Raw genomic sequence first — 115343 nt, 5'->3', positions numbered from 1 at the left:
GTTGGCGCCGATCCACTCCGGCTTGATCTCGGCCAGGCCCATGCGTTCGGCGACGATGGCCAGTTCATCCGCCGCCACAACAGACACTTGCCGCTCGTTGCGCATTTCGGTACCGCGCGGATACCAGGGCTCGCGCCCGCCCGAGCGCCGCGTCGCGCCGGCGTGGAAATCGCCTGATATGCCATCGAACCCCAGCCGCAACGCATCGGCCGGGCGCGTCTCGAAATGATCCGATGGCGCCACGTAAAGCGCTGCCACTTTGGCGACCAGCTTTCGCGCCGGTACGATTTCGATCGGCTTTTCAGCCTCGGGGAAGAGATCCAGCATCGGCTTCATTCCTTGGATGATGCGCCCTGTTTTTGCCCTTCGATCGCGAACACCGCAAGGGCGGTTTGGGCCAAAGTGCGCAACTCTTCGACCGAAGCGCCGTCCCGCGCCTGGATCGACATGCCGTTCATGACGCCGGCCAGGTATTTGGCGAAGCCCTCGACAGACAGACCTTCCGGCAGGTCGCCCATTGCCCGGCCCTTGGCCAGCCGCTCGGCGATCGCCGCTTCACTTGCCTTGCGATTGGCCTTGAGTTCATCCGCAATGGCTTGTGCCTGCGGCGAAGCTGCGAGCGCACCGCTGACGAACAGGCAGCCACCCGGCTTGCCGGGCCTGGAATAGGCCTCCGCCGCGCCGAGCAGCAACCGCCGGATCGCCTCCCCCGTCGGAACCGGCGCGCTCAGCGCCTCCAGCGCAAAGCCGATCTCGGTCTGGTGGTAGCGCGTCAGCGCCTTGCGGAACAAAGTCTCCTTGTCGGTGAAGGCGTTGTAGATCTGCGGCGGCGTCAGCCCCATCGCCTCGCGCAGCATGGCCAGCGATGTCGCCTCATAGCCATGCTCCCAGAACAGATGCATCGCGGCATCCAGTGCCCGGTCGGGATCGAATGCGCGTGGCCGGCCACCCCTAGGCTTTTCCAATTTATCCATAGTGATCGATACGAAACCTGTTGACTCGCCCTCTCCGCGTAACGTAACAATTGATACGAAACATGGCAAGCTGGGAGACATGTCCGCCGGCAAGACCATGGAAACCAGCGAAAAGGAGAGCCAAATGCCAAACACCGTGACCGCGCCCGAAGGCGTACTGACCCCCACGGGAGAGCGCGAGATCCTGCCGCGTCTCAGCGCTGCCCTCATCGAAGCCTCCGGCGCCACCGGCAATGCGTTCTTCACCGGGATCGTCGGCGGCACGGTCCACATCCTGCCACTGCATCGCATCTATGCCGGTGGCGCCAATCGGCCGGTCGTCATGGTCGAGCTGAAGCTGCCGAACATCGGCCTTGGTTCGATCGAAACCCGAAATGCCTTCATCACCGCGGCCGCAGGCATTGTCGCCGAGCTCTGCGTGCCCGGCCACCGGCCTGAAAACACCTGGATCAACATCGTCAATGCGCCCGACGGCGGCTGGGGCATCGGCAGCCGGCAATATTCGGGCGAGGCACTTGTCGCTGCCGCAACCGCCGCAGCGCAGTGATTTGGCGGCTGCGATGAACAGGAGCGAACCGATGCGGCTCTCCCCTTCGCTGTTCTTCACCACCAATTGCGAGCCGGCACTGGCCTTCTACGAACAGTGCGGCCTTGGCCGGGGAACGATCCTGCTGCGCTGGGGCGACAACACCATGCCGGTGCGAACCGAAGCCATGCGCGGAAAGGTGTTGCATGCGCGGTTCGAAGGCCCGGGCGTGCTGTTTCATGCCTCGGACAATGACGATGCGGAGCCAATGAAGGGCTCCGCCCTTTGTCTGGAATTCGACAGCCTGCCGGCGATGTGGGAGCTTTTCGCCCGCATCGCCGCAGGCGGCCGGATCACCGTGCCCCTGGCGCGGCAATATTGGGGAACCAGCTTCGGCATGCTGGTCGACGCCTTTGGCGTGCAGTGGATGTTCAGCTGCCCCAATGAATGAGGGCGCGGATCACGATCTTCTTACCTGAAATGGAACCAGTCCCAAGCTGCGCCGCATTGCTGACGCGCTGCGCCGGTTTCATGGTGACAGCCAGGCAGTTTCAGGAGACTCACCATTGCAACCCGGGACGGCAATCGCTCTGCTTTGGTTGATCTGGGCGGCAACTTGGGCCGCCGCAGCGCTCTGGGCCGACCCGGCCCAGAAACGCGCCGGGTTCAGGGCGGAGGTTCGCTATCGGGTTCTCTGGCTGGTTGGCGCGGTGTTGCTGTTCATTCCAGCGCACGGCTATGAAGGCCGGCTCAGGTTATGGATGCCGAACTTCGCCGAGGCATGGATCTGTGTCGCCCTGATCGCCATCGGCATCGCCTTTGCCTGGTGGGCGCGCCTGCATCTCGGCAGGCTGTGGTCGGGAACCATCACCGCCAAGGCCGGGCACCACGTTGTTGACACCGGCCCGTATGAGCTGGTCCGGCATCCGATCTACACCGGACTGCTGCTGGCGATCCTGGCCACCATGGCGGCCAAGGGTACGGTCTGGGGCATTGCCGGAACCGCTTTGCCCATCATCGGCATCGTGACGAAGGCAAGACTGGAAGAAAGCTTCCTGCGCGGCGAGTTGGGCAGTGCCTATGACGATTATGCCAGGCGCGTCCCGATGCTGGTGCCGTTCGCTCCGGTCCGATACGGCAGTTGAACGCCAGGTTGTGTTTCAGTTTGAATTTTTTGCCGCACTGCTTTGCTGGAAGTGTTCGACGGCACCGTCAATTTGAACCCAATCATGTTTCGACTGCTCGAAAACCGATCTGGCGGGGGACGGGTATTTGGGGTCTGCCAGCGCGCCGACTGCAATGCCGATCAGCGATGGTAGCTTGTCGGCCTTCCAATAGATCGTCGATCCGCAATTGGGACAAAAGTAGGTGTGGACCTTGCCGCCGCTGGCTGCCTCGCGGGTGAACTCTTTCGCAGTTCCGGAGATGGCAACGGCGTCGATCGGATAAAAGGCGCCGACGCCAAATGGCGCGCCGGTCCTGCGTTGGCAGTCAAGACAATGACAGGCGACGACCAGTTTTGAGGATCCTGGAAGCGTGAGCGTGAGAGCACCGCAGTTGCATCGGGCATCAATCATTGGAAAACCCTCCTTTTCTGAAGCGAGATCGTGTTGATTTCAAACGGAGACACTCCCCAACACAGGATGTGTTGAGAGTCAGGTCAGGCTGAGCGGGAGTGGAAGACGGGCGCGAAAGGGACCAGATTGGCCCGAGAACCGGAACGGAGCGCACTTTTGGGTGCGTGAGCACCGGGTGCGTAGGACGCCGCCCATTCGCAGGCCGGCTGAATGTGGAATGCCCGAGTCTAGAGCATTCTGAGAAGCGCGCCGCCTATGGAATACCCCGCGCCAAAGGCGCAGATCAAGCCGAAATCGCCGGGTTTCATGTCGGCATGGTTCTCCGACAGCGCGACAATGGCGCCGGCACCCGCCGTGTTGCCCAGCCTTTCCAGCACCATCGGCGCGCGGTCGTGGTCGACCTCGTGGCCGAACGACAGTTTCAGGATCATGGCATTCATGCGCGCATTGGCCTGATGCAGCCAGAAGCGCCGGACCGCCTGCGGCGTCAGCCCGTGCTCGGCCAGGAACTCGACGATGAACTTCTGCCCGGCGACGGTGACTTCCTTGAACACCTTGTTACCGACCTGCTTGATCAGATTGCCTTCCAGGTTGATCATGTAGGGATCCTCCTGGGCGGTGCGGGTATGATAGCCCAGATTGGTGCGGATGTTGTTCGACATCTGCGTCCAGATGCGTGTGTCCAGCACCTCGAAACGCCCCGGCCGTTTGTCGCCCTGAGCAAGTCCCTCCACCACCATCGACACCGAGGCATCGCCGAAGATGAAATGCGTCTGCCGGTCGCGGAAATTGAGATGGCCGGTGATGATTTCCGGCGTCGTCACCAGAATGCGCTTGTGCGCACCCGAGCGCACCAAATTGACCGCCATGTGAAGGGCCGCCGCGGCGGACGAACAGCCAAGCCCCATGTCGAAGCCGGCGCCCCTTGTGCCCAGCGCCTCCTGCATTTCGATGGCGATCGCCGGATAAGGCCGCTGGTGGTGCGAGGCCGAGCAGATGATCAGATCGATCTGGGACGGTTCAAGTCCGGCATGGTCGAGAGCTTTTCGCGCCGAGGCGATGCCGAACTCGGCCTCCAGCGACGGCGCGTCATCGGGCCGCGCCGGAATACGCGGCGCCATGCGGGTCGGATCCAGAATGCCTTCGCGCTCGATCACATGGCGGGTGCGCACACCCGAGGCGTGGACGATAAAGTCGCTGTCCGATTTCGCCAGCGGCGGCTCGTCAGTGCCCTGACGGCGCGCATTCTCCATGTCGACCCAGGCATTGAAGCTGGCGACCAGTTCTTCATTGGTGATCGTGGGTTCGGGAATTTCAACGCCAATGCCGCTGATGATGACGCGATGCATGTCCAGTCCGTCCCATCCGCAGGCGTTGCGGGCTTCATGTGGGCGCCGGAACGCTCCGGCGCAACACTTTTCTCACCGAGGCGGTTTACGCCGACTTAAGCCTGACTTCACCAGGCGCACAACTTGGTGTTGGTCTGCGGGTTGTTCCAGCAGGCGCCGTCGTCGCGGCTGCGCACGAACTGCCCCGGCAACGGTACGTTGCGATGGCCGAGATTGACATAGCCATAGGCGAAGCCAGGCCCGTCGATCTCCAGGACATAGGTCGGAAATCCCGGCGCCGAGATGCGGAAGCTGCCCGCATCGTCGATCGCGCGATAGCTGCACGAGAAATAACCGTCATCGCTGGTATAGCAGCGCGCCCGCTTGGCCTCTGCCGAGATCGAGAACGCCAGAAGGGCCGCCGTGCACACGCCGCCGCCGAAAAGCATCTTTTTCAATGTCATCATCCACCCCCGCCACTGGTCATCGTGACCCCAACGCGATGAAATGCGCACGGTGACGAAACCGGGTCAAGCGGCTGCAATTGGCGACGCGCAAGGTGGACAATCAAGCCCGCTTGGCGACGATGAAGATGCGCGGAAAGCGCAAAAGCACCTTGCCGCTCGCCGTCTTCGGATAGGCCTTGGCGATCTTGGCCGTGTAGCTGTCGAGGAACATTTTGCGCTCGTCCGCCTCGAGCGGATCGAGGAACGGTTTCAACCCGGTCGATTTCACCCATTCAACGATCGCCTCGGCGTCGGCAAGCGGATGGTTGTAGATGGTGTGCCAGATGTCCATCCGTTCACTGAGCGGCGACAGCAGGTCATAGTAGAACGACACCGACGGCAACGGCCCGCGTGCCGCGCCCTTGAGCTTGTCGGCAAACGGCATTTCAGTGGCAGTCTCCCGCATCAGGCAATGCGAGTCCTCGCCCATATTGTCGGGCATCTGGATGGCCAGCGCGCCGCCTGGGGCGAGGAAACCCATCAGCCGCTGGAACACCGCCGGATGCTCCGGCAGCCACTGGAACACCGCATTGGCGAAGATCACGTCGACCGGCTCCGCCGGCTGCCACTTGGACGCGTCGGCAAGGTCAAAGGTGACGTCAGGCAGACGCGCCCTCGCCTTCTCGATCATGTCTGGCGAGGTATCGAAACCGCTCACCTCAGCGTTCGGCCAGCGCTCGACAAGCAGCTCGGTCGAGTTGCCCGGCCCGCAGCCGATGTCGACGACTCGGCGCGGGAAATCCACCGGCACTTGTGCTGCGAGATCACGCGCGGGTCGCGTGCGCTCATCTTCGAATTTCAGATATTGGGCGGCGGACCAATCAGCCATGTGAACTCCTCATTTTGAGAATTCGCCGCCCGAAAACCCCTTACCGCGTCAGCCTCTTGTAGGTCATGCGGTGCGGATTGACGGCATCCGGCCCGAGGCGGCGGATCTTGTCCTGCTCGTAGTCCTCAAAATTGCCCTCGAACCATTCGACATGGCTGTCGCCCTCGAAGGCAAGGATGTGCGTGGCCAGGCGATCGAGGAACATACGATCGTGCGAGATGATGACCGCGCAGCCGCCGAAATTTTCCAGCGCGTCTTCGAGCGCCGCCAGCGTTTCCGTATCCAGATCGTTGGTCGGTTCGTCGAGCAGCAGCACGTTGCCGCCGGTCTTCAGCATCTTGGCCAGGTGCACGCGGTTGCGCTGGCCACCGGACAGATTGCCGACCTTCTGCTGCTGGTCGCCGCCACGGAAGTTGAACGAGGCGCAATAGGCACGCGTGTTGGCCTCGAACTTGCCGAGCTTGACCACTTCGGCGCCACCCGAAATCTCCTCCCACACCGTCTTTGACGGATCGAGCGCATCGCGGCTCTGGTCGACATAGCCGAGCTTGACCGTCTCGCCGACGCGGACAGAGCCCGCATCCGGCTTTTCCTGGCCGGTAATCATACGAAACAGCGTCGTCTTGCCGGCGCCGTTCGGGCCGATGACGCCAACGATGCCACCGGGCGGCAGCTTGAATTCCAGGCCGTCGATCAACAGCGTGTCGCCAAAGCCCTTCGACAGGCCTTCCGCCTCAATCACCACATTGCCGAGCCGCTCGCCATGCGGAATGACGATCTGCGTATCGCTCGGACGCCGCTTGTCGGCGGCATCCAACAGATCCTGGAACGCCTGGATACGCGCCTTGGACTTGGTCTGGCGGGCTTTCGGGCTGGACTGGATCCACTCGCGCTCGCGGCCAATGGCGCGCTGGCGGGCGTCGTCCTCGCGGCCTTCCTGCTTGAGGCGCTTGGCCTTCGCTTCGAGATATTTGGTGTAGTTGCCCTCATAGGGAATGCCGCGGCCGCGGTCGAGTTCGAGGATCCAGCCGGTGACATTGTCGAGGAAGTAGCGATCGTGGGTGATGATCATCACGGCGCCCGGATAGGCCCGCAGGTGCTTTTCCAGCCACGCCGTGGTTTCGGCGTCGAGATGGTTGGTCGGTTCGTCGAGCAGCAGCAGGTCAGGCTGGCGCAGCAGAAGCTGGCAAAGCGCCACGCGGCGACGCTCGCCGCCGGACAGCTTGGTGACATCGGCTTCCTTGGGCGGGCAGCCCAGCGCTTCCATCGCCATCTCGACCTGCTGTTCGAGGTCCCACAGGTTCAGCCGGTCCATCTCGTCCTGGAGTTTGGCCGACTCGTCGGCCGTCTCGTCGGAATAGTTCATCATCAATTCGTTGTAGCGTTCGATGACGGCGGTCTTGGCGGCAACGCCTTCCATGATGTTCTCGAACACGGTCTTGGCCGGATCGAGCGCCGGCTCCTGTGCCAGGTAGCCGACGGTAGCGCCTTCGGCCAGCCACGCCTCGCCGTTCCACTCCTTGTCGAGCCCGGCCATGATCTTGAGGATCGTCGACTTGCCCGAGCCGTTGGGGCCGAGGATGCCGATCTTGGCGTCGGGATAAAAGGAGAGATGGACATTCTCGAGCACCTTCTTGGTGCCATAGGCCTTGTTGAGGCCGGCCATGTGATAGATGAACTGGCGTGCCACGCGCGCTTTCCCTGAAAAACTGACTGGCCCAGAGAAACTGACTGGATTTGTCAAATTGAATGGAGGTTGGCCGCTATGTAGGCGATGCGGCGGCGAACGGCAATCGCTTTTGCCGCTTCAAGCCGGTCACACGCGGAAGTGTCCGTCAACCGGTGAAGTTTTCCGTCGGTCGCCGGGCGCGATGAAAGCTCCGTTAACCCTTCCGCGTCAAAACAGGATCGAGGTGGAATCGCTGGTTTGCCGCGATTTCAGGAGAAAAGATCGGATCGACGGCGTTGCTGAACAGTTTCCTGCTCCTTGCCGAAGCGGTCGTCTACTTCAGCGTCATGGTGACGCTTTTCCGTTTCAGAAAGCGCATTGGCCTCGGCGTGTTCGTCTGCGCGCTCGGCGTCATGCACTTTCTCGAGACCTATCTCGCCAGCGTGTTCTACGTCGCCTTGCCGTTCGGCATGGTCTCACCGGGCTCGGCGGTGCTGTTTTCGGGCAAGCTGGTGATGCTTTTGCTGCTCTACATGAAGGAGGACGCCGCCACCGTGCGTCAGCCGATCTATGGCCTGCTGCTTGGCAACGCGCTGATGATCGGGCTGGTGCTGCTGTTGCGTCTGCACGCCATCGCCGTGCTTCCCGATGGCAGGCTCCCCGACATCGGCTTCATCGACGAGATGGGCTGGCTGATGGTGTGGGGCACGACGCTGCTCGTCGTCGACGCCATCCTGATCATCCTGCTCTATGAAAAGCTTGGGCGTTACCTGCGCAAGGCACAGTTCGCGCGCATCCTGATTTCGGTCGCCTGCGTGCTCACCTTCGACCAGGCGGGGTTCTTCACCGCGCTGCATTTCGTCGCCGGCGCGCCGATCGCGGTGTTTTTCGGCGGCTGGTTTGCCAAGATGATCGCGGCGCTGACCTTCAGCACCATGCTCGTGGCCTATCTCAGATGGTTCGAGGAACGCCAGATCCCGGTGCCGCGCGGACTGACCGACATCTTCGACACGCTGACCTATCGCGAGCGCTATGAGGCGCTGGTCGAACATGTCGGCCGGGACGGCCTGACCGGTCTGCTGCACAGGGGGCGCTTCGACAGCGATGGTGAAGCGGCTGTCCAGGTCAGCCTGCGCACGGCGAAGCCGCTCAGCCTGCTGATCATCGATGTCGATCATTTCAAGTCGATCAACGACCGTTTCGGCCATGCCGAAGGCGACAAGGTGCTGAAAGCCGTTGCGACCCTGCTCGGCGAAGCGGCAAGCGCCGAAGACCAGGTGTTCCGGATCGGCGGCGAGGAATTCGCCATCCTCAGTTCGCGTCCGCACTCGGTCGCCAGGCTGTTTGGCGAAAGCATCCGCCACGCGGTCAAGGCCTCCGCCAACACCAGAGCCGCTTCGACCTGACCGTCAGCGCCGGTGTCTCCAGCGTCAGCGAAACGACGCGCTGCCTTGCCGATCTGTTCGCGCTTGCCGACCAGCGCCTCTACAAGGCGAAGTCGACCGGGCGCGATCGCATTGTCGGCGAACCGGGCGGCCACGAGGCCGACGCCGCCGTTGCATGGACCAAATCCGCGCAGATTTAGAGCAATTCCAGGAAAAGTGTGAAACGGTTTTCCGTCCGGAATTGCGTCAAAACGAAGAGATAGAGCACGATCCCGAAAAGTGGAATCCGGTTTTCTCGGACAAACGGAAACCGTTTGTCCAGAGATCGTGCTCAGCTGTGAGCGCTTACGGTGACTTTTTCTGCCGCCGTATGCCGGCCAAAGTAGAGACCGCCATCAGCGCGATCGCCAGCCATTTCAGCGCGGTGATGATCGGCTCGGCTTCGATGTCGTAGGCGATGAACAGCAGGATGCCCGGCACCAGCAGGCCGCACATGATCAGCATGATGCGGTTGATCTGCCAGGACACTTTTGAGGCCAGCGCCTCGTCGCCGGGCGCGGTGATCAGCGTCGCACGCACCGCCTTGCCGGCCACCAGCACTGCCGAAAGGCGCATCGAGATCGGCAGGCCAAGCCCGATGATGAGGAAGGCGCAGGCCGCCAGCAGCAGCGAAAACTTCAGCGCGCTGGTCTCGGCCGGCACCGGAAACAACACCGTCGCCAGCGGCAGGAAGACGCCGAAAATGCCGAGCGCCGCAATCGTGATGAAGATCACCGCATTGACGATGGTGAACAGCTGGTAGGTGCCGGTGCCGATCGGTTCGGAGAGCGTCCGCATCCGCGCCCACTCGGTGTCGGTGTAGGAAAAACCCGGCCATTCCATGCGGCCGTCGCTGATCGCGACCATACCCTTAGCCCAGAAAGCCAGCCGCGCCAGCGCGCTGCTCGTCATGCCATCCATTGCGACCCCCGCCCGAATGATGCTCGGCGCAGCATAGCACCACGACGCGGCAAAGCGACAGTCCGGCGTCTGCGTTCAGCCAGTGCTTACTGGAACCCGATCGCGTCGACGGTGCCGGTCGGGCAACCGGCCTTGTTGGTCGGCACCGAAGCCAGCAGCAGGTCCTTGAGCGAGCTGTCGGGACCGATCGGGCCGGCAAGGCCGAGCGTCAGTTCGCCGATCAGCCGCCTGCCGCTCGACGGATCGATGACGCAGGAGACGCGCACCCGGTCCCCTGCTCCAGCGCCAAAGGCGCTGTCGAAGGCACCGCGGATCTGGTCCGCCGTCAGTTTCCCACCAATGTTCTTGGCAAAGAGATCGCGCACCGGCGAGCTGTTCACGGCACGCATCAAATTGAGCGCGTCGGAGAAATAGTCCTGCTGGCTCTTGCCGTAGCAAGTGCCGTGCTTGACCCATTCATGCCGCTCGAGATGGGAAGCGGTACCCGGCATCACCTGGTCGAGTTCCGTGCGGGTGTTGGCATCCAAATTGACCGGCGGCAGGTCCTTCCAGTGGGCCGGATTGTCGTTGGCCTTGTCGCTCGCTGTCGCCTGGCAATAGAAATTGCCGTTCGGCTGCGGCCACAGCCCGTGCAAGGTGAAATGCGTCGCGTCGAAATCGCCGGCGCTCTGCGCCTTGCATTCGGTCTTGCTTGACTTGGTCTCGCAAAAGGCCGGCTGCCAGCTCAGCGCGAAGACATATTCGGGTTTTCCCGAAGCCGCCGGCTTGCCTTGCCCGCCAGGTGCTGCCGGCACCGTCGCGGCGCTGCTGCCGGAGACATGGCCGCAACTGACCTTCACCCAACGGCGCTCCGGATCGGCGCCCGGCACCAGGATGAGATAGTGCGTCGGCGCATCCTTGTTGCCGGCAAACAGCTGGTAGCTCTGTCCGGCGTCGGTCGAGACATTGCCGGGGTTCTTGCCGTTCTTGATGGCTTGCGTTGCCGGACAGGCCGCGTCGGCAACGAAGGTGCCGCTCATCTTGACGTCGGCATGCGCAGCATCGGCCAACGACGCCACCAGCATGGCCAATCCGAAAACAACACCAATGCGCATGGAAAATCCCCGGCTGAAGAAGTGGGCGACAGACTGAAGCTGTCTCCATGTCAGAATTGCGATATTTTGCTGGCCAAAGGCAAGAAACATCGTCGCGGAAAAGCAGGCAGGGCGGATTGACGCAAAACCGGTGCCGGCGCAAACAAAGCCGGCGCCACGGTGGCGGCCAGAGCCTGGAGACCGAGCGGCATGTCATTCAGCCAGCAGCGCGTGGTTGCCTCTCCGACCGGTGCCGATCTCAATCTTTTCGTCAGGCAAGCCGATGGCCGGGCACGTGCCGTCGTCCAGATCAATCACGGGCTGGCAGAGCACGCCGCGCGCTATGCCCGCTTTGCCGATTTTCTCGCGCCACGCGGCTTCCACGTCTATGTCCACGATCATCGCGGCCATGGCGCGACCAAGGCGCCCGACGCGCCGCTTGGCAGGTTCGCCGACAGGGACGGTAGCGCCAAGGTGATCGCCGACGTCGACGCCATCCATGATCTGATCGCCAGCGAACAGCCGAACCTGCCGGTCGTCCTCTTCGGCCATTCGATGGGTGCTTCCGTGGCGCTGAACTACCTGCTGCGCCACTCGCCTCGCGTTCATGCGGCCGCGATCTGGAACGGCAACTTCTCGCAAGGGCTGCTCGGCCAACTGGCCCTGGGCATCCTTGGCTGGGAACGGATGCGGCTGGGCTCGGATGTCCCCTCGCGCCTGCTGCCGAAACTCACCTTCCAGGCCTGGGGCAAGGCGGTGCCAAATCACCGCACATTGTTCGACTGGCTGTCGCGCGACGAGGCGGAGGTGGCGAAATACATCGCCGATCCACTTTGCGGCTGGGATGCATCGGTGTCGATGTGGCGCGACGTCGTCGGCATGGCGCTCAACGGCGGCAAGGATGCCGGCTTTGCCGGCATCCGACGCGACCTCCCCGTCGGCACCGTCGGTGGCGAAAAGGATCCCGCCTCGGATTACGGCAAGGGGATCACGCATCTTGCCAATCGCATGCGCAAGATGGGCTTTTCGAATCTGGTTTCAAAGGTTTACCCCGACACCCGCCACGAAAGCCTGAACGAGGTGAATCGCGACATTATCATGGGCGATTTCGCGGCTTGGGCCGACGGCGTGCTGAAGGGTTGAAGGGATTGGCCTATCGCAAGAGCCGTGACAGCCGTTGCAGGGCTTGATAGAGGCTCTGCTTTCGATCAACCACGGTGATCTATGACTGAGCCCCCGCTGAAAGGCGTCCGCGTCGTCGAACTCGCCCGCATCCTTGCCGGGCCATGGGCCGGGCAGTTGCTTGCCGATCTCGGCGCCGATGTCATCAAGGTCGAGAGCCCCGATGGCGGCGACGACACCCGCAAATGGGGCCCGCCCTTCGTCATGGGCAAGGACGGCGAGAACCTGTCGGCCGCCTATTACCATTCCTGCAATCGCGGCAAGCGCTCCATCGCCATCGATTTCTCGACACCTGAGGGTGCCGAGACGGTGCGCCGGCTGGTCGCGACTTCGGACGTGCTGATCGAGAACTTCAAGCTCGGCGGCCTGAAGAAATACGGCCTCGACTATGACAGCCTGCGCAAGACCAACCCCCGCCTCGTCTACTGCTCGATCACCGGCTTTGGTCAGGATGGACCCTACGCGCCACGCGCGGGCTACGACTTCATCATCCAGGCCATGGCCGGCATGATGTCGATCACCGGCGAGGTCGGCCGCGAGCCGCAAAAGGCCGGCGTCGCCATCTCGGACATCTTCACCGGCCTTTATTCCGTCATCGCCATTCAGGCGGCGCTTCGCCATGCCGAGCAGACCGGCGACGGCCAGCACATCGACATGGCGCTCTTCGACACCCAGATTTCAGCGCTCGGCAACCAGAACCTGAACTATCTCGTCTCCGGCAAGTCGCCGGTGCAGATGGGCAACGCGCATATGAACATTGCGCCTTACGAGGTGGTGCCGGTCAGGGATGGCCACATCATCCTGGCGGTCGGCAATGACGGCCAGTTCGCCAAATTCTGCGCCGCCGTCGGATTGGACGAATTGCCGTCGAATCCTGACTTCGCCACCAATCCGGCCCGCGTCGCCAACCGGGTCAAGCTGCGCCAACACATGATCGAGGCGCTGAAGATTTTTGACCGCGACGCGCTGCTGGCAAAGCTGGAAGCGGCAAGCGTGCCGGCGAGCCCGATCAACACGATCGGCCAGATGTTCGCCGACCCGCAGACGATCGCGCGCGGCATGCGGCTCGACCTCGACGACGGCCATGGCAATCTTCTGCCTTCAGTGCGCGCACCGATGGTCATGTCCGGCACGCCGCTTGTCTATGAGCGCCCCTCGCCGCGCCTGGGCGAGCACACGCAAGAAATCCTTGCCGAACTGGAGAAGTCTGGACAATGAAGACCGGCGGACAACTGATCGTCGATGCGCTCGAAGCCAACGGCACCGACCGCATCTATTGCGTGCCCGGTGAATCCTACCTGGCGGTGCTCGACGCGCTGCACGATTCGGCGATCCGCACCATCGTCTGCCGCCAGGAAGGCGGCGCCGCCATGATGGCCGATTGCCACGGCCGCCTGACCGGCAAGCCCGGCATCTGCTTCGTCACCCGTGGCCCCGGCGCCACCAATGCGTCTGCCGGTATCCACATCGCCATGCAGGATTCTATTCCTGTCATCCTGTTCATCGGCCAGGTCGCCAGCCACGCCAAGGAGCGCGAGGCCTTCCAGGAGGTGGATTACAAGAGATTCTTTGGCGACATCGCCAAATGGGTGGTCGAGATCGATGACGCCTCGCGCATCCCGGAATTCGTCACCCGCGCCTTCGCGGTGGCGACCTCGGGCCGTCCCGGCCCGGTGGTCATCTCGCTGCCGGAAGACATGCTGACCAGTGTCGTCGAAGCGCCCATCGCCTTGCCGCACACACCGGTCGAAACCCGGCCGGGCGAAGCCGAACTCGACGCGCTGGAGGGATTGCTGTCCAAGGCCAAACGGCCGTTCGTCATCCTTGGCGGCACGCGCTGGGATGCCGAGGCCGTGGCGCAGATGCGCTCGATCGCCGAAGCCTGGTCGCTGCCGGTCGGCTGTTCCTTCCGCCGCCAGATGTTGTTCGACCATCTGCATCCGAACTATGCCGGCGATGTCGGCATCGGCATCAATCCGAAGCTGGCCACAGTGATCAAGCAGGCCGATCTCGTGCTGTTGATCGGTGGCCGCATGGGCGAAATGCCGTCCTCCGACTACACGCTTTTGAAGAGCCCCTACCCCGAACAGACGCTGGTCCACATCCATGCCGATGCCGGCGAACTCGGCCGCGTCTACCGGCCGACTCTGGCGATCAACGCCTCGCCTTCGGCCTTCGTTCAAGCCTTCGCCAAGCGCAAGCCGACCTCGGCACCCGTTTGGGCAGCCGAGACGCCAAAGCTGCATGCCGCCTATCTCGACTGGTCGACGCCGCCCGAAAGCGGCCCCGGCCCGGTCCGGATGGGGCCGATCATGAACTATCTCGAAAAGATGCTGCCCGACGATGCCATCCTCACCAACGGCGCCGGCAATTACGCCACCTGGGTGCACCGCTTCCACCGCTTCCGCCGCTTCGCCACGCAGGCAGCACCGACGTCAGGCTCGATGGGCTACGGCACCCCTGCCGCGGTCGCCGCCAAAGAGCTGTTTCCGGAGCGCACCGTGGTTGCCTTCGCCGGCGACGGCTGCTTCCTGATGAATGGGCAGGAGTTTGCCACCGCCGTCCAGTATGACCTGCCGATCGTCGTTGTCGTCGTCAACAACGGCATCTACGGCACCATCCGCATGCATCAGGAGCGCGAATATCCCGGCCGCGTCGTGGCCACGGATCTCAAAAATCCGGACTTCGCGGCCTTGGCCCGCGCCTATGGCGGCCATGGCGAGACGGTCGAGAAGACGGCGGATTTCGCCCCAGCCTTCGAGCGCGCCCGCGCCAGCGGCAAGCCGGCGATCGTCGAGATCAGGCTCGACCCCGAGGCGATCACGCCGACCCGGACGATGACCCAGATTCGCGACAAGGCATAAGCACCAACGGCATAGGCCGAATACCTTCGCGCCCCCTCCATCCTGCCGGACAGAGGGGGAAGCGTCACGCAGCGCAATAATCGCCCTCGGGGCGACGTTACCTACTTCGCCTTTTCGATCTGGCCGCGGATCTCGCCGTCCTTGTTGGCGGCGGTGTGGACGTTGACGTAATATTTGCCGGCCTCAAGGTCAGCCGCCTGGGCATCGGTCAACGTTTCCGATCCCTTGATCGGGCTTTTGAGCTTTTTGAACGGGATGACGGGTCCAGCGTTTTCACCCATCGCCGCCGGGCCGTGGATGTGCGCGGCCGTCGCCGGCCCGCTCAGGCCGGAATATTTGACGTTCCAGCTGAGTTTCTTCTTGGCGGTGTCGAACGTCAAAGTCGCCGTGCCTTTGCCCTTCGTGGTGACGGGCGGGCTCTGCTGGCCGCCATCGAGCGTCGCCTTGAACTTTTCCATGTCGGCCATGGCTGGCGATGCGAACAGGAAAGCGGTCGAAATGGCCAGCGCCGAGAGTGCCGGCAGGAAGGATTGGGTGCGCATGAAGAATCTCCGATTGGCTGTCGCATCCGTCACGCCCCATGGCGCGCGTATGCCACAACGCAACGGCTGGGCGGCGTAATGTATCCCACCACACGCATTTGTGATGATCGCCCGTCCTGCCCTCGCTTTTGGGGAAGGTAGCCGTCAGACCGCCGCCAGCGCCTGCGTCAGGTCGGCGATCAGATCGTCCGGGTGCTCGACACCGATCGACAGCCTGACCGTGGTCTCCAGCACGCCGATGCGTTGGCGCACGTCGAAGGGAATGCCTGAATGGGTCATCGCAGCGGGGTGGCTGGCCAGCGATTCCGTTCCGCCGAGGCTCACCGCCAGCTTGAAGATCTGCAGCCCGTTGAGAAAGGCGAAAGCCGCCTTCTCTCCGCCGCGTATGTCGAAGGAGAATGTCGAGCCGGCGCCGCTGCATTGCGCGCGGTACGCACGGCCCGCCGGCGTGTCCTCGCCCAGGAACGGCAAATAATGCACCTTTTCGACCTTGGCATGATCGCGCAGGAATTCGGCGACCAGGCGTGCATTGTCGTTCGCCCGCTCCATGCGGATCGACAGTGTCTCCAGCGAGCGGCCGAGCATCCAGCAGGAATGCGGATCGAGCTGCGTGCCGATCGCACCGCGCAGCGCCTTGATCGGCTTGGTGACCGCCTTGCTGCCCATGGCGGCGCCCGCGATCAGGTCGGAATGGCCGCCGACATATTTGGTCAGCGAATAGACGGATACATCGGCGCCATGTTCGATCGGCCTCTGGAACACCGGACCGAGCAGCGTATTGTCGCAGACGACAATCGGCGTCGAGCCTTGCCTGACGCCGATCTCGTCGGCGATCCTGCGCATCAGCGCGATGTCGACAAGGCTGTTGGTCGGATTTGACGGCGTCTCGATCAGGATGACCGAGACGCGGCCCTTCGCGACTGCAGCTTCGGCCGCCGCGCGCACCGCCGTCTCGTCGACGCCATCCGCAAAGCCGACAGCACCAATACCGAAGCCCGAAAGCGTGCGCGTCAAGAGCGTCTCGGTGCCGCCATAAAGCGGCTGCGAATGCAGGATGACGTCACCCGGGCGAGCATAGGCGAGCAGTGTCGTCGCGATCGCCGACATGCCTGATGAAAACAGGATGCAGGCATCCGTCCCTTCATAGATCGCCAGCCGGTCCTCGACGATCTCGCTGTTGGGATGGTTGAAGCGCGAATAGACCAGGCCGGACGCCGTGCCGCTCGGCGGCTCCTTGCGGCCCGAGGTGTAGTCGAAGAAGTCGCGTCCCTCTTCCGCCGACTTGAACACGAAGGTCGAGGTCAGGAACACCGGCGGCTTGACCGCGCCCTCCGAAAGCTGCGGATCGAAGCCATAGCTCAGCATCAGCGTCTCCGGGTGGAGCTTGTGGTTGCCGATATGGGTTTTCGAAGGGCGTGGCGCGGGCATGGCTTTTTCCTGCTTTTCGAGGTGCAATTTATGCGATCCTCATCGCGCAGTCTTTGCTATTTTTGGGCGCGCATGGCTGCATCCTCGCAACAAATTGCCTGGAGAGGCCGAAAGTGCAGCAGAAGATAGCCGATGATTTCGACCGCAGGATTCTGCGTGAGCTGCAGGCCGACGCCCGCATCACCAACAACGAGCTTGCCGAGCGGATCGGCCTGTCGCCGTCGCCCTGTCTGAGGAGGGTGCGGCGGCTGGAGGAGACCGGCGTCATCAGAGGCTACACCACGCTGGTCGATCCGGCCGCCTTCGGCTGGAGCATGGTCGCCATCGCAACCATCCGGCTCAGCCGGCAGAACGAGGACGAGATCGTCATGTTCGAGGACGCGATCCGCGGCTGGGAAGAGGTGCTGGAATGCCACCTCGTCACCGGTTCGCGCGACTATGTGCTGAAGGTGGTGACTGGCAGCCTCGAACAGTACGAGCGCTTCATCAAGGAAAAGATCGCGCGGCTGCAATGCGTCGCCTCGATCGAGACCAGCTTCGTCATGAACACCATAAAGGAACGGCGCCTCTGACATTTTTGCCAGAGGCGCCGCGATCTTGTTGTTTGAGCATGATCTTTTCGGGGATCATGCTCTGGCATATTTACTTGACCGCCTTGTCGGTGATGGCGGTGGTGTAGGCGCCGGTCGGCTCCTTGGTGATGATCTTCTGGTCGAGCAGCGCCTTGGCGGTGCGCTCGTAGGTCGCCGGGTCGAGCTTGCCGTCGGCATTGTCGACCAGCTTGGCGATTTCGCTCATCATGCGCTTCTGGTGGTTCTCGTCCTGGCCGCCACCGTCCATGACGATGCCTGCGGCCTCGTCATTGTTGTCGATGGCGTATTTCCAGCCCTTCATCGAGGCGCGCACGAAACGCACCATCTTGTCCTCGAAGGCCGGATCCTTGAGCTTGTCTTCCGACGCATAGAGCCCGTCCTCGAGCAGGTCGTTGCCCATCGCCGAATAGTTGAACACGGTCAGCTGTTCCGGCTTGTAGCCGGCGTCGATCAGCTGCCAGTACTCGTTGTAGGTCATGACCGAGATGCAATCCGCCTGCTTCTGGATCAGCGGCTGCACGTCAAAGCTCTGCTTCAGAACGGTGACGCCATCCGGGCCGCCATCGGTCTTGAGCCCAAGCTTGTTCATCCAGGCATAGAACGGATATTCGTTGCCGAAGAACCAGACGCCGAGCGTGTGGCCCTTGAAGTCGGCTTCGGTCTTGATCGGGCCGTCCTTCGGGCAGACCAGCTCCATGCCGGCCTTCTTGAACGGCTGGGCGATGTTGACCAGCGGCACGCCCTTTTCGCGGGCGGCCAGCGCACCGCCCATCCAGTCGACGATGACATCGGCGCCGCCGCCGGCGATCACCTGCTCCGGCGCAATGTCGGGGCCGCCCGGCTTGATGTCGACGTCGAGGCCTTCAGCCTCGTAGAAACCCTTGGCCTTGGCAACATAGTAGCCGGCAAACTGGGCCTGCGTGACCCATTTCAGCTGCAACGTCACCTTGTCGGCGGCCATTGCCTGGAACGCGGCCAGCGACATCGCGCCGGCCAGAACAGGAATAATCAGTCTTTTCATCTTTTTACCCTCTGAAGTTAGCACCCTTAAACCCACCGCCCCTATCCACCACGGACAGAGGGATGCCAAAACGTGACGGCTCTTTCGACAAGAGCGACCACGCCATAAAAGACCGAACCCGCAAGTGCTGCAACTGCGATTTCGGCCCAGACCATGTCGATGTTCATCCGCCCGACCTCGGTCGAGATGCGGAAGCCCATGCCGACCACAGGCGTGCCGAAGAACTCGGCGACGATGGCGCCGATCAGCGCCAGCGTCGAGTTGATCTTCAGCGCGTTGAAGATGAATGGCGCGGCTGCCGGCAGCCTGAGCTTCAGCAGCGTCTGCCAATAGCCCGACGCATAGGTGCGCATCAGATCGCGCTCCATATGGCCGGAAGCGGCAAGCCCGGCGACCGTGTTCACCAGCATCGGGAAGAAGGTCATGATGATGACGACGGCCGCCTTGGATTGCCAGTCGAAGCCGAACCACATGACCATGATGGGGGCGACGCCGATGATCGGCAGCGCCGAGACCATGTTGCCGATCGGCAGCAGGCCGCGCCGCAGGAACGGTACGCGGTCGGCGAGGATCGCGGTGATGAAGCCGGCGCCGCTGCCCACGACATAGCCGAAGATCACCGCCTTGAAGATGGTCTGCCGGACATCGGCGCCGAGCACCGGCAGCGAGCTGGCGATGCGCGCGCCGATGGCGCTCGGCGGCGGCAGCAGGATGAAGGGGATGCCAGCGCCGCGCGTCACCGCTTCCCAGATGATCAGGATCCAGGCGCCGAAGATGGCGGGGATGATCAGGCGCAGCGCCGTGCGGGTCCAGCTTGCCATCGGGCGAAGTCCCGACAGGACGGCGACGCAGCGCCAGCCGAGCAGCCAGGCGGCCGTGAGCAGCAAAAAGTACGACGCCAGTGCGGTGCCTTCGAAACCGGATATGCCTGATATCAACAGCCAAGCGACGAGGTGAGCGCCGACGAACAGCACCACCGCCTCTGCAAGGAGCGGGATCCTGGTCATCGAGATCAGCGCCGCCAGCGCGACCAGACCGAACATCAAGCCCTTCGTTCCGATATAGGGGTAGTTGAAGCTGGCTGCCGGGTCGGCAAGCGCTGCCGCTTCCGGCTTCGACATCGCACCGAGCGCCACCGCGATCAGGCACAGCACGATGGCCAGCACCGCTTGCCAGGAGGGTTTCAGCCAGTTCATGCCGGCCTCCCGCCCATGGCGCGGTCGACGATGCGCCCGGCAATGCCGACCACCATGACCAGAAGTGCTGCCACCACCGAACCGGCGACCAGCGCCGACCAGATGTCGATGGACTGGCTGTAGTAGGCGCCTGCCAAAAGCTTGGCGCCGATACCGGCGACCGCACCGGTCGGCAGTTCGCCGACGATGGCGCCGACGAGGCTTGCCGCCACCGCCACCTTCATCGAGGTGAACAGGAACGGCACCGAGGCCGGCACGCGCAATTTCCAGAAGGTCTGCGAGGCGCTGGCGTTGTAGGTGTGCATCAGGTCGAGATGCATGATCTCGGGCGAGCGCAGGCCCTTCACCATGCCGACGGTCACCGGGAAGAACGACAGATAGGTCGAGATCATCGCCTTCGGGATCAGGCCGGTGATGCCGATTGCCGCCAGCACGACGATGATCATCGGCGCCACCGCCAGGATGGGAATGGTCTGCGAGGCGATGATCCACGGCATCAGGCTGCGGTCGAGCGTTGCCACATGCACGATGCCGACGGCGATGATGATGCCGAGCGCCGTGCCGAAAGCGAAACCGAGCAGCGTCGACGACAGCGTCACCCAGGCATTGTAGACGAGGCTGCGGTTCGAAGTGACGCTGCGCAGGAAGGTGTTCTCGAAGAAATTCACCGCCACCTGATGCGGCGCCGGCAGCGTCGGCTTCGGCTGCGACAGCGTCTTGCCGATGAACTCGCTCAACGCCGGCGTTTCACCGGCGCGGCGGTCGAGATCGCGCTGGAACGGCGTGTTGAGGATGACGGCGAAAACATACCAGAGCACGACCACGCCCGCGAGGATCGAGGTCACCGGAACGAGCTTGTCGCGGAAGCTGTCCATCTAGCGCACCGCCTCAATCATCGTAGCTGTGCCCTGCCCGCAGCCCATCGCGCACGCGCGCGGCGATGGCCAGGAATTCCGGCGTCTCGCGGATGTCGAGCGGCCGCTCCTTCGGCAGCGTCGATTCGATGACATCGCTGACACGGCCCGGCCGCGGCGACATGACGACGATGCGCGTCGACAGATACACGGCTTCCGGAATGGAGTGGGTGACGAAGCAGATGGTCTTGTTCGTGCTGCCCCACAGCTCCAGCAATTGCTCGTTGAGGTGGTCGCGCACGATTTCGTCCAGCGCGCCGAACGGCTCGTCCATCAACAGAAGGTCAGCGTCGAAGGCCAGCGCACGCGCGATCGAGGCGCGCTGCTGCATGCCGCCGGAAAGCTGCCAGGGATATTTCTTCTCGAAACCGCTGAGATTGACGAGGTCGAGCGTGCGCTTGATCCGCTGCGCCTGCTCCGCCTTGGACAGGCCCATGATCTCCAGCGGCAGCCCCACATTGCGCTCGATGGTGCGCCACGGAAACAGCGCGGCGGCCTGGAAGACATAGCCATAGGCGCGTTTCTCGCGCGCCTGTTCGGGCGTCATGCCGTTGACCGAAATCGTCCCCGAGGTCGGCTTCTCCAGGTCGGCGATGACGCGCAGCAAGGTGGTCTTGCCGCAGCCCGACGGCCCGATGAAGGAAACGAACTCCCTCTTGCCGATGGTCAGGTCGACATTGGACAGCGCCTGCACCGGCCCGTCATTGGTCTGGAAGGTCAGTCCGAGTTTGCTTGCCGAAACGACGGCTGGCGAAGTCCCTGTCATCGGCTGCAGCCTGCCCGTTCCCGGCCCTGCGGCGCCAGCCGGAATCCGATTGCTTTTATCGCGATGTTGTTTTCCACTCGCCCCGTCCCATTGACTTTGTCCCACTCAATCGACGCCCGGAGTTTCCCCGATGTTGCCCACTTGTCATCTTATCCGCCCTGAAACCACTTATGAAGGCAAGCAGGGATTGACCTATTTCGCAGGCATCGCCGCTGAAACCGTCGGCTCCTCCGGCATCTGCATGCATATGCTCACCATGCCGCCCGGCGCCCGCGCCAAGGCGCATATGCACGAGAGCCATGAAACGGCGATCTATGTGCTCTCCGGCGAGGTCCATACCTGGTATGGCGACCGGCTGGAGCATCATATCGTCGTCAAGGCCGGCGACCTCTTCTACATTCCGGCCGGCGTGCCGCATCTCCCGGCCAATCTGAGTGGCGCCCCGTCGTCGGCCGTCATCGCCCGCACCGATCCCAACGAACAGGAAAGCGTCGTCCTGTTGCCGGAACTGGACGCGCTGGTCGCCTGAAGCCGGCAGCGCCGATGGTGATTTGACCGTCATCGGCACCGGGAGACTTCCCCCATGACGTTGCCGTCCTCGTCGGTGATGACCAGCTTCTTGGCGTTCTTGGGACTGTGCTTGACGGTGAACTCGGCCGGCGATTGTCCATCCTCGCCTTCCGCCTCGCATTGCGCCTTGATGGTCAGCGAGCCATCGAGCTTCGCCTGCTTGTCGGTGAATGTGCAGGCGCTTGCCACGGTGATCAGATCCGTGTCCGTCAACAGCAGCATATCCTCGGCATAGACTTTCTGACCATTCTTGTTGATGCAGCCGGACTTGTTGCCGTAGGGCTTGGACAGATCGATGCCTGCCGCCGAAGCCTGACCGGCCGCCAGCACGAGAACCATCGCAACAGACAGACAAAAACCGCGCATGCTCATCCCCCCAACGTCACGAACATGATTGCAGCGGCCCCATTTCTTCAAGGCCGGGAATGGTGACGAAGAACCCATCCTCCCCCTTGTTGGTGACCACAACGGTTTCGATCGTCGTCCCCGCCTCGCCCTCGGCGGAACAGGTCGAAGTCAGCGATTGGGCACCCAGCACCGACGTCAATTGCTGCGCGAACCGGCAGCCGCTGCCATAAGTCTCGATGCCCTCGGCGGTCAGCACGATATAGGCATCGCTGTCCTGATAACCGGCCTTGACGCCGGCACAGCCGCCATCGTTGCCCCAGGAGCCGGCCAGCACACCGGCCGCGGTTGCCGGACCAGCGACAACTGCAGCCAGGACCAACGAGATGAGCGCGGCCGAGCGCGTCAAACTCAAACCCCGGTCGCCGGGATGCCGGTGCGTTCGACCTTGCGCGGCGCGGAAATTTCCTTCCACGTCGATAGCGCCCGGTTGACCGCCGCGTTCGGCTCGCGGCCGACGAACTCGCCATGCCCCGGCTTGGCCTTGACCTCGGCCTCCTGGATCGACAGCTCGCCGCGCGAGAACACGAAGCGCGGCAGGCCGGTCACCTCGAACCCTTCGAAGACATTGTAGTCGATGACGGATTGCTGCTTCTTCGCCGAGATCTTCTTCTTGCGCTTTGGATCCCAGACAACGATGTCGGCGTCAGCACCTTCGACGATCGCGCCCTTCTTCGGATACATGTTGAGGATCTTGGCGATGTTGGTCGAGGTCACCGCGACGAACTCGTTCATCGTCAGCCGTCCGGTGTTGACACCCGTGGTCCACAGCACCGGCATGCGGTCTTCCAGCCCACCTGTGCCGTTCGGGATCTTGGTGAAATCGCCGACGCCGTTGCGCTTCTGCTTGGTGGTGAAGGCGCAATGGTCGGTCGCCACCACCTGCAGCGAACCCGCCTGCAGGCCGGCCCACAGCGAATCCTGGTGCAGCTTGTTGCGGAAGGGCGGGCTCATCACGCGGCGCGCCGCATGGTCCCAGTCCTTGTCGAAATACTCGCTCTCGTCGAGCGTCAGGTGCTGGATCAGCGGCTCGCCGAACACGCGCATGCCCTTCTGGCGCGCCCGGCGAATGGCCTCGTGGCTCTGCTCGCAGGAGACATGCACGACATAGAGCGGCACACCCGCCATGTCGGCGATCATGATGGCGCGGTTGGTCGCCTCGCCTTCCACTTCCGGCGGCCGCGAATAGGCGTGGCCCTCCGGGCCATTGTTGCCGGCCGCAAGCAGCTTCTGCGACAGGGCTGCAACCACGTCGCCATTCTCGGCATGCACCAGAGGCAGCGCGCCAAGGTCGGCGCAGCGCTGGAACGACGCATACATCTCGTCGTCGTCGACCATCAGCGCACCCTTGTAGGCCATGAAGTGCTTGAACGAGGTAATGCCCTTGTCGACGACGGTGGCCATCTCGTCGAACACCTGCTTGCCCCACCAGGTGATCGCCATGTGGAAGGAATAGTCGCAGGATGCTTTCGAGGTCTTGTTGTCCCACATCTGCAAGGCTTCGAGCAGCGACTGCTGCGGCGCCGGCAGGCAGAAATCGACCACCATCGTGGTGCCGCCGGCAAGAGCCGCCCGCGTGCCGGATTCGAAATCATCGGCCGAATAGGTGCCCATGAACGGCATTTCGAGATGGGTGTGCGGATCGATGCCGCCCGGCATCACATAACAGCCGGTGGCGTCGAACTCGTGGTCGCCATGCAGGTCCGAACCGATGGCGGCGATCTTACCGTGCTTGAACAGCACATCGGCCTTCCACGTGCGGTCGGCGGTGACGATGGTGCCGTTTTTGATGACTTTGGTCATTTTTCTTGTTCCCTTGTTCTCTTCGCGCTTCTTGCGAGCGACGTTTGGAATGCGGATTATAAGCTCACTCCACGATGACAGCCGTCTCCACCACAGCGTGGAACAGCACGTCGGCGCCGGCCGACGCCCATTCCTTCGTGATGTCCTCGGCCTCGTTGTGGCTGAGCCCGTCGACGCAGGGGCACATCACCATGGCGGTCGGCGCAACGCGATTGATCCAGCAGGCATCGTGGCCAGCGCCGGAGACGATGTTTCGGTGCGAATAGCCGAGGCGGTCGGCGGCATCGCGGATTGCCTTGACGCAGCCGGCGTCAAAGGTGACCGGGTCGAAGGCGCCGACCTGTTCGATCTTGTACTGGATGTCGAGCGCCTCGCAGATCGTGTCGATGCCTTCGCGGATGCGGCCGTCCATCGCATCCAGCACTTCCTTCTCGGGTGAACGGATGTCGATGGTGAAAACGGTGCGGCCGGCGATGATGTTGCGCGAGTTGGGAAACACCTCCATATGGCCGACCGCGCCGACGGCGTCGGGCTGGTAGTCCATGGCGATCTCGTGCACCAGTTCGATCACCCTGGCCATGCCAAGCCCGGCATTGCGGCGCTTGGGCATTGGCGTCGAACCGGTATGCGACTCCTTGCCGGTCAGCGTCACCTGCAGCCATTTCAAACCTTGCCCGTGGGTGACGACACCGATGTCGATGCCTTCATCCTCAAGGATCGGCCCCTGCTCGATATGCAGTTCGAAGAAGGCGTGAATCTTGCGGTCGCCGACCTTCTCGGCGCCCTTCCAGCCGATGCGCTCCAGCTCCTCGCCGAATTTCTTGCCTTGCTTGTCAACATGTTCGTAGACATCGGCCTGGTCGAGCACGCCGGCAAACACGCCGGACGCCATCATCGCCGGCGCAAAGCGCGCGCCCTCCTCGTTGGTCCAATTGGTGACGACGATCGGATGTTTGGTCTTGATGCCGAGGTCGTTGAGCGAGCGCACCACTTCAAGCCCACCGAGCACACCGAGCACGCCGTCATATTTGCCACCGGTCGGCTGCGTATCGAGATGGCTCCCGACATAGACAGGCAACGCGTCGGGATCGGTGCCTTCGCGGCGGGCGAACATGGTGCCCATTTCGTCGACGCCCATTTCGAGCCCGGCCGCATCACACCAGCGCTTGAACAGATGCCGGCCCTCGCCATCCTCGTCGGTCACGGTCTGGCGATTGTTGCCGCCGGCAATGCCGGGGCCGATCTTCGCCATCTCCATTATCGAATCCCACAAACGGTCTGAATTGATTCGCAGATTCTCGCCGGGTGCGGCCATTCCGAGTCCTCTCATTTCAGGTCCTGGGCGGGCGGCGGTTCCCGTCGCCACCCGTCCAGGTCTAAGCAGATTTAGTCCACCGCCCTCAAGACTTCACGCACGTGGTCGATCAATTCGTTGATCTGGCCCTTGGTGATGATCAGCGGCGGCGACAGCGCGATGATGTCGCCGGTGGTGCGGATCAGCGCGCCGCGCTCGAACGCCTTGACGAAGGCCGAGAAGGCACGCTTGGTCGGCTGGCCGGCGATCGGCGCGAGCTCGATCGCGCCGATCAGGCCGATGTTCCTGATATCGATGACGTTCGGCTCGCCCTTCAGCGAATGCAGCGCGTCTTCCCAATATGGCGCCAGTTCCTCGCCACGGGTCAGCAGACCCTCTTCCTTGTAGGTGTCGAGCGTGCCCAAGGCCGCCGCGCAGGCGATCGGATTACCCGAATAGGTGTAGCCGTGGAAGAACTCGATCATATGCTCGGGGCCGGTCATGAAGGCGTCGTGGATTTCCTTCTTCACGAACACCGCGCCCATCGGGATGACGCCGTTGGAGACGCCCTTGGCGGTGGTCATGATGTCGGGCGTGACGCCGAAATAGTCAGCGGCGAACGGCGTGCCTAGACGGCCGAAACCGGTGATGACCTCGTCGAAGATCAACAGGATGCCGTGTTTGGTGCAGATCTCGCGCAGCTTCTGCAGATAACCCTTGGGCGGCAGGATGACGCCAGTGGAACCGGCGACCGGCTCGACGATGACGGCGGCGATGGTCGAGGCGTCATGCAGCGCGACGATGCGCTCCAGCTCGTTGGCGAGTTCCGCGCCATGCTCCGGCACGCCTTTGGTGAAGGCGTTCTTCTCCGGCAGATGCGTGTGCGGCATGTGGTCGACGCCGCCGAGCAGCGTGCCGAACATCTTGCGGTTGGTGACGATGCCACCAACCGAGATGCCGCCGAAATTGACGCCGTGATAGCCGCGCTCGCGGCCAATCAGGCGGGTGCGCGAACCCTCGCCCTTGGCGCGGTGATAGGCGATCGCCATCTTCAGCGCCGTTTCGACCGATTCCGAGCCGGAATTGGTGAAGAACACATGATCCATGCCCTTGGGCGCGAGGTCGACCAGGCGGTTGGCCAGTTCGAAGACGATCGGATGGCCCATCTGGAAGGCCGGCGCGTAGTCGAGCTCGGCAGCCTGATGCTGGATGGCCTCGGTGATCTTCGGCCGGCAGTGGCCTGCATTGACGCACCAGAGACCGGCGGTGCCGTCCAGCACCTTGCGGCCGTCGCTGGTCGTGTAATGCATGTCCTTGGCGGACACCATCATGCGCGGCGCCTGCTTGAACTGCCGGTTTGCCGTGAACGGCATCCAGAATGCGCTGAGATCGTTCGGCGTGACTTTCAGCCGGTTGGACATGACCAAGACTTCCCCTTGTAACCTGTTTCGGTGCGCCCAACGCTTGGTCTTCGTTGCGATTTCGTGCTACGCAAATTTTTGACCGATTGGACAAACGTTAGCACCGCCCTGTCGGCGGTCAAGGGATTACTAGCGGAAATGCGGCACTTGAAGTGCGTTCCACAGGCCAAGGAAAAACTGGTCCAGAGAATTGGTCCAGATGACCGTCAACGCGAGGGCCCGCAACGGTGAACACCAGCACGGACGCCCCTCGCCGCACCCGCATCCAGCAGGAAAAGCGCGAACTCATCCTGGAGGCGGCGCTCGAGGTTTTCTCCACCAACGGTTTTCGCGGCTCGACCATCGACCAGATCGCCGAAGCCGCCGGCATGTCGAAGCCGAACCTGCTTTATTATTTCCGCCGCAAGGAGGACATCCACGAGACGCTGATGCAGCGCCTGCTCGACACCTGGCTGGCGCCGCTGCGTGAACTCGACGACATCGGCGATCCAATGACCGAATTGCGCAACTACATCAGGCGCAAGCTCGAAATGGCCCGCGATTTTCCGCGCGAGAGCCGGTTGTTCGCCAACGAGATCCTGCAAGGCGCGCCGCGCATCATGCCGCTGCTGGCCGGCGAATTGAAGACGCTGGTCGACGAAAAGGCCGCCGTCATCAAGGGCTGGATGCGCGCCGGCAAGATCGCCAGGACCGACCCCTGGCACCTGATCTTCTCGATCTGGGCGACGACGCAGCACTATGCCGATTTCGACGTCCAGGTCCGCGCCGTGCTCGGAGCCGACCGCGGCGGCGACGGCCGCTTCGAAGACGCCGCCCGCTTCCTGGAGCAATTGTTCCTCGACGGGCTGAAGCCGAAAAACTAACTTTCGGCGGTTATCAGGCGCTGCGCCGTTCGGCCGGCAGCGCGTCCAGCAATGTCTGCAGCTTGGCGATCGAGTTCTGCTCGGCAAGCGGCGTGTAGACGATCAGCTTCATGTCGGAGCCGTCGCCCACTGACAAGCTCATATGCTCGAACGTCATGGCGCCGGCGCTCGGGTGCCGGACATGCTTCACCCCAGACAATCGGTGCGCGACGTCGCGCTGCGGCCACCAGGCGCGAAACTCGGGGCTCGAGCGCGTCATCAACTCGATCAGCCGCTCGAAATCCGGATCGCCGACATATCTGGCGCTTGCGGCCCGGAACGAGGCCAGCACGATGCGCGCCAGCTGCTCCCAGTCGACCAGCAGCCGCCGGTGGTGCGGATTGGTGAAGACCATGTGGACGATGTTGCGGGCATCACCCTCCAGCAGACCGTAGTCGCCGAACACCGCCACCGCCGCCGGGTTCCAGGCCAGCACGTCCCAGCGCCGGCCGACGACATAGGCCGGCTGCAGCACCAGGCATTGCAGCATGTGCAGCAAGGGGCCGTCGACCTTTTCCGGCGCCACGGCGCGACGTTCCGGCTGCTGGCGGCCGGCGAGGATGAACAGATGCTGCTTTTCGGCTGCGTCGAGCCGCAGCGCCTCGCAGAGCGCCGTCAGCACCTCGACCGAGGGCCTGACCTCCCGCCCCTGCTCCAGCCATGTGTACCAGGTCGTGCCGACACCGGCGATCATCGCCACCTCCTCGCGGCGCAGGCCCGGCGTACGCCGCCTGAGACCCGTGGCAATGCCGGTTGCCGATGGCGTCAGCCTTTCGCGGCGCGAGCGTAGGAAGGCGCCCAGCTCGCGCCGGCGGCTGTCTTCAGCGGAATGAGTGGGAGCAGAACGGGGTTGGGATTCCATGAGCCTATTATAGCAGTATTGATACCAGGATAAAGTTTGAACTGTTTGGCGCGCTCCCGCTGTCCCATCTTCCGTTCAGAGCAACAGAACGGAGGCTCCGAATATGGAACTCAAAGACAAGACAATCCTCGTCACCGGGTCGACCGACGGCGTCGGCCGCGTCGTCGCGCAGCGGCTTGGCGCTGGGGGCTCCCGCGTGCTGGTGCATGGCCGCGATGCGACGCGCGGCAAGGCGACCGTTACTGAGATCGAAGCCGCCGGCGGCAAGGCCGAGCTGCTGGTCGCCGACCTCTCCTCGCTGGCCGAGGTGCGCCGCCTTGCCGAGGCCGTGCGCGCCAGGACGGACCGGCTTGACATCCTCATCAACAATGCCGGCATTGGCACCGCAGGCCAAGGTGCCAAGCGGCAAATTAGCGCCGACGGCTACGAACTGCGCTTCGCCGTCAACTATCTCGCCGGTTTCCTGCTGACATCGGAACTTCTGCCGTTGCTCAAGGCGAGCGCGCCGGCGCGCATCGTCAATGTCGCCTCGGCCGGACAGCAGGCGGTTGACTTCGGCGATGTCATGCTGACCCGCAGCTACGACGGCGTGCGCGCCTACTGCCAGAGCAAGCTGGCGCAGATCCTGTTCACCATCGACATTGCGCAGGAGCTGAAAGGGACCGGCGTCACTGTCAACGCGCTGCATCCGGCCAGCTACATGAACACCACCATGGTCCGCCAGGCTGGCGTGACGCCATGGAGTTCAGTCGAAACCGGCGCCGACGCCATCCTCAACCTCGCGACTTCATCGGCGCTGGAAGGACGCAGCGGCCTCTATTTCGACGGCCTGCGGGAATCCCGCGCCGACGCTCAGGCCTACGACGCCAAGGCAAGACAACAGTTGCGCAGTCTGAGCCTCGACCTTGTCGGCCTCGCCTCCCCAACATCGAAGGAACAGCATTCATGACCACGACAATCCAGCACACCGTCATCATTGGCGGCTCGTCCGGTATCGGCCTGGCGACTGCGCGCAAACTGCTTGGTCCCGGCATGAAGGTGACCATCACCGGGCGCAACCAGGACAGGCTCAACAGCGCATGGAAGAGCCTTGGCGGCGCTGTCGACAAGGCTGCGTTCGATGCCGCGAAGCCGGACGAGGTCAGCGGGTTCTTCGAGCGCCTAGGCCCCTTCGACCACCTGGTCCTGGCGGCCAGCGGCGGCAAGGGCATTGGCCCCTTCCAGACGCTTGACCTGACCGACATAGGCAGCGGTGTCGACGAGAAAGTGAGGCCGCAGCTGTCCTGCCTGCAGGCGGCCCTGCCGACTCTGAACAAGAGCGGATCGGCCACCTTCATCTCGGCAGTATCGGCACAGCTTGCGACGCCGGGCGTCGCCGGTATCGCCGCCATCAACGGCATGCTTTTGACCGTGGTGCCGATCCTGGCCATGGAGCTGAAGCCGCTGCGCGTCAATGTCGTGGCGCCCGGCGTCATCGACACGCCCTGGTGGGATTTTCTGGCCGAGGAACAGCGGCAGGCGATCTTTGCCGACTATGCCAGCAAGACCCCGGTCGGCCGAATCGGCCGCGCCGAGGACGTCGCCGGCGCAATCGCGTTTCTCGTCTCCAACGGCTTCATGACCGGCCAGGTCCTGACCTGCGACGGCGGCCTGCGATTTGCGGCATAGGGACAAGCAAAATGGCAGCGGCCGGCAAGGCCGTAGCCGGACTTGTCGAAGGGGCGAGCAGCGGGCCAGGGATCGTCGCCATGATTGGGCTATTTGGCCCTGTCGCCGGCCGGTCTTGCCGCACCTGAAGCGGACTGCTCCGGAACATGGGAATAATCCGGCGTATCGGCCCCATACATCTTGTTATCGATCGCTTCCTGCCAACTGGCGTCTGCCTCGGACGGTGAAATGTCGGCGGCCGCATGGCGGGCGGAGCGAGGATTGAGCCAACTCGGCGTGATCTCACGAACCAAACGTGCAAAGCGTCCCATCGTACCGTTCCTTTCCTGGCCGAAATATCCTTCCAAGATGCGCAATCGCGCTTGCATCCCTCGTCTGGACCTAAAGTTGGCCTCTCAGCCAGGCGAGCGTTTCGGCAACGCCGGCAAGGCCGTACCGCGCGGTTGTCTGCGCGGGTGGTTTGACCCGTATCGATATGCCGCCGGCATCATTGACGGCTTCGAAGCCGTTTTCGTCCGGCGTGTCGTCGCCCAGGAAGACCGGGCGGCGGCCTCTGAATGGTGCCATGCCCATGAACCGCCGGATCGCAGCACCCTTGGCTGCCTCGAGCGGCAGCAGTTCCACGCCGGCATTGCCGGCAACCACCCTGTAGCCCTTCGGCAGGGTGGCCAGCGCCTGCTCGACAAGCTGCGTCGCGCGCGGAAGCAGATGCGGCGCAGCGCGCGTGTGGATGGCCAGCACCCGGCCTTTGCGCTCGATATAGGCCTGCCCACGCCCGAGCTCGGCCTCGATCTCGTCGGCAAGAGCGGCAATATCCGCCGGCTCTCCCGCGACTTCGACGTCGTCGTCCGGCAGGAGCCTGTGTTCCAGGCCATAAAGCCCGGCCGCGCGCAGTTTCAAAGGCTGAAACAGCTGGTCCACGGCCGCAACGGAGCGGCCTGTAATAACGGCCAATGCCCCGTTCAACTTGTGATCCAGGCCTTGCAGCAAGGAGCGAAGCTCGTCGCTGACCGAGACGGCGTCCGGGTGTTCCGCATGTTCCAAAAGGGTGCCGTCAATGTCGAGGAACAACGCCCATTCGCCGGTCAGCAAGGTCTGTGGCTTCTGCAGGGTCTCGCTCATGATATTGCCAGCCGTTTGCGCTCGAACATGGAGACGACATTGTCGACGCTTGGAGGCTGCCGATCGCTAGTGCCCGTTGCCCGATCGACGTCGCCGCGCTTGCGCAGGCGCGCCGCATCCAGAAGCATACTGCCGGCCCAGCGATAGACATTGTTGTCGCGGACCATCTGCCGCATCGGCCGCATGCGCTCGCGCTGTTCGTCGGGCGTCATGGTCAGCGCCTGCAGCAGCGTCTCGCTCATCATGGCGGCGTCATAGGGGTTGACGATCAGCGCCTCCAGCAATTCGCGCGAGGCGCCGGCGAATGTGCTGAGCATCAAGACGCCCTGTTCGTCATCGCGCGCCGCAACGAATTCCTTGGCGACCAGGTTCATGCCGTCATGCAGGCTGGTGACCATGCATATGTCGGCGGCGCGATAGATCTCATAGACCTGTTCCTGCGTGTGATGTTCAGCCACCATGATCACCGGTTTGTAACCTTCGCTGCCGTAACGTTCGTTGAGCTCTTCGGCATAGCGGTGACATTCGTCGTGGAGCAGCTTGTAAGCCGGGAGCGTGCCGCGGCTGGGTGCCGCTATCTGCAGGAAGGCCAGTTTTCCGATCCATTCCGGATATCGCTTGAACAATTCGTCGAGCGCCTGAAACCTATCAAGAATGCCCTTGGTGTAGTCGAGGCGCTCGACGCCGACGCCCAGCTTCACATCCGCTCTCAGCCCGAACCTGGTGCGCAGGCGGGCGCGGCAGTCATCGACATCAGGCAATCTTGCCAGAAGGTCTGCCGGCCATTCTATCGAGATGGGATAGGCGTGCACCAGCGTCGTCTGCCCGCCATAGGAGATGGCCGCATCCGCCCGCTCGATGCGGCTTTCCAGGAAACGATCGACGCTTTCGGTGAAATTGTTGGCGTGGAACTGGGTGTGGAAACCGATGATCGAGCTGCCGAGCAGCCCCTCGAGGATGCGCTCACGCCACGGACAGATGCTGTACACTTCCGAGTTCGGCCACGGGATGTGCCAGAAGGTGATGACGATCGCCTCGGGCAGGCGCTCGCGGATCATCCGCGGCAGCAGCGCGAAGTGGTAGTCCTGGACCAGCACGATCGGCCGCTCGTTGCGCGCCTCGGCCACCACCGTATCGGCGAACTTTCGATTGACGGCTTCATAAGCCTCCCAGTCCGAGGCGCGAAAAATCGGCCGGGTGAAGGCGATATGGCAAAGCGGCCACAGGCCCTCATTGGCGAAGCCGAGATAGTAGCCCTGATGCTCTTCCTCGGTCAGCCAGACCCGGCGCAGCGTGTAGGACGGATTGCCGGGCGGCACCTGTACCCGGTCGTCCTTGTCGACCATGAGACGGTCTGCCGTTCCACCGCCATAGGCAATCCATGTGCCGGCGCAGGCGCGCGTGATCGGCTCCAGCGCCGAAACCAGCCCGCTGGCCGGCACAAGCAGTTCGACGCCATTGCCCTTGACGTTGTGGATATACGGTTCGCGGTTGGAGACCACGATGACCTGCGCATCGGGCAGGTCATCGGTCAGGATCTTGCGCAATGTTTCGGGCGACCATGTCACCAGGGCGGCATCGGCCGATTGGCCGTTCTTTTCGAACTCCCGTATCACCTTGCGCGCCGCTTCCGCGGCCACGTCCTCACCGGCCGGATGTGCAATCGTGGGAGGGTGACTGCGGCGTTGCCGCGATATGGAGAAGAAAACGGCAAGAGCGGAGAGACCGAGGCTCGCGAGGATCAGAACCCAGAGCAGGTCCGCACCATAGTCTGTCATTGGAATGCCAACTCACCTTCGGCCGTTCGGCGGCCTTTTTGTTCATGTTTCCGATTTGAAACTGTCCGCCAGCGACCTGGTCGCCGTCCGGACCTGTATTTTGCAACGCACAAAGCCGGGATCGGTTCCAGCCAATCTGGCTCGGATCATGTTCTGACGATGAGCGGCACCAGCCCTTCATGCCGGTCGGCGAGGAAGGCGACGACCCGGTCGCCGACACGCTGGAACGTGAGATCGACCACTCTTTCGCCGACGCCCAAATGTCGCAGCGTGAGTGTGTCGATGCCGATCGGCAGTCTCGGACGGGTGACGCGGATTTCGCCATCCCAGCCATCGATCTCCAGGCCAAGGCAGGCCTGCATCAGCATGAAGGCGGAACCCGCCGACCACGCTTGCGGCAGGCAGGCGACGGGATAGGCGATCGGTGCTTCGCCCGGTGCCCGCGTAAAACCGCAGAACAGTTCCGGCAACCGCATGTTGAAATGGACCGCGGATTCGAACGTGCCGCTCATCAGCCGGACCACGCTGTCGCGCTCGCCATAGCGCGCCAGTCCGGCGCCGCACATGGCGGTGTCATGCGGCCAGATCGAGCCATTGTGGTACGACATCGGGTTGAAGAACACGGCATCGTCGGCAAGCGTCCTCAGCCCCCAGCCGGAATGGAAGGAGGCCGAAACAAGCTGATCGGCGACCATCTGCGCCCGCGCCGGCTCGGGAAGCCCGACAAGGAGAAGATGGCCCGCATTCGAGGTCCGCACCTTGCAGGGCTCGCCGGCACCGTCGATCGCCAGGGCATAGAAGCCGAGATCGTCGAGCCAGAAATCGCGTTCCACCGCCACCCGCATGGCCTCGGCGCGGCTGTCCCAGTGATCGGCTCTCTCGTCCTCGCCACGGCGACGGGCGAGCGCCGCCAGCCCCCGGAAGGCGGCAAAGACATAGCCTTGCACCTCGACCAGCGCGATCGGACCCCTGGGGATGCGGCCATCGGCATGAAAGACGGAATCGAAGCTGTCCTTCCAGCCCTGGTTGGCGAGGCCGGACTCGGCTGCCCGCTGGTAGGTCACGAATCCGGTCTCGCGGCCCGCCTCCTCCGTCCATTCGGCCGCGGCGCACAGCGACGGCCACAGGCTGTCGATGAACGCCATGTCACCGGTGCGGTCGGCATAGGCACAGGCGAGATGGATGTAGAGCGGCGTCGTATCGACGCCGCCATAGTAGCGGCCGAACGGAAGCTCCCGCAGCGCCGCCATCTCGCCCTTGCGGGTCTCATGCATGATCTTGCCCGGCTGCGAATCGCTGAACGGCGACGTCTCCGTCGCCTGATGCTGGGCAAGGAAGGCCAGCACGCCCCGCGCCAGGCCTGGGTTGAGCCAGAGCATCTGCAGCGCCGAGATGACGCCGTCACGGCCGAACGCCGTCGAGAACCAGGGGATGCCGGCGTAGGGATAGGGTCCGGTCGGAAGCTCGGTGGTCAGCAGCGCGACATCGGCGCGGGCGCGCTCGACCCAGTCGTTGAAGACGCGACCGGAACTGTGCACCGTCGCGCCATGGCGGCGCTTGGCCCGCATGCCAAAGCGGGCCCGGGCGGCGGCGGCGCGGAAACGGTCGCGATCGGGCGCATCCTCCACCTCGGAACCGACCTCGACATAGAGCACCTTGCTGCTGCGCTTGGTTACGGCGAGCAGGAAATCGGCGCGGTCGGCTGTCAGTTGATCCGGAGCCTGCGAGAACGAGATCGCCGACGCGCGGGCCAGCCCGTCCAACCCGTCGTAACGCAGCAGGACGGATGCCGCACCCATCTCGGCCATATGGGCCATGCCGCGCCGCAGTCGCGTCGAGCCGCGCACTTCGAACATGTCGCGGAAATCGGCGGCAAAGTGCAGGGAAACGCCGATTGTCGAGGTTTCCCGACTGTAGTTGGAAAGCGTGATGCGTTCGAACAGCCTGTCCTGCCAAAGCAGCCGGACGCGTTCGACATGAATCGCGCCCTGCGGAATGTCGCGACCGCTGGCGCTGAGCATCGGCAGATTGGTCAGGTTGGTGGTGAACAGCACATTGTCCTGGCTGAGCGAGGCGCCGAGCAACGATGTCTGCCTGCCGCCGACGGTCAGCCGGAATTCGGAGAGCACGCGTGTGTCGTCGCGGAAGAAACCGTCACCGGCGCCGCGTATGTCGCCATAGGCATCGGCAACCACAAAGCAGTCGCCCTGCTTAAGCGCAAACAGCCGGTGTGGCTCACGAGGCGCGGTCGCGTCGAGCGAGGCAAGTGCGACGGCGGGATCGAGCTGGCGCTCGTCGAGTTGGGCCATTCGTCAAAAATCCCTGTCGTTTCGTTCCCGTCGTTCGAGCGCGTCGCCGCTCACGACGCCTTCGCTTCGCTTGCGACACCGATCAGGCGCGCATAGGCAGCCAAATAGTCGCCGGCCATTCTTCTGGCGGAAAACCGTTTTTCGAAAACGGCTCTCACCTTTCGCCTGTCGAGCCGCAGCAAGTCCGGCACCGCGGCGACCGCGCCATCCATCGAATCCGCGATAAAGCCGGTCACGCCCTGATCGATGATCTCGGGCAGTGCGCCGCAATTCCAGGCGATCACCGGCGTGCCGCAGGCCATTGCCTCGATGGCGACAAGGCCGAAGGGCTCCGGCCAGTCGATCGGGAACAAGAGGCCGGCCGCGTTGCCGAGAAATTCCGCCTTCTGGTGCTCCTCGATCTCGCCGACATAGTCGATGCGATCGCCGTCGATCAAAGGCTCGACCACCTCGTGGAAATAGGCGCTATCGTCGTCGCCGATCTTTGCCGCAAGCTTCAGCCTGAGCCCCGAGCGCAAGGCGATCTCGATGGCGCGATCGGGGCGCTTGTCGCGTGAGAACCGGCCGAGGAAGGCAAGATAGGGTTCCTGCGCCTTCGTCTCGAAAGTCGGTTCATAGATACCGGTCGGCAGTCCGTGGTGGATTGTTGCCAACCAGTTGGCCCTGGCAAGGCCTGCCTTCTGGCTGTGCGAAATGGAAATCATCGGAAAGCGCGGGAAACGCTCATAGGCCGGCGCCAGGTCGACATAGTCCAGCCTGCCATGCGGCGTCGTCACCGTCCGCTCCGCCATGTCCTCGAAGAAGGAAAAGTGCAGGAAGTGGCTGAGGTGGAAGTGGATGACGTCAAACTCGCGCGCCCGTTTCCGCACCTCGGCAAGCATCGAAAGATGCGCCGCGATCTCGGATTTGAGCGGACGCGGATCGAGGCGAAGCGCGCATTCCCGGCCGGCGACCAGCTTTGCGGAAGTCTGGCTGTCGCCACTGGCAAACAGCGTCACTTCATGGCCCAGATCGACCAGCGCTTCAGTCAGATACGAGACGATGCGTTCAGTGCCGCCATAAAGTTTGGGCGGCACCGATTCATAAAGCGGCGCGACATGGGCAATTTTCATATTTCATCCCGGGATGCTCGGCATACAGGGGCGAAATGCGTCAACGGCTCGATTGGTTCCGATTTAATGATCGATGCCGTCGGGGCTGCAGTGCCGCAGTCGCTATGAGAACGCGCATCCAGCGCCGCCTCCTGGACGCGCTCCAAAGCACTCTTGGGCAATCAGGCAGCCTTGGCCGCCGGCATCGGATGAAGGGCGTGGAACGGGATGCAAAGCCGGTTCCACGTGTTGATCATGCCGAGCGCGACGGACAGCTTGACCAGTTCCTCTTCCGAGAAATGCTCGAGCGTCTTTGCATAGAGTTCGTCCGACACGCCGTTGTTGGCGATCAAAGTGACCGCCTCGGTCCAAGCGAAGGCGGCACGTTCGCGCCCGGAAAACAGCGGCGATTCCTTCCAGGCCGACACCAGATAGAGCCGTTGCTCGGTCTCGCCGTCGCGCCTGGCCTCGCGGCTGTGCATCTCGACGCAGAACGAGCAGCCATTGATCTGCGACGCCCTGAGCTTGATCAGGTGCAGCAGGCTTTCCTCGAGCCCGCATTCGTCCACCGCCTTGTTGAGCGCCGACACCGCCTTCATGATCTCCGGCGCCTTGGCGAAGAACTGGAGCCTCTGTTTCATCGTCTTGTCCTTTACGCTTGCTTGGTTGAACTGGATTTCTGCGGCCGCTGATGGCGCGCCACGAAAGCGCAGCCGGCGGCGACCGAACGCGGATCGGCATCCGTCATGAATTCGGACACGATGTCGGACAGCTTCGCCTCGGCGAGTGCGGCGCGGTAGGCCTTCTCGGCCTTCAGCATCGCGGCGTTGATGCCGCAGGGCTTCACGTAAGCCGAGACATCGAGCCTGGCCGGACCGTTGCGACGGATTTCGCCGCAGCGAAAGGCCGGTTCGCGCCCTTCGACAGCGAGCACGATATCGAGCAGCGTTATGTGCTCGGCCGGTCGCGCCAGCCGGTACCCGCCCGCCGGTCCCGGCACCGATTCCAGGATGCGAGCCACGCTCAGCATGTTGAGATGCTTCAGGAGATAGCTCGGCGACAGGCCAAAGGCCTCCGCCATGGCGGCGCCGGGAATGGTCGCGTCGCCATCCACGCCGGCCAGCATGGCGGCGCAGTGGATGGCTGCTTCAACGCCCTCGCCCAGCTTCATGGTGTCGATCTCTATTCATAGATAATTTTTATCGTGGATATTTTTTATCTGCAATAGGAAAATGAAAAAACGGCGCCCGAAGGCGCCGCTTTTTTCGACGAATGGCTGCTCCTACTCCGCCGCCACCTTGGCCATCGGGTTGTTCGGGTGCGTCGTCCAGTTGGCGTAGATCGGCGACACCGGCTTTCCGGTGCGCTGGTCCATAACGCCTGCCGCCAGCGGTTCCATGGTGATGCAGTTCTCGACCGGGCAGACATTGACGCACAGATTGCAGCCGACGCATTCGGCCTCGATCACCTCGAAATGCCTCTTGCCGTCGACCATGCTGGTGATCGCCTGATGCGAGGTGTCCTCGCAGGCGATGTGGCAGCGGCCGCATTTGATGCAGGCGTCCTGGTCGATACGTGCCTTGGCGACATAGTTGAGGTTGAGATACTGCCAGTCGGTGACGTTGGGCGTAGCGCGGCCGACAATGTCGTCGAGCGAGGCATGGCCCTTCTCGTCCATCCAGTTTTCGAGACCGGCGATCATCTCCTGCACGATCTTGAAGCCATAGGTCATCGCCGCAGTGCACACCTGCACATTGCCAGCGCCAAGCGCCATGAACTCGGCCGCATCGCGCCAGGTGGTGATGCCGCCAATGCCGGAGATCGGCAGGCCGTGGGTTTCGGGATCACGCGCGATCTCGGCCACCATGTTCATGGCGATCGGCTTCACCGCCGGGCCGCAATAGCCGCCATGCGAGCCCTTGCCGTCGATGGTCGGCTGCGGTGCAAAACTGTCGAGGTCGACGCCGGTGATCGAGTTGATGGTGTTGATCAGCGACACCGCGTCGGTGCCGCCGGCAAAGGCGGCGCGCGCGGGCTTGCGCACATCGGTGATGTTGGGCGTCAGCTTGGTGATGACCGGCATGCGGGTGTTCTGCTTGCACCAGCGCACCACCATTTCGATGTATTCCGGCACCTGGCCGACGGCGGCGCCCATGCCGCGCTCCGACATGCCATGCGGGCAGCCGAAATTGAGCTCGATGCCGTCGGCCTCTGTCTCCTCGACCACCGGCAAGATCGCCTTCCAGCTCTCCTCGACGCACGGCACCATCAGCGAGACGACGATGGCGCGGTCGGGCCAGTCCTTCTTGACCTGCTTGATCTCGCGCAGATTGACCTGCAGGTCGCGGTCGGTGATCAGCTCGATGTTGTTGAGGCCGAGCAATCGCCGGTCGGCGCCCCAGATCGCACCGTAGCGCGGGCCGTTGACGTTGACCACCGGCGGACCTTCCTCGCCCAGCGTCTTCCACACCACACCGCCCCAACCGGCCTTGAAGGCGCGGATGACGTTGTAGGCCTTGTCGGTCGGCGGCGCCGAGGCCAGCCAGAACGGATTGGGCGATTTGATGCCGACGAAATTGTTGCGGATGTCTGCCATGACAGGTCCCTTTCAACCGAGACGAAGGAGCAGTTCGACGGGTGCAAGAATGCCGCCTTCAAGCGCGGCGGTGATATTGGCAATCTTGGTGCGGGCGTCCTCGCCCATGATGAGGCCGACGCCGGGCGGCGCCTTGTTGCCTTCCGCTTGCGCGGCTGCCAGGCGCGCACGCATCGTGGCAAAGAATTCAATGGCAAAGGCGCCGCGCGGCCGCTCGGCGGTCACAGAAAACCCCGCGGCGACGGCGGCCGAGCGATAGTCGTCCGGCGTGGCGACGAAGGACATGGTTTCATCAGACGCCCATGGCAGCGGATAGGTCAGCGCGCCGTCCTTCAGCCGCATCACATCGTAGACGGCCAAGACGCTGCCCGGTAGCAGCACGCGGGCAGCCTCGCTCATCAGTCTCGGCTTGTCGGGAAGGTTCATGCCGACATGCAGGATGACAGCCGCATCGAAGCTGGCGTCCGCGAATGGCATGTCCAGCGCGCTGCCTTGCACGAACCGCGTCTTGCCGGCCATCCCGGTTCGCTTCGACAGGCTGGTCGCGATATCGACATAGCTTTGCGTGAGATCAATGCCGGTAACATCGGCGCCGGCGCTGTTCGCGACAAAGCGGGCCGGACCGCCGACGCCAGATCCGATGTCGAGGAGTTTGGTCGCCGGCTTCAGCCCCATCTGCTCGATGAGTGCCTTCGTGGCGGCCACACCGCCAATGTGGAATTCGTCGACCGCTTCGAGATCGCTCGCACTCAGATTGGCAACGTCCACGCCCCAATCGGCGAGCGCGTCAATAATCCGCTCTTCCAGACCCGATATGTCGTAGTGACGGGCGATGCCCGGTTCCACCGTGGCCATGATCCTATCCCTGAGCGAGGCTCCTGTGGATGCTCTCCGCCGCATCGCGGCCTTGCGCGACGGCCGAGACGGTCAGGTCGTCGCCGCCGAATATGCAGTCGCCGCCGGCCCAGACCTTGGCAAGCGACGTGCGCCCTTCCGCATCGACCTTGATGCGACCGGCTTCGAGCTCGATCGCAGCACCGCTGCCGTTGAGCGCGGCCGGGACAAAACTCTGGCCGATCGCCTTGAACACCTGGTCAGCGATGAGCGTCAGCGTCTCGCCGGTGCCGGCAAGCCTGTCGCCATTCATGGCGGTGTATTCGAGTTCGATGGCAGACACCTTGCCGCCTTCGGCAATCACCCGCTTCGGCTGCAGCCAGTGGCGGATGGTGACGCCATTGGCGGCAGCCAGATCCTGTTCGAACCCGGAAGCGTTCATCTGCTCATGGCCGCGCCGGTAGCAGATCGTCACTTCCTCGGCGCCGAGCAGCTTCGACTGCACCGCCGCGTCGATCGCCGTCATGCCGCCGCCGATGACGACGACGCGCCGACCAACCGGCAGGCTGGAAAGATCGCTGGCCTGGCGCAGCTCGGCAATGAACTCGACCGCATTGGTGACGCCGTCGGCATCCTCGCCATCGGCGCGCAGCGCATTGACGCCGCCAAGCCCCATGCCGAGAAACACCGCATCGTAATTGCGCATCAGGTCGGACAGCTGATAGTCGCGGCCAAGCGCCTTGCCGTTCTGGATGTCGATGCCACCGATGGCGGTGACGTAGTCGACTTCGGCCTGGGCGAAATTGTCGACGCTCTTGTAGGCGGCGATGCCGTATTCGTTGAGCCCACCGGCCTTCGACCGCGCCTCCAGGATGGTCACGTCATGGCCATGGCGGGCGAGCCGGTGCGCAGCGGCGAGGCCGGCCGGCCCTGCCCCGACCACGGCGACCGTCTTGCCGGTGGCAGTGGCGCGTTGATAAAACTGCTTGTCCTCGCTCATCGCGACATCGGTGGCGTAGCGCTGCAAGCGGCCGATCTGCACCGGCTTGCCTTCCGCCACCTCGCGCACACAGACCTCCTCGCACAGCGTCTCGGTCGGGCAGACGCGGGCGCACATGCCGCCCAGAATGTTCTGGTCGAAAATCGTCTTGGCCGAACCGATCGGATTGCCGGTCGAGATCTGGCGGATGAACAGCGGAATGTCGATCGAGGTCGGGCATGCATTCATGCACGGCGCGTCGTAGCAGAAATAGCAGCGGTCGGATTCGACCAGCGCTTCATGATGATCGAGCGGCGGGTGCAGGTCGGAAAAATTGTCCGCATACTGGTCGGCCGCAAGCCGGCCTCCGGCAATACCCTCTTTGAACTGGCCTGCTGGCATCGTCAGTTCCCCATGTTTTCGTTTTGGGGAAGGCTAGCACGTTTTATTTTTTTATCAATTGGTCAATTTTCGACGCAAGGCCCTGAAAAGCCTGAGTAAAACATGATTTTTATACTCATGTTATGGCGTTTGCAGTGCGAGCGAATGGCTGGGCTCGACAGCACGGCCATGGACAGCCCGGATCTCGTCTGCAACCAGCTCCTGCAACCGCCATCGTGGATGCCGAACGCTTCGAGATGACTGACAGTGTTGTAGAGATATTCGGCGCCGGACCCGATATGCCCGCAGGCTCTGGCCAGCACGCTCGCCACCCTGTCCAGAGGCTGGTTCAGCGACGTTCCCCTGCCCCTCACGCCGACCCAGAAGCCAAGCGCGCGCAGCGACCCTTGTGCCGTATGCACCGGCAGCCATCTGACCGTGTCGATACTTTCATGGTCGCTGATCTCGCGCCGCAGCAGCCTTTCGATCTGGGCCGGTTTTTCGCCTTCAGGCAATCGATAGATCACGCCGTTGCATCGTCCACCCCGTTCGAGCGCCATCATCAGCCCCGGCTGCTCGGCGCTGCCGCGCCAACGCACCATGTCGAGGCAGAAGGAGCGGTGCCAGCCGAAGGCCGTAGCGAGCTGTTGCTCGACCGACTCGAACTCCGGCTTCCAGATCAGCGACCCGTAGGCGTACACCCATAGCGGCCCGTCGTCGGCTTCGTCAGACAGCCGCAAGGCAAGGGTCCGGAAATCCTCGTCGTTCAACTCCGTCCAGCTCGGGTCCGGGCCGGGATCGGCCCCCTCCCGATGGCACAGTGCGACAAGCTCAGGCGTGAGCGACATCCGGCGCATGAAACGATACCCCCTCGTCACCGCAGAGAAATCGAAAAACGATGGGCGCGCAACCCGGGAACGCTTGTCATGGATCGACATTATTGTCTGGGCGGTTGTCGGATTTTCGTCGTGAAGATCGTCCTAGGATGGATCGACCGACGATCGATGCATAACCGGTGAGGAGACCGACCATGCCAAAATCCCCGATGCCCTTCTTCTGGTACGAATTGATGACCACAGACCTCGACGCCGCCGAGGCGTTCTACACCAAGGTGGTCGGCTGGACGGCGCAGCCTTTCGACAAGGCCCCCGGCATGCCGCGCTATATCGTCATGAATGTCGGCGAGCGTGGCGTCGGCGGGCTGATGACGATACCCGAGGACGCGGCCAAGATGGGTATGCCGCCCGCCTGGCTCGGCTACATCCATACAAAAGATGTCGATGCCTCAACGGCATCGCTGGAGAAAGTCGGCGGTGCTGTTCACCGCCAGCCCGACGACATTCCGGGCGTCGGCCGCTTTGCCGTCGTCGCCGATCCACAGGGCGCCACCTTCATGTTCCTGCAGCCGAACGGCCCGGACCAGCCCATCGTACCGGCCAGCACGTCAGGCCATATCGGCTGGCATGAGCTTTACACATCGGATTGGAAGGCTGCGTAATGGCGCCGGTGCGCTGACGGCAATAAAAACCGGTGGCACGAAGCGACGGCCTTTCATCGACCCCCGATGAAAGGCCGCATTCCTCTGCCTGGCCGTCTTATTCCGGCGTCAACACCGCGACCTTCAGCTCAGCCTTTTTCGCGCCACTGAACTGGACGGTGGCCGGGCCGGCCGCGAGCTTGAAGCGCACGCTCTTGCGGATGCCAGGGCAGGTCTTCACGCCGCTATAGCCCACCGACTTGATGGCGTGGCCGTCCTGAATGACATCGATCCATGCCTCGCCTGACAGACTTATCTGAATGGCCCCCTCGGTCGGCACCTCCACGCTGGCGACGGCACCGAACGTGCCTGATGCGGGGGCATGTTCGGGCGGCAGCGTAAAACCGGCTTTCTCCGCCGGCACCAGCGCCAGATCCGCAGCAGCACCCACCGCGAGCGTCGCTCCAGACGGCGTTGCGGGCGCTGCGGCAAACAGCGCCTGTTCCCGCGTCACCGGCCATTTGAAGGCCTCGCAGCCGGCATCCTCGGCCATGGCGAAGCTGGTCCCTGCAAGGATTGCGAATAGGCTGATGAAGACTTTTTTCATAACAAAGGAACCCACATGTTTAGAATGCCCACACTAATACAACCATAGAGATACGAATGCAACCCTGACGAGAACAATATGAAAGGTCAAACTGGGGAACATTTCCAATCACCGATTGTTGATGGCATGCCATGGGAAGTGAATGGTCCATTGCTGGTCGATAATTTATGGCCGGTCCGGAAGCTAAAATGGAGCCATTTATGAAGCTTTTCGAGAGCCTTGCCAGATGCCAGCCGCAGGCGCTCGGCGTGCTGCGCATCATGACCGCGCTGCAGTTCATCGAGCACGGCAGCCAGAAATTGTTCAATTTTCCCATCAGCGACCAACCCCATGCGCTCACCGGGCTGACACTCACTGCTGCAATTCTCGAATTCGCCGGCGGCATCCTGCTGGCGCTGGGCCTGTTCACTCGCCCGGTCGCGTTCCTTCTGGCCGGCGAGATGGCGATCGCCTATTTCATGGCGCACATGCCGCGCAACTTCTTCCCGGTCAACAATGGCGGCGATTTGGCGATCTCGTTCTGCTTCATCTTCCTCTATCTGGTGTTTGCCGGCGCCGGTGCTTTTGCGCTGGACAACCGGCGCAGCGCCTGACGCCCTGAGAGGGATGCGTGCTCAGGCGCGCATCCGCTCGAAATTGGCATCGAACAGCGGCGCCGCCTGCATGCGCGCCGCATGACGCTTGCCCAAGAGCTCGATCTCGAAGCCGTCGCTCTCGTCGGCGATCTCCTTCGGCACATAGCCGACGGCGACGGATTTCTTCGAATGATGCGCGTAGCCGCCCGAAGTCACCCAGCCGCGCACGGCGCCGTCGAACCAGATCGGCTCGTCGCCGATGACATCGGCGTCGTCGGCATCGAGGATGAAGGCACGCAGGCGCAGCTTGCCGCCCTGCTTGCGCTCGGCGAGTGCCGCGGCCTTGCCGATGAAATCCGCATCCTTGCTGTAAGCAACGAAGCGGTCGAGCCCGGCTTCCAGCGGCCCGTAGATCGGCCGGTATTCGCGCGCCCATGAGCCGTAATTCTTTTCCAGCCGCAGCGCGTTGAGCGCGCGCGAACCGAACAGGCCGATGCCGAATTCCTCGCCGGTCGCCATCAGGGCCTGGAATGCGGCGCGCTGATACTCCGGCGCCACCCACATCTCGTAGCCGAGATCGCCGGTGTAGCTGACACGGCCGACCAGGCACGGCGCCATGCCGATATCCATCCTGCCTATGGCCATGAACGGAACCGCGGCATTCGACACGTCTGCGCGCGTGGCTTTTGCCAGCATATCACGCGCCTTCGGCCCGGCGATCGACAGGCCGGTCAGCTTGGCGCCCAGCGCCTCGATACGGACCGAACCGTCGCCAGGCAGGTGCTTCTCGAACCAGCGCATATGGTACTGCTCGGCGATGCCGGAGCCGGCGAGGAACCAGCCCTCACTGCCGAGATTGGCGAGCGTGAAGTCGCCGATCAGCTTGCCGTCTTCCTTCAGCATCGGCGCCAGCGTCATGCGGCCGGGCTTCGGCAGCTTGCAGGCAAGCATCCGGTCGAGCCAGGCAGCCGCCCCCTCGCCCGTCACCTTGTATTTGGCGAAGCTCGAAATCTCGGACAGGCCGACACCGTCGCGAACGGTCGCGACCTCCCTGGCGACCTGGGTGAAATCGCTCGAGCGGCGCCACGAGAATTCGTCCTTGACGCCTACGGGCGCATACCACAGCGGCACCTCCAACCCATAGGCGACGCCCCATTGCGCGCCCTTGGCCGATAGCAGATCATAGACCGGCGTCGTCTTCAGCGGCCGCCCGGCGGGCAACTCCTCATTGGGAAAGCGGATCGAAAAGCGCCTGGAATAATTCTCGCGCACCTTGGCGTTGGTGTAGGCCATCGTCGCCCAGTCGCCATAGCGCGCGACATCCATCGCCCAGATGTCGGCGCCGGGATCGCCCTCGATCATCCAGTTGGACAGCGCTAAGCCGACGCCGCCGCCTTGGCTGAAGCCGGCCATGACGCCGCAGGCGACCCAGAAGCCCGGCAGGCCGCGCACCGGCCCGACCAGCGGGTTGCCGTCCGGCGCGAAGGTGAAGGGTCCGTTGATGATCTGCTTGATGCCGGTGTTCTGGAAGGCTGGGAAATGCCGGAACCCGACCTCCAGCGACGGCGCGATGCGATCGATGTCCGGTGCCAGCAATTCATGGCCGAAATTCCATGGCGTCTGGAACTCGGACCACGGCTTGTTGGCCTTCTCATAGGTGCCCATCAGCATGCCGCCACGCTCCTGGCGCAGATAGAGCTCACCATCGAAGTCGACCGCGTGGATGATCTCCGTGCCGGTCTTCTGGTTCCAGGCGGCGACCTCCGGCATGTCCTCGGTGATCAGGTACATGTGCTCCATCGCCAGCACCGGCAGTTCGAGGCCGACCATGCGGCCGACCTCGCGCGCCCACAGGCCGCCGGCGTTGACGACATGCTCAGCTACCACCTCGCCCTTGTTGGTGATGACGCGCCACATCCCGTCGGCACGGCGTACGATGTCTTCGACCTTGGTGAAGCGCTCGACCTCGGCGCCGAGTTTGCGTGCGGCCTTGGCATAGGCATGGGTCACCCCGGACGGATCGAGATGGCCGTCCTCCTTGTTTCTGACAGCGCCGACGAACTGCTTGGGATCGAGCAGCGGCATCAGTTCGGCCGCCTCGCTGGGCGAGATCTCCTCAAGCTCGATGCCGAGATAGCGGCCCTTGGCGACGACCCCGCGCAGCCAGTCGAGGCGCGCCTCGGTCGCCGCGAGAAGCACGCCACCGGTCAGATGCACGCCGGTCGCCTGGCCGGAAAGCTCCTCGATCTCCTTGTAGAGGTTGATCGTGTATTTCTGCAGCTTGGCGACATTGGGATCGCCATTGATCGTGTGCATGCCGCCGGCCGCGTGCCAGGTCGAGCCCGACGTCAACTCGTCGCGCTCCAGAAGCACGACGTCGGTCCAACCGTGGCGGGCCAGATGGAACAGCACGGAGCACCCGACGACGCCACCGCCAATGACCACGACCTTTGCATGCGATTTCATGGATTTTTCTCTGATATCAGTGAGCTGGATGGGTGAGATGAACCGAAATGGGAGGCATCACGGCTCGCCCTGCCCGATCGCTTCCTTGCGCTTGGCCATGTAGGCCTCCAGCGCCTCGCGCACGGCGACATCCATTACCGGCTCGACGTAATCCTCAAGCGCCTTCTTCCACAGCCGCGTCGCGCGCGCAGTGGCGTCAAGCCCACCGGCCTCTTGCCAGGCTTCGTAATTCTGCCAGTTGGACAGCATTGGCTGGTAGAACGCGGTGGCGTAGCGCTCGAGCGTGTGCGGCTCGCCGAAGAAATGGCCACCGGTCGGCACCGCGCCCAGCGCCTCGACGGCAAGCTCGGCCTCGTTGACCTCGATCGGGCGCAGGAACTCCATCATGTGCTGGATCATCTCGACATCGATGATGAGTTTTTCGAACGATGCCGTCAGCCCGCCCTCCTGCCAGCCGGCGGCGTGGTAGACGAGATTGCCATGGCCGAGCACGGCGCCCCACAGCGCCATCAGCGTCTCATAGGCGCCTTGCGCATCGGCGGCGTTGGAGGCCGAGCCTGGCGTCGTGCGGTAGGGCAGATTATAGCGCCGCGCCAGTTGCCCCGACGCGATGTTGGCCTTGGTATTCTCCGGCGTGCCGAAGGCCGGCGCCCCCGATTTCATGTCGACATTGGAGGTGAAGGCGCCATACATGACCGGCGCGCCGGGACGGACAAGCTGCGTCAGCACCACGCCGAACAGCGCCTCGGCATTCTGCTGCGCCAACGCGCCGGCCAGTGTCACCGGGCTCATCGCGCCCATCAGCGTGAACGGCGTCACCGCCACCGACTGGCCGAACTCGGCCATGGTCATCAGTCCCTCGGCCATCATCTCGTCGAAGCGGCGCGGCGAGTTGACCGAGATGATGGTGGTGATCCCGGGATCGTCGGGCATCTGGTCCAGCGTCAGCCCGCGCGCGATCGCCATCATCTCGATGCCATCCAGCGCCCTGCCCCGGCCGATCGCCGAGACATGGAAACTCTTGTCGGTCAGCGTCAAATTGGTGAAGTAGGTGTCGAGATGGCGGGAATTCGCCGGCAGCTCCACCGGCGCGCAGACCTGGTTGCCGAGCATGTGGATGCAGTTGAAATGCTGCGCCAGCCGGGTGAGATCCCCGTAGTCGCGCAGATTGCCGGCACGGCGGCCGCGCTCCATGTCATGCACATTGGGCGGCCCGGCGACGAGGGTGAAATTGATGGTGTTGCCGCCGAGATGGACGGCGTTGGCCGGGTTGCGCGGCGTCAGCGTATAATTGGACTGGGTGGTCTTCAGCGCCTCGGTGACCAGGCCGCGATCGATGCGGACATTCGCTAAGGCATGATCGACCGTGGCGCCGGCCTTCTCGAACAGCGACAGCGCCCGCGGGCTCATCACCTCGATGCCGAAATTCTCCAAGATGTGCATCGACGCCTGATGGATCTTCTCGATCTGGTCGGGCGAGAGCATTGCCATCGGCGGATAGGGATTGGTCACGCGCCTGAGCGGCAATTGCGGGATGGCCGACGGCCCCCTGTTGCTGGTGCGCTCGGCGCCGCGCTTGCGTCTTGGTTCGTTCATGCCTGATATCAAAGCCCCGGCAAACCTGGCAAGCTGTCAGAAATACGCCGTTTGCGGGCGTGATTTTAGCCACGGCGGCATTTCTATAATATCTGTTTAGAAAAAGCGACGAAATGCGTCGAATTATTGGTACGGGATTCCTCAAGCGAATGCGCCGATGAAGCGTTAACGGACGCAGCAAGATTCCTTTTATGTTTTCGGTCTATTGCTCCTCTAATGCGTAGTTCGAGTTTTAGTAAAATTGGTGCGGTTTGCGTGCTGCTGGCGCTTTCGGCCTGCGCGACTGCGCCCAGTCACATCAACAATGTCTGCGCCGTCTTCGACCAGAACGACGGCTGGTTCGACAACTGGCAGTCGGCCGCCGAGCGCACGCAGCAGAAATACGGCGTGCCGGTTCCCGTGCTGATGGCGACGGTGCGCAAGGAATCCGGCTTCAAGAGCAACGCCCGGCCGCCACGCACCAAGCTGCTCGGCTTCATTCCGTGGAAACACGTCTCGTCGGCCACCGGCTTTTCGCAAGCCTTGGACGGCACATGGTCGCAATATCAGAGGGAGACCGGCAACTGGGCGGCGCGGCGGACGAAATTCGCCGATGCCGTCGATTTCGTCGGCTGGTATCACTCCAAGACGGCAGACACATATGGCGTCGCCCGCAACGACACCTACAATCTCTATCTCGCCTACTATCTCGGCTGGACGGCCTATGGCCGCGGCAACCGCGGCGATGCCGGCGTGCAGGGCTATGCGCGGGCCACCGAAAAGATGGCGCGGGATTATGCGCAGCAGCTGAGCCAATGCGGCAGCTGATCACGCCGCTGCGCTGACTCCGGCTGCGCCCGTCAGTTCGGCTTTTTGCCGCGTGGAGGCTTGGGCGTGGACGCCTCCGAAACAGGCGGCGCGTCTTCCGGCACGCCCTCATGCGCGGCATGCTCCTTGTCGAACTTGATCACCGGCTCCATCTTGGCCAGCACGTCGTCGGCCAGCCAGCACAGGCTCATATGGCCGTCGCCGAGATGCTTGACCGGCGGCACCTTGGTCTCGCACAGATTGTCCGGCACCAGCTTCTTGTAGCCGCAGCGGGTCTGGAACGGGCAGCCGGATGGCGGGTTCATCGCCGAAGGAATGTCGCCCTCCAGCACGATGTGCCGCTTGACCACGCTGGTGTCGGCGATCGGGATCGCCGACAGCAGCGCCTCGGTATAGGGGTGATAGGGTGGGGCGAAGATCTGGTCGGTCGTGCCCTGCTCGACGATATAGCCAAGATACATGACGACGACGCGATCGGCGATGTAGCGCACGACGGACAGATCGTGGCTGATGAACAGCATCGTCGTCTTGTTCTTGCGCTGGATATCCATCAAGAGTTCGGTCACCGCCGCCTGCACCGACACGTCGAGCGCCGAGACCGGCTCGTCGGCCACCACCACCTTGGCGTCGCCGGCAAAGGCGCGCGCCACGCCGATGCGCTGCTTCTGGCCGCCGGACAACTGGCGCGGTTTGCGGGTCTCGAACGCCCGCGGCAGCTTCACTAGGTCGAGCAGTTCCAGCATGCGCTTGCGGCGGTCGGCGACCGTCTTGCCGACATTGAATTTCTCCAGCGTGCGGATGATCTGCGAACCGACCGAATGGCTGGGATTGAGCGTGTCGAACGGGTTCTGGAACACCATCTGGATCGACGACACGGTTTCGACGCTGCGGCTCTCGATGCCGGTCGACTGGATTTCCTTGTTGCCCAGCGTCACAGTGCCGGCACTTGCCGTCTCCAGCCCGAGCAGCACCTTGGCCAGCGTCGACTTTCCACAGCCGGATTCGCCGACGATGGCGACCGTCTCGGATTCGCGCGCCATGAACGAGATCGTCTCGTTGGCCTTGACGACGCGGCCTTCGCTCGAGCCGAACACCTCGCTGCCGCCGACCTTGTAGTATTTTCTCAGATCCTCGATCTTGAGCACCGGCGCGCCGGGCACGACGCGCTCATTGACCTTCTTGGCGCCAGGCGGCAGCGCCTCCCAGTCGATCTCGTTGAAGCGCACGCAGCGCGAGAAATGGCCTTCGTGGCCCGCGACCTCGATCATCGGGATTTCGGCGGCGTTGCAGACGCCCTCGACGAAATGGTGGCAGCGCGGGCCGAAATTGCAGCCCTTCGGCCGCTCATGCGGCAGCGGCAATTGCCCTGGGATGGAGATCAGTGGCCGCGAGTTCTTGTCGGCGCCGGGCAGCGGGATCGAGCGGAACAGCCCTTGCGTGTAGGGATGGCGCATCCGGTCGAACACGTCCTTGATCTTGCCGGTCTCCACCGCCTCGCCCGAATACATCACCGTGATGCGGTCGCAGGTCTCCAGGATCAGGCCGAGATTGTGCGACACGAAGATCATCGATGTGCCGAACTTCTCGCCGAGCCCCTTGACCAGGTCGACGATGCCCGCCTCCACCGTCACGTCGAGCGCCGTCGTCGGCTCGTCGAGCAAAAGCAGCGCCGGCTTCGACAGCAGCGCCATGGCAATGACGATGCGCTGCTGCTGGCCGCCGGAGAGCTGATGCGGATAGGATCGCATTATGCGCTCGGGATCGGGCAGCTTGACCGAGCGCACCATTTCGAGCGCGCGTTTATAGGCCTCTTCCTTCGACACCTTGTCGTGGATCAGCGGCACTTCCATCAACTGCTGGCCGACCTTCATCGCCGGATTGAGGCTCGCCATCGGCTCCTGGTAGATCATGGCGATCTTGTTACCGCGGATGGCGCGCAGCTCCTCGTCGGAGAGCTCGCCCATGTCCTTGCCCTGGAATTTGATCCTGCCGCCGACGATCTTTCCGATGTTGGAGAGGTCGCGCATGATGCCGAGCGACACGGTCGACTTGCCGCAGCCGGATTCGCCGACGATGCCCATCGCCTCGCCCGGCATGACCGTGCAGGAAAAATCCATGACGGCCGGGATCTCGCCCTTGCGGGTAAAGAAGGAGATCGACAGGTTCTCGATCTCGATGATCGGCTCTGCGGGATTTCGAACTGCCTCATTCATGGGTCGCTCCAATCCTTGGTTTTTCAGGCACGTGCTATTTCGCGTAGGGTCGAACCCCAGATCAGTCTTTCATCGATTGTTCGCGCAGCGAGTCGGCCAGCAGGTTCAAGCCCAGCACGAACGACATCAGTGCGATAGTCGGCGGCAGCGCCGGGTGGATGAAGGAGCGCAGCAGCCGGCTGGCATCCTTGATCGCAGTGCCCCAGTCCGGGCTTTCCGGCGCCAGGCCGAGGCCGAAATAGCCGAGCGTGCCGAGCAGGATGGTGGTGTAGCCGATGCGCAGGCAGGCATCGACGATCAGCGGCCCGCGCGCATTGGGCAGGATCTCCCACAGCATGATGTACCAGGGCGATTCACCGCGCGTCTGCGCCGCCGCCACATAGTCACGCGTCTTGATGTCCATCACCAGGCCGCGCACGATGCGGAACACACCGGGGCTGGAGGCGAACACCACCGCCACGAAGATGTTGAGCTGGTTGGGGTCGATGTGCACGATCTTCAGCGGGTCTTTGTCGAATACGAGGCCAAGGTAAATCCAACCGCCGACGATCAAGGTGATGCCGAGCAGGATGTAGAGCCGGTCGGGTCGGTTCTTGTAGCGCGTCCAGAACAGCACGCTGAAGAAGATGATCGGGAACAGGAAGAACACGCCGGCCATGCCATAGGGGATCGGCGTGTCCATGATGCCCGGCGTCACCAGCAGGTAGAACAACAGGATCACCGGGAACGCCAGCACCAGATTGGCCAGGAACGACAGCACCGTGTCGATCTTGCCGCCGTAGTAGCCCGCGGGCAGGCCGAGCGTGATACCGACCATCAGCGCGAAACCCGTCGCGGCAGGCGCAATGATCAGCACGATCTGGCTGCCATAGACCATGCGCGAAAACACGTCGCGCGCCAGCTTGTCGCCGCCGAAGAGATAGGTCAGCCCCGATTGCGGCTCGATAGCGCCCGGCAGCACGTCCTTCATGATGGGGACCTGGGCCAACGGATCAAAAGGCGAGATGCTCGCGGCGAAGATCGCCGTGAACAGCCAGAACAGGCAGATGCCGACACCGACGATACCGACACCGCTGTCGAACAGCTGGCCGTAGAGCGCCAGCTTCTTCTTGTAGGCGAAGCTCGCTCCCATGACGATGAGGAGCGCGATCCAGACCGGCCAGAAGCGCGACAGCACTTCGAGAACGACGGTGAAGGCACTGATGTATTGGACCGGCATCCGCTTCGCCCCCTACTGAACTCTGATACGCGGATTGAGAAACGCGTAGCCGACATCGGAAATGAGCTGCGTGATCAAGACGATGAACACCGAAACCAGCGAGCAGCCGAGCAAAAGGTCGATGTCGTTGTTGCCGGCCGCCTCGACCAGCGTGTAGCCGAAGCCCTGGTAGCGGAACATCACCTCGACGATGACGACGCCGGTGAGCAGCCAGGGAAACTGCAGCATGATGACGGTGAACGGCGCGATCAGCGCATTGCGCAGCGCGTGCTTCACCACCACGCTACCGAAGGAGAGACCCTTCAATCGGGCGGTCCGGATATATTGCTGCGTCATCACCTCGACCATCGAAGCGCGCGTCATGCGGGCGATGTAGCCGATGCCGTAGATCGCCAGCGTCATCACCGGCAGCGTGAAATTGTAGAAGGTGATGCCCTGGCTGGCCGAAGCCGCCGAGCCGTTCAGCCAGCCAAGCCAGGAGGCGAAGATGACGGTGAAGATGACGCCCGACACATATTCGGGTGTCGCCGTCGAGGCGATCGAGGCCACCGAAAGCACGCGGTCGGTTCGCGACCCTTCGCGCATGCCGGCCAGAATGCCGATCAGCAGCGAGATCGGCACCATCACCGCCAGCACCCAGAACATCAGGATGCCGGTGGCGCTAAGCGCAGGAAACAGCTTTGACGCCACTGCCGTCTTGAACTTGGTCGAGCAGCCGAAATCGCCTTGCAGGACGCCGGAGAATGTCGGCACGACCGGATCGTTGCAGAAGGAGAAGCGCTGTACGGGCTTCCCCGTCGCCGGGTCGGTCACCGGCTGCTTGGGCATCACGCCGAGCCACTGGCCGTAGCGGACGAAGAAATTCTGGCGGTAGCCGTGTTCCGCCAGCCAACTTTCGAGCTGCTCGGCGGATGTATGCATTTCGGTCTGGCTGATCGCCAGCTTCTTCAAATTTGGATCGAGGTTGATCAGGAAGAAGACGATGATCGTCAGGCACAGCATCGTCAATGCCATGGTGCCCAAGCGCCTGATAACGAACGAAAGCATGGCGGTCCCCTGCCGATGGGTTGGGGTTTGAGCCGGCTATGAAAGCCAACCCTGCCGTGACCGGCGGGGCTGGCTGTCAAACAGGCCTTCGGATGCGATCAACCCTGTTTTTGTTGCACGACCTTGCCTGGGAGTCCGCAACTTTTTTGAGAAGCGCGGACCAACAGGGGCGGACGATGCAAAGAGCGGGGGGAAAGGGACTGACGTCCCTTTCCCCGATCCGTGCGATCAAGCCTGCTCGAGCCAGACCTTGCCGTAGTCGCGCTCGTATGTCGGGTGCATCTTGTAGTTCTGCACCGCCTTGACCGAGTGACTGTAGAGCTTGCGCCAGAAGGGCTGGATGATGATGCCGGAATCCTGCAGGGTCTGCTGGATGTCCTTCATCATCTCCTTGCGCTTGGCGGCGTCGGCGACCGAAAGCGCGGCGTTGAGCTTGGCATCCCAATCGGGATTCGACCAAGCTGTCTCATTCCAAGCTTCGCCGGTGCGGTAGCCGATCGCCAGAACCTGGACGCCGAGCGGCCGCATGTTCCAGGTGGTCATCGACAGCGGATACTTGGTCCAGTCGTTCCAGAACGTCGAACCGGGCAGCACCGTGCGCTTCACCTTGATACCGGCGTCGCGCAGCTGAGCGGCAATCGCATCGCCGGTGTTCTTGTTCCAGTCCTCGTCGGCCGTGATCAGTTCATGCTCGAAATCGGCATGGCCGGATTCCGCCATAAGGGCCTTTGCCTTGGCGGGGTCGCGCGCGATTTTCGGCAATTCGTAATATTCCGGGTGAATCGCGCAGACATGGTGGTTCTCGGCGACAGTCCCGGCATTGCCGTAACCGAGCTGGAGGACGACAGCGTTGTCGACGCCGAGTTGCAGCGCCTGACGCACCTTCTGGTTCTCGTAAGGCTTGTTGGTCACGTTGGTGCGGCAGACGATGGTGGCTGCGGTCACCACCTCGGACTTCACCAGATCCATGCCGTCGAGGATCGACACATAGTCAGCCGAGGTTTCGTAGTTAGTGTGTATTTCGCCGGCTTCGAAGGCGCTGACCATCGCCGCCGGATCGGTGCCGTAGTCGATGAACTCGACGCCGTCGAGGAAGACCTCGCCATCCCACCACTTGTTGTCTTCGCGGCGTTTGTAGACCACTTTCTGGCCGACATCGTAGGAGACGAGTTCGAACGGGCCGGTGCCGATCGGGCAGGCCTTGAAGTCGCCGCCCTTCTCGTCGAAGCTCTTGTGAACGATGAGGCCCGGATAGTCGCACAGGTTCGGGATGAGCGCGATATCGGCCTTGCCCAGCTTCAGCTTGACAGTCATATCGTCGACCTTGGTCACGGCGCTTTCGTCCAGCTTATCGTCCTTGACCAGCGAGCCGAGACGGCCTGGCATGGAGTTGCCTTCGGCTTTCTTGTCGCCCCAGCGCTTGAGGTTGAAGATCACGTCGTCGGCGGTGAATGCATCGCCGTTCGACCAGGTCACGCCCTTGCGCACATGCAGTGTGTATTCGGTGGCGTCGTCGTTCACATCCCAGCTCTCCAGAAGATAGGGACGGAACGTGTATTCGGTGGTGTACTTGACCAGCGGCTCGAGCGCCTGGCGCTCGGCATTGGCGATTTCCGACCAGTCGGCCTTGCGCGGATCCTTCGGATCCTTGATCCACTGGGCGATCTTCAGCGTGCCGCCCTTCTTGCCTTTTACCTCTTCGGCCTTCGCCGGCGTCGGGTCGGCGAGGCCGAGCAAGCCGTAAGCCATTGCCGTCGATGCACCGAAGACGCTGGCCATGGCCAGGAATTCGCGGCGATCCACCTTGCCTGCCTTGGCGTCTGCGGCCATGGCGAGGATGTGATCGGGAACGCGATCGCTGTTACTCTTGTAAATTGTCATGACTTAACTCCCATTGTTGGCTTTCCGCCTTTTAACATTCCGCATCCGAGCCATGATGTCAAAGACGGCATGGATTGGGAACATGTTAGCGAATGTGCAACTTTGGAAAGGGAGCGGTTCGCGTGATAACGACAGTCTTGGCGCAAAATTGCTACTGCCTACGGATTCCTCTGGAATCTCGAAAGTCGATTAAAGTGAGACATTTACTCAAGGCTGGACAGCGCCAGCCTTGAGCCACCATAGGGCCAAAAGCCCCATCGAAATATCAATATTCCTTCTCGTAGAAGATGCCGCCCTTGGCTTCGCCGGCATCATTGGCCTCGCCGCGCAATTTGACACCGCGCCCGACATTGAGGTCGATGGTCGCCTTGCCGGAACCCGGCTTGTCGCCCTTCTGGATCGTCACATAGGTGCGGTCGTTCAAATACTTGCCGGCCGAAACCGCTGTGCCACCCTTGTCGTCCGTGGTTACATCCAGATCGTCGACGCCGATGGCGCTGCGCAGGTTTTCAAGCAGCGACGTCGAGCCGCCGACGCCGGCCAGTTGCCCGGCCGCTTCGGCGAGCTGGGCGATCTGCAGCGGCGACAGGTTCGACATCGAGCGGCCGAAGATTAGCTGCGCCAGCACCTCGTCCTCGGGCAGCGCCGGCACCGACGAGAAGCTGAATTTCGGATTGGTCGCCTCGCCCGACACCACGATGGTGACGGTGGTGCTGGTCGTCGTCGTTGTCGCCGTCAAATTGAGATAGGGCACCAGCGAGCCGGAGAAGCCGACCGTACCTTCGGTGAAAGTCAGCCGCTTGCCAAGGATCGACAGCCGACCGCGCTGCAGGGTGAAGGTGCCGACCGCGTGCGGCGACGATGCCGGGCCGGTCAGCCTGAGCGAGCCGCCGAGTTCGGCATCGACGCCCCTGCCCTGGATGAAGATCTGGTTCGGCGCGTTGACCGTGACATCGAGGTTGAGGCCGCTGCCGCTGCCGCCGCCACCGCCACTGGTCGTCGGCGGACGCAGCGCCTTGTCCTGCGCCCGCACGGCGCCAGGCGCATTCTTGTGCTTGACGTCGAGCGCAGAAAGCGAGCCCGGCAGCTTGTCTGGAACCGTGATCACCGTCTTGGCGAGATTGATGGTGCCGGCAATCACCGGTGCGGAGGTCAGCGGTCCCTTGATTGTCAGGTCGCCGCCGAGATTGGCGGTCACCACCCGGCCGTCCGTATAGCGGCCGTCGACCAGCTTGATCGACAGATCGGCCGGAAACCCTTGCGCCGGGTTGATGCCGACCGTGCCACTGGCCGACAGGCTGCCGCGCGTCGACAGCGTGCCGGTCAGCCGGTTGATCCTGGCAACGCCGCCGGCGATCGACACGTCCGCGGCGAGATCGTTGACCGCGAGGCCTGAGCGCGCATCGACCAGGCGCGCGCCGGAGGTGCCGACCGAGCCGCCGATGACAGGCGATGTCGCGGGACCGCGCACCTGCACATTGACATTGGCGGTTCCAGACAGCGACAGCCCTTGCGCGGCGAGCTTCTGGCTGAGTAGGCCGAAGGGCACGGCGCCATTGAAGTCGAGCACCAGCGCCGGCGTGCCTGCCGTCGTCACGCTGCCGCCGCCCTTGAGGCCAAGGCCGGCTCCATCACTGACATTGGCGTTGAAGGTCAGCTTGTTGGCGGCGAAGGTGCCGGAAGAAGAAACACCCACCGCACCGATACCGGCACCCCGGGTCTGCGACGTCTGCACGCCGGTCGCGTCGATGTTGAAGGCAACAGCGGGGCTCGCTGGCGCACCCGTCACCTTCACCGTGCCCGAGATCGAACCGGCGGCATCGAGGCCCTGCGAGAAACTGTTGGCAAGCGACATCGGCACCCGCGCCAGCGTCGCATTGATGTCGAGCGCAGTGCCGACCTTGCCGGTCACCGTCGCCGTGCCGCCGCCAAGGTTGAGCACCAGCCGGTCCAGCGTCGTCGTGCCATTGGCAATGCTGACGGTCGAGACCTGGGCGATGGCCGCCTTGATACCCTGGACGGTCGCCCGGCCGGAAGCCAGTTCGATGGTCGTCGTGCCGTTGGCCACTTTCACCCGGCCAGCGGCCTGCGCCGGAATACCCTTGACGGTGGCGCCGCCGGAAAAGCCGGTCCAGTCGCCATCGCGCTTCAAATCCACATTGATGCCGCTGATCACGGTGCCGCCGGAGGTGACGGTGTCGGCGCGGATCTTTCCGGAGATCACCGGGGCCGCGAGATAGTTGGCGATGAGCGCATCGATGGAAACGGCCTTTGCCTGCAGATCGCCGCGCGAGATCGATGCCGTCGCCGCCTTGATGGCGACTTGCGGTGCGGCGCCATTTTTCGAGAAAGCGATGGTGCCACGCACGTCGCCTTCCGCCTTTTCCAGCGCAAGCGCCGCGAGCGGGCCGATATCGGGCAGGTCGAGCGCGATGGTGCCGACCGGCACGAACTTCCCGTCCAGCGCCAGATCGCCGGAGATCCTGTTCTGGCCGAGTGACAGCAGCAGGCCGTTGATGGCGCTCTTGCCGTTAGCCGTCGCCAAGACCGCACTGCCCTGCAGTGCCTGGCCGGCGACATTGCCGGTCAGCTGCACATTCGCCGCCGGGTTGGCGGCATCTGCCTTGCCGGTGGCGGTGAGCTTCAGCCCGGTAATCTCGCGCGCCGCCACCAGCAGCCGGTCGCTGTCGACCGTCAGCGACAGATCGGGCGCGGTGGCAGGGCCCTGCGCATTCAGGGCGAAGGCGATGGCGCCCTTGGCGTCTTTCGAAAGCAGCGAAATATCGCTCAGCCCGCCCTTGATGTCGGCGGCGACCTTGTTATCGGCAAGGCTGGCCTGCCCCTCGGCGGTCAGCGCACCGGAGGCCAGCTTCAATCCATCGACATTGACATTGCCCGACGCATCGCGCATCAGCGCAGCACTCAATTCCGCGCGTTCGGCAAGCACGCCGCGCACCGCGGCCGGCAGTGCCGCGGAGGCGGCGTCGGCCTTCAAATTGAGCTCGATGGCGCCGTCGGCCAGCGATACCCGGCCGTTAAAACCGCTGTTTAGTGCGTCGCTTGTCACCGAGCCGCTGTCGATGGTGACGGCGTCTGCAGCGAGGCTGCCAGCAACCTTGGCCGTGACCTTGCCGGCGATCAGCGGTGCAATGGTTGGGTTGTCGAGGCCGATCCGGTCGGCCGACACTGTACCGGAGATCGGCCCTGTCCGGGCCTTCAGATCGAAAGCATCGGAATGTAAGGCGACAGTGACGCCTTCCACCTTGGTCAGCTTGGTGGCGACCGAGGGCAGCGTCGCCGAAATGTCGAGCCGCGGCTGCGTGCCCTGCCCCGCTGCCTTTACCGACAGCGCCTGCAGTTCGAGCTTGATCGGGCTTTCCGCGCTGCCCAGCGTCAGCGGCAGACTGGGTCCGGCCGAGGCAAGATCGAGGGCGAAATCGCTGGCGCCGTTCGGGTTGAGGGTGCCCGCCGCCTTGCCGGAAATCTTGTCGCCGGAGAGCGTCGCATGGTCGAGAGCGACGCCGCCGGCTATGGTGTAGCTGCCGGCCGCGTCGACAGCGAGCGGCCCGAGCCCCGCCTGGCGGGTCTGGCTGGTTTCGACGCCGGCCAATTGTGCGTTGAACCGAACCTCGGGCGCCGACGGCGATCCAGTCACTTGCGCAGTGCCGCCGAGGGTACCCACCGCATCGAGTCCGGGCGAAAAATCATTGGCAAGGGTGGCCGGCAGTGCTGAGAATTGCGCCGCCAGATCGAGCGCCTGGCCGGCGGTGCCGGACAGCGTCACCGAGCCGCCGCCGACATCGAGCGCCAGTTTTTCAATGCTGGTCGTGCCATTGGCGATGCTCAACGTCGATGGCTGCGCGATCGCTGCCTTGATGCCGCGAACAGTGGCTTCGCCAGAGGCAATCTCGACGCTGGTCGTGCCGTCAGCGATCTTGACCCGGCCGGCAGCGGTCGCCGGAATGCCCGATATGGTGGCGCCGCCGGCAAAATTGGTCCAGTCGCCGTCGCGCTTGAGGTCGACGCCGATGCCGCCGATTTCCGTGGTTCCGGAGATGACGCTATCGGCCTTGATCGAACCGGCGATCGCCGGCGCCTTGAGATAATTGGCAATCAGCGCATTGACGGTGATGGCCTTGGCCGTCACCTCGCCGCGCGCGATCGACGTGCTCTTGGCGTCGATCGCGACGGAGGGCGCGTCGCCATCCTTGGCGAAGCGGATGGTGCCGTCGATGTCGCCCGTCACCGCCTGGCCGGCGAGCGCTGCCAATTGGTCAATGGCGGGCGCGTCGAGCGTCAGCGTGCCCAAAGGCATGAATTTGTCATCCAGCGCGAGGTCGCCCGAGACCTTGTTGTCGCCGAGCGACACCAGGAAGCCATTGATCGAACGCTTGCCCTCGCTCGTCACCAGCGCTGCCTTGATGTCGAGCGGCTCGTCGTTGACGGAACCGGTCAGCGAGACAGTGGCGGCGGGGTTGGCGATGTCGGCCTTGCCGCTTGCCGTCAGCTTGATGGTCCTCACCGTACGGCCAGAGGCCGTCAGGCTGTCGCTGTCGGCGGAGACCGTGAAATCCGGCGCTGTCCTGGCGCCGCTTGCCGAAAGCGCGAAATCGACGCCGCCGGCAACCGGTACGCCGACCATCGGCGACAGCACCGAAACATCGCCCAGCCTGCCCTTGATGTCGGCCTGGATGTCCGTGCCTTGCGCACTGGCGGTGCCGCTGGCGCTGAGCGTGCCGGAGGTGAATGAGATCGAGTTGGCAGCGAAGGATCCCTGCGGATCGCGGGTCGCAATGGCCGAGAATTTCACCCGGGCGCCGAGCACCGAGCTGATCTGCGGTGGCAAGGCAGTCGCCACCGCATCGGCATTCATCTTGAGCTGCATCGACAGGTCGGCAAGTGCCACCGTCGCCGTCAGCGAGGCGTTGAGCGCGTCGGAGCGCAAGGTGCCCTGGTCGATGGCAATGGCGTCCTTACTGACCGACCCGGCCAGATCGACGTCGACCTTGCCGGTGATCAGCGGCGCCAGTGTCGCCACGTCGGTTTTGAGCCCGCCCGCCTCCAGCTTGACGGTGACGGGCCCGGCGCGGTTCTGGATATCGAAGCCGTCGGAATGGATCTGTGCCGCCAGATCGTCCAGCCGCGTGCCGCCGGCGACGATTGAAGCGAAGGAGGCACCGATGTCGATGATCGGCGTCTTGCCGTCGCCGAACGCGCGTGCGGTGGCGTTGTTTATCGCCAGCGTGATCGGCTGCGCCTTGCTGCCGACGCTGATCACCACAGGCGGGCCCTTGGTGGCGAGTTCGACCGCGAGATCGCTGGCACCGGCAGGATCGACGATGCCGGATGCGGTGCCGTGCACCGCATCGCTGTCGATGTTGGCCCTGTCGACACTGACACCGCCGGCTGATGTGGTGGTGCCGGCGACATCGAAGCTGGTCTTGCCGGCAAACAGCGGCTTCAAATTCTCCGGCAGGAAGCGGGCGAAATCGCCGTCGCCCTTGGCCTCGACGTGATTGCCCTTGTCAGTCAGTTGATGGCGCCCGGTGAGCTGGGTGACGATCTGGCCATCGACAACGAAGGTACCGATGCCGCTCCAGTTGGCCAGCGGCCCCGTTCCCGAGACAAGGATCTCGACCGGCGGCGCATCAGGCAAATTGAGCAGATTGGCGATGATACCGCCCGCCGGCTCCGATGCCTTCAGATCGAGGTCGAGCTTGTTGTCGGCTGGCGCGAAATGGACTTTGGCGTCGACATTGCCTTGCTTGCCGTCATGGCGGGTGACATTGAGCGTCGTCTCGACCGCCAGCGGCGCGGCGTCGGCCTTGAGCATCCCCTTGGCGGCAAGCTCGGCGATGCCGCTGCCGGCCAAATCCTGGCCGAGCGCGATTTCGGGAAGGTCGATCTGCTTGATGTCAAGCGAGACCGGCAGCGTCGTCGTGCCGCCGCTCTGCGCAGGCTGCGTGCCGGCGACCGGCAACCGGGCCAGTTCGATGCGCCCGGCCGCAATGCGCTCGGCACTGAAGCTTTTCGACAGCAGCGCCAGCGGCGACCAGTCGACGGCGACCTTGCGCGCCACCAGCCAGGCGCCCTCACGGTCCTCCAGCACGACATGGTCGACGCTAAGCGCGCCCGACCAGATGCCGTCAATGCCGCTGACCGTGACCTTGCGATCATCGCTCGAGGCCAGCCGCGAAATGATGCCGGCGAGATTGTCGCGTCCGCGCTCGGTCTTGGTCAGCACCACCAGCGCGCCGATCGCTCCGGCAACCGCGATGAGCAGCGTATAGAGGACAATGCGAAGGATGCGCCTGAATATCTTCATCGCTCAGAACGCCTGTCCGATGCCGGCATAGATGCCGAAATGCGGATCGCCGGGGTCGCGGTTCAGTGGCACGGCGGCGTCGATGCGCAGCGGCCCGAATGGCGTGACATAGCGCAGGCCGACACCGGCGCCGACCTTGACGTCGGAGAAATTGGGAACCGATTTGGTCGACACCGTGCCGGCATCGACGAACGGCACGATGCCGATCGTGTCGGTGATCGCGATGCGCATTTCGACCGAGGTCTCGAAGAAGGACAGACCGCCGATCGGCTGGCCGGTGAAATCCTTGGGGCCGATGCCCTGATAGGCGTAGCCGCGCACCGAACCGCCGCCGCCGGAATAGAAGCGCCGGTCGGCAGGCACATTCTGAAGCCCTGTGCCAACGATCGAACCAACCGCGACACGCTCGGCCAGCACGAACTTCGAAGCCGAATCCAGCGACTGATAGGCCGATCCCTCGCCCTTCAGCTTGAGGAAGGCCGCACCGCTCAGAATGTCGTAGCTCGGCTCGGCATAGGCCAGCACCCGGAAGCCGCTGGTCGGGTTCAGCCTGTTGTCACGGTTATCATAGACATATTGCAGCGGGATGCTGGCGATCAGATATTTGTGCTTGCCGAAAGCGTCGTGGATACGGGAATAGTCGAGCGACACTTCCGCCGAAACCGTCTGCTTCTTGGTCAGTTCGTACGACAGGCCGGTGCTGCCCTTGACCGAGAAATGGTCATAGGCGTCCGGATGTTCGAGCACCGTCTTGAAACTGGCGAAGAACTTTGAAGCCGGCCCGATCACGCCCGGCTTTTCGAACATAATGCCGGCATTGTAGTTGAGCTGGCTGAGATCATTGCTGCCGATGCCGCTGATGGCGCCGTCGATGCGCAGCTTTTCAGCCCGGCCAAACAGGTTGCGGTGGCCCCAATAGCCTTCCAGGCCGAGGCCCTCGGTGTTGGAGAAGGTGCCGCCGACACCGAAAAAGCGTGGCTTGCGCTCGCTGACCTGGACGCCGATTGGAATGTTGCCGTCGGCATCGAGCTTGTCGGCCTCTTTGAACGTCACACTGTTAAACACCTCGAGCGCCAGCAACCGGTCGCGCGCATCGCTGATCTCGTCGGGCGAGTATTGTCGGCCGCGCTTGAGGCCGGTCATGTATTCGGTGAAGTCGCGGTCGACCTTATCGGTGCCTTCAACCGTGGTGTCGCCATAGCCGGCGACCGGCCCGGCGGCGACCGTCAGCGTCACGTCGAGCGTCGAGGTGGCATGGTCGGCGACGATCTGGCGGTCGGTCACCTTGGCCAGCGGCCTGCCCTCCTGCTTCAACGCCCGCACGATCAGCGCCTCGGCCTTGAGCACGGCGCCGGAACCGGCATCGCCGCCGGCGATCAGGCCATAGTCGGCGCTCATCAGCCCCGCCGCGTCGCCCTCCAGCCGGATATTGCCGAGAGTGAATTTCGGCCCGCTGGCGATATCGATGACCACCGGGACCGGCTGCGGACCCTTGAATTCGGCATCGGGCGGCAAATCGTCGAGCGGCTTGCCGTCGATGGTGATGGTGACGACGCCTTCGTAGCGGGCATCGGCGTAGAGCGCGGCGATCAGCTGTTCACGGTCGCTGCGTGCCTTGGCCATCAGCCCGAGCGAGCCGGAAACCGGACGCTCCTCGTCGCCTTTCAGCGTCGAGGCGTTTTCGAGCTTCTTGACGAGATCCTTGTCGGCATCGGGCGCGGAAATGGTGACGGCATAGCGCAGCGGATCGACGATGTCGGCGTCCTCGTCCTTCGACGATCCCCACAGCTTGATGCCGAAGAGCTCGAAAGCGACAGCATTTCCGGCCTCGGCGACAAGCGCGGTCGAGCAGAGCATGGCCAAAAGCAGGGCGCGCGAAAGCACACGCCCTGGCGCGGTACCTCCTGACATCTGCTCTTCATGCGCCGGCATTAAGACAACCTAGATTGAAAAACTAAAATTGGAATGAAGTTCTGAAGCGCTCGTAAAGGGGCCACAATCCAATTGTCTGAAATAGGACGGGCTTGGAATTCACACCTTCTGCGTCGCCGCAAGAAAGCGTGATCCCCTGTCCTATGGAGGTACTACCGGCGATCGGCCGGAAAGGAAACCGTTGGCAGGCGGAACCCTGCCGCGTCCTTGTGTTGACAAGCCTGACTGATGCTTGATCATGCCTGGACGTCAGCAGTGTCTGGGAGGGTGTTATGGCAATGCGCGCGGCTCGTGGTCTGTCGATCCTGATTCTTATCTTTTTTGCCTGGGCCAATGTCTTAGCCTGGAGCGGTGTCGCGCAAGCGACTGAGGCCCGGCGAATCGCGACAACAGACAATTCCGATTATTTCGGCTTTGATCTCAGGTCCGACCAGAATCTCACGCTCGACCAGTGCAAGACGACATGTCTTGGCGATCCGGCCTGCCGCGCCTTCACCTACAACACCAAGGCCAAATGGTGTTTCCTCAAATCCGACTACAACCAGCTGAAGCCTTTCAACGGCGCGGTCGCCGGCAAGGTCGTCAACATCGATGGCGACCCCGACATCGGCGCGCCGCCGGAACTTGCCTTCTTCCCCAACTGGATGGCCGACCAGGCCCAGCAATACCGCAACAAGCTGTTGGGTCCGGCCTATATCAAGCCGACCGAAGGGCTGACGGCGCTGACGAATGCCGCCGAGCAGTCTGTGCTTACCGGCGACCACCGCTCCGCCATGCTGAGATATGAAGGCGCCGTGTCCGTCATGCCCGATGATGGCCAGCTCTGGCTCAACCTGGCGCGCGAAACGCTGGCCGTGCAGCCTGCCGCCAACACCTCCGAAGCCTCCACTTTGCCGGCAAACGGCACTTCGGCCGCCTTCAACGCCTACAAGCTGTTGCGCACCACCAAGACGCGCGCCGAAGTGCTGGCGTTGCTCGGCAACGGCCTCGACAAGCGTGATCTATACCGGCCGGCCCTGCAGGCCTATGAGGCCAGCCTTGCGCTGGTACCCTCGCCGGCGGTCCAGGCCGACTACGCCGATCTGAAGGCCCGCAAGGGTTTCCGCGTCATCGACCACACCGTCGATGCCGACACCAGCGCGCCGCGCATCTGCGCGCAATTCTCCGAGGATCTGGTCAAGACCGGCGTCGACTACGCCCAGTTCGTCACCGTCGACAACGCGCCGCCCAAGGGCGTCGAGGCCAAGGACAAGCAGATCTGCGTCGAAGGTCTGGAGCATGGCCAGCATTACGACGTCACCTTCCGCGCCGGCCTGCCGGCCGCCATCGGCGAGGTGACTGCCGCGCCCGTGGTGCTGTCGATCTATGTCCAGGACCGGGCCCCCTCGGCCCGCTTCACCGGCGACAGCTTCGTGCTGCCGGCCGGCGCGCGCCGCGGCATTCCGGTCGTCACCGTCAACATGAACGCCGCCGCAATGAAGCTCTACCGCATCGGCGACCGTTCGCTGGCACAGCTTCTGTCGGGCTATCAGTTCCTCCACCAGCTCGACAGCTATGACATCTCCAACATTTCCGAGCAGATGGGCGAGCCGGTCTGGCAAGGCCAGCTCGACATCGCCAATGATCTGAACAAGGAGGTCACCACCTCCTTCCCGGTCGACGAAGCGCTGCCGCAGCGCAAGCCCGGCGTCTATGTGCTGACCGCCCAGGCCGTCAACGACAAGAGCGACGACTACAACTCGATGGCCACGCAATGGTTCGTCGTCTCCGACATCGGCCTGTCGACCTATACCGGCCAGGACGGCCTCAATGTCTTTGCCCGTTCGCTGGGCAGCGCCAAGCCCATTACAGGCGCCGAACTGACGCTGGTTGCCAGGAACAACGAGGTTCTCGGCACCGCGACCACGGATGCGGACGGCCACGCCGTCTTCAACCCTGGACTGACGCGTGGCGACGGCGGCATGGTGCCGGCGGTGCTGATGGCCAAGCAGGGCGATAATGATTTCGTCTTCCTCGACATGGGCCGGGCCGGCTTCGACCTGTCCGACCGCGGCGTCACCGGGCGCCCGGCGCCCGGCGCGCTCGACGTCTATGCCTGGACCGAGCGCGGCATCTACCGCGCCGGCGAGGATGTCCATGTCGCGGCCCTTGCCCGCGATGGCGCCGCCAAGGCGGTCGAGAACCTGCCGCTGACCTTCATCTTCTCGCGCCCCGACGGCGTCGAGGACCGCCGCATCGTCAGCGACGGCGCATCCGCCGGCGGCCATGCCGTCGACCTGCCGCTCGAGCCCAACGCCATGCGCGGCACCTGGTCGGTGTCGATCTACACCGATCCCAAGCAGCCGGCTGTCGCCAGCCAGATGTTCCTGGTCGAGGATTTCGTGCCGGATCGCATCGAATTCGACATGACCGCCGACAAACAGGAAATCGCGCAGGGCGAAACCGCTAACATCAACATTGACGGGCGCTTCCTCTATGGCGCGCCGGCGGCCGGCCTGGCACTGGAAGGTGAGTTGACGCTGTCGACGTCCCGCGATTGGGACCGTTTCCAGGGCTTTTCGTTCGGCCTCGCCGACGAGCAGTCGGCCGAACCCACGGTCACCCCCCTCACCGATCTGCCGGTGGTTGGCGATGACGGCAAGGTGACCTTCCCGGTCTCCGTTGAACAACTGCCCTCGACCACCAAGCTGGTCGACGCCAAGGTGACGGTGCGCATGCGCGAAACCGGCGGCCGCGCCATCGAGCGTTCGCTCAACATCGGCATCCGCCCGCAAGGCCATATGATCGGCATCCGTCCGGATTTCGCCGACAATGAAGTGCCGCAAGGCGGTACGGCCAAGTTCAGCCTGATCGCCGTCGATCCCGACGGCAAGCGTGAGGCGCTGAAAGGCGCGCAATGGACGCTGGTCAAGGTTGATCGCAATTACCAGTGGTACCGCTCCAACAACTCCTGGAACTACGAGCCGGTCACCTTCACCAAGTCGATCGCCAACGGCCAGGTCGACCTCAGCGCCGACGGCGACGCAACGGTCTCCGTGCCGGTCGATTGGGGCCAGTACCGGCTCGAGGTCGAGACATCGGATCCCGAGGGACCAGCGACCAGCTACGAGTTCGACGCCGGCTGGTACGTCTCCTCGACCACCACCGAAACGCCTGACGGCCTCGAGATCGCCCTCGACAAGGACACCTATGCCGCTGGCGAAGTGGCCAAGCTCAAGGTCTCGCCGCATTTTGCCGGCGAACTTCTGATCAACATCGGCTCCGACAAGCTGCTGAAGACCGTCACGGCAACCGTGCCGTCCGGCGGCAGCACCGTCGACATCCCGGTCGGCGACGACTGGGGCGCCGGTGCCTATGTCACGGCAACCCTGTTCCGGCCTGGCGATGCGCAGGAGACGCGCATGCCGGCCCGCGCCATCGGCGTGAAATGGCTGAAGGTCGATCCGGGCTCGAAGAAGCTCGCCGTCACCCTGACGCCGCCGGACAAGACGATGCCGCGCCAGCAGCTGTCGATCCCGGTCGCGGTGGCCGGCGTGCAGCCGGGCAGCAATGCCTATGTCATGGTTGCCGCCGTCGATGTGGGCATCCTCAACCTGACCAACTACAAGGCGCCAGACCCGGAAAACTGGTTCTTCGGCCAGCGCATGCTGGGCATGGAAATCCGCGACCTCTACGGCCGCCTGATCGACGGCTCGCTGGGTAACACCGGCAAGCTCAGGACCGGCGGCGACGGCGCCAACATGCAGACGCAAGGTAGCCCGCCGACCGAAAAGCTGGTCGCCTTTTTCTCCGGTCCGGTTCAGCTCGATGCCGACGGCAAGGCGCGGATCGACTTCGACATTCCGCAGTTCAACGGCACCGTGCGCGTCATGGCTGTCGCCTGGACCAAGGAAGCGGTCGGCCATGCCCAGTCCGACGTCATCGTGCGCGATCCGGTGGTCATCACCGCCGGCCTGCCGCGCTTCCTGGCGCCTGGTGACGCCGCCGTGATGCGCCTCGATGTCGCCGACACCGATGGCCCGGCCGGTGACTATGCGCTGTCGATAAACACGACAGGCGACCTGTCGACCGGCGACAAGCCTCTGCCTGAAAAGCTGACGCTGGCCAAGGGCAAGCGGCAGACCCTGACCGTGCCGCTGATCGCACAGACGGCGGGCAACGCCTCGATCACCATCAAGCTTGCCCATACCGACGGCACTGCCGTCGAGCAGACGCTCTATGTGCCGGTGCGTCCGGCGCAATTGCCGGTCACCACCCGCCTGGTGGTCGACCTCAAGGGCAATGGCGGCGCGCTGCGCGTCGACAAGGAGCTCTTGGCGGCAAGCCTGCTCGACGGCGCCTCCGTCAGCGTCGGCGTTTCGCAAGCGGCAGCCTTCGACGTGCCGTCGCTTTTGATGACGCTCGACCGCTACCCCTATGGTTGCGCCGAGCAGACAACCAGCCGCGCCATGCCGCTTCTCTACGTCAATGAATTGGCGTCCGGCATCGGCATGGCCAGCGACCCCGACCTGCATGGCCGCATCCAGGATGCTATCTACAAGGTTCTGAGCTACCAGGCCTCGGCCGGCAGCTTCGGCCTGTGGGGCCCGGGCTCCGGCGATCTCTGGCTCGACGCCTATGTCACCGACTTCCTGACCAGGGCGCGCGAGCAGAAATACGACGTGCCGAGCCTGGCCATGAACCAGGCGCTGAGCAACCTGCAGAACTCGCTGGGCTACGACCAGAGCGTACAGGACCGTGGCAGCGAGATCGCCTACGCCCTCTACGACCTGGCTCGCAACAAGAAGGCCTCGATCGGCGACCTGCGCTACTATGCCGACACCCAGCTCGAAGCCTTCTCCAGCCCGATGGCGGTTGCCCAGCTGGCGGCGAGCCTGGCGCTCTACGGTGATACGCCGCGCGCCGAAGCGACGTTCAAGACCGCCCTGCAGCTCGCCAAGTCGACCAGCGACTACGATTACTACCGCTCCGACTACGGCTCGCCGCTACGTGACGGCGCGGCGATGCTGGCGCTGGCGGCGGAATCGAAGCCGGTGCCGACGATCGTGCCGGAGCTGATCAAGTTGGTGACCAAGGAACGCGCCGAAGCGGACTGGACCAGCACCCAGGACGAATCCTGGATGCTGCTGGCGGCCCGTGCACTGAAGGAAGGCAATGATTCGATCACGCTGACCGTCAATGGCGCGCCGCATTCAGGCGGCTATTCCAACCAGGTCAACGGCAGCGACCTGGTCGACAGCCCGCTCGCCATCGCCAACACCGGCAAGACCCCGCTGCAGGCCGTCGTCACCACCGTGGCGTCGCCAATCCAGCCGCTGCCGGCCAGCGGCGACGGCTTCACCATCGGCCGCACCTACTACAAGCTCGATGGCACTGAAGCCAACGTCACCGAGGCGACGCAGAACGAACGCTATGTTGTTGTGCTCAAGATCTACGAGCAGAACAGATGGCCTTCGCGACTCTTGATCACCGACCTGTTGCCGGCAGGCTTCGAGATCGACAATCCGGGCCTGGTCTCCAGTGCTCAATTGTCGAACTTCTCCTGGCTCGCCCAGACCGACGCCGCCCATCTCGAATTCCGCGACGACCGTTTCGTCGCAGCGTTCAACCCCAATGAGGGCGACGGCGACCGCAACATCACGCTGGCCTATGTCGTGCGCGCGGTGACGCCCGGCACCTACGCCCATCCGGCGGCGACGGTGGAGGATATGTACCGGCCGCAATATTCGGCTCGCACCGCCACCGGCATGATGGAGGTCAAGGCGCCGTAGCGATGAAGAGGGCCGCGAACTGCTCGACTGAGGCTAACGACGTGCTGTCGCACCGCCCCTCACCCTTACCCTCTCCCCGTGAACAACGGGGAGAGGGGGTCGCCAGCGTTGGTGCGCTTCCCTTCTCCCCGTCACTACACGGGGAGAAGGTGCCGGCAGGCGGATGAGGGGCAGCGCCATGCTCTCGAAAAAATTCCTGCGCCGCGCAGCCATCACCGCAGCATCCTGCGCCGGCATCCTTGCCCTTTCCGTCGCTAGCCTCTGGGAACTCGATCGCGCCTTTCCGCCGCCGCTGCCGGCCGAACTCACGGTCTCGACGGAAGTTCAGGACCGCGACGGCCAGCTGTTGCGCGCCTTTGCCACGCCTGACGGCTATTGGCGGCTCGAAACCCGCCTCGACCAGGTCGACAAGCAGTTCGTCGACATGCTGGTCACCTATGAGGACAAGCGCTTCTGGGACCATGAGGGCGTCGACGTGCTGGCGCTGGCCCGCGCCGCCGGCCAGTTCGCCACCAGCGGCCATATCGTCTCCGGCGGCTCGACCCTGTCGATGCAGCTCGCCCGGCTGATCGAGCCGCGCGAAAGCCGCAGCCTCGGTTCCAAGATCAAGCAGATGCTGCGCGCCATCCAGATCGAGCGCCGGCTGTCCAAGCGCGAGATCCTCGAACGCTATTTGACGCTGGCGCCCTATGGCGGCAATCTGGAAGGTGTCCGCGCCGCCTCGCTCGCCTATTTCGGCAAGGAGCCGAAGCGGCTCACCGTTTCCGAAGCCGCCCTGCTCGTTGCCTTGCCGCAACTGCCGGAAAAGCGCCGGCCCGACCGCAACCTGCAGATCGGCCACGCCGCGCGCGACCGGGTACTGACCCGCATGGTCTCCTCCGGCCTGCTCGGCGAGCGCGAGGCCGCGCGTGCCGCCCTCGACGATGTGTCGGGTCTGCGCCGCACCTTGCCGACGCTCGCCGCCCACGCCGCCTATGCGATGCTGCCCAAGGCGGTGCCCGGCCAGCCCTTGCAACTGACGATCCGCAAGAGCGTCCAGGAAGGGCTGGAGCAGGTGGCCAGGGATGCCGCCACCAAGCTTGGGCCCCGCCTGTCCGTCGCCATGGTGCTGGCCGACGCCCGCACCGGCGACATTCTTGGCGAAGTCGGCTCGGCCAATTTCTTCGATGCCAGCCGCTCCGGCTGGATCGACATGACCAAGATCGTCCGCTCGCCCGGCTCGACGCTGAAGCCGTTCATCTATGGGCTTGCCTTCGAACAGGGGCTGGTGGCACAGGAAACGCTGATCGATGACAGCCCGGTCGATTTCTCCGGCTACCGGCCGAAGAATTTCGACATGGGCTACCAGGGCGACGTCAGCATCCGCCAGGCGCTGCAGCTGTCGCTCAACGTGCCGGCGATCCGCGTGCTCGACGCGGTCGGACCAACGCGGCTGATGGCGCGCTTTCGTCAGGCCGGTGTGAGCCCCACGCTGCCGGTCAACGAGGCGCCGGGCCTGGCCATCGGCCTCGGCGGCGTTGGGATTACGCTGCGCGATCTCGTCCAGCTCTACACGGGGCTCGCCAATGGCGGCAAGACGCACACTCTGCATGACGGCACCGAGCCGGCCAATGCCGAGCGCACCACCGCCACTATCCTCGACGGTCGGGCGAACTGGCAGATCATCGACATCTTGTCGGGCGTCAAGCCGCCCGAGGGCGCCTTGCAACGCGGCATCGCCTACAAGACCGGCACCTCCTATGGCTACCGCGACGCCTGGTCGGTCGGCTTCGACGGCCGTTATGTGCTGGGCGTCTGGGTCGGCCGTCCCGACGCCGGCGCGGTGCCTGGCCTCTCCGGCTATGTCTCGGCCGCCCCGATCCTGTTCGAGGGCTTTGTCCGTTCGGGTCTGGTCACCGTGCCGTTGCCGGGCAAGCCCCCCGGCGTCTTCAGCCCCAAACGCGAGGACCTGCCGGTGACGCTCGCCCGCTTCGGCGCCGGTTCGGACGGCCTGGTGCAGGCGACGCCGACCGAACCCGCGCCGACCATCATCTTTCCGCCGGACGGCGCCCGCGTCGACCTCGGCACCAACTCTGCTGATGCCTCGCCGCTGGTGCTGAAGCTGCAAGGCGGCCGCGCGCCGTTCCGCTGGCTAGCCAACGGCAAGCCGCTCATCGGCATCGACCGCCGCCGAACCGCGACGTGGCAACCGGACGGCGCCGGCTACTCGACGCTGACCGTCATCGACGCCGCTGGACGTGCGGCCAGCGTAAAGGTGTTCGTCGAGTGAAAGCGTTCCTTGCATAGAATGCGCCAGGCGATTCAGCGCATTGGCTTTTGCGCGCTGACGGTCGCGGCTTTCGCTCTGCCGGCCCATGCCGACACCCTGCCCGCCGGCTTTGTTCGCCTCACCGATATCGACCCCTCGATCCGCCAGGACATCCGTTACGCCGGATCGGGCAATTTCCTCCATCGCAAAGCCAATGGCTATGAGGCGCCGGTCTGCATACTCACCGAGCAGGCCGCCAGGGCGCTCTCCGGCATCCAGAAGGCAATTGCCGCCAAAGGCCTGACCCTGGTCGTGTTCGATTGCTACCGACCTGCCCGTGCCGTCGCCGACATGGGGCAATGGACGCGAGAGGGTGGGCCACCTGATCCGCAATGGTATCCGCGGGTCAAGCGTGGCGACCTCATCGCCAACGGCTATGTCGGTGAACTGTCCAGCCATTCTCGCGGCTCGACGGTCGATGTCGCCATCGCGCGAACCGACGGCATATCCGCGCCGAAACCGGCCTGCGGCGCTGTCGATGCCGACACGCTCGATTTCGGCAGCGGCTTCGACTGCTTTGACCCGATGAGCGAAACTGCCCACCGCGGGCTCGCCGGCGAGGTGGCGGCAAACCGCAGGATGCTTCTCGATGCCATGCGCGCCGCCGGCTTCAAAAACTATGCCCGCGAATGGTGGCACTTTACGCTGGAACACGAACCTTTCGCCAAGCAGCGTTTCGATTTTCCAATCACTGCCGAGTGAGGCGCCCAAGCCGGTGGTGGTCGACGATTTGTCGATGCCACATTCGCCGCGCGTCCATGACGGCGCGCTGTGGGTGCTCGATTCCGGCCGCGGCTTCCTGGTCCGCATCGATCCCAGCACGAAGGAAAAGCAGAACATCGCCTTCTGCCCCGGCTTCCTGCGCGGCCTGAGCCTTCATGGCCGCTTTGCCATCGTCACCACGTCCCTGCCCCGCGATGGCCTCTTCAAGGACCTGCCACTGCAGGCCAACCTGCAGACGCGCGACGCCGAGCCGCGCTGCGCGCTCTACATCATCGACCTGCACACCGGCGGCATAGCCGAGTGGATCGAGTTGAAGGGACACATCACCGAGTTGTTCGACGTCGCCGTCATTGCGGGCTGTCGCTGTCCCTCGTCGGTCCCGCTCAACAGCCCGAACATGGCCTCGCTGATCACCATCGACAGCGAAGGCTGAGCGAATCGCCCCCTCGCCGGCGAAGTCCTTGTCCCGGCCGGCCCCAAGCCTAGATGAAACATCAGGCAGGCTCGGCGTTCGCCCAGTCCAGCCATGAGGAAGAAATTTCTCCGCAGAGCGAAATGTCGTCGAGAATTTTCTTCAAGGGGGCAAAAAAGGCAAGATTGAATGCATCTAATTTCTATCATTTCAGTAGATTTGGCACGAGTTCAACGGAGGCAGAAATGACCAAACCTCATTTCAGGAAACTGCTCGGCGCACTGGTCGCCACATCTGTCCAGTTCGGCACGCTCGGTTTCGCGTTTGCCGATACCACCATTCTCAACGTGTCCTATGATCCGACACGCGAGCTCTACAAGGCCTATGACGAAGCTTTCGCGGCACATTGGAAGGCCGAGACCGGCGAAACGGTCACCATCCAGCAGTCGCATGGCGGATCGGGCGCCCAAGCCCGCGCCGTGATCGACGGCCTCGACGCCGATGTGGTGACGCTGGCGCTCGAAGGCGACATCAACGCCATCGTCTCGAAATCAAAGAAGATCAATCCCGACTGGCGCACCAAATTCGAAAACAATTCAGCGCCTTACACCTCGACGATCATCTTTCTCGTCCGCAAGGGCAATCCCAAGGGCATTCACGACTGGAACGACCTCGTCAAGGACGGCACACAGGTGATCACGCCCAACCCCAAGACCTCCGGCGGCGCGCGTTGGAACTATCTCGCCGCCTGGGCCTACGCCAACGCCAATGATGGCGGCGACGAGGCCAAGACCAAGGAGTTCGTCGGCAAGCTTTACGCCAACGCCCCGGTGCTCGACACCGGCGCGCGCGGCTCGACCGTGACCTTCGCACAAAAGGGCATCGGCGACGTGCTGATCGCCTGGGAAAACGATGCCTATCTGGCACTCGACGAATTCGGCGCCGACAATTTCGACATCGTCTACCCGCCGACATCGATCCTGGCCGAGCCGCCGGTGGCAATTGTCGACGCCAATGTCGACGCCAAGGGCACGCGCAAGGTGGCGGAAGCCTATCTGGGCTGGCTCTATTCCAAGGAAGGGCAGACGATCATCGCCAAGAACCACTATCGTCCGGCCAAGCCCGACCTTGTGGCGCCGGAGGACCTCCCCAAAACACCTGAAATCAAGCTGATCTCCATCGACGATCCGCTTTTTGGCGGCTGGAAGAAAGCACAGCCTTATCATTTCGGCGACGGTGGTATATTCGACCAGATCTACAAGCCGGCCCAGTGAGCTAGATCTAGATCAGGACGATATGACCACAGCACCCGCGCAGGCGGGGTGGCGATTCAGGCAGCCGAGTGTCATTCCGGGTTTCGGACTGACGCTCGGCTTCTCGCTTGCCTACCTCACCCTCATCATCCTCATCCCGCTGTCCGGGCTGCTCTGGCGCTCGGCCGCCCTTGGCTGGCCTGAATTCTGGGCCATCGCCACCGATCGCCGCACCATCAACGCGCTTGAAATCAGCTTCGGCACCGCCTTCATCGCGGCTGCCGTCAATGTCGTGTTCGGCACGCTGGTCGCCTGGGTGCTGGTGCGTTACCGCTTTCCCGGCCGCCGCATCGTCGATGCCATGGTCGACCTGCCCTTCGCGCTGCCGACGGCGGTGGCCGGCATCGCGCTGACGACACTCTATGCGCCGAACGGCTGGATCGGAAAATTGCTGATGCCGCTCGGCATCAAGGTCGCCTATACGCCGCTCGGCATCGTCATCGCGCTGATCTTCATCGGCCTGCCCTTCGTCGTGCGAACCGTGCAGCCGATCATGGAGGAGATCGACAAGGAGGTTGAGGAAGCCGCCGCCACGCTCGGCGCCAACCGCTTCCAGATCATCACCCGTATTCTGTTTCCGGGCCTGGCGCCGGCCATCGTCACCGGCTTCGCGCTCGCCTTCGCACGCGGCGTCGGCGAATACGGCTCGGTCATCTTCATCGCCGGCAACCTGCCCTACAAATCCGAGATCGCACCGCTGCTGATCGTCATTCGGCTGGAGGAATACAATTATCCGGCGGCGACCGCGATCGCGGCGATCATGCTCGCTTTGTCGTTCGTCATGCTGCTGGTCGTCAATCTCGTGCAGACATGGAGCCGCAAACGCTATGGCTGACCCCGAGATCAAATCCTACGAACCGTACCACGAGAGCCAGTCGGCGGCCGTCACGGAGAGCCGCCCGGCGCGCGTGGCGCTGATGACTATCGCCTTCGCCTTCCTCGGCATCTTCCTGCTGTTGCCGCTGATCATCGTCTTCAACGAAGCGCTGGCGAAAGGCGTCGGCGCCTATACGCAATCGCTGAGCGATCCCGACGCGCGCTCGGCGATCCGGCTGACGCTGCTTGTCGCCGCGATCTCGGTGCCGCTCAACATCGTCTTCGGCATCTCCGCCGCCTGGGCGATCGCCAAGTTCGAGTTCAAGGGCAAGGCCTTCCTGACCACGCTGATCGACCTGCCCTTCTCGGTCTCGCCGGTCATATCAGGTCTGGTCTATGTGCTTCTGTTCGGCGCCCAGGGGCTTCTCGGCGGCTGGCTGAAGGCGCATGGCATCGCCATCCTGTTTGCCGTGCCGGGCATCGTGCTGGCCACCGTCTTCGTCACCTTCCCCTTCGTCGCCCGCGAACTGATCCCGCTGATGCAGGAACAGGGCAATGGCGACGAGGAGGCAGCCCTGTCGCTTGGCGCCAATGGCTGGCAGACCTTCTGGTATGTGACATTGCCCAACGTCAAATGGGGGCTGCTCTACGGCGTGCTTCTGTGCAATGCACGTGCCATGGGCGAGTTCGGCGCGGTTTCGGTGGTGTCGGGTCACATACGCGGCCTGACCAACACCATGCCGCTGCATGTCGAAATCCTCTATAACGAGTACAACGCCGTCGGCGCCTTTGCCGTCGCTTCATTGCTTGCGGGCCTGGCGCTCGTCACGCTGGTCTTGAAAACACTTCTCGAGATGCGCTACGGCGCCGAGATCGCCGCGACGCGCGGACACTGAATGCATGTCGCCCAAAAGTGGGATACCGGTTTTGGGATAACGACATGCATCGACAAAAAAGGGGTTTGCATGGAAGTTCGCGTTGCCAACGTGCGCAAGGAGTTTGACCGGTTTCCGGCGCTGCATGACGTGTCACTCGATATCAAGTCGGGCGAACTGATCGCGCTGCTGGGGCCGTCCGGTTCCGGCAAGACGACCCTGCTCAGGCTGATCGCCGGGCTGGAGCGGCCGACACGGGGAAAAATCTTCTTCGGCGACGAGGACGCCTCGCAGAAGTCGATCCAGGAGCGCAATGTTGGCTTCGTCTTCCAGCACTATGCGCTGTTCCGGCACATGACGGTCGCCGACAATATCGGTTTCGGCCTCAAGGTCCGGCACGGGCCGTCGCGCCCGCCGGTGCAGGAGATCCGCCGCCGCGCTTCCGAACTGCTCGACCTCGTCCAGCTTTCGGGGCTGGAGAAGCGTTATCCGGCACAGCTCTCCGGTGGCCAGCGCCAGCGCGTGGCGCTGGCGCGCGCCATGGCGATCGAACCCAAGGTGCTGCTGCTCGACGAGCCCTTCGGCGCGCTCGACGCACAGGTGCGCCGGGAATTGCGCCGCTGGCTGCGCGAAATCCATGACGCCACCGGCCACACCACCGTCTTCGTCACCCACGACCAGGAAGAGGCGCTGGAGCTTGCCGACCGCGTCGTGGTGATGAGCCAGGGCCGCATCGAGCAGGTCGGCACCGCCGACGATATCTACGACACGCCGAACTCGCCCTTCGTCTACGGCTTTATCGGTGAATCGAGCTCGCTTCCCGTCAAGGTCGAGAATGGCGAGATCTGGCTCGCCGACCGTCCGATCGGACTTTCCGCGCCCCACGAGCCCTCGGGCGATGCGACGCTGTTCTTCCGCCCGCACGATGTCGAGTTGCTGGACGGCTGCAGTGGCTGCATCGCCGGCACGGTCGCCGCCAGCCGGCGCGTCGCCGGCACGCGGCGGGTGGAGCTTGAGATCGGCGGCGAGCGCCAGCGGGTCGAAATCGAACTGCCGGTCGATCACCCCGCAGCACAGAAAAGCCGGGTGGCCTTCCGCCCCGGTCGGTGGAAGCTTTTCCCGGCCGCCTGATCCACCGCCTCCCCATCGGTTTGGGAAGGATTGGCGCGCACGCAGCGTCATTGTGTCGGCTGGGGCATCGAAAAGACTCATGCCTGGAAGGAGATCCTAACAGCCGGTCGTTTTGGGGATACCTTTTCTCGTGGCAAGGGCATGGAGCCGCAGCGTGTGCCTCGTCGCACACCACGAGCCACCGCTATGGTCCAACCATAAACGCATTGCATCGGAGCCTGTTTTTCATGAAGCGATTTTTCCTTGGCGTTGCCACTGTCGCCGGCCTGTTTCTCGCATCCTCCCAAGCCTGGTCGGCCGACAAACTGCTCAACGCATCCTATGATGTCGGCCGCGAACTGTTCGTCCAGGTCAACAAGGCCTTCATCGCAGGACATCCCGGCGTCACCGTCGACCAGTCGCATGCCGGCACCTCAGCGCAGGCGCGCGCCATCGCCGAAGGCCTTGGCGCCGATGTCGTCACCTTCAACCAGGTCACCGACATCGATTTCCTGGTCAAGAAGGGCCTCGTTTCGACCGACTGGCAGAAGGATTTTCCCAACAACGCCTCGCCCTTCTATTCGCTGCCGTCCTTCCTGGTGCGCGCCGGCAACCCCAAGCACATCAAGGACTGGAACGATCTCGTGCGCGACGGCGTGCAGGTGATATTCCCCAACCCGAAAACCTCGGGCAATGCGCGCTACACCTATCTGGCGGCCACCGCCTACGCCAAGGAAGCCTTCAAGGGCGACGACGCCAAGGTGAAGGAATTCATCACCAAGCTGTTCAACAACGTCCCGATCTTCGATACCGGCGGCCGCGCCGCGACCACCACCTTCGTGCAGCGCGAAATCGGCGACGTGCTGATCACCTTCGAGTCCGAGACGCGCGGCATCCGCAAGGAATATGGCGACGACAAGTTCGAGCAGGTCACGCCCTCGGTCAGCCTGCTCGCCGAATTCCCGGTGGCGATCGTCGACAAGGTGGCCGACGAGCATGGCACGCGCGATCTGGCCAAGACGTATCTCGACTTCCTCTACACGCCTGAAGGTCAGGACATCCTCGCCCAGAACGGCAACCGCGTCCGCGACGCGGCTGTTGCAGCCAAATACAAGGCTCAGTTTCCCGATGTCCGCCTGCTGACGGTGGATGACGTCTTCGGCGGCTGGGACAAGGTGCAGAAGGAGCATTTCGCCGCCGGCGGCCTGCTCGACCAGACCTACGGCAGCCGCTGACAGCAGCAAACATCCGAGGTGAACGAGAAAGCCGGCGCCTTGCCGGCCTTTTCGTTTCGTGCGCCGGCAATCCGGTTTTCAGCGAACCAAAGCATGATCCCGAAAAGTGGAATCCGGTTTTCGGAAGATCATGCTCAGGGCAAGAGGTGGAGCCCCATCCCGATTTCATCGGGATGGAACAGGCTCTATCGGCGACATCCATGCAAAACGTTACAAAGAATCAACGCGTTTGTGCCTAACGTGCCATCTGGCGACTTGTTTTCGCGAAACATCATCGCGCGGCGAAAACGTCATTATTTGCACACAAACAGTCGCCAGATGCGGGTGGTTGGGGCTTCAATGGGTTGATCTGGGCATGCTGACAAAAAAAGGCAAATACGGCCTCAAGGCCCTCGTGCATCTGTCCGGCCTGCCGGCCGGCCAACTGGCCTTTGTCAACGACATCGCGGTTGCCAACAACATCCCGAAGAAATTCCTCGATGCCATCCTGGGCGAGTTGCGCAATGCCGGCTTCGTCCAGAGCCGCAAGGGCAAGGAAGGCGGCTATCGCCTCGCCCGGCCGGCCTCCGAAATCAAGATCGGCCATGTCGTGCGCGTGCTTGACGGACCGCTGGCGCCGATCCCCTGCGCCAGCCGCACGCAATATCAGCGCTGCGAGGACTGTGACGAGGCGACCTGCCAGGTCCGGCACATGATGTTGGAAGTACGCCAGGCGATTGCCGAAGTGCTGGACAACCGCAGCCTCGCCGCCATGCGCGATGCCGACAATGATGATTTTCCGGTCGAACTGACGTCGCAGATTTAGTTCCCGATACGCGGGCTCATGACCCGCGTATCTTGCGGACTGCGGCAGCGACGAGTTCGCCGACCGAGCGCGTCGCATCGAGCGTCAATGCCCGCTCATCCGCGTCCGGCGGCTCGAGGATGGCGAACTGGCTGTCAACCAGGCTCGCCGGCATGAAATGGCCCTTGCGGCTGCCGACACGCCGCCTGGCCGTGGCAGGGTCGATCTCCAGATAGAGGAAGACGATCTCCGAGCAGAAGCCGCTCAGCCGCTCGCGATAGCTGCGCTTCAGCGCCGAGCAGGCGGCGACCACCCCTTGTCCCTGCTCCGCCGACGCCGCGATGCCTTCGCCGATCGCGTCAAGCCAGCCTTCGCGCAGTTTATCGGTGAGCGGCTCGCCGCTGGCCATGCGCGCGACGTTTTCGGGAGGATGCAGCCGGTCGCCCTCGATAAAGGTAACGCCCAGTGCGGCGGCCAGCGCGATGCCGACGGCCGACTTGCCGCAGCCGGCGACGCCCATCACCACAATGGCCGGCACCGAACCGGGAGCGCCCGTTGGCGCCTGTGCTGCCTTTTCGTCCACTGTCAGCGGCTTGCCGGCGCGCGGCCGTAGAGCAACAGCATGGCAACGATGACGACGCCATAGACGATCTGCCGCCCCGCCTCCGGCATCTGCATGACCGACAGGATGGATTGCAGCAGCGTGATCAGGATGACGCCGGCGACGGTGCCGAGATAGGAGCCGCGTCCGCCCAGGATCGAGGTGCCGCCAAGCACCACCGCGGCGATCGACGGTAACAGATAAGCATCGCCCATCGATTGCGCCGCCTTGGAGGCATAGCCGGCCAGAAGCACGCCGCCGAAGGCCGAAAGCCCCCCGGAGATGGCAAAGGCGATCATCACCACGCGCCGCGTGTCGATGCCGGAGAGATAGGCAGCGCGCTCGCGGTTGCCGATGCCGTAGACGGCGCGGCCGAAGCTGGTGCGGGTCAGCACGAAGACCATCGCCGCGCCGATCAGCGCCCAGATGATGACCGCGTTGGGCACGCCTGGAATGGCGAAGCCGGTCGCCAGATAGCGCATCGCGCCGGTCGACGAATCCTGTGGCGAGAAGCCGCCAGTGTAGACCACCATCAGCCCTTGCGCGACGGCGTTGGTGGCCAGCGTGATGATCATCGAGGGGATGCGCAGATAGGCGACACCGATGCCGTTGACCACGCCGATCGCGACGCCGCAGAAAATGCCGAAGGGGATCGCCAACGCGACGCCAGCCGGCCCGAAGGCGGCCACCGCACTGGCCATCATGGCACCCACTGCCACCGACCATGGCACCGACAGGTCGATCTGGCCAAGCAGGATGACCAGCATCATGCCGGTGGCGATGACGCCCAGAAACGAAGCCACCTTGAGTTGCTGCAGCAGATATTCCGGCGACAGGAAGCTTCTGGAGTAGAGGCTGCCGAGGAACAGCAGCAGCACGATGCAGGCAAAGGCCGTGAGCACCGCCGGGTCGGCGCGGCGGATGAATTTCGGCATGCGCCCAGCAATACCACCGATGGTCGTTTCGCTCACAGGAACCACTCCAGCCGGTTGCGGACCCTGAACAGGGCGAAGGCGCCGAGGCTGACGGCGATCAGCAGGATAACGCCCTGGAACAACGGTTGCCAGAGCGGATCGAAATCGAAGACGAAGAGCAGGTCACCGATAGTGCGGAAGGCCAGCGCCCCGAAGATCGCGCCGATGGCGCTGCCCTTGCCGCCGAACAGCGAAACGCCGCCGAGCACGACGGCGGCGATCGAGAACAGCGTATAGGCGTTGCCGCTGGCATAGGCGGCATCGCCGGTATAGGTGAAGAAGGTCAGGAACAGCCCGCCGACCGCGGCAAGCAGCCCTGCCAGTGCGTAGGCGGCGAATTTTCCACGGCGGATCGGCACGCCGGACATGTAGGCCGCCATCTCCGACGAGCCGGCTGCGTAAGCCGCACGACCGAGCACCGAGCGGCTGAACGGCACCCAGACGATCAGCACCACGGCGAGCAACACGATCAGGCTGGCCGGCACCACGCCGAACAGGCGCCCGGTCAGCGCGTCGGCGAGGTCCTCGTTGACCGAGCCACCGGGGAATGGCCTGAGCAGCAGCGCGATGCCAAAGTAGACCGCGCCGGTGGCGATGGTGGCGACGATCGGCTGCAGCCGCCCATAAATCACAATGGCGCCGTTGATCGCGCCGCACAGCAGTCCGGTGCCCAGCACAGCAATAACCCCGAAGGCGGTCTCGATGCCGGAGCCAATCACCAGCCACGAGGCGAGGCAATTGGTCAGCGTGAAGATCATGCCGACGGAAAGGTCGATGCCGGCGGTGATCACCACCAGCGTCTGCGCCATGGCGACGAAGGCCAGCAGCACACCCTTGTTCGAGGCCGTCTGCACGACGTTGGCGGTGAAGCCTGCCGGATGGTTCGAGGTGTAGATCACGAACATGACGACGAAGATGCCGAGCGCCAGCAGCGTTCCGCGCTGTTCGGCCAGCCAGTAGCGCCAATCCTTCACGCGTTTGCTCCTTGGCTCACGGGGCTCTCTTCGCCATGGATGTTGAGCGCGCTGGCGATCAGCGCCCGCTCGGTGATCTCGGCGCCGACCAGCTCGCGCTTGACCGCGCCGTCATAGAGCACCAGCACGCGGTCGCAGCAGCCGATCAGTTCGTCATAGTCGGTCGAATAGAAAAGGATCGCAGCACCCGCATCGGCGAGCTTGCGCATCAGCTGATAGAGTTCCTGCTTGGTGCCGACATCGATGCCGCGCGTCGGATCGTTGAGCAGGATGATGCGCGGCTGGCGCATCAGCCATTTGGCGATGACTACCTTCTGCTGGTTGCCGCCAGACAGCGCCCCAACCGGAATGTCGAGACCGGCCGTCTTGATCGCCAGCAAGCCGACCATGTCGTCGATCAGCCGCTGCTCGGCGGCGCGGTCGATGATGCCGGCTTTGGACAACCGGTCGAGCGCGGCGAAAGAGAGGTTTTCGCGCACCGTCATCGGCAGCATCAACCCTTCCGTCTTGCGATCTTCCGGGATCAGCGCCATGCCGATCCCGTCATGGCGTGCAGCGGCAGGGCTGGCGATCGCGACCGGCTTGCCGTCGATCAGGATCTGACCGGACAGGCCGCGCAGCACGCCGAAGAAGGCAAGCAGCAATTCGCGCTGGCCCTGACCGTCGAGACCGCCAAGACCAACCACCTCGCCTGCGCCAACCGTCAGCGAAACATCGTCCAACCGGTCGGTCCATGAAAGCTGGCGTGCCTCCAACACCGGAACGGCGGCAGCCGAATTGCGCACCGGCTTCGGCGGAAAGATGTGGCTGTATTCGCGCCCAATCATCAGTTCGACGACTTCATTGTCGCTCTTTGTGCCCGCCGCGTAACTGGCGACATTGCGACCGTTGCGAAACACCGTGCACTGGTCGGCCAGTTCGGCGATCTCGTTCATGCGGTGCGAGATATAGAGCAGTGCCAGCCCTTCCGAGCGCAGCCGCTTCAGCACGCCGAAAATCTTGGCGACATCCGTCGCGGTCAGCGCCGAGGTCGCTTCGTCGAGGATCAGGATGCGCGGCTTGCGTGCCAGCGCCTTGGCGATCTCGACCATCTGGCGGCGCGACAATGGCAGGTCCTTGACCAGCGCCAGCGGATGGATGTCTGCGGCGCCCGCGCGCGCCAACGCTTCCTCCGCGATGCGGCGTTGTGCCTTGCGGTCGATCATGCCGAACCGCGTCGGCGGGTCGGAAATGACGATGTTGTCGGCGACGCTGAGCTCGGGAACCAGCGACAGCTCCTGGAAGATGCAGACGATGCCGGCCTGGTTGGCGGCAGCCGGCGAAGCGAACGTCACCTCGCGGCCATCCAGCGTCATGCGGCCTTCGTCGGGCGCGACGACGCCCGCCATCACCTTGATCAGCGTCGATTTGCCGGCGCCGTTTTCGCCGAGGATGGCGTGAATGCTGCCGGATGAGACCGAAAGCTCGGCCTTTTCCAGCGCCCGCACACCACCATAGCGCTTTGATATGCCTTCCATCCGGAAGAGCGGAACCGCACCGTCCATCGGCCCTCCCGAGGCACTTTGACGACTAGGGATATCGGAGTGGTCGGCGCCGCGGGAGATCCCGCGGCGCCGGGTGTGCCGCCTACTGGTCAGCCTTGGTCTGGCCCATGATTTCCTGCGCGGTGAAATTGATACCGCAGGTCGGGAAGGAATTACCGACGAAGAAATTGTCGGACTGATCGGGGAAGAAATCCTGACCTGCCTTGAAGTTCGGATCCTCGACGATCGCGAGCGGCAGCTTGACCGACTGCGGGACGACATTGCCTTCAAGTGCCGAGATCGCCGTCTTGATGGCAACCGCCACCTGGGCCGGGCCGGTACCGGCCGACGAGCATTTCAGCCCGTCCGCTGCATGGGCCGCGCAGAACTTGCGGAAGCCGTTCTCTGTTTCGCCGCCGAACGGTACGAACGGATGCTTGGCGTCGATCATCGCCTGCACGATGCCGGTGTCGCCACCCTGACCGGTGATGCCGACGAACGGACCATTGGTAGCGATCGCGTCAGCCGTGACCTTCTGCGCTGTCGGATCGTCCCACTTGCCGGCGACTTCGGTGACGTCCCATTTCTTGCCCGAAGCGTCGAGAACCTCATGGATGCCATTGTGGCGATCGGTGTCGACCGACGTGCCGGCAACGCCGCGCACTTCAAGAATCTTGCCGCCATCGGGTATATGGCTGATCAGCCATTTGCCCCAAAGTTCGCCGAGGCCCTTCTGATCGACATTGACGTTGATGGCATCCTTGGTATCGAGAATGTTGTCGAAGGCGACCAGTACGACGCCGGCTTCCTTGGCGCGCTTGATGACCGGCGCGAAAGCGGTCGGATTCTGCGCGTTGACGACAATCGCGTCATAGCCGGAATCGATGAAGTTGTTGATCGCCGAAATCTGCGCCGGCACATCCTCGCCGGTCGACACCACCTTGAATTCCTTCAGCTTGGCGGCGACGTCCTTTTGCGCTGCGTAAGCCTTGGCGGTCTGGATCATCTGGATGCGCCAGGTGTTGGCGATATAGCCATTGGCGAGCGCGATCCGATATGGGCCATCTTTTTTGGGAAACTTGAAGAACAGCGTATCTGCGGCCCAGGGCGCGAAGCAGTCCGCCTCGGCGGCTGGTCCCTTCACGACTTCGGGGCCGGCGGCCATTGCGGCCGAGTTGAGCATGACAAATGCAGTGGCGGCAACGATGCCACCCATGAGTGACTTGATCATCGATATTCCTCCCAGTTGCAGTTTTGATTGTTGTTGGCTGCCATGCACTTCACGCGTCCGGCCAGACGCCTCCCGCCTTGCCTGGCCGCGCTTTTTAAGTCGCCAATGCTGACCCGCTGCCCTCCTTTGCCACCTCTCAATCGGAAACAAAAACTATCATATTATACATAATAAACAAGCATAAGCTGTCGCTTATATATAATAAACAGGCCCTGTCTTTTGCCGCGAGTTTCCAAAGTGGGCAATTGGTAGCGCTACCATGACGTCGTGTAAACCGGCATTCACACAGTCGCTTCTGTGTGTTTCAACGGGCGGTGCTCTCGCGGCGCTTGAGTTCGAAACCGAGATCGACGATCCGCTGTTCCGGCCTGTTGCCGGCGATCGCCGCCAGCGCCATGGCGACCGCGCGTCGGCCGATCTCATAGCGGTGGGTGCGGATGCTGGTGATCGAAGGAAACGCCACCTGCATCATGTCGAGGTCGTTGAAGCCGACGATGCCGATCGTCTTCGGCACCGCGATCGAGGCGCGATGGCACTCGAACAACACGCCGAGCGCGATGTCGTCATTGTTGCAGAAGACACCGTCGAGCGTCGGCACCTTGGCCAGCGCGTCGCGGAGCATTTCGCGGCCGAGCGACACGCTCGAAGGCACTGGCGTGGTGGTGACAAGGCGCGGGTCGAACAGGCCGGCGGCCTCCATCGCCGCGCGATAGCCGGCCAGGCGCCGCTGTGAGCGCGGGTCCATGCGCGCGCCGATGAAACCGATGCGGCGGTAGCCCGCCTCGATCAGATGTTCGGTCGCCGTCCTGCCGCCGTCGAAATGCGAGAAGCCGACCATCATGTCGACCGGATCGGGCCCGGTTTCCATGACTTGAACCACCGGGCAGCCGGCGCTCTCCAGCAGTTTTCGCGACGCCGGTGTCTGGTCGATGCCGGCGACGATCAGCGCTGCCGGCCGCTGCGAACCGAACACCTGCAGCAGCCGCTCTTCCTCGAGGCCGGAATAGTGGGTGTTGCCGAGCTGGATGCGGAACGGGCTGGCCGACAAGCTGTCATAGATGCCGCGCACCACCTCGGCAAAGACGTTGTTGGTGAGCGACGGCACCAGCACGCCGAACACCTCGGCGCGCGCCGAGGCCAGGGCCCGTGCATTCGGGTCCGGCACGTAACCGAGTTCGTCAACGGCGGCCTGGATCTGGCGGCGCAACTCTTCCGAGACACGCTCCGGCTCGCGCAAGGCGCGCGACACGGTAATGGCGCCGACGCCAGCCTTGCGCGCGACATCGGCAATGGTTGGGCGGCCGCCGCCCCGGCGCGAGCGCGGCTTGATCAAGGACGTGCTCGCTCGGAAAAGCACCCGCCAAAGCGCGGTCGCGATACGAACGTCCTTGCTGTCGTCATCTCACCGGCCCGCTTTGCCGCACCCACTCATCGTCTGGCGTCGCGCAGCCTGTCGTCCTTGTCAAGCAAAGGGAACCGACCTGACCCGTTCAGGCCATCGCCACAACACTTCGCCTTGCCTTCCACGACAACAACCCGATCGCCAGTATGTTCAGCAAATTCCACGCGATACCGTTGAGGAATGCCGCGGCATAGGAGCCGGTGAGGTCGTAAATCCAGCCCGACATCCAGCCGCCGATCGCCATGCCGAAGATCGTCGCCATCATGACGATGCCGATACGCTGGCCGGCCTCCCTGGCCGGCATGTATTCGCGCACGATGATCGCATAGCAAGGCACGATACCGCCCTGCGACAGGCCGAACACCAGCGAGACGACGTAGAGCGAGGCGAGCCCGTCGAACGGGATGTAGAACAGCAGCGACAGGCACTGCAGCACCGAGCCGATGAGCAGCGTCTTCACGCCGCCGATGCGGTCGGCGAGAAAACCGGACGCCAGCCGGCTGACGACGCCGGCCGCCATCATGATCGACAGCATGTCGGCGCCGTGCGCCATGCCGTAGCCGAGATCCATGCAATAGGCGACGATATGCACCTGCGGCATCGACATCGCCACGCAGCAGCCGAGGCCGGCGACGACCAGCAGCACCTGCAACGCCGCCGGCGACAGCGAAATCGACTGCACCGGCTGGCTTCCCGGCGAACCGGCGGCCGCCGCCGGGGCACCGCGCCGCAATAGCAGCACCAGCGGCACCATGGTCACCAGGCAGAAGATGCCGATTGCGGCATAGGTGAAGCGCCAGCCTCCGCCTTCATCAGCGTCGGCATGATGGTCGGCCAGAATGCTCCAGCAAGGTAGTTGCCGGCGGCCGCTGCCGTCACCGCGACACCGCGCCGGCGATTGAACCAGTGCGAGATATCGGCGATCAGCGGCCCGAAGATCACCGACGTGCCGACACCGATCAGCAACCCTTGAGCCAGGGTGAATTGCAGGATCGAAGTCGACAGCGCCGCGAGCAGGAGGCCAGCGGCGAGCGCAATCGAGGAGAGCAGCGCCGGGATCCAGTAGCCCATACGGTCGATGGCGCGGCCGACCAGCACGTTGCCGGCGGCGAAACCGACCATGGTCGCGGTGTAGGGCATGGACGCCGCGGCGCGATCAACGCCGAACTCTGCCTGCACGGCGGGCAGCACGACGACAACTGCCCACATGCCGACGGCGCCGATCGTCGCCAGCAGCATCGAAATGGCGAGCCGCATCCAGGCATAGGTGCTGTCGATGCCGGGGCTCGGCCGGCTCAAGTCGGTTCGGGTCAAGGCGTTTCCTGTCGGCGGTCTCAAAAATCGGCTGCCGTTTGCGCCACTATCGGCGCATTCGCAGCGCAGAGCAGCGCCACGGCGGGCAAATCCGTGGCTCCAGGGCCAGGGGCGGACATGGGAACCGATGCCAGTGTGCGGAGTTTTCCGGCAAGAACCTGCCCGCTTCGCGAAAGAAAGTGCTCGAGGACGCCAAGGACGAACTGCGCGCCGCCTTCGGACATACAAGGAGAATTAGCCGCGATCCTTTAGCGGCCTACCGCGAACGGATGACGCCGTCGGTGTTGGCCAACAACTTGCGCACCGCGTTGCGCGCCGCATCCGGCCGTTGCAGGCGGATGTTCTTCTCGATCGCTTCATGCAGCTTCTGCGCATGCTGCAAATCATCCAGCTCCCGCGTCGTATAGGCGAACAGATGATCGAAGGCGGATTCTATCAGCACGCCAAGCGGCACCAAAAGGTCGTTGCCGGATGCCCGCAGGATCGCCAGGTGGAAACGCGTGTCGGCACGCGTGCGCTCCTGCAGGCTGGTCGCTTCGCCCATCTCGCGGCAGGCCTGGCTGATCTCGGCCATCTGCTCGTCGGTCCGCCGCATGGCGGCAAAGGCGGTCGCTTCCGGCTCGATGATGTGGCGGAACTCCTGCACGGTCTTCAGGAACACCTCGCGATCCGGTGACGTCGCGTACCAAGCCAGCACATCGCGGTCGAGCAGGTTCCAGCGTTCCTTCGGCTCGACCCAGCTGCCGATCTTGGGGCGCGACGCCAACAGGCTCTTGGCCATCAGCATCTTGATCGCTTCGCGTACCGCCGAACGGCTGACGCTGAAGGTCTCAGACCATTTCGCTTCATTGGGCAGGATGGTGCCGGGCGGATAGTCGCCGCGCACGATCCTGAGACCAATCTCGCTGGCCAGCGAAGCATGGACGCTCGAGCCTGGAATGCGCGCCGCGTCAGGTCGGCGAACGCCGGCCGGACGGTCGCCGGAGGCCGCTTTCGCTGGCGATTTTTCCTTGTTCGGCTTCGCGTCCCGCATGGGCTCCAGAAAGTCCGGATTGAAGGGGCTGTCAAGCGCGGCAAGCGGCTCGGGCGGCAAAGCCGGCCGCTGTGCACAGATCAGCCCCAATTGTTCCTGCGGATCAGGCCTGCGTGACGTATTTGCGCCAGCTATGCTCCGGGCGAAAACCCAGCACGTCCCGCGCCTTGCGGTTCGACAGCAGCGTCTCATATTCACCGAGTTCGGCCTTGACCGGTACGCCCGGATAGAACCGCTTCAAGAGTTCGGCCGTCGGCAGGTCGGACGAAGTGTCGTCATTGGCGGCGTTGAATACCTGATAGCCGAGCCCGTCCTTTTCGATGGCACGCAGCGTGATCTGGCCAAGGTCGCGCGCGTCGACATAGCTCCAGGCGATGCGCTTGCGGAAACCCGGGTCGGCGAACCATTTCGGAAACAGCGAATACTCATGCGGCTCGATGACGTTGCCGATGCGCAGCGCATAGATGTCGATGCCGCTGCGCAGCGCAAACGCGCGAGCCGTCTTCTCGTTGACGACCTTGGACAGTGCGTAGCTGTCCATCGGATCGACATCATAGTCCTCGTCAAGCGGAAAATACTGGGGATCACGCGGCTCGTTGGCGAACACCAGCCCATAGGTCGTTTCGCTGGAGGCGATCACCACCTTGCGGATGCCGAGCTTCACTGCAGCCTCGATGACATTGTAGGTGCCGAGCGCATTGATGCGGAACACCTCGTTGTCGGTGGTGATCATGATGCGCGGGATGGCGGCGAAATGCACCACGGCATCGACCGGCTGGGGGCGCAGCGACGGGTCGAATTCATGCAAACCTATATAGCTCGACAGCGCGTTGAACACCTGCCCGCTGTCGGTGATGTCGGTGATCAGCGTGCGCACCTTGGGGTTGTCGAGCGGCTTGGTGTCGATGTTGAGCACCTGGCAGCCCTGCTCCACCAGATACTGCACGACATGGCGTCCGGCCTTGCCGCTGCCGCCGGTGAACATGATCCGCTTCGTCATTTTGCTCTCCACATCCTCTGGGATTTATGTGTATTGTCAGACAATATTGCGATCCGCAACCACCCTCGCCTGCAAAACGGCAGCGCTGATCATCAATCATTGCAACAGGACTTGAAGACATGAACACGACTGCCGCGAGCGAAAAGATCGGCTTCATCGGCCTTGGTCTGATGGGGCACGGGATCGCCAAGAACATCGTCGACAAGGGCTACTGCCTGACCTTTCTCGGCCGCAAGAACCGCAAGCCGGCGGAAGACCTGCTTGGCCGCGGTGCCGCGGAAGCGTCGACCTCGCGCGAGGTCGCGGCGGCATCGGACATCGTCTTCATCTGCGTCACCGGTTCGCGCGAAGTCGAAGCCATCATTCGCGGCCCCGGCGGCCTCAAGGAGGGCTTGAAAAAGGGCTCGGTCGTCGTCGACTGCTCGACCTCAGATCCGGTCTCGACCATTGCACTGGCGGCCGAACTCAAGGCCCTCGGCATCGACTATGTCGATGCGCCGCTGAGCCGCACGCCGAAGGAGGCCTGGGAAGGCACGCTCGACGCCATGGTCGGCGCGCCGGACGCCGTCTTTGCCCGGCTGAAGCCGGTGCTCGAAACCTGGGCCGGCCGCATCGTCCATATCGGCGACACCGGCGACGGCCACCGCATGAAACTGCTCAACAACTTCATCTCGCTCGGCTACGCCGCGATCTATTCCGAGGCGCTGGCATTGGCGCAGAAGGTCGGCATCTCGCCGCCGCGCTTCGACAGCGTCATCCGCAACGGCCGCATGGATTGCGGCTTCTACCAGACCTTCATGCGCTGGACGCTGGAGGGCGACCGCGACGCCCACAAATTCTCCATCGCCAACGCCTTCAAGGACCTGACCTATCTGGAATCGATGGCGGGTGCCGCCGGCATCGCCAACCCGCTCGGCAACGCCACCAAGAACTCTTTCGCCGGCGCCTTTGCCACCGGTCCAGCCGAGCAATTCGTGCCGATGCTGGCCACCCATATCGGCAAGGTCAACGGTGTCGACCTGATGCCGATGAAGGACGGCAAGAAACAGACGATTTGAGGTGAGAAGCGGTCCGCGCAGCGGACGAAAAGCCAATTGCTTGGCTTTTCGAGTTTCGAACGCCCTGAGCCTGCGAAGGGCCGCCGGAGGCTATGCGCAGAAAATGCGCCGGTCACCGCCTTGAACGCCCGATTCCTTCATCGGTGTTTTCAAGCAGCTTGTGCACGGCGTTGCGCGCGGCTGCCGGACGCCGCAGGCGGATGTTCTTCTCGATCGCCTCATGCAGCTTCTGTGCCTGCCGCTGATCACCAACCCGCTGCGTCGTGAAGTCGAAGAGATGGTCGAGTGCCGATTCGATCAGCACGCCGAGCGGCACCAGCAGATCGTTGCCGGAGGCGCGCAGAATGGCGAGATGGAAGCGCGTGTCGGCGCGGATACGCTCCTGCAGGCTCAAGGCATCGCCCATCTCACGGCAGGCCTGGCTGATCTCGGCCATCTGCTCGTCGCTGCGCCGCATGGCGGCAAAGGCCGACGCCTCCGGCTCGATGATGTGGCGAAACTCCTGCACGGTGCGCAGGAACGCCTCGCGGTCGGGCGCCGTCGCGTACCAGGCCAGAACGTCTCGGTCGAGCAGGTTCCAGCGCTCTTTCGGCTCGACCCAGCTGCCGATCTTGGGGCGGGAAGCCAGCAGGCTCTTGGCCATCAGCATCTTGATGGCTTCGCGCACTGCTGACCGGCTGACATTGAAGATCTCAGCCCACTTGGCCTCGTTGGGCAGGATGGTGCCCGGCGGATAGTCGCCGCGCACGATCCTGAGACCAATCTCGCTGGCCAGCGAGACATGGACGCTCGCTCCCGGAAAGTGCGCTGCACCAGCCCTGCGCATGACAGCCGGACGGCGGCCGGCTTGTGCCGTGGCCTGGTCGGCTCGCTTCTTTGACTTTTCGTCCGGCATCCACGTTCCAATGCGTCGGCCGTCTGTCGTCCGGATTGATCCGAACCTGCACGGCGCGCCGATCTCGTTGCCGAAAATTCCAGACATGGGCGCGTCAAAGCCGGAGCCGGTTGCCCCAACCACAGCGTCCCGTTCATGAATTGACGGGGCGCCCGTTACCGAGCGCCCCGAAATCGAGAACCTACTTCTGGATGCAGGTGTCGACCGTGTCCTTGGTGCATTCGTCGAGACCGGTGAACACCGGATCGGCGACGGCCTTGCCTTCGATCAGGTCGATCATCACCGATGGCGCCTTGTAGCCCATTTCGAACGGCCGCTGACCGACCAGAGCCGTCACCAGGCCATCCCTGGCAATCGCCACCTCGTCGCCGATCGTGTCGGCGGCACCGATGACGAAGTCGTTGCTGGCTATCCGGTCCTTGAGCGGCCCGAACAGATCGCGATAGGGCTGCGGGGCGCCGAACAGCGGCCAGCCGCCCATGATGCCGAACGCATCCAGCTTGGGGTTGGCGGCGAGGATGTCGGTCATCGCCTGCACCCCCTTGGCGCCGTCGTCATTGGTGAACACCGGGCAGCCGGCGACTTCGGTCCAGCCACCTTCGCCGGCAAGTGCGGCGAGGCCTTCCTTGCCCGACAGCGCGTCACGCATGCCTTGCGCGCGGCGCAGGATGTTGTCGGCCGCCGGATTGCCCTCGATGGTGCAGATCGTGCCGCCATTCGGCTTGCCCTTCTTGATGTACTCACCGATCTTGTGACCCATCAGGTAGTTGTCGGTGCCGAGATAGGTCTTGCGCAGCGCCGCATCTTCCTTGCTGAGGTCGGCATCGACCGTCATGATCGGGATCGTGGGATTGGCGGTCTTGATCGTCTGCGCGATCAGCGGCGCGTTGGACGGCGAAATCGCCATCGCCACGGTGTCGGCCTTGCTCAGCATGTCCTGAACGATCTGCGCCTCGCCGGCCTCGTCCGAAGTCGACGCCGGACCGGTGTAGAAGCACTCATATTCCGAGCTGGCGTTTTCCTTGTTCCATTTCTCGCAGCCCTGGTGGATGGCTTCGAAGAACGGATTGTCGAGACCTTTCACGACGATGACGAGCTGTTTCTTGGCCAAAGCCGGCCCGGCGCCAAGCGCCATCATGGCGGCGGCAGCGAGCAAAAGTGATTTCCTCATGTCAGTCCTCCCTTGAAACAGACGGACACGGCGTGCCCGCCACACAAATCGACCGGATGCGTGATGACCGAGCTTCGTTTCGCGAGCGCTCGTGTCGCCAATACAGGTCGATAAGCATTTCCAGATGCGGCTTTGGACCGGCTCGAACACACGGGTGCCGCCAGAACCTCGACCGATAAACCTCCGCCGATTCCACCCGGCGAACGCCAGCAGGGATCGGCATAATCTCCTCCGACGCTTAGCTAATATCGGCTCGCCGCCAACGTCAATGCTATTTGTCCTACAAAACGGATTTTTAAAATAACCCGGCTTCAATTCGTCCGACAATTGATTGACGCGCGCCGGCTTTTGCGTAAAAGAACGCTAACGCTGGTTCCGGGAGGAGCTGGGGAGAGCGAGGCCTAAGTAGCGCCGGCATTCACGCCGGGAACAGCGGCAGGTAGCAAAAACGGGGAGGCAAGAAGGCTGGTGGCGGTTCTCGAACTCACCAATATCTCGAAGCATTTCGGCGCCATTCAGGCGGTCAACGACGTGTCGCTGTCGATCGAGCCCGGCCAGGTGGTCGGCCTGATGGGCGACAACGGCGCCGGCAAATCGACGCTGGTCAAGATGATCGCCGGCAATTTCCGCCCGAGCCACGGCAGCATGCAGATGGACGGCAAGGATCTGGTGCTGCACAAGCCGGTCGAGGCGCGCCAGCACGGCATCGAGATCGTCCACCAGGATCTGGCGCTCTGCAACAATCTGACCGCGGCGGCGAATGTCTATCTCGGCCGTGAATTGCGCCGCGGCGTCGGTCCGTTCCGCATTCTCGACTACGCCTCGATGTACAAGCGCGCCGGCCAGATCTTCGCCGAACTCAAATCCGAGACCCGTCCGCGCGACCTCGTCAAGCAGATGTCGGGCGGCCAGCGCCAGGCGGTGGCGATCGCCCGCACCATGCTGTCGCAAGCCAAGATCGTGCTGATGGACGAGCCGACGGCGGCGATCTCCGTGCGCCAGGTCGCCGAAGTGCTGAACCTGATCCGCCATTTGCGCGACCAGGGCATCGCGGTCGTGCTGATCAGCCACCGCATGCCCGACGTCTTCACCGTCGCCGACCGAGTCATCGTCATGCGGCGCGGCCGCAAGGTCGCCGACAAGACGATTGCGTCGAGCTCACCCGAGGAAGTCACCGGGCTGATCACCGGCGCCATCGAACAGGTATGATTTCAAGCGTTTTCACCATGGCAGCAGATGAAGGCCGACGATGGCACTGACAATTGACCAGCCGATCGAACACAAACAGCAATCTCTGCCGGCAAGGCTGTTTGCCAGCCAGACCTTCTGGGTGGTGATCGCGGTTATCCTCGCCTGCCTGTTCCTGTCGTTTGCCACCGACGCCTTCGCGACATCGAAAAACCTCTACAACATCACCCGCAACATCACCTTCGTCGCCATCATCGCGCTCGGCATGACCTTCGTCATCATCACCGGCGGCATCGACCTGTCGGTCGGCTCGGTGCTGTGCCTGTCGTCGATGGTGCTGGCCGTCACCATGCATGCCGGCTACTCGATCGAGGTCGGCATCATCGCCTCGATCGCCACCGCGCTGGCCATCGGCGCCTTCAACGGCATCCTGATCGCCTATCTCGGCTTTCCACCCTTCGTGGTGACGCTCGGCATGCTGTCGATCGCCCGCAGCCTGGCGATGGTCGCTTCCAACAACACCGTTGTCTTCCAGTTCGGCCCTGACCACGCCAAGCTTCTGGCGCTGGGCGGCGGCGCCTGGGTGTTCGGCATCGCCAATCCGGTGCTCTACATGATCCTTTTGGCGCTGATCACCGGCTTCATCCTGCGCTGGACCAAGTTCGGCCGGCACATCTTCGCCATCGGCGGCAATGAGCATGCGGCGACGCTGACCGGCGTGCCGGTGCGCCAGATCAAGGTCACCGTCTATATGATCTCGGCGCTGTCGGCGGGCATTGCCGGTGTCATCGAAACCGGCTGGCTGGGCGCCGTCACCACCAACATCGGCACCGGCATGGAGTTACAGGTCATCGCCGCCACCGTCATCGGCGGCGCCAACCTTGCCGGCGGCGTCGGCACCGCCTTCGGCGCCATCGTCGGCGCGGCGCTGATCGAGGTGATCCGCAACAGCCTCGGCCTGCTCGGCATCAATGCGTTCTGGCAAGGCGTGTTCATCGGCGGCGCCATCCTGCTTGCGGTGCTGTTCGACCGCATCCGCAATTTCCGCCGTAGCGATTAGGACCATGATCCCGAAAAGTGGAAACCGGTTTTCTCGGACAAACGGAAACCGTTTGTCCAGAGATCATGGTCAAGCAAAAGACAGCCTGATGGCAAACTCGCTGTTCAGCCTCGAGGGCCGGCTGGCCTTGGTGACTGGCTCCGGCCAGGGCATCGGCTTTGCCCTGGCGCGCGGCCTGGCTGAGCACGGCGCGAGCGTCGTGCTGAACGGCCGCGATGCCGCCAGGATCGGCAGCGCCGTCGACAAGCTGCGCGATGCCGGCTTCAAGGCGCATGCCTCGACCTTCGACGTCACCGATTTCCAAGCGGTCGACGCGGACGTCGCCCGCATCGAGGCCGAGATCGGCGCCATCGACATCCTCATCAACAATGCCGGCGTGCAGTTCCGCGCCCCGCTCGAGGACTTTCCCGAGGAGCAATGGGAGCGGCTGTTCAAGACCAATGTGTCGGGGGCCTTTCATGCAGGCAAGGCGGTCGCCCGCCACATGATCACGCGCGGCATGGGCAAAATCATCAACATCGGCTCGGTGCAGAGCGAACTCGCAAGACCGAACATCGCGCCCTACACCGCAACCAAGGGCGCGATCAGGAACCTGACGAGGGGCATGTGCGCCGACTGGGCGAAGTACGGCCTGCAGATCAATGCGATCGCACCCGGCTACTTCCGCACCGAGATGAACCAGGCGCTGGTCGACAATCCCGAATTTTCCGCCTGGCTGGAAAAGCGCACGCCGGCCGGGCGCTGGGGCAATGTCTCCGAACTTATCGGCGCCGCGGTCTTTCTAGCCTCCGACGCATCGTCCTTCGTCAACGGGCATACGCTGTATGTCGACGGTGGCATGACGGCTTCAGTTTGAGGGCTCGGCGTTCTCCACCGCTATTCGTTCCAGTACCTATCGCTTAGTCTGAAAATCCACCGCCAAGGCACATCGCAGAAGGCTCCAGCCGCCCTGCACCTTGACGCGGCCCCGAACTCCGCCGCACAATCCCCCTGCAGGCGAAGGGAGGCCAGTCGTCTGCGGGAGGAAACACCCATGACGGAAGCGATCAGGCTCTACTGGGGCCGGTTCGGACATGTTTCTGTCCTGAATGTCGCAAGCGACTTCGTCACCCATGCCCATGTCGAAGCACATTTGATCATCTGGCTGGAAGGCACGGCCGGCGAGATGACCATCGGCCGCGAGATGGTACGGCTTGGACCGCGCACCGCCGCCGGCATCAACTCCTTCCAGCCGCACAGCCATGTCCTGTCGCAGAACGGCACGCCGGGCCTGTTCCTCGCGTTCTACATCGATCCCGACTGGGCGCGGCGGCGCCGCGACTTGCCCTCGTCCGCGCCGCTGTTCTCGCAGGCCACGATCACGCTGGAGCCCTGGCTGCACCAGGCTGCCGCCAGTCTGCTCGACCATCTCAGCGACAATGAAAGCGTGGACGATGTCGCCCACTACGAGATCGAGCGTTTCATCGACAGCGTGCTCGACGCCGCCGACGCTTCGGCGCCGCAGGAAGCGCGCGTCCGCATAAACACCATGCAGGATTTCCGCGTCCGCAAGGCAATCCAACTGATGAAGGCCAATGTCTGCGAGCGCATCTGCTTCGACGACGTGGCGCGCGCCGTCGGCCTGTCGCGGCCGCATTTCTTTGCCCTGTTCAAGGAACAGACCAATCTGACCCCCAATGTCTACTGGAACACGCTGCGCATGGAGGAAGCGGTACGGCAGTTGCAGTGGTCGCAGGAGCCGCTGATCTCGGTTGCCTGCAATCTCGGCTTCACCACGCAAGGCAATTTCTCGCGCTTCTTCCGCGACCATGTCGGCGTGCCGCCGACGCTCTACCGCGAAGCGGCGCGGATGATCGCCTGAGCCAACCGGCCGCTACTCTTTTTCAGACCCTTTTTCAGACTCCTTGATACGGGCTCAAGACGCATTGATAAGCGTCCCTGACATGGCCGCCCTATCCTTGCCCAACTGCCGCATTTGCAAGGGAACATTTGATATGGCGAACGTCACCATCTCCAGCGTCATCGACGCACCGGTCGAAAAGGTCTGGGCGCGGATACGCGACTTCAACGGCCTGCCGAGCTGGCACCCGCGCATGGTGGAAAGCCATATCGAGGACGGCAAGGACGCCTCAACGATCGGCTGCGTGCGCAATTTCCAGCTCGCCAGCGGCGCCCGCATTCGCGAAAAGCTGCTCGACTTCTCCGATCCGAATTTCCTCGTCAGCTACTCCATCCTGGAGACGCCGCAGCCGCTCACCAACCACAAGGCGACGCTGCAGCTCAGGCGCGTGACCGATGGCGACCGAACCTATGCCGAATGGACCGCCAGCTTCGACGCCGCACCCGAGGAAGCGGGCAAGCTTGCCGAGGGCATGGGCGCCAATGTCTTCCAGGGCGGCTTCAATGCCTTGAAGAGCCATTTCGCCGGCCAGAGCTGAGCCGCAGCGCGGGAGCATGCCATGGCACTAGCACTGCAGACTTTTGCAACGGTGAAGGACGCCAACACAGCGCTGAAATCCCAGGGCAGCCGCTATCTCGGTGGCGGGACGCTGGTCGTGCGCGCCGCCAATGAAGGCGATGTTTCGGTCTCCAGCCTTGTCCGTTCGACCGATCCAGCCTTGTCATCCATCGCTGTCACCGACGGCAAGGTCCGCATCGGCGCTTCTGTGACGATGGCGGCAATCGCGCGTCATCCGGACCTCAGCTCCCTCGCCCGCGCCGCCCGCGCCGTCGGCGGTCCGGCGGTCCGCAACATGGCCACCGTCGGCGGCAATCTGTTCGCCCCGGCGCCTTATGGCGATTTCGCCGTTGCCTTGCTGGCGCTCGACGCGACAGTCAGCACCGATGATGGCGAAGCGCCGATCGAGACCTTTCTGACCGGGCGCGACAGCAACCGCGCCATCGTCACTACGGTCGGTTTCGTGCTCCCGCCACAAGGCGACTTTCGCTTCCTGAAAGTCTCGCGGGTCAAGCCCAAGGGGGTCTCGGTGCTCAGCATCGCCGCCGTGCTTGAGCTGGCTGGCGACGGCACTGTGTCCGCGGCGCGGATCGCGCTTGGCTGCATGGCTGATCGGCCAACGCGCGCCAGGGCGGCGGAAAAAGCTCTGATCGGCCGGCGCCTGACCAAGGACGGCATCGCTCCGGCGCTGGCTGCCGCGGGTGAAGGCACCTCGCCCATCACCGATCCGATCGCCAGCGCCTGGTATCGCGCTGAAGTTCTGCCGGTCCATCTCGGCCGGCTGCTGCTGACCTGAAAACACCCGTTGGGGGGCGCGCGTCTGTCCGATCAATCGGGCAGGCGCGCAAGGAGGAAACATGGCAAAGGTCCCGGTCCAGTTCACGCTCAACGGTTCTGAAAAGGCCGAATTCATCGACAGCGGCACGACGCTGCTTCACGCGCTGCGCGACAAGATCGGCGACACCTCACCGAAAGGCGGCTGCCATCAAGGCACCTGCGGCGCCTGTTCGGTCATCATCGACGGCGAGCTCCGGCTGTCCTGCCTGACGCTGGCCGAGACCTGCAACGGGGCTGCCATCAGCACGACGTCGGGGCTTTCGGAGGGCGGCGTTCTGCACCCCCTGCAGCGCGCCTTCCTCGACACCTTTGCCACGCAGTGCGGCTTCTGCACGCCGGGCATGATCATGGCAGCCAAGATGCTGCTCGACCATACGCCCAACCCCAGCCGCGACGAGGTGGTCGAGGCGCTGTCGGGCAATATCTGCCGCTGCACCGGCTACGAGCCGATCATCCAGGCGGTGCTCACCGCCGCCCGTTCCAACTCGCAGAACGCGGCCTGAGGGAAGCAAACATGGAACTGCGCAAGAGCTACTTCGCCGATGTCCGCAAGGACGATCTGCACGAGATCGGCCAGCCCCGACCACGCTCGGATTCCCCCGGCCACGTCACCGGCAAGACCGCCTTTTTCGCCGACCGCAACTTTCCCGGCACGCTGCACCTGAAGATGGTGCGCAGCCCGCATCATCACGCCCGCATCCGCTCGATCGACACCTCGGAGGCCGAGAGACATCCGGGTGTCGTCAAGGTGCTGACCGCCAAGGACGTGCCGCACAATGTCTACACAATCCTGATCCTGATCCAGATCGGGCCGGAGGACGAGACGGTGCTGGCCGACGGCAAGGTGCGCTGGAAGGGCGAGCCCGTGGTGGCGGTGCTGGCCGAAACCGAGCGTGCCGCACAGGAAGCCGCCGCCAAGGTCAAAATCGACTATGAGGTGCTGCCGGCCGTCTTCGACATGGAGGAAGCGCTGAAGCCCGGCGCGCCGCTGGTCAACGAGTATCACGGCCAGAATTATTATCTCTATGACAGCGGCGAATGCCGCAAGGTGCGTTTCGGCGATGTTGAGGCAGGCTTCGCATCCGCTGACCATGTGCTGGAGCAGAGCTATCAGTCCTCGCCGATCGAGCATGCGCCGACCGAGACCACCGGCTGCGTGGTGGCGCCCGAAGGCAATGACCGTTTCACCTGCTACACCAACACGCAGGCGATGTTCTTCACCCTCGACAATGCCTCGATCATCCTGCAGATGCCCGGCAACAAATTGCATTTCGTCGGCGGCACCGTCGGCGGCGGCTTCGGCGGCAAGGTCGACGTCATCGTCGAGCCGATCGCCATTCTCGGTGCCAAGCTGACCGGTCGTCCGGTTTCCTTCATTTATAGCCGCGAGGAGGAGATGCAGATCTCCTCGCCGCGCGCCGCCGAAAAGGTGGTCATCAAGGACGGCGTCATGAAGGACGGCCGCATCGTTGCGCGCAAAGTCACCGGCTACACCGATGCCGGCGCCTATTCGCGCCACTCGCCCTATGGCGCACAGAAAGGCGCCGGGCATTACCCCGGCCCCTACACCATCCCCAATGTCTGGATCGACACCTATTGCGTCTACACCAACCGCACGCCCTCCTCCGCCATGCGCGGCTTCGGCGTCACCATCGGCGATTTCGCGCTGGAGGTGCAGATGGACAAGCTGGCGCGGCTGATCGGCATGGATCCGCTCGAATTCCGCTTCATCAATGCCTATCGTGACGGCGACATGAAGGCGCATCGCCAGCCGACCGAGGGTGCGGCGCTGATCGAGTGCATGCAGGAAGCCTCGCGCGCCGCCAATTGGCCGGTGGCGGAAAAATTCATGGCGATGTCGTCCTACGTGAAGGGAGCTTGAGATGGCGATCAGGCGCGGGCGCGGCGTTGCCGCCATCAACTATCCGACCGGCATGAACCTTGGCGGCGACCCGACCCAGGCCTTGGTGCATTCGACGCCGACCGGCAATTTCATGGTCACGCTGTCATCAGTCGATCTCGGCCAGGGCATGAAGCAGATCATGGCGCAGATCTGTGCCGAGACGATTGGCGTGCCGACCGATCGCGTCGTCGTCGACACGGCCGACACCGACACCGGCCCGCACTGCATGGGCACCTTCGCCTCGCGCGGCACCCACCGCGCCGGCAATGCCGTCATTCAGGCCGCGAAGGAAGCCCGGCAGGTGATGCTGGAAGTGGCCGCAGAGGAGCTGGAAGTGAACGCCTCCGACCTCGAGACCGACGGACAGGGCAACATCCTGGTCAAGGGCGCGCCGCAAAAGTCGATCTCGATCTTCGATGTCGCGCTGTCGGCGCATTTCAAGCGCGGCCGCTCAATCTCCGGCCGCGGCATGTTCCTGATCCCGCGCTCCTATCCCGAGAAAGAGACCGGCGCGATGAAGCCGTCGACCTGCTACGCGCACGCCTGCACGGTGGCCGAGGTCGAGGTCGATGACGAGACAGGCGAGGTCACCGTGTTGACGGTCAAGAACATCTTTGAGATCGGCCGGGCGCTGAACCCGAAAATGGTCGAACAGCAGTTGGTCGGCGGCTCGTGGATGGGCATCAGCCACGCGCTGTACGAAACGACCGAGCCCTATTATCCCAATCGCGACCACGGCGGCACCGACTTCAATCAGTATCTGATGCCGGGGCCGGGTGACCTCGCGCAAACCGAGATCATCGTGCTGGAGAGGCCGTCGGCCGACGGGCCTTACGGCGCCAAGGGGCCGGGCGAAATGTGCGCCAATCCTCAGATCCCGGCGGTCGCCAACGCCGTCTTCGACGCCGTCGGCGTGCGCATCGACACACTGCCGATTACGCCGGAGCGCATCCTGCGCGCGCTCAAGGCGCACGCGGCGAACTGAGTGGTCGAAATGCCTGAGGTGAACGCCGAGACTGTAGCGACCTCGCCGGAGGCGGTGGCGCAGCACCTGGCCGCCTCGCGCTACCTGGCCGATGACAGCCTGGCGACCGCCATCTTCCTGGCCATCCGGCTGGGCAAGCCGCTGCTGCTCGAAGGCGCGCCCGGCGTCGGCAAGACGGAAGCGGCGAAGGCGATCGCGCAGCTGCTCGGTCGCGATCTGGTGCGGCTGCAATGCTACGAAGGCATCGACGCCGCGCATGCGCTGTACGAATGGAACTACCAGCGCCAGTTGCTCGCCATCCGCCATGCCGGCGAGCACGAGATCGACATCTATGACGACCGTTTCCTGATCGCGAGACCGCTACTGCAGGTGCTGAAGGCGCCGGATCAGCGCGTGCTGCTGGTCGACGAGATTGACCGTTCGGACCATGAATTCGAGGCGCTCCTTCTGGAATTCCTCTCCGATTTCCAGATCAGCATTCCCGAGCGCGGCACCATCCGCGCCACCGCTCAGCCGATCGTCATCCTGACCTCGAACCGCACCCGGGAACTCGCCGAGGCGCTGCGCCGGCGCTGCGTCTATCACTGGATCGGTTACCCCGACGCCGAGCGCGAGGCCGCCATCATCATGCTGCGCGCCGGCGATGTCGCCGAAGCGACGGCGCGCGCGGTGGCGGCAGCCGTGCAGACCATCCGCGCCCGCCCGCTGGCCAAGCCGCCCGGCATCGCCGAGGCGGTCGAATGGGCCAACGCCGCGACCATTCTGGAAAAGGTTGGCAGCCCATGGCCCGAAGCCTTCCGCCGCGCCATCGGCGTGCTGATCAAGGACGAAGAAGACCTGACCTACATCGCGCCAGAGCTTGGCCGGATTGTCGAGGAGGCGCTGGCGTGAGCGCCCTGCCCCGCGCGGCCACGCCGTTCCTCGGCTTCGGCCGGCTGCTGCGCCGCTACGGCTTTGCCGTCGCGCCGGAGCAGGTGTCCGGCTTCATGCAAGCGGTGACATTGCTCGGGCCGCGTTCGATGGCCGACATCCGCGAAGCGGCCCTTGCCACGCTGGCGCCGCCGCCCGACCGCCGCGACGAATTCGAGGCGCATTTCCAGAACCATTTCTGCGGCAACGCATCTGCCGTGGTCGAAGGCGAGGCCGACGAGGAAACCCGCATCAAGGACGATGGCGGCGCGAGCCAGGAAGAGATCGAGGTGATCAGCCAGCAGGAAGGCGGCGAGCTGTCCTCCGGCACCGAACAGTTGAGCACTCGCGATTTTCAGCGCGACATCGATGGCTTGGCCGCCTTCCGCCGCAAGCTCGCTTCCGCCCTGCCCGCCCGCCGCTCCTTCCGCACCGTGCGCACCCACTCGCGCGGCAAGCTCGATTTGCGCCGATCACTCAAGGAAATCGTCAGCGCCGATGGCGACGTGCCCTCGCCGCTGTTGCGCCGCAGGCAGACCGTGCCGCGCAAGCTGCTGATCCTGATCGACGTCTCCGGCTCGATGAAGCTGCACACATCGGACTATCTCAAGCTCGCCCATGCCGCCGTGCAGGGCGCGGACCGTGCCGAGATCTTCACCTTCGGCACGCGGCTCACCCGCATCACCGCGGCGCTGCGCATTCGCGACCGCGACCAGGCGCTAGCCCGCGCCGCTGCACAGGTCGACGACTGGGACGGCGGCACCCGCATGGGGCCGACGCTGCTCGCCTTCCTCTCAGTGCCGCGCTTTTCCGCTTTCGCCCGCGGTGCAGCGGTCGTCATCCTCTCCGACGCGCTGGAGCGCGGCGACCATGCCGAACTGGAGACAGCGATGCGCCGGCTGAGCGCGCGCGCCTTCCGGCTTTCACTGGCGACGCCGCTGGCCGGCGACCCGCGCTTCCGGCCTGCAACGGCGGCACTGCGCGCCATCCTGCCGGTGCTCGACGATCTCATCGACGGCTCGTCGCTCAAGGCCCTCACCGATTTCATCCTGTCGCTTGCCCGCCCAGCCCCGGCGGCGGCGGCAATCTGGAAGAGGGTTTCGTGATGCAGAAGGCAATCGACGCGCATTTCCACATCTGGCGCCAAAGGGACCAGCCCTGGCTGGTCGGACCGATGGTGCCGCGCATCTTCGGTCCCTACGAGCCGATCCGCCGCGACTACCCGATCGAGGAGTTTTTAGCCGACCAGAAGGGTGCCGGTGTCGAAAAGGCCGTCTATGTCCAGACCAACTGGGCCAAGGAGGATTTCGAGAAGGAGGTCGCCTTCCTGCAGAAGACCGCCGACGAGACCGGCTGGCCACACGCCATCGTCGGCTACACCGATATGACCGTGGACGATATCAGGCCCCAGATCGACCGGCTGAAAAAATATCCGCTGCTGCGCGGCGTGCGCATGCAATTGCACTGGCACGAGACCCCGGCCTTCCGCTTTGCCACTTCGGCCGACCAGGTCATCGACCCGAAGGTGCGCGCCAATGTCGCTCGGTTGAAGGATTATGGCCTGTCCTTCGACCTGCAGCTTTTCCCCGCCCAGATGAAGGACGGGCTGACGCTGGTCGGCGAAAACCCGGAGACCGATTTCATCCTCACCCATGCCGGCATGCTGACCGGCATGGAGCCGGAAGCCACCGAAGCCTGGAAAGCAGGCCTGCGCACGCTATCGGCGGCGCCAAACGTCTACGCCAAACTGTCCGGCCTCGGCACCTTCGTCCACCGCAACGACCCGGCGCTGATTGCCTACATCGTCGACAATGCGATCGACATCCTGGGCGCGGACCACCTGATGTTCGGCTCGAACTTCCCGATCGAGAAATTGTGGACGAGCCACGCCGAGCTGATCAAGGCACACCGCGCAGTGGTGGCCAAGCATGGCGCGGCGGCAGAGGCGGATATTTTCCGGAACACGACAGAGAAGGTGTATCGGCCGGTATAGTACAGATTGGCAATGGATCTGCTCACAACGGCCGACCTAAAACCTGGACCATATGCCGTTTGACACCGATGTTGACTGGCCCCGCCGTCCGCACCAACTCGAAGCCTTGCCCCCGCCAAAAGCGATGAGCCTGCTCATTTTCTGCGAGCACGCCGAGTTCCACCCACTTGACGTTCTGGGATTTCAGCCACCTGAAAAAGTCGTCGCACAGTGCTCGCCCCAACCCTCTTCCGCGAAGTTCTTTGTCAATCATGAACAATGCGATCCACCAACACTCCACTCGCGGATAATTGCGGTCGCAGGCCAGCAAGCCCACAAATTCGCCATCGATTGCCTTCACCCTGAATACGAACTTGTCGGCTTCCGTCCGGTTCGGTGGAAAGTTCTCAAATTCCTCCTTTGCACTGGCAGCGTTGGGCGGCTCGCCTCGTTCCAGCACGACATAGTCCGAGCAGCCCTGATACAGCGGCTCCAGTCGTGGAGCATCAATTCCAATCAGGCCTTCAATCTCGTAGCCAGTGAGCGAGGTTGGAAATCTGGTGCTTTTGTCCATGAAAATTCCAGCCCCGGAAAGCAGCCGCCCTCACTTCACCTCGAACTGCGGATCGACCGGGATCTGCATCGCAGTGACCATATGGTTGGTCTGCCCGGCCAGCCCGATGATCGACACCAGTTCGCCATGCTGTGCATCGGTCATGCCTTTCGCACGAGCGGCGGCGGTGTGCGAGTGGACACAGTAGGAGCAGCCATTGGCGGTCGAAACCGCGATATAGATCATCTCCTTGGTCAATGGATCGATGGCGCTGTCAGCGACCATCACCACCTTCAACTGTTCCCAGATCCGCTTCAGCGCCGGCGGATCATTGGCCAGCCCGCGCCAGAAATTGTTGACGAAATCGGATTTGCGCGTCGCGCGGATGTCGTCGAAGACGGCTTTCACGGCAGGGATTTTCTCCACCTCGGCATCGCTTAGGAGTTTTGTGGTCGCCATGATCTGGTTCCTTCGTTTGGATTGTCGTGTCAGCGCATTGAATCAGGTCTTGAGCAAATGAGGCCAACTACTTTGGATGATTCGAATTTCTGCTTTCGGGTGTTGAAGACGGGCGCCGACAAGGTGTGTTGAGATTGAGGTCAGGCCGCGCCGAAAACGGTGGGTTCCGAGAACCGGAGCGGAGCGTACTTTTCGTGCGCGAGCACCGGAAGCGCAGGAAGCTACCGTTTGCAGGCCGGCCTCACCTGAAAACCAGTACGCCTTAATGCACCGCCGCATACATTATCTTCTCCTCCGTTGCCTCCGCCGGCGAAAACTCTTCGACGATGCGGCCCTGGCGGCAGACCAGGATGCGGTCGGACAGGTTCATGATCTCCGGCAGGTAGGACGAGATGACGACGACAGCGAGGCCTTCGTCGGCCAGCCGGTTGATGATCTGATGGATCTCGGCGATCGCGCCGACATCGACGCCGCGCGTCGGCTCGTCGAAGATGACGACGCGCGGCTGCTGCACCAGCCCCTTGCCGATCACCACCTTCTGCTGGTTGCCGCCAGACAGTTCGACCACGCGCGCATTGTCGTTGATCGCCTTGATGTTCAGCGTCTTCGTCCATTCGGCTGAAAGCGCGCGCATCTCCTGTTGATTGATCACCCATGCCTTTTCGCGGCCCGCCGCCAGCAGCCCGCCGAACAGGTTCTCGGCAATGCCCATCGTCTCGAAGATGCCCTCGCTCTTGCGGTCCTCGGTGACATAGATAATGCCGTCAGCCACCGCTTCGCTCGGCACGAGATAGCGCACGGGCCTGTCGTCCAGCTCGATGGCGCCGCCGCGCAGGAAATCGCGCTTGTATATGCCGGAGACGATCTTGAAGGTCTCGGTGCGGCCAGAGCCGATCAGCCCGAACACACCGGTGATCTGGCCCTCGAAGATCGAGAAGGAGTTATTGCGCACGACATTGCTCATCGAGATGTCCTGCACTGACAGCACCTTCTTGCCGGCCTTGCGCAATTTCGCTTCGTCACGCTGGCGGTAGATCTGCCCCGACAGTGTGCGTCCGACCATGGCGGCGACGATCCGGTCGCGGTCGAAGGCGGATGTATCGTCGGTGATGACCAGCTCGCCATCGCGCAGGATGGTGATGCGATCGGCAATCATCAACGCCTCTTCCAGCGCGTGGCTGATAAAGACGATCGACACGCCGCTCGCCTTCAACCGCCGGATCAGCGCGAAGAAGTGCCGTTTCTCCTCCGGCGTCAGCGTCGCCGTCGGCTCATCGAAGATGATGATCTCGGCATTGTGGTGGACGGCGCGCGCGATCTCGACCATCTGCCGCTTGGCCGCACCCAGCGTCGCCACCATGGCGTTCGGATCGACCGGAAAATTCAGCGATTGCAGGAACTGCTGCGCCGAAATGTAGGTGCCGCGCAGTCGGTTGAGGAACTTTTCAGTGCCGAGGTAAAGGTTCTGCGCCACCGTCATCGACGGTACCAGACTGGTCTCCTGGAACACCATGGCGATGCCGGCTTCGAGCGCCGCATGCGGTGACACGTAGGCGATCTCCTGGCCCTTGTGGAACATCTTGCCGGAGGTGGCGTCGACCACCCCGGCGATGATCTTGGTCACCGTCGATTTTCCAGCACCATTCTCGCCGAGCAGCGCGTGGATCTCGCCCTTGCGCAAGTCGAAGCTGACGTTTTTCACCGCCGGCACGCCGCGATAAGTCTTGGTGACGTTCTCCAGGCGGACGATCGGTTCCATCAGAAGCCTCCCGTGGCGACGGACAGCACGCAGTCGCCGCCCCTGGAGGCGATGAACAGAAGGCCGTCCTTTTCTGCGACGCTGCAGATGCCGTGGCGCGTGCCGTTGGCGCGGCTGTGCAGGCTGAATTGCGGCTGCATGTTGCGGTCGAGCCTGACCACCAGCCCATAGGAACGGCTGGGCGACCACGGCTTGTGGATGCCCATGGTGCGGATGCCGCCGCATTGCAGCGGTTCGAGGAAGCTGCGGCTGGAGGCCAGCGCGGGCGCGATCCAATAGGCCGGCGGCACCTGCTCGATCATGTCCTGCCGGTAGTGCGTTTCCTGCAGCACGAATTCGATCAGCCGGTTGCGCGGCGCAAACAAGGTCAGCCACGCCCCGCCATCGGCGGCCGGCGACAGCCGTGCGGGATAGCCGGGCAGATGCGTCAACACCGTCGAGCGGTTGCCCGTCACGCCGTCAAACCGCACGAGCTGATGACGCCAGCTTTCGCTGACCAGCACATCCCGCCCCATCGGATGCAGCCCATAGGGAAAGGCGATGTCGCCGGCTACCTTGTGGATGTCACCGCCCGCCGCGTCTCGCTTCCACAGCGAACCGGACGCACCCTTCTTCATCAGGTCGGCGGCCCATTGCGACGGCGTATGCTCGGCCGAACCATTGGCCAGCCACAGCGTGCCGTCGTCGGCATGGGCAAGTGCTGTGATGCAACGGACCCCGGCAGGCAGCGCAACCTGCTTGCCGCCAGTCAGCAGCCTGCCGCTCTCCAACCCAACCGTCAGTTCACCCGATGGCGAGAGCGCCAGCGCTGTGACCGGAGATGGAAATTTCTCGACCACCGTTGGCTCCGCCCCGGCAGCAATCGCGAAGACGGCGTTGCCGCTGGAGGACAACAGCCTGTCGCTGGAAATCAGCAGATTGTCCGGCTCGGTCAGCTCGGTGAAAGCCGGCGCGTCATCCAGCCGCGTGTTGGGGCGGAAAGCGCCGTCGAGCGGCGGAATGGTCACCGCCTTGCCGCGAAAAAGGTCAAGCACCGGATCGAGGATCATGACTTCGCCCCCCAATAGGAAGCGGGACTGGTCCAGTTCGGGTCGGCGCCTGATATCTTGTAGCGGCCAATGCGGTTGTTGAGGATGCCGCCGACGAACAGAAAACCCTTGTGCTCGCGCATTGAGGTGACCATCGGGTGCGCGCCGCCGGTGAGGTCGCCCATCGCCTCGATGATGCCGCCCTTTTCGTTGAACTTCACCACCCCACCGGTGTTGATGTTGGGGAACAGCCATTCGTCCTGCGGCAGCCGGCGCGTCATGCGCTTGCGCATGTCGGGGTGGCGCAGCGACAGGTCGAAGCTCGGCGTACGCATGCCCAGCCACGCCATCCAGTAATTGCCGTCGGAGGCGCGGTTGATGTTGTCGGGGTAGCCCGGCATGTCGCGGATGACGCATTCGGCGGTGCCCGCCTTCGGCCCTTCCAGCCAGTAGCGATGCACGCGACAGGCCCAGCTTTCGGCGAAGAACAGCGACTTGCCGTCATGCGCCATGCAGACACCGTTGGTGTAGCGATAACCGTCTAGCAATGTCTTCGTCGAGCCGTTCTTCGGGTCGTAGACCAGCAGCCGACCGGTGGCACGGTTCTCGATCGAATCCAGCGCCCAGTCATGCGCATCGTAACGCTTGGTCGAGTCGGTGAAATAGATGCGGCCGTCCGGTGCGATATCGCAGTCATTGGGATCGCGCAGCCGCGCATCGTCGACGATCGAGGTCCACGAGCGCGACGTCTCGGCCGACAGGCGTTTCACCTCCCGATCCGATGAGACCGAATAGAGCCCCATGGCGCCGACGCAGCTGATCAGATTGCCTGATTTGTCGAAGGCAAGTCCAAGCGGAAAGCCGCCAATATGGGCAAACACTTCCGACCTGACATAGTCCGGCGCGAAGAAGCGGACGATCTCGCCATGGCGGGTTCCGCAATAGAGATTGTCGTCGCGGTCGAGAATAACGTCCTCCGGCCCTTCAAGTTCGCCGAGCCCGATGTGGTCGGCGGCAGACAGCCGGTTGTCGAGCTCGTAGGGCGTGCCCGAGCCCGGCACCGCCGACTGGGTCGCGCCCATCCTGAGATAGACCGGCGCAACATAGACCTCGTTCAGCACCTTGTGGCGGTTCTTCAGCCAGCGGATGTCGATGGTCACCGCCACCGCCAGCATGATGCCGAGCACCATCTGATTGGTGCCGGTGCCATAGCCCAACCGGATCAGCCCGTTGGTCATGGTCAAGACGATGATGGCGCCCATCAGCCCCTTGATCACCGAGCCACGACCGCCACCGAGGCTGACGCCACCGACCACCGCCGCCGTCAGCGCCATGATCTCGAGGTTCAGGCCTGTGCCCGGTCCTGCCCCGCTCAGGCGACAAGCGATGAGGAAGCCGCCGATCGAGGCGCAGAAGCCGGAGAAGACATAGGTCATGAACACGGTGCGGCGCACGCGGATGCCGGCATTATGCGCCGAGCGCCTGGAGCCGCCGACCGCCAGCACATGCCAGCCCGGCCGCGAACGCGTCAGCGCGATGTGGGTTACGATGGCGAGGATGATGGCCAGCCAGACCGAGACCGACAGGCCCCAGAAGGTGCTGTCGCCGATGAAGTCGAGCACATCCGATGTGGCGGTCGAGAGCTGCACGTCGGCTGCATAGGTGGTGACCAGGATGTCGAACAGCGCCCGTCCGAAGATGAAGGTGACCAGCGTGGTGAGAAAGGCGCGCAGGCGGAGGTAGCCGACGAGATAGCCATTGAAGGCGCCGAACACGAGGCCGGCGGCAAGCGAGGCGGCAAGCGCCAGCCAGATCGACTGTTCGAGGATGAAAAAGACATAGACGGCGGAGAAGCAGGACAGCGCAAAGATCGAGCCGACCGACAGGTCGATGCCGCCGCCCAGCATCACCACCGTCATGCCGGTGACGACCATCGAGAACTCGCCGAGCTGGCGGGTCGATTCCTGCAGCGAGGTCAGCTTGAGGAAGCCCGGAATGATCGAGCCGAAGGTCGCCAATGTTACCACCAGCGCCAGGAACGGAATGGCGTTGTCGGTCCAGCGTTTGGTCAGGATCTCGCCGACAAGGTGATCGGGCACGAGATTATAGCGCCAGGACTGGAGGCGTTCGCGAAAGGACATCAGGTCACTGCTGCAAGAGAAAGAGGTGGCCGGGCAATCCGGCCACCTCGTTGATTGGTGTTGGCAAGGATCTGCTTTATTTCGCCGCCGCTTCGGCCTGCAGCGCCTTCAGATCCCAGCAGCTGTCGGGCTTGAGGTCCGCTTTGGTCGTCGCCTTCTCCAGCGTGTAGATGTAGGTGTGCGAGGTGCCGGCAGGCTGGCCGCTCTGCAGCAGGAACTTGATGATGGCGTTCATGTCGCCCGACTGGCGGGCAAGCTCGGTCATCACCACGGCGCCATAGGTGCCGTCCTGCAGCTTGTCGCAATCGGCGGTCTTCTCGCCGCCGCCGGTGGTGACCAGGAACACCTTGCCCTCGAGCTTGGCGTCGCGGATCGCGGCCGAAGCGCCGGTGGCGTCACCATCCCAGAAGTCGATGATCGAGCAGATGTCCGGATTCTGCTGCAGCATCGTCGTCGTCACGTTGCGCGAGGTCGTCGCATCCCAATTGGAGTCGGGCTTAGCCACCACCTTGAAGTCGGGATGCTTGTCCAGAACCTTCATGATGCCGGCATACTGATAAAGGCTGGAGGAGTTCGCCTGGTCGCCCTGCACCAGGCCGATCTTCTTCGACGAGTTTTCGCCGCAGCCCTTGATCGCCGCTTCGGCCTCGAGCTGACCAAGCCGATCCCAGTCACTGCCGACAAAGGCGTCGGCGGGGAAGTTGGCCGGATTGTCGACCAAGAGCACATAGGTGCCGGCGGCCTGTGCCTTCTTCATCAGCTTGGAATAGGAGTTGAGGTCCGGTGCGTGGATGATCAGCACGTCCGGCCTGGTGTCCGACGAGATGGCGTCGGTGATCGCCTGCGCGCCGGCATCGACCACCCAGTTCGGGTCGCGCGTCTCGAACACGCCGCCCCAGGCCTCGACTTCGGTCTTCAGATAGTGCGCCCAGCCCTGCGCCAGGTCGAAGCCCATCGCCAGCGGCACCAGCATGACGCGCTTGCCCTTGAGCGACTGCGCATAGGCGGCCGGACCCGGATCGTCGGCGGCGAAGCTGGGCGCCACGAAGGCGGTAACGGCAAGCGCCGTGGCGGCGGCCATGAGTGTCTTGATCAGTTTCATGTCACGTCCTCTGTTTTGCTGTTGTTGTTCACGGACGGCCCCAACCGTCCGCGTTTGGTTTAGATATCGCCCTGCTGCGCGGTCTGTTCGTCACGTGGATTGATGATGCCGTCGACGATGATCGCCCCCAGCAGGATCGCCGCCTTGATCAGGTTCTGGTAGAGCAGCGGAATGTCGATGATCGTCATGGCATTGAGCAGGATGCCGATCAGCGCCGCCCCGACCAGCACGTTGCGCACCCCGCCCCGCCCGCCGGAAAGACCAATGCCACCGATCACCGCCACCAGCACGATGTCGTAGAGCAGCGTTGAATTGACGACGCGGGTGTTGATCGAATGCAGGCTGGCCGCCGTCAGCAGGCCGGCAATCAGTGCGACGAAGGCTGACAGCACATAGCGCAGCACCAGCATCGGCCGCACCGGAATGCCGATGTTGCGCGCCGCCACCGGATTGTCGCCGGCGAAATAGATATAGCGGCCCCATTTGGTGTAGCGCAGGAACAGGAAAAGCAGGAAAGCTAGGCCGGCGAAGACGAACACCTCGATGGGAATGTCGAGGAAACGCAGGCCGCCGAGTAGCTCGACCCAATGGCCCTGCGGCACCGGCACGGCATCCTGCGTGATCAGTTGCGAGCGCACATAGCCGAAGACGAAGGAGCCAGTGGCCAGCGTCACGAAGATCGCCGGCACATCGGCATAGGCGACGAGGAAGCCGTTGAGCAGGCCGATGGCGAGCACGCCGGCCAGCACATAGGCGAAGGCCAGCCCGTCGGGTGTTCCCGAATTCAGAAGTTGCAGATACCAGGCGACAGACATCGCCATGATCGCGACCGCCGAGAGATCGATGCCCCGGCCGATGATGACGACCGCCATGCCGAGCGCGAGTATGCCCAGCACCGACACCGAGCGGACGATGGCGACAAGGTTGTTGGGGTCGATGAAGCCCGGCAGGCCGATGGCGGCGGCAACGAACAGCACCACCGCAATGGCAAAGACGATGCCTTCCTGGTTCAGGCTCCTGAAATTCGGCCAGCCAATCGTGTTCATGTCTGCTTACGCCCCGATGGCAACGCTGCCACCCCTTGGGGAAGAAAGCTAATCGGCTCAGCGCCGGTTCGTCAAATGAATCCGCGTTCAGAAGCCCGGCCAGCGGCGATATTCATCGAGTGGACGCATCGATTGCCAAAACTGGTGCAATGCCCGGAAAAGCCTGGATTTTTGGCAATTGGTTGCGCCATCGCAATGGCTCGCGAAATCGCCACACCAAGGCGAAAGGATAGAGCGGAATTTATCTCCGCATCGGGCGGAAAAATCGATCTCAATTCCTCGGCGCGTGGCCTGAAACCTCGGCGCCCGCACCCGGCGGCAGCGCGAGGAAGCGGAACGACGCCACCAGCCCGATGGCGCCGATCGCCAGGAAGGCGATTCGAAAATCGACGAGGTCGAGCGCCGGCCGGTCCCTGGCGATCTGCGACAGGTTGAGGATCGCCGCCGCCACCGCGACGCCGAACAGCATCGCCACTTGCTGCAGCATGCTCGACAGCGTCGCCGCCGAGCTGCGCTGCGCCGCGTCGATGTCGGCGAAGGCCAGCGTGTTGAGGGCAGTGAACTGCATCGAGCGCGACAGGCCGGCGATCAGCATCAGCACAATCACCAGCGCTTGCGGTGTTTGCGGCGAGATCGCCGCGCAAGCCGCGATCGACGCCGAGGCGATCAGGCCGTTGACGACCAGCACCGAGCGGAAGCCGAAGCGCCGCAGCGTCGGCGTCGTCACCGTCTTCATGCCGAGATTGCCGAGGAAATAGGCCAGGATCATCATGCCGGCATCGACGGGGCTGAGACCGAAACCGACCTGGAACAGCAGCGGCAACAGGAACGGCGTGGCATTGATCGCCACCCGGAAAATGGTGCCGGCGGCAAGCGTCGATATGGCGAAGGTCAGCACCTTGAACGACGAGAGGTCGAGCAGCGGATGCGGCGCACGCCTGAGATGGCGCATTGCCAGCCAGCCGATGACGATGCCGGCGGCGATCAGCAGCACTGTTGGCAGGACACCGTCCTCAGGATGCGCGATGCGCTCGAGGCCGTAGAGCAACAGGGCGAGCCCGGCCGATGTCAGCACGAAGCCCGGCCAGTCGAGCGGCTTGGGATCGGCTTCGCGGTCGCCCGGAATGAAGCGGGCGACCAGCGCCAGCCCGATCACCCCGAGCGGGATGTTGATGAAGAAATTCCAGTGCCATGACAGATAGGTCGTGATGAAGCCGCCGAGCACCGGCCCGACCACGGGCGCGAACAGCGCCGGCCAGGTGATCAGTGCCGTGGCATTGAGCAGTTCGGACTTCGAGGCGTTGCGCAAGACGAGAATGCGGCCGACCGGTGTCATCAGCGCGCTGCCCAGCCCTTGCACGACACGTGCGGCGACGAACTGGGTCAAATTCTGGGAGAAGCCGCAGGCGAGCGAGGCCAGCGTGAAAAGGATGATCGCTAGCAGGAAGATGTTGCGCGCGCCGAAGCGGTCGGCGAGCCAGCCCGACAGCGGCACGAACACCGCCATGGTCAGCATATAGACGGTGATGCCGATGCTCATCGCCACCGCCGGCACGCCGAAGGACGCGCCCATCTGCGGCAGCGAGGTCGAGATGATCGTCGAATCCAGCAACTGCATGAAGAAGGCGATGGCAACGATCAACGCCACGCGCCGCGCATTGGTGGCCGTTTCGGGTAAGGTTTCAGTCTCGGGAATGGCAGTCATGACGGGACCGGTTTGAACAGCATTTGGCCGGCCGCGTCCAGACACGGCGCAACAAACTTTCGTGTCGCATCGCGGCCTGTTATGGATGAGCGGCGACCGGGGAAAGTGCACGCAGCAGATGAAACCCATCTATATCGACTACCTCAATGCGCTCGACATTGACGCCCTTGCCATGACCGATGGTGAAATCATTGCCGCCGTCGAGGCTGGCCTGGTGGCGCAAGGCAATGGCCAGACGGTTATCGAGCCGCGCGTTCATCTCGAGCCGGATCCGTCCTTCCACGGTCATTTCAATGTGTTGCGCGGCTACGTCGCGCCGCTCGACACCGCCGGCGTCAAGATCGTCGGCGACTATGTCGACAATTACCTGCACGGCCTTCCCTCGGAATTCGGCATCCTCAATCTGTTCGATCCGCGCACCGGCACGCCGCGCGCCATCCTCGACGCCACCGTCATCACCGACATGCGCACCGGCGCCGTCACCGCTATCGGCGCCAAACATCTGGCGCGCAAGAATTCGAAGGTGCTGGCCCATATCGGCGCGCGCGGCACCGCCTACTGGAATGTGCGCCTGCTCGACCATCTCTTCGACTTCGACGAGATCCGCGTCCATTCGCGACGCCCGGAAAGCCGCGACGGCTTTGCCGCCAAACTCTCCGCCGATCTCGGCAAGACGGTGACGGCGGTAGCCGACTGGAAGAGCTGCATCGAAGGCGCCGACATCGTCGTCGAGGCCTCGCGGCTGCCTGAGCCGCAGCCATTGTTGAAGACCGAATGGATCAAGCCCGGCGCGCTGGTCGTGCCCTATGGCACGATGAGCGCGGTGGAATTGTCGCTGAGCGACATCATGCAGAAAATGGTCGTCGACGACTGGGGGCAGTGCAAGGGCGGCAAGTTCGGCTCTTTGCGCGCCCATGTCGAGACCGGGCGCCTAAGCGAAAAAACGCTGCATGCCGAGCTTGGCCAGATTGCCGCCGGCCTCAAGGCCGGGCGCGAAAACGACAGCGAGACGATCCTGTTCTGGCACCGCGGCCTGTCGCTGTCCGACATTGCGTTGGGCAAGGCGATGCTGGCCAAGGCGCAGGCGCAAGGCATCGGCCAGAGACTGCGTTTCGCATGAGCGCGCTCGTCCTCACCGGAGCCGGCGTCGGCACTGCGGATGTCGCCGCAGTCGCCCGCGAAGCGCGCAAGGTGGAGGTCGCGCCTGATGTCATCGGCAGGCTGGAAAGGGCGCGAAAGGTGCTCGACCAGGCCGCCGCGTCCGGCCAACCCATCTATGGCCTCAACACCGGGCTCGGCGCCAATCTCGGCACCACGGTGGAGGGCGACGCCAGCGTCTTCCAGCGCCAGTTGCTGGAAGGACGCAGCGGCGCGGTCGGCGAAGCTCTGTCGGTCGAAAGCGTGCGGGCAACCATGTTTGCGCGCGCGGCGATGCTTTCTACCGGAGGCTCCGGCCTTTCGCCTGCCGTGTTTGTGGCTTTGGTCGACGCGCTCAATGCCAGCGTCCATCCGGTGATGCCGTCGCTCGGCTCGATCGGCGCCGGCGATCTGGTGCTGATGACGGCGCTCGCCCGCCTGCTGACCGGCGAAGGCGAAGCAGACTATCAGGGTCGGCGCATGCCGGCCGCCAAGGCGTTGATGATGGCCCGCCTCGTCCCCATCAGCCTGGCGCCCAAGGACGGGCTGTCGCTGATCAACGCTTCGGCGGTTTCAGCGGGCAGCGGTGCGCTCGTAGTGACGGATGCGCTGTCCGCCCTTGCCCAGCAGCACCAGGCCGGCGCGCTGACCATGGAAGGCATCGGCGCCAACCGCACCATCCTCGATCCGCGCCTGCACATGGCGCGCCCGGCGGCAGGCCAGCAGGAAGCAGCCAAAGCCCTGCACGATCTGCTCGCCCGCGACGAGGCGCCGGCGCCGACCACCTTGCAGGATCCGCTGTCGATCCGCTGCATGCCCTCGATCCATGGCGCGCTGATCGAGGCGATCGGTCAGGCCCGGCAAGCCGTGGAGATCGAGCTCAATGCCGCCGCCGACAACCCGCTGGTGCTCAGCGACGACGACCTGGTGCTGTCGACCGGCAATTTCCACACAGCGGCGCTGTCGCTCGCCTTCGAGACGCTCGGCCTGGCGATCGCTCAATGTGCCGCCGCGAGCGCTGCCCGCTTCATCCAGCTCACCGGCTCCGGCCGCAACGGCCTGCCGAAATATCTGTCGCCGGTCGG

At 63.6% G+C, this 115343-nt stretch carries 97 protein-coding genes and 3 pseudogenes (2 of these 100 running past the window's edge); 40 read left to right on the top strand and 60 right to left on the bottom strand.

What is annotated here, in order from left to right; all coding sequences use genetic code 11:
- Both B5V02_RS08340 and B5V02_RS08335 read right to left on the bottom strand, forming a co-directional pair.
- Window positions 1–327: the 5' portion of an MOSC domain-containing protein gene (locus tag B5V02_RS08340; protein WP_111543832.1), read on the bottom strand. 291 nt of this gene lie to the left of the window's left edge; 327 of the gene's 618 nt are visible here — the first part of the coding sequence; it begins with the start codon at window positions 325–327; the stop codon falls past the left edge of the window.
- 5 nt (window positions 328–332) lie between these two features.
- A complete protein-coding gene (locus B5V02_RS08335; RefSeq protein WP_245445776.1) occupies window positions 333–902 on the bottom strand; it encodes a TetR/AcrR family transcriptional regulator in 570 nt (189 codons plus the stop codon).
- 196 nt (window positions 903–1098) lie between these two features.
- Between B5V02_RS08335 and B5V02_RS08330 the strand changes: the two genes are divergently transcribed.
- The 3 genes from B5V02_RS08330 to B5V02_RS08320 all read left to right on the top strand — a co-directional run bounded on the left by B5V02_RS08330 (window position 1099) and on the right by B5V02_RS08320 (window position 2645).
- A complete protein-coding gene (locus B5V02_RS08330) occupies window positions 1099–1521 on the top strand; it encodes a tautomerase family protein (protein WP_111543831.1) in 423 nt (140 codons plus the stop codon).
- 31 nt (window positions 1522–1552) lie between these two features.
- Window positions 1553–1951, top strand: a complete 399-nt coding sequence (locus tag B5V02_RS08325) for a VOC family protein (protein ID WP_111543830.1) — start codon at window positions 1553–1555, stop codon at window positions 1949–1951.
- Between the two features lie 115 nt (window positions 1952–2066).
- Window positions 2067–2645 (top strand): methyltransferase family protein, encoded by a 579-nt coding sequence (locus B5V02_RS08320; protein WP_111543627.1) that lies wholly within the window; start codon window positions 2067–2069, stop codon window positions 2643–2645.
- A 15-nt stretch (window positions 2646–2660) separates the two neighbouring features.
- Here B5V02_RS08320 and B5V02_RS08315 read toward each other — a convergent pair whose 3' ends face one another.
- The 5 genes from B5V02_RS08315 to ettA form a co-directional block, all read right to left on the bottom strand.
- Window positions 2661–3077 (bottom strand): GFA family protein, encoded by a 417-nt coding sequence (locus tag B5V02_RS08315; RefSeq protein WP_111543626.1) that lies wholly within the window; start codon window positions 3075–3077, stop codon window positions 2661–2663.
- 227 nt (window positions 3078–3304) lie between these two features.
- Window positions 3305–4426, bottom strand: coding sequence for a beta-ketoacyl-ACP synthase III (locus B5V02_RS08310; protein WP_111543625.1), 1122 nt, complete (start codon window positions 4424–4426; stop codon window positions 3305–3307).
- Between the two features lie 107 nt (window positions 4427–4533).
- Complete coding sequence (locus B5V02_RS08305; protein WP_111543829.1) at window positions 4534–4869, bottom strand: hypothetical protein; 336 nt, start codon at window positions 4867–4869, stop codon at window positions 4534–4536.
- A gap of 103 nt (window positions 4870–4972) precedes the next feature.
- Window positions 4973–5740 (bottom strand): trans-aconitate 2-methyltransferase, encoded by a 768-nt coding sequence (gene tam / locus B5V02_RS08300; protein ID WP_111543624.1) that lies wholly within the window; start codon window positions 5738–5740, stop codon window positions 4973–4975.
- Between the two features lie 40 nt (window positions 5741–5780).
- Window positions 5781–7430, bottom strand: a complete 1650-nt coding sequence (ettA, locus tag B5V02_RS08295; RefSeq protein ID WP_111543623.1) for an energy-dependent translational throttle protein EttA — start codon at window positions 7428–7430, stop codon at window positions 5781–5783.
- A gap of 275 nt (window positions 7431–7705) precedes the next feature.
- On the opposite strand from ettA, the gene B5V02_RS08290 reads away from it, so the two are divergent.
- Window positions 7706–8815, top strand: coding sequence for a GGDEF domain-containing protein (locus B5V02_RS08290; protein ID WP_245445774.1), 1110 nt, complete (start codon window positions 7706–7708; stop codon window positions 8813–8815).
- Between the two features lie 324 nt (window positions 8816–9139).
- On the opposite strand, the gene B5V02_RS08285 is transcribed toward B5V02_RS08290, so the two are convergent.
- Window positions 9140–9754 (bottom strand): hypothetical protein, encoded by a 615-nt coding sequence (locus B5V02_RS08285; RefSeq protein ID WP_111543622.1) that lies wholly within the window; start codon window positions 9752–9754, stop codon window positions 9140–9142.
- A gap of 86 nt (window positions 9755–9840) precedes the next feature.
- A complete protein-coding gene (locus B5V02_RS08280; protein WP_111543621.1) occupies window positions 9841–10848 on the bottom strand; it encodes a ribonuclease T2 family protein in 1008 nt (335 codons plus the stop codon).
- 189 nt (window positions 10849–11037) lie between these two features.
- Between B5V02_RS08280 and B5V02_RS08275 the strand changes: the two genes are divergently transcribed.
- From B5V02_RS08275 to B5V02_RS08265, 3 genes are all read left to right on the top strand, one after another.
- Window positions 11038–11970 (top strand): alpha/beta fold hydrolase, encoded by a 933-nt coding sequence (locus tag B5V02_RS08275; RefSeq protein WP_111543620.1) that lies wholly within the window; start codon window positions 11038–11040, stop codon window positions 11968–11970.
- An 81-nt stretch (window positions 11971–12051) separates the two neighbouring features.
- Window positions 12052–13227 (top strand): CaiB/BaiF CoA transferase family protein, encoded by a 1176-nt coding sequence (locus B5V02_RS08270; protein ID WP_111543619.1) that lies wholly within the window; start codon window positions 12052–12054, stop codon window positions 13225–13227.
- Window positions 13224–14873, top strand: a complete 1650-nt coding sequence (locus tag B5V02_RS08265; protein WP_111543618.1) for a thiamine pyrophosphate-binding protein — start codon at window positions 13224–13226, stop codon at window positions 14871–14873. Before B5V02_RS08270 ends, B5V02_RS08265 begins: the two co-directional genes overlap by 4 nt.
- A gap of 101 nt (window positions 14874–14974) precedes the next feature.
- Here the strand turns inward: B5V02_RS08265 and B5V02_RS08260 are convergent, their stop codons facing one another.
- On the bottom strand, window positions 14975–15415 hold the full coding sequence (locus B5V02_RS08260) for a CHRD domain-containing protein (RefSeq protein WP_111543617.1): 441 nt from the start codon (window positions 15413–15415) through the stop codon (window positions 14975–14977).
- A 144-nt stretch (window positions 15416–15559) separates the two neighbouring features.
- Entirely contained in the window at window positions 15560–16843 is a 1284-nt protein-coding gene (locus B5V02_RS08255; protein ID WP_111543828.1) for a cystathionine gamma-synthase family protein, read from the bottom strand.
- 113 nt (window positions 16844–16956) lie between these two features.
- Here B5V02_RS08255 and B5V02_RS08250 point away from each other — a divergent pair, with 113 nt between their 5' ends.
- Window positions 16957–17415, top strand: a complete 459-nt coding sequence (locus tag B5V02_RS08250; protein ID WP_111543827.1) for an Lrp/AsnC family transcriptional regulator — start codon at window positions 16957–16959, stop codon at window positions 17413–17415.
- Between the two features lie 70 nt (window positions 17416–17485).
- Here the strand turns inward: B5V02_RS08250 and B5V02_RS08245 are convergent, their stop codons facing one another.
- From B5V02_RS08245 to B5V02_RS08230, 4 genes are read right to left on the bottom strand one after another with little or no spacing between them, the layout of a single operon-like run.
- The gene (locus tag B5V02_RS08245; RefSeq protein ID WP_111543616.1) at window positions 17486–18457 is read right to left on the bottom strand and encodes an ABC transporter substrate-binding protein; all 972 of its coding nucleotides are present in this window, start codon (window positions 18455–18457) and stop codon (window positions 17486–17488) included.
- A gap of 41 nt (window positions 18458–18498) precedes the next feature.
- Window positions 18499–19653: an ABC transporter permease gene (locus B5V02_RS08240; RefSeq protein WP_111543615.1), complete on the bottom strand. Its 1155-nt coding sequence runs from the start codon at window positions 19651–19653 to the stop codon at window positions 18499–18501.
- The gene (locus tag B5V02_RS08235) at window positions 19650–20528 is read right to left on the bottom strand and encodes an ABC transporter permease (protein ID WP_111543614.1); all 879 of its coding nucleotides are present in this window, start codon (window positions 20526–20528) and stop codon (window positions 19650–19652) included. Before B5V02_RS08235 ends, B5V02_RS08240 begins: the two co-directional genes overlap by 4 nt.
- 13 nt (window positions 20529–20541) lie before the next feature.
- Window positions 20542–21333 (bottom strand): ABC transporter ATP-binding protein, encoded by a 792-nt coding sequence (locus B5V02_RS08230; RefSeq protein ID WP_111543613.1) that lies wholly within the window; start codon window positions 21331–21333, stop codon window positions 20542–20544.
- A 130-nt stretch (window positions 21334–21463) separates the two neighbouring features.
- On the opposite strand from B5V02_RS08230, the gene B5V02_RS08225 reads away from it, so the two are divergent.
- Complete coding sequence (locus B5V02_RS08225) at window positions 21464–21862, top strand: cupin domain-containing protein (protein WP_111543612.1); 399 nt, start codon at window positions 21464–21466, stop codon at window positions 21860–21862.
- A gap of 29 nt (window positions 21863–21891) precedes the next feature.
- Here the strand turns inward: B5V02_RS08225 and B5V02_RS08220 are convergent, their stop codons facing one another.
- From B5V02_RS08220 to aptA, 5 genes are all read right to left on the bottom strand, one after another.
- The gene (locus tag B5V02_RS08220) at window positions 21892–22269 is read right to left on the bottom strand and encodes a hypothetical protein (RefSeq protein WP_167458401.1); all 378 of its coding nucleotides are present in this window, start codon (window positions 22267–22269) and stop codon (window positions 21892–21894) included.
- Window positions 22270–22285: 16 nt separating this feature from the next.
- Window positions 22286–22663, bottom strand: coding sequence for a hypothetical protein (locus B5V02_RS08215; protein WP_245445772.1), 378 nt, complete (start codon window positions 22661–22663; stop codon window positions 22286–22288).
- Complete coding sequence (hydA, locus tag B5V02_RS08210) at window positions 22660–24111, bottom strand: dihydropyrimidinase (protein WP_111543609.1); 1452 nt, start codon at window positions 24109–24111, stop codon at window positions 22660–22662. Before hydA ends, B5V02_RS08215 begins: the two co-directional genes overlap by 4 nt.
- Before the next feature lie 64 nt (window positions 24112–24175).
- Entirely contained in the window at window positions 24176–25426 is a 1251-nt protein-coding gene (locus tag B5V02_RS08205; protein WP_111543608.1) for a Zn-dependent hydrolase, read from the bottom strand.
- A gap of 71 nt (window positions 25427–25497) precedes the next feature.
- Window positions 25498–26826: an omega-aminotransferase AptA gene (gene aptA, locus B5V02_RS08200; RefSeq protein ID WP_111543607.1), complete on the bottom strand. Its 1329-nt coding sequence runs from the start codon at window positions 26824–26826 to the stop codon at window positions 25498–25500.
- A gap of 227 nt (window positions 26827–27053) precedes the next feature.
- Here aptA and B5V02_RS08195 point away from each other — a divergent pair, with 227 nt between their 5' ends.
- Window positions 27054–27689 (top strand): TetR family transcriptional regulator C-terminal domain-containing protein, encoded by a 636-nt coding sequence (locus B5V02_RS08195; RefSeq protein ID WP_111543606.1) that lies wholly within the window; start codon window positions 27054–27056, stop codon window positions 27687–27689.
- Window positions 27690–27702: 13 nt separating this feature from the next.
- Here the strand turns inward: B5V02_RS08195 and B5V02_RS08190 are convergent, their stop codons facing one another.
- A complete protein-coding gene (locus B5V02_RS08190; RefSeq protein WP_111543605.1) occupies window positions 27703–28590 on the bottom strand; it encodes a helix-turn-helix transcriptional regulator in 888 nt (295 codons plus the stop codon).
- Between the two features lie 103 nt (window positions 28591–28693).
- On the opposite strand from B5V02_RS08190, the gene B5V02_RS08185 reads away from it, so the two are divergent.
- Window positions 28694–29539, top strand: a complete 846-nt coding sequence (locus tag B5V02_RS08185; protein WP_111543604.1) for an SDR family NAD(P)-dependent oxidoreductase — start codon at window positions 28694–28696, stop codon at window positions 29537–29539.
- Window positions 29536–30258, top strand: a complete 723-nt coding sequence (locus B5V02_RS08180) for an SDR family oxidoreductase (protein ID WP_111543603.1) — start codon at window positions 29536–29538, stop codon at window positions 30256–30258. The genes B5V02_RS08185 and B5V02_RS08180 overlap by 4 nt, the downstream gene beginning before the upstream one ends.
- An 89-nt stretch (window positions 30259–30347) precedes the next feature.
- Here B5V02_RS08180 and B5V02_RS08175 read toward each other — a convergent pair whose 3' ends face one another.
- The 11 genes and pseudogenes from B5V02_RS08175 to B5V02_RS08125 form a co-directional block, all read right to left on the bottom strand.
- Window positions 30348–30569 carry a hypothetical protein gene (locus B5V02_RS08175; RefSeq protein ID WP_111543826.1) on the bottom strand — a complete coding sequence of 74 codons (222 nt, stop codon included), beginning with the start codon at window positions 30567–30569 and terminating at the stop codon, window positions 30348–30350.
- A 70-nt stretch (window positions 30570–30639) separates the two neighbouring features.
- On the bottom strand, window positions 30640–31380 hold the full coding sequence (otsB, locus tag B5V02_RS08170; RefSeq protein ID WP_111543602.1) for a trehalose-phosphatase: 741 nt from the start codon (window positions 31378–31380) through the stop codon (window positions 30640–30642).
- On the bottom strand, window positions 31377–33158 hold the full coding sequence (locus tag B5V02_RS08165; RefSeq protein WP_111543601.1) for an alpha,alpha-trehalose-phosphate synthase (UDP-forming): 1782 nt from the start codon (window positions 33156–33158) through the stop codon (window positions 31377–31379). The genes otsB and B5V02_RS08165 overlap by 4 nt, the downstream gene beginning before the upstream one ends.
- A gap of 146 nt (window positions 33159–33304) precedes the next feature.
- Window positions 33305–35467 carry an amylo-alpha-1,6-glucosidase gene (locus B5V02_RS08160; RefSeq protein WP_111543600.1) on the bottom strand — a complete coding sequence of 721 codons (2163 nt, stop codon included), beginning with the start codon at window positions 35465–35467 and terminating at the stop codon, window positions 33305–33307.
- 50 nt (window positions 35468–35517) lie between these two features.
- Entirely contained in the window at window positions 35518–36579 is a 1062-nt protein-coding gene (locus tag B5V02_RS08155; RefSeq protein WP_111543599.1) for a glycosyltransferase family 4 protein, read from the bottom strand.
- A gap of 161 nt (window positions 36580–36740) precedes the next feature.
- Window positions 36741–37199, bottom strand: a complete 459-nt coding sequence (locus B5V02_RS08150) for a carboxymuconolactone decarboxylase family protein (protein WP_111543598.1) — start codon at window positions 37197–37199, stop codon at window positions 36741–36743.
- Window positions 37200–37210: 11 nt separating this feature from the next.
- Window positions 37211–37729, bottom strand: coding sequence for an RrF2 family transcriptional regulator (locus tag B5V02_RS08145; protein ID WP_111543597.1), 519 nt, complete (start codon window positions 37727–37729; stop codon window positions 37211–37213).
- Window positions 37730–37840: 111 nt separating this feature from the next.
- Window positions 37841–39154, bottom strand: a complete 1314-nt coding sequence (gene preA / locus B5V02_RS08140) for an NAD-dependent dihydropyrimidine dehydrogenase subunit PreA (RefSeq protein ID WP_111543596.1) — start codon at window positions 39152–39154, stop codon at window positions 37841–37843.
- A 12-nt stretch (window positions 39155–39166) separates the two neighbouring features.
- Window positions 39167–40009, bottom strand: a complete 843-nt coding sequence (locus B5V02_RS08135; RefSeq protein ID WP_111543595.1) for a class I SAM-dependent methyltransferase — start codon at window positions 40007–40009, stop codon at window positions 39167–39169.
- A 4-nt stretch (window positions 40010–40013) separates the two neighbouring features.
- The gene (locus B5V02_RS08130; protein WP_111543594.1) at window positions 40014–41369 is read right to left on the bottom strand and encodes an NAD(P)-dependent oxidoreductase; all 1356 of its coding nucleotides are present in this window, start codon (window positions 41367–41369) and stop codon (window positions 40014–40016) included.
- A 120-nt stretch (window positions 41370–41489) separates the two neighbouring features.
- Window positions 41490–42205: pseudogene (locus B5V02_RS08125) on the bottom strand (gamma-glutamylcyclotransferase).
- A 173-nt stretch (window positions 42206–42378) separates the two neighbouring features.
- Here B5V02_RS08125 and B5V02_RS08120 point away from each other — a divergent pair.
- Window positions 42379–42843: pseudogene (locus B5V02_RS08120) on the top strand (VOC family protein); the annotation flags it as partial.
- Between the two features lie 100 nt (window positions 42844–42943).
- Here the strand turns inward: B5V02_RS08120 and B5V02_RS08115 are convergent.
- Window positions 42944–43432: a hypothetical protein gene (locus B5V02_RS08115; RefSeq protein ID WP_111543593.1), complete on the bottom strand. Its 489-nt coding sequence runs from the start codon at window positions 43430–43432 to the stop codon at window positions 42944–42946.
- Between the two features lie 200 nt (window positions 43433–43632).
- Between B5V02_RS08115 and B5V02_RS08110 the strand changes: the two genes are divergently transcribed.
- The gene (locus B5V02_RS08110) at window positions 43633–44025 is read left to right on the top strand and encodes a DoxX family protein (protein ID WP_111543592.1); all 393 of its coding nucleotides are present in this window, start codon (window positions 43633–43635) and stop codon (window positions 44023–44025) included.
- A gap of 21 nt (window positions 44026–44046) precedes the next feature.
- Here the strand turns inward: B5V02_RS08110 and B5V02_RS08105 are convergent, their stop codons facing one another.
- Both B5V02_RS08105 and B5V02_RS08100 read right to left on the bottom strand, forming a co-directional pair.
- Window positions 44047–46473 carry a GcvT family protein gene (locus tag B5V02_RS08105; protein WP_111543591.1) on the bottom strand — a complete coding sequence of 809 codons (2427 nt, stop codon included), beginning with the start codon at window positions 46471–46473 and terminating at the stop codon, window positions 44047–44049.
- A gap of 57 nt (window positions 46474–46530) precedes the next feature.
- On the bottom strand, window positions 46531–48069 hold the full coding sequence (locus tag B5V02_RS08100; protein ID WP_146606028.1) for a trimethylamine methyltransferase family protein: 1539 nt from the start codon (window positions 48067–48069) through the stop codon (window positions 46531–46533).
- A gap of 216 nt (window positions 48070–48285) precedes the next feature.
- Between B5V02_RS08100 and B5V02_RS08095 the strand changes: the two genes are divergently transcribed.
- Window positions 48286–48876, top strand: coding sequence for a transglycosylase SLT domain-containing protein (locus tag B5V02_RS08095; RefSeq protein WP_111543590.1), 591 nt, complete (start codon window positions 48286–48288; stop codon window positions 48874–48876).
- A 32-nt stretch (window positions 48877–48908) separates the two neighbouring features.
- On the opposite strand, the gene B5V02_RS08090 is transcribed toward B5V02_RS08095, so the two are convergent.
- The 6 genes from B5V02_RS08090 to B5V02_RS08065 form a co-directional block, all read right to left on the bottom strand.
- Window positions 48909–51089, bottom strand: a complete 2181-nt coding sequence (locus B5V02_RS08090; protein ID WP_111543589.1) for a dipeptide ABC transporter ATP-binding protein — start codon at window positions 51087–51089, stop codon at window positions 48909–48911.
- 61 nt (window positions 51090–51150) lie between these two features.
- Window positions 51151–52308 carry an ABC transporter permease gene (locus B5V02_RS08085; protein WP_111543588.1) on the bottom strand — a complete coding sequence of 386 codons (1158 nt, stop codon included), beginning with the start codon at window positions 52306–52308 and terminating at the stop codon, window positions 51151–51153.
- A gap of 12 nt (window positions 52309–52320) precedes the next feature.
- Window positions 52321–53355 (bottom strand): ABC transporter permease, encoded by a 1035-nt coding sequence (locus tag B5V02_RS08080; RefSeq protein ID WP_111543587.1) that lies wholly within the window; start codon window positions 53353–53355, stop codon window positions 52321–52323.
- A gap of 228 nt (window positions 53356–53583) precedes the next feature.
- Window positions 53584–55236 (bottom strand): ABC transporter substrate-binding protein, encoded by a 1653-nt coding sequence (locus tag B5V02_RS08075; RefSeq protein WP_111543586.1) that lies wholly within the window; start codon window positions 55234–55236, stop codon window positions 53584–53586.
- A 265-nt stretch (window positions 55237–55501) separates the two neighbouring features.
- Window positions 55502–61561 (bottom strand): translocation/assembly module TamB domain-containing protein, encoded by a 6060-nt coding sequence (locus B5V02_RS08070; protein ID WP_111543585.1) that lies wholly within the window; start codon window positions 61559–61561, stop codon window positions 55502–55504.
- A 3-nt stretch (window positions 61562–61564) separates the two neighbouring features.
- Window positions 61565–63493: an autotransporter assembly complex protein TamA gene (locus B5V02_RS08065; protein ID WP_111543584.1), complete on the bottom strand. Its 1929-nt coding sequence runs from the start codon at window positions 63491–63493 to the stop codon at window positions 61565–61567.
- Window positions 63494–63765: 272 nt separating this feature from the next.
- Here B5V02_RS08065 and B5V02_RS08060 point away from each other — a divergent pair, with 272 nt between their 5' ends.
- From B5V02_RS08060 to B5V02_RS08015, 10 genes are all read left to right on the top strand, one after another.
- The gene (locus B5V02_RS08060) at window positions 63766–69264 is read left to right on the top strand and encodes an alpha-2-macroglobulin family protein (RefSeq protein ID WP_111543583.1); all 5499 of its coding nucleotides are present in this window, start codon (window positions 63766–63768) and stop codon (window positions 69262–69264) included.
- A 178-nt stretch (window positions 69265–69442) separates the two neighbouring features.
- Complete coding sequence (pbpC, locus tag B5V02_RS08055; protein ID WP_245445770.1) at window positions 69443–71533, top strand: penicillin-binding protein 1C; 2091 nt, start codon at window positions 69443–69445, stop codon at window positions 71531–71533.
- A gap of 18 nt (window positions 71534–71551) precedes the next feature.
- Window positions 71552–72274 carry a M15 family metallopeptidase gene (locus B5V02_RS08050; protein WP_111543581.1) on the top strand — a complete coding sequence of 241 codons (723 nt, stop codon included), beginning with the start codon at window positions 71552–71554 and terminating at the stop codon, window positions 72272–72274.
- Window positions 72162–72728 carry a DUF4915 domain-containing protein gene (locus B5V02_RS08045; RefSeq protein ID WP_111543580.1) on the top strand — a complete coding sequence of 189 codons (567 nt, stop codon included), beginning with the start codon at window positions 72162–72164 and terminating at the stop codon, window positions 72726–72728. Before B5V02_RS08050 ends, B5V02_RS08045 begins: the two co-directional genes overlap by 113 nt.
- A gap of 224 nt (window positions 72729–72952) precedes the next feature.
- Window positions 72953–73981, top strand: a complete 1029-nt coding sequence (locus B5V02_RS08040; protein ID WP_111543579.1) for a sulfate ABC transporter substrate-binding protein — start codon at window positions 72953–72955, stop codon at window positions 73979–73981.
- 22 nt (window positions 73982–74003) lie between these two features.
- Window positions 74004–74855, top strand: coding sequence for a sulfate ABC transporter permease subunit CysT (cysT, locus tag B5V02_RS08035; RefSeq protein ID WP_111543578.1), 852 nt, complete (start codon window positions 74004–74006; stop codon window positions 74853–74855).
- A complete protein-coding gene (gene cysW, locus B5V02_RS08030; protein WP_111543577.1) occupies window positions 74848–75732 on the top strand; it encodes a sulfate ABC transporter permease subunit CysW in 885 nt (294 codons plus the stop codon). Before cysT ends, cysW begins: the two co-directional genes overlap by 8 nt.
- Before the next feature lie 69 nt (window positions 75733–75801).
- A complete protein-coding gene (locus tag B5V02_RS08025; protein ID WP_111543576.1) occupies window positions 75802–76842 on the top strand; it encodes a sulfate/molybdate ABC transporter ATP-binding protein in 1041 nt (346 codons plus the stop codon).
- Window positions 76843–77069: 227 nt separating this feature from the next.
- A complete protein-coding gene (locus B5V02_RS08020) occupies window positions 77070–78056 on the top strand; it encodes a sulfate ABC transporter substrate-binding protein (RefSeq protein ID WP_111543575.1) in 987 nt (328 codons plus the stop codon).
- A 355-nt stretch (window positions 78057–78411) separates the two neighbouring features.
- A complete protein-coding gene (locus B5V02_RS08015; protein ID WP_013530871.1) occupies window positions 78412–78861 on the top strand; it encodes an RrF2 family transcriptional regulator in 450 nt (149 codons plus the stop codon).
- Between the two features lie 16 nt (window positions 78862–78877).
- Here B5V02_RS08015 and B5V02_RS08010 read toward each other — a convergent pair whose 3' ends face one another.
- From B5V02_RS08010 to B5V02_RS07965, 9 genes and pseudogenes are all read right to left on the bottom strand, one after another.
- Entirely contained in the window at window positions 78878–79423 is a 546-nt protein-coding gene (locus B5V02_RS08010; RefSeq protein ID WP_111543574.1) for a gluconokinase, read from the bottom strand.
- 2 nt (window positions 79424–79425) lie between these two features.
- Window positions 79426–80412 (bottom strand): ABC transporter permease, encoded by a 987-nt coding sequence (locus B5V02_RS08005; RefSeq protein WP_111543573.1) that lies wholly within the window; start codon window positions 80410–80412, stop codon window positions 79426–79428.
- Window positions 80409–81389: an ABC transporter permease gene (locus B5V02_RS08000; RefSeq protein WP_111543572.1), complete on the bottom strand. Its 981-nt coding sequence runs from the start codon at window positions 81387–81389 to the stop codon at window positions 80409–80411. Before B5V02_RS08000 ends, B5V02_RS08005 begins: the two co-directional genes overlap by 4 nt.
- On the bottom strand, window positions 81386–82933 hold the full coding sequence (locus B5V02_RS07995) for a sugar ABC transporter ATP-binding protein (protein ID WP_111543571.1): 1548 nt from the start codon (window positions 82931–82933) through the stop codon (window positions 81386–81388). The genes B5V02_RS08000 and B5V02_RS07995 overlap by 4 nt, the downstream gene beginning before the upstream one ends.
- 82 nt (window positions 82934–83015) lie before the next feature.
- Window positions 83016–84143 (bottom strand): sugar ABC transporter substrate-binding protein, encoded by a 1128-nt coding sequence (locus tag B5V02_RS07990; protein ID WP_111543570.1) that lies wholly within the window; start codon window positions 84141–84143, stop codon window positions 83016–83018.
- A gap of 304 nt (window positions 84144–84447) precedes the next feature.
- Complete coding sequence (gene gntR / locus B5V02_RS07985; protein WP_111543569.1) at window positions 84448–85476, bottom strand: HTH-type transcriptional regulator GntR; 1029 nt, start codon at window positions 85474–85476, stop codon at window positions 84448–84450.
- 157 nt (window positions 85477–85633) lie between these two features.
- Window positions 85634–86859: pseudogene (locus tag B5V02_RS07980) on the bottom strand (MFS transporter).
- Window positions 86860–87115: 256 nt separating this feature from the next.
- On the bottom strand, window positions 87116–87892 hold the full coding sequence (locus B5V02_RS07970) for a FadR/GntR family transcriptional regulator (protein ID WP_111543824.1): 777 nt from the start codon (window positions 87890–87892) through the stop codon (window positions 87116–87118).
- A gap of 103 nt (window positions 87893–87995) precedes the next feature.
- Complete coding sequence (locus B5V02_RS07965; protein WP_111543823.1) at window positions 87996–88892, bottom strand: NAD-dependent epimerase/dehydratase family protein; 897 nt, start codon at window positions 88890–88892, stop codon at window positions 87996–87998.
- Window positions 88893–89011: 119 nt separating this feature from the next.
- Between B5V02_RS07965 and B5V02_RS07960 the strand changes: the two genes are divergently transcribed.
- Window positions 89012–89950: an NAD(P)-dependent oxidoreductase gene (locus tag B5V02_RS07960; RefSeq protein ID WP_111543568.1), complete on the top strand. Its 939-nt coding sequence runs from the start codon at window positions 89012–89014 to the stop codon at window positions 89948–89950.
- Between the two features lie 112 nt (window positions 89951–90062).
- Here B5V02_RS07960 and B5V02_RS07955 read toward each other — a convergent pair whose 3' ends face one another.
- Both B5V02_RS07955 and B5V02_RS07950 read right to left on the bottom strand, forming a co-directional pair.
- A complete protein-coding gene (locus B5V02_RS07955) occupies window positions 90063–90845 on the bottom strand; it encodes a FadR/GntR family transcriptional regulator (RefSeq protein WP_111543567.1) in 783 nt (260 codons plus the stop codon).
- 181 nt (window positions 90846–91026) lie between these two features.
- A complete protein-coding gene (locus B5V02_RS07950; protein ID WP_111543566.1) occupies window positions 91027–92016 on the bottom strand; it encodes a sugar-binding protein in 990 nt (329 codons plus the stop codon).
- A 468-nt stretch (window positions 92017–92484) separates the two neighbouring features.
- Between B5V02_RS07950 and B5V02_RS07945 the strand changes: the two genes are divergently transcribed.
- From B5V02_RS07945 to B5V02_RS07890, 12 genes are all read left to right on the top strand, one after another.
- Window positions 92485–93225 carry an ATP-binding cassette domain-containing protein gene (locus tag B5V02_RS07945; RefSeq protein ID WP_111543565.1) on the top strand — a complete coding sequence of 247 codons (741 nt, stop codon included), beginning with the start codon at window positions 92485–92487 and terminating at the stop codon, window positions 93223–93225.
- A gap of 40 nt (window positions 93226–93265) precedes the next feature.
- Window positions 93266–94264: an ABC transporter permease gene (locus B5V02_RS07940; RefSeq protein ID WP_111543564.1), complete on the top strand. Its 999-nt coding sequence runs from the start codon at window positions 93266–93268 to the stop codon at window positions 94262–94264.
- 88 nt (window positions 94265–94352) lie between these two features.
- A complete protein-coding gene (locus tag B5V02_RS07935; RefSeq protein WP_111543563.1) occupies window positions 94353–95120 on the top strand; it encodes an SDR family oxidoreductase in 768 nt (255 codons plus the stop codon).
- 177 nt (window positions 95121–95297) lie between these two features.
- Window positions 95298–96125, top strand: a complete 828-nt coding sequence (locus tag B5V02_RS07930) for an AraC family transcriptional regulator (RefSeq protein ID WP_111543562.1) — start codon at window positions 95298–95300, stop codon at window positions 96123–96125.
- A 133-nt stretch (window positions 96126–96258) separates the two neighbouring features.
- Window positions 96259–96702, top strand: coding sequence for an SRPBCC family protein (locus tag B5V02_RS07925; protein ID WP_111543561.1), 444 nt, complete (start codon window positions 96259–96261; stop codon window positions 96700–96702).
- A 21-nt stretch (window positions 96703–96723) separates the two neighbouring features.
- Entirely contained in the window at window positions 96724–97518 is a 795-nt protein-coding gene (locus B5V02_RS07920) for an FAD binding domain-containing protein (RefSeq protein ID WP_111543560.1), read from the top strand.
- A 61-nt stretch (window positions 97519–97579) separates the two neighbouring features.
- Window positions 97580–98062 carry a (2Fe-2S)-binding protein gene (locus tag B5V02_RS07915; protein ID WP_111543559.1) on the top strand — a complete coding sequence of 161 codons (483 nt, stop codon included), beginning with the start codon at window positions 97580–97582 and terminating at the stop codon, window positions 98060–98062.
- An 11-nt stretch (window positions 98063–98073) separates the two neighbouring features.
- Complete coding sequence (locus B5V02_RS42210) at window positions 98074–99441, top strand: xanthine dehydrogenase family protein molybdopterin-binding subunit (protein WP_111543558.1); 1368 nt, start codon at window positions 98074–98076, stop codon at window positions 99439–99441.
- Window position 99442: 1 nt separating this feature from the next.
- The gene (locus B5V02_RS42205; protein WP_111543557.1) at window positions 99443–100447 is read left to right on the top strand and encodes a xanthine dehydrogenase family protein molybdopterin-binding subunit; all 1005 of its coding nucleotides are present in this window, start codon (window positions 99443–99445) and stop codon (window positions 100445–100447) included.
- 9 nt (window positions 100448–100456) lie between these two features.
- Entirely contained in the window at window positions 100457–101338 is an 882-nt protein-coding gene (locus B5V02_RS07900; RefSeq protein ID WP_111543822.1) for an AAA family ATPase, read from the top strand.
- A gap of 5 nt (window positions 101339–101343) precedes the next feature.
- Complete coding sequence (locus tag B5V02_RS07895; protein WP_342633850.1) at window positions 101344–102462, top strand: vWA domain-containing protein; 1119 nt, start codon at window positions 101344–101346, stop codon at window positions 102460–102462.
- Window positions 102462–103349, top strand: a complete 888-nt coding sequence (locus B5V02_RS07890; RefSeq protein ID WP_167458422.1) for an amidohydrolase family protein — start codon at window positions 102462–102464, stop codon at window positions 103347–103349. Before B5V02_RS07895 ends, B5V02_RS07890 begins: the two co-directional genes overlap by 1 nt.
- A gap of 22 nt (window positions 103350–103371) precedes the next feature.
- On the opposite strand, the gene B5V02_RS07885 is transcribed toward B5V02_RS07890, so the two are convergent.
- The 8 genes from B5V02_RS07885 to B5V02_RS07850 all read right to left on the bottom strand — a co-directional run bounded on the left by B5V02_RS07885 (window position 103372) and on the right by B5V02_RS07850 (window position 113121).
- Complete coding sequence (locus tag B5V02_RS07885; RefSeq protein ID WP_111543554.1) at window positions 103372–103902, bottom strand: GNAT family N-acetyltransferase; 531 nt, start codon at window positions 103900–103902, stop codon at window positions 103372–103374.
- A gap of 30 nt (window positions 103903–103932) precedes the next feature.
- Window positions 103933–104340: a carboxymuconolactone decarboxylase family protein gene (locus B5V02_RS07880; RefSeq protein ID WP_111543553.1), complete on the bottom strand. Its 408-nt coding sequence runs from the start codon at window positions 104338–104340 to the stop codon at window positions 103933–103935.
- A gap of 262 nt (window positions 104341–104602) precedes the next feature.
- Window positions 104603–106099, bottom strand: coding sequence for a sugar ABC transporter ATP-binding protein (locus tag B5V02_RS07875; RefSeq protein ID WP_111543552.1), 1497 nt, complete (start codon window positions 106097–106099; stop codon window positions 104603–104605).
- On the bottom strand, window positions 106099–107148 hold the full coding sequence (locus B5V02_RS07870) for an SMP-30/gluconolactonase/LRE family protein (RefSeq protein WP_111543551.1): 1050 nt from the start codon (window positions 107146–107148) through the stop codon (window positions 106099–106101). Before B5V02_RS07870 ends, B5V02_RS07875 begins: the two co-directional genes overlap by 1 nt.
- Window positions 107145–109268, bottom strand: coding sequence for an ABC transporter permease (locus B5V02_RS07865; RefSeq protein ID WP_111543550.1), 2124 nt, complete (start codon window positions 109266–109268; stop codon window positions 107145–107147). Before B5V02_RS07865 ends, B5V02_RS07870 begins: the two co-directional genes overlap by 4 nt.
- A gap of 76 nt (window positions 109269–109344) precedes the next feature.
- A complete protein-coding gene (locus B5V02_RS07860; protein ID WP_111543549.1) occupies window positions 109345–110370 on the bottom strand; it encodes a sugar ABC transporter substrate-binding protein in 1026 nt (341 codons plus the stop codon).
- Between the two features lie 59 nt (window positions 110371–110429).
- On the bottom strand, window positions 110430–111416 hold the full coding sequence (locus tag B5V02_RS07855; protein WP_111543548.1) for an ABC transporter permease: 987 nt from the start codon (window positions 111414–111416) through the stop codon (window positions 110430–110432).
- 271 nt (window positions 111417–111687) lie between these two features.
- Window positions 111688–113121, bottom strand: a complete 1434-nt coding sequence (locus B5V02_RS07850) for a DHA2 family efflux MFS transporter permease subunit (RefSeq protein ID WP_111543547.1) — start codon at window positions 113119–113121, stop codon at window positions 111688–111690.
- A gap of 118 nt (window positions 113122–113239) precedes the next feature.
- On the opposite strand from B5V02_RS07850, the gene B5V02_RS07845 reads away from it, so the two are divergent.
- Together B5V02_RS07845 and B5V02_RS07840 are read left to right on the top strand one after the other, a co-directional pair.
- Window positions 113240–114241 (top strand): ornithine cyclodeaminase family protein, encoded by a 1002-nt coding sequence (locus tag B5V02_RS07845; protein ID WP_111543821.1) that lies wholly within the window; start codon window positions 113240–113242, stop codon window positions 114239–114241.
- Window positions 114238–115343, top strand: the 5' portion of a protein-coding gene (locus B5V02_RS07840) for an HAL/PAL/TAL family ammonia-lyase (RefSeq protein ID WP_111543546.1). It continues 412 nt past the right edge of the window; only the first 1106 of its 1518 coding nucleotides appear in the window; the start codon lies at window positions 114238–114240; its stop codon lies beyond the right edge, outside the window. Before B5V02_RS07845 ends, B5V02_RS07840 begins: the two co-directional genes overlap by 4 nt.

Source organism: Mesorhizobium kowhaii, assembly GCF_003253745.1.
In the GTDB taxonomy this organism is placed as follows: Bacteria; Pseudomonadota; Alphaproteobacteria; order Rhizobiales; family Rhizobiaceae; genus Mesorhizobium; species Mesorhizobium kowhaii.
The sequence above is the reverse complement of the archived record's forward strand: the minus strand, read 5'-3'. Positions and strand labels throughout refer to the sequence as shown.

Coding starts and splice junctions, on each gene's coding strand:
- B5V02_RS08335 (WP_245445776.1), bottom strand. CDS start 902: ATGCATCTGTTCTGGGAGCATGGCTATGAGGCGACATCGCTGGCCATG.
- B5V02_RS08330 (WP_111543831.1), top strand. CDS start 1,099: ATGCCAAACACCGTGACCGCGCCCGAAGGCGTACTGACCCCCACGGGA.
- B5V02_RS08325 (WP_111543830.1), top strand. CDS start 1,553: ATGCGGCTCTCCCCTTCGCTGTTCTTCACCACCAATTGCGAGCCGGCA.
- B5V02_RS08315 (WP_111543626.1), bottom strand. CDS start 3,077: ATGATTGATGCCCGATGCAACTGCGGTGCTCTCACGCTCACGCTTCCA.
- B5V02_RS08310 (WP_111543625.1), bottom strand. CDS start 4,426: ATGCATCGCGTCATCATCAGCGGCATTGGCGTTGAAATTCCCGAACCC.
- B5V02_RS08305 (WP_111543829.1), bottom strand. CDS start 4,869: ATGACATTGAAAAAGATGCTTTTCGGCGGCGGCGTGTGCACGGCGGCC.
- tam (WP_111543624.1), bottom strand. CDS start 5,740: ATGGCTGATTGGTCCGCCGCCCAATATCTGAAATTCGAAGATGAGCGC.
- B5V02_RS08285 (WP_111543622.1), bottom strand. CDS start 9,754: ATGGATGGCATGACGAGCAGCGCGCTGGCGCGGCTGGCTTTCTGGGCT.
- B5V02_RS08280 (WP_111543621.1), bottom strand. CDS start 10,848: ATGCGCATTGGTGTTGTTTTCGGATTGGCCATGCTGGTGGCGTCGTTG.
- B5V02_RS08275 (WP_111543620.1), top strand. CDS start 11,038: ATGTCATTCAGCCAGCAGCGCGTGGTTGCCTCTCCGACCGGTGCCGAT.
- B5V02_RS08270 (WP_111543619.1), top strand. CDS start 12,052: ATGACTGAGCCCCCGCTGAAAGGCGTCCGCGTCGTCGAACTCGCCCGC.
- B5V02_RS08265 (WP_111543618.1), top strand. CDS start 13,224: ATGAAGACCGGCGGACAACTGATCGTCGATGCGCTCGAAGCCAACGGC.
- B5V02_RS08260 (WP_111543617.1), bottom strand. CDS start 15,415: ATGCGCACCCAATCCTTCCTGCCGGCACTCTCGGCGCTGGCCATTTCG.
- B5V02_RS08255 (WP_111543828.1), bottom strand. CDS start 16,843: ATGCCCGCGCCACGCCCTTCGAAAACCCATATCGGCAACCACAAGCTC.
- B5V02_RS08245 (WP_111543616.1), bottom strand. CDS start 18,457: ATGAAAAGACTGATTATTCCTGTTCTGGCCGGCGCGATGTCGCTGGCC.
- B5V02_RS08240 (WP_111543615.1), bottom strand. CDS start 19,653: ATGAACTGGCTGAAACCCTCCTGGCAAGCGGTGCTGGCCATCGTGCTG.
- B5V02_RS08235 (WP_111543614.1), bottom strand. CDS start 20,528: ATGGACAGCTTCCGCGACAAGCTCGTTCCGGTGACCTCGATCCTCGCG.
- B5V02_RS08230 (WP_111543613.1), bottom strand. CDS start 21,333: ATGACAGGGACTTCGCCAGCCGTCGTTTCGGCAAGCAAACTCGGACTG.
- B5V02_RS08225 (WP_111543612.1), top strand. CDS start 21,464: ATGTTGCCCACTTGTCATCTTATCCGCCCTGAAACCACTTATGAAGGC.
- B5V02_RS08220 (WP_167458401.1), bottom strand. CDS start 22,269: ATGCGCGGTTTTTGTCTGTCTGTTGCGATGGTTCTCGTGCTGGCGGCC.
- hydA (WP_111543609.1), bottom strand. CDS start 24,111: ATGACCAAAGTCATCAAAAACGGCACCATCGTCACCGCCGACCGCACG.
- B5V02_RS08205 (WP_111543608.1), bottom strand. CDS start 25,426: ATGGCCGCACCCGGCGAGAATCTGCGAATCAATTCAGACCGTTTGTGG.
- aptA (WP_111543607.1), bottom strand. CDS start 26,826: ATGTCCAACCGGCTGAAAGTCACGCCGAACGATCTCAGCGCATTCTGG.
- B5V02_RS08190 (WP_111543605.1), bottom strand. CDS start 28,590: ATGGAATCCCAACCCCGTTCTGCTCCCACTCATTCCGCTGAAGACAGC.
- B5V02_RS08185 (WP_111543604.1), top strand. CDS start 28,694: ATGGAACTCAAAGACAAGACAATCCTCGTCACCGGGTCGACCGACGGC.
- B5V02_RS08180 (WP_111543603.1), top strand. CDS start 29,536: ATGACCACGACAATCCAGCACACCGTCATCATTGGCGGCTCGTCCGGT.
- B5V02_RS08175 (WP_111543826.1), bottom strand. CDS start 30,569: ATGGGACGCTTTGCACGTTTGGTTCGTGAGATCACGCCGAGTTGGCTC.
- otsB (WP_111543602.1), bottom strand. CDS start 31,380: ATGAGCGAGACCCTGCAGAAGCCACAGACCTTGCTGACCGGCGAATGG.
- B5V02_RS08165 (WP_111543601.1), bottom strand. CDS start 33,158: ATGACAGACTATGGTGCGGACCTGCTCTGGGTTCTGATCCTCGCGAGC.
- B5V02_RS08160 (WP_111543600.1), bottom strand. CDS start 35,467: ATGGCCCAACTCGACGAGCGCCAGCTCGATCCCGCCGTCGCACTTGCC.
- B5V02_RS08155 (WP_111543599.1), bottom strand. CDS start 36,579: ATGAAAATTGCCCATGTCGCGCCGCTTTATGAATCGGTGCCGCCCAAA.
- B5V02_RS08150 (WP_111543598.1), bottom strand. CDS start 37,199: ATGAAACAGAGGCTCCAGTTCTTCGCCAAGGCGCCGGAGATCATGAAG.
- B5V02_RS08145 (WP_111543597.1), bottom strand. CDS start 37,729: ATGAAGCTGGGCGAGGGCGTTGAAGCAGCCATCCACTGCGCCGCCATG.
- preA (WP_111543596.1), bottom strand. CDS start 39,154: ATGGCAGACATCCGCAACAATTTCGTCGGCATCAAATCGCCCAATCCG.
- B5V02_RS08135 (WP_111543595.1), bottom strand. CDS start 40,009: ATGGCCACGGTGGAACCGGGCATCGCCCGTCACTACGACATATCGGGT.
- B5V02_RS08130 (WP_111543594.1), bottom strand. CDS start 41,369: ATGCCAGCAGGCCAGTTCAAAGAGGGTATTGCCGGAGGCCGGCTTGCG.
- B5V02_RS08115 (WP_111543593.1), bottom strand. CDS start 43,432: ATGAAAAAAGTCTTCATCAGCCTATTCGCAATCCTTGCAGGGACCAGC.
- B5V02_RS08110 (WP_111543592.1), top strand. CDS start 43,633: ATGAAGCTTTTCGAGAGCCTTGCCAGATGCCAGCCGCAGGCGCTCGGC.
- B5V02_RS08105 (WP_111543591.1), bottom strand. CDS start 46,473: ATGAAATCGCATGCAAAGGTCGTGGTCATTGGCGGTGGCGTCGTCGGG.
- B5V02_RS08100 (WP_146606028.1), bottom strand. CDS start 48,069: ATGAACGAACCAAGACGCAAGCGCGGCGCCGAGCGCACCAGCAACAGG.
- B5V02_RS08095 (WP_111543590.1), top strand. CDS start 48,286: ATGCGTAGTTCGAGTTTTAGTAAAATTGGTGCGGTTTGCGTGCTGCTG.
- B5V02_RS08090 (WP_111543589.1), bottom strand. CDS start 51,089: ATGAATGAGGCAGTTCGAAATCCCGCAGAGCCGATCATCGAGATCGAG.
- B5V02_RS08085 (WP_111543588.1), bottom strand. CDS start 52,308: ATGCCGGTCCAATACATCAGTGCCTTCACCGTCGTTCTCGAAGTGCTG.
- B5V02_RS08080 (WP_111543587.1), bottom strand. CDS start 53,355: ATGCTTTCGTTCGTTATCAGGCGCTTGGGCACCATGGCATTGACGATG.
- B5V02_RS08075 (WP_111543586.1), bottom strand. CDS start 55,236: ATGACAATTTACAAGAGTAACAGCGATCGCGTTCCCGATCACATCCTC.
- B5V02_RS08070 (WP_111543585.1), bottom strand. CDS start 61,561: ATGAAGATATTCAGGCGCATCCTTCGCATTGTCCTCTATACGCTGCTC.
- B5V02_RS08065 (WP_111543584.1), bottom strand. CDS start 63,493: ATGCCGGCGCATGAAGAGCAGATGTCAGGAGGTACCGCGCCAGGGCGT.
- B5V02_RS08060 (WP_111543583.1), top strand. CDS start 63,766: ATGGCAATGCGCGCGGCTCGTGGTCTGTCGATCCTGATTCTTATCTTT.
- pbpC (WP_245445770.1), top strand. CDS start 69,443: ATGCTCTCGAAAAAATTCCTGCGCCGCGCAGCCATCACCGCAGCATCC.
- B5V02_RS08050 (WP_111543581.1), top strand. CDS start 71,552: ATGCGCCAGGCGATTCAGCGCATTGGCTTTTGCGCGCTGACGGTCGCG.
- B5V02_RS08045 (WP_111543580.1), top strand. CDS start 72,162: ATGCCATGCGCGCCGCCGGCTTCAAAAACTATGCCCGCGAATGGTGGC.
- B5V02_RS08040 (WP_111543579.1), top strand. CDS start 72,953: ATGACCAAACCTCATTTCAGGAAACTGCTCGGCGCACTGGTCGCCACA.
- cysT (WP_111543578.1), top strand. CDS start 74,004: ATGACCACAGCACCCGCGCAGGCGGGGTGGCGATTCAGGCAGCCGAGT.
- cysW (WP_111543577.1), top strand. CDS start 74,848: ATGGCTGACCCCGAGATCAAATCCTACGAACCGTACCACGAGAGCCAG.
- B5V02_RS08025 (WP_111543576.1), top strand. CDS start 75,802: ATGGAAGTTCGCGTTGCCAACGTGCGCAAGGAGTTTGACCGGTTTCCG.
- B5V02_RS08020 (WP_111543575.1), top strand. CDS start 77,070: ATGAAGCGATTTTTCCTTGGCGTTGCCACTGTCGCCGGCCTGTTTCTC.
- B5V02_RS08015 (WP_013530871.1), top strand. CDS start 78,412: ATGCTGACAAAAAAAGGCAAATACGGCCTCAAGGCCCTCGTGCATCTG.
- B5V02_RS07995 (WP_111543571.1), bottom strand. CDS start 82,933: ATGGACGGTGCGGTTCCGCTCTTCCGGATGGAAGGCATATCAAAGCGC.
- B5V02_RS07990 (WP_111543570.1), bottom strand. CDS start 84,143: ATGATCAAGTCACTCATGGGTGGCATCGTTGCCGCCACTGCATTTGTC.
- B5V02_RS07970 (WP_111543824.1), bottom strand. CDS start 87,892: ATGCGGGACGCGAAGCCGAACAAGGAAAAATCGCCAGCGAAAGCGGCC.
- B5V02_RS07965 (WP_111543823.1), bottom strand. CDS start 88,892: ATGACGAAGCGGATCATGTTCACCGGCGGCAGCGGCAAGGCCGGACGC.
- B5V02_RS07960 (WP_111543568.1), top strand. CDS start 89,012: ATGAACACGACTGCCGCGAGCGAAAAGATCGGCTTCATCGGCCTTGGT.
- B5V02_RS07955 (WP_111543567.1), bottom strand. CDS start 90,845: ATGCCGGACGAAAAGTCAAAGAAGCGAGCCGACCAGGCCACGGCACAA.
- B5V02_RS07950 (WP_111543566.1), bottom strand. CDS start 92,016: ATGAGGAAATCACTTTTGCTCGCTGCCGCCGCCATGATGGCGCTTGGC.
- B5V02_RS07940 (WP_111543564.1), top strand. CDS start 93,266: ATGGCACTGACAATTGACCAGCCGATCGAACACAAACAGCAATCTCTG.
- B5V02_RS07935 (WP_111543563.1), top strand. CDS start 94,353: ATGGCAAACTCGCTGTTCAGCCTCGAGGGCCGGCTGGCCTTGGTGACT.
- B5V02_RS07930 (WP_111543562.1), top strand. CDS start 95,298: ATGACGGAAGCGATCAGGCTCTACTGGGGCCGGTTCGGACATGTTTCT.
- B5V02_RS07925 (WP_111543561.1), top strand. CDS start 96,259: ATGGCGAACGTCACCATCTCCAGCGTCATCGACGCACCGGTCGAAAAG.
- B5V02_RS07920 (WP_111543560.1), top strand. CDS start 96,724: ATGGCACTAGCACTGCAGACTTTTGCAACGGTGAAGGACGCCAACACA.
- B5V02_RS07915 (WP_111543559.1), top strand. CDS start 97,580: ATGGCAAAGGTCCCGGTCCAGTTCACGCTCAACGGTTCTGAAAAGGCC.
- B5V02_RS42210 (WP_111543558.1), top strand. CDS start 98,074: ATGGAACTGCGCAAGAGCTACTTCGCCGATGTCCGCAAGGACGATCTG.
- B5V02_RS42205 (WP_111543557.1), top strand. CDS start 99,443: ATGGCGATCAGGCGCGGGCGCGGCGTTGCCGCCATCAACTATCCGACC.
- B5V02_RS07900 (WP_111543822.1), top strand. CDS start 100,457: ATGCCTGAGGTGAACGCCGAGACTGTAGCGACCTCGCCGGAGGCGGTG.
- B5V02_RS07890 (WP_167458422.1), top strand. CDS start 102,462: ATGCAGAAGGCAATCGACGCGCATTTCCACATCTGGCGCCAAAGGGAC.
- B5V02_RS07885 (WP_111543554.1), bottom strand. CDS start 103,902: ATGGACAAAAGCACCAGATTTCCAACCTCGCTCACTGGCTACGAGATT.
- B5V02_RS07880 (WP_111543553.1), bottom strand. CDS start 104,340: ATGGCGACCACAAAACTCCTAAGCGATGCCGAGGTGGAGAAAATCCCT.
- B5V02_RS07875 (WP_111543552.1), bottom strand. CDS start 106,099: ATGGAACCGATCGTCCGCCTGGAGAACGTCACCAAGACTTATCGCGGC.
- B5V02_RS07870 (WP_111543551.1), bottom strand. CDS start 107,148: ATGATCCTCGATCCGGTGCTTGACCTTTTTCGCGGCAAGGCGGTGACC.
- B5V02_RS07865 (WP_111543550.1), bottom strand. CDS start 109,268: ATGTCCTTTCGCGAACGCCTCCAGTCCTGGCGCTATAATCTCGTGCCC.
- B5V02_RS07860 (WP_111543549.1), bottom strand. CDS start 110,370: ATGAAACTGATCAAGACACTCATGGCCGCCGCCACGGCGCTTGCCGTT.
- B5V02_RS07855 (WP_111543548.1), bottom strand. CDS start 111,416: ATGAACACGATTGGCTGGCCGAATTTCAGGAGCCTGAACCAGGAAGGC.
- B5V02_RS07850 (WP_111543547.1), bottom strand. CDS start 113,121: ATGACTGCCATTCCCGAGACTGAAACCTTACCCGAAACGGCCACCAAT.
- B5V02_RS07845 (WP_111543821.1), top strand. CDS start 113,240: ATGAAACCCATCTATATCGACTACCTCAATGCGCTCGACATTGACGCC.